The organism is Ewingella sp. CoE-038-23 (assembly GCF_040419245.1).
GTDB lineage: Bacteria > Pseudomonadota > Gammaproteobacteria > Enterobacterales > Enterobacteriaceae > Ewingella > Ewingella allii.
Window position 1 is genome coordinate 3848267 of record NZ_JAZHOH010000001.1, and the last position, 111822, is coordinate 3960088.

Genomic DNA, 111822 nt, shown 5'->3' on the forward strand with positions numbered 1-111822 from the left:
TGATTGTTACTTTTGGGAACCAAAACTGATGAAAATGACTCCTGCGCTGTTGAGCCTAAGCCTTGCGACCCTGCTGGCTGGCTGCGCCAATCTGAATACCGACACCCTGATGCAGTCCGGCTCTCAGGCTTATCAGGCTGCCACCTTGTCTGACGCTGATGTTAAAACCCTCAGCGTGCAGTCTTGCGAAGAGATGGACAAGAAAGCCCAAATCGCGCCAGACAATAGCGAATACGCTCAACGCCTGAAGAAAATTTCTGCCGCGCTGGGTGACAACATCAACGGCACGCCCGCCAACTATAAGGTTTACCTGACCAAAGACGTCAACGCCTGGGCCATGGCCAACGGCTGTATTCGCGTTTATAGCGGCCTGATGGACATGATGAATGACAACGAAGTAGAAGGCGTGCTGGGCCACGAAATGGGCCACGTCGCCCTCGGCCATACCCGCAAAGCGATGCAGGTTGCCTACGGTGCCACCGCCGCGCGCTCCGCGGCTTCGTCACTGGGCGGCATCAGCGCCACGCTGTCACAGTCACAACTCGCCGATCTGGGTGAAAAATATGTCAACGCCCAGTTCTCGCAAAAGCAAGAATCAGAAGCGGATGACTACTCCTTCGACTTATTGAAGAAACGCGGCATCGACCCGACTGGCCTCGCCACCAGCTTCGAAAAACTGGCAAAAATGGAACAAGGCAGCAGCATTGGCTGGTTTGACGACCACCCTTCTTCCGAAGCTCGCGCCAAGCACATTCGCGAACGCATTGCTGCCGGACAGTAACGCCTCACAACAGCTCTGCACCAAAAGCACAAAGGCGCGGTGTGATCCGCGCCTTTGCCTTTCCAACCTGTTGATTTCCCGCCATTCAATGACGTGACCAGGTTGATATCTGCATTACTGGCTTTATCTTATGCTGGGATAAAAATACCCGCCCAGAAGCACAAGTTAAGCACGATACCGGTAATGATAACCGCAACCACTGGCGCTGCAATTTTCAGTACTGGGCGACCCAAGGCTTCGTTGAGGAAGTAAATCGCGGTGGTCATGGTGAAACCGGTGTAACCCGCCATTTTAATCGAGGCGAAGATGGCACCAATCAGCAGCGCGTATTCCATCAGCAAGTTCATGGCATTACGAATGTTGTCAGACGCATTACGCACCGACGGGAAACGCCCCATCCATTTACCAATTGAACGCAGCAACAGCACTTCTAAGCTGATCACAATTGCGCCCAGCAGTGCAGCTAACCACGGGTTCGGCACCAAATAACCCACCACGAAGACGAAGGTGAAACCGGCTACGGCGTAGACCCCGGTCGCCAGCGCCGTGGTGGCAATCATTGGCACGAAGCCCAAGCCGCGCATGAATTCAGCCAGTGCTGCCTGATGGATAAGGCTCGCAGAGTCCGCCGGAGACACGCCCGGCGCATAGGCTTTTGCCAAGGTGTAAATCGACACTTCGCTGCCGCCGAACAGCTTCATGCTGGCCACCGCAGAGATCAGTGCACCGACAATCGCGATGAGCGGCAAGTTCTTAATAATGCGCGAGGTTCGCTCTTCGAACATCGACTCGCCACCACCGCCGAGGTGTGCTTTGGCCTTGATATCTTTGTAAATCGCGATGCCAATCAGCAAAATCATACCGACGAAAATCTCGATAGATTCTGGAGAGAGCGGCGTGAATCGCACAATAAGCAGGCGAGTCAGCAGCACTAGCAGCGCCGCGATAGCGCCCGACTTCCAGCCAAACTGATAGAAAATAGCCACCAGCGGGAAGAGTGCAAACGCGGAGATAACGGGCGAACTCAGCTCACCCAGCGAACCGATAAAGTTAACCGGCAGCGAGGTCAGCACGCTGTTTACCGCAGGCAGGCTGGTGAACACCAACACGCCCCAGATAGCCCCTAAGCCGAAGGCCAGATAGGCGTTAATCGCCAGCACGCCGATGATATCGGTGGAGAGGAACAGTAACCATGAGTTAAGCAGGCCGGTCGACAGGGTGAAGGAAATCCCCACTGACGCGATAAAGCCCACGCTCAGACCAAATGCAATACTGCCCGCCTCACGGCGGCTCATATTACCTTCTACCAGTTGCGGAAGAATTGGTCGGATACCGTCATGAAACACTGCAACCGATTTGTGCGCCAGTAAGGCGGTCATCCCGGTTAATAACGCCACCACAACAATGTGTACGTATTCCATAGTGGTTATCTCACGATTAACGTAACTGGGTGATCAACAGTGGGATTGCGTGTTCCACGTGCTCGACCGACAGACCGAAAGCCACTTTGCCTTCAGCAATAAATTTCGCAACCTGATCGGCTTTCGCCTGAATACCCGGCTTAGCAATGGTGGCACTTTTGTTGTACCCGATGATGGCGATGGCCATCGACAGTGCCGCGCCCGCGCCGGTGTTACAGGCGCCAATGTAGTAATCCAGCTCGCCTTTTTTCACTTTTGAGGCGGCTTCCATATCACTTAAAATGTGACATTCGAATTCGCCGGGTGCTGTGGCTTCTACCAGTTTTTGAATCTGCTCGCGCTGTAGTCCTGCAATACCAATTTTTTTCATTTTATTTACCTTAATGCTCAGAGTGCGCCGGCACGACCAAAGAAAGTCGCCGGATTATCGCGAAGTAAAGTGTCAACCTGACGCTGAGTAATGCCCGCGCCGAGTAACATGGGAACAAAAGTATCAACCAAATAACTAAAGCCACTGCCGCCATTGGCTTGCAGATGAGAACGACGCGTGATGTCCATCGACAACATGATTTTGTCGCAGAATCCGCGTTCAATCAGCGCGTGCAGCATTTCGACCCGACGGGTGTCCGGGAAGTAGCTGTTTTTACCGATTGTGTCGAACTGTACATAAACGCCTTTGTCGAGCATACGGAAAATTTGGTCCAGATCGTCTTTCAGATCACAGTGACCAATCACCACATTCTCTAACGCAACGCCATGATTTTCCAGCATCACGACCTGCTCCGGCCCCATGGTACTGAAGCTGGTATGGGTTGAAATCGGCAAACCTGTTGCATGATGAGCCAGCGCCGCAGCGTGGAACATTTTGGCCTCATCATCGGTGATCAGGTTTTCGCTGGTGCCGATTTCGGCGATGACACAAGGCTTAAGCGCAGTGCCATCGATACCGTTTTCAATCTCACCAATCATTTCTGCCGCTAACTGCTGGGCGCTGGTATTACGCACGTGGCCCGGATAGAAGCTGTCGGTGTAATAACCCGTTGAAGCCAAAACGTTAATGCCGGTATCGCGCATTAAATCCAACATAAACTGAGCATTGCGCCCCATATAGCGGTTGGTCACTTCGACAATATTGAGCACGCCTTTGCTCACCAGAGTGCGCATCTCGGCGCACAGAGGTTCGTACTGATCTAAACGGCAGTCGATATTGTCCTTAAAACCGGACAAATCGATATGCAAATGCTCGTGAGCATAGGTATATCCCAGTGGATTGATCATGGTTTTTTCTCCGGTGTTGGCGAAGTACTCGTCGTGGTTTTAAGCGACATTAAAGGCAAGAAAGAGCGACCGTTTTGCGGCGGTTCAGCGCCGAAAAAGTCACAGGCGCTAGCGCCTACGTCTGAAAGCGTAGTGCGCCAGCCCAGCTCAACCGGCGGTAATCCATGTTGATAGACCAACAAGGGAACCTGCTCACGGGTATGGCGGCTATGGCCAATGGTTGGGTCATTGCCGTGATCGGCAATCACCACCAGTAAGTCTTCAGGCTGCATGGCGTCAATAAACTGCGCCAGCGACTTATCGACGACTTGCAGGCGATCGGCGTAACGCTCCACGTCTTCTGCATGCCCTGCCAAATCCGTTTCCTGAATGTTAGTACAAATAAAAGCGTCGCCCGACTGGCTGATTTCTTGTAGCGTGATGTCGAGAATGGTTTGCGAGTCAACCAGTTGCATGTAACTCGTACCATGCTCATTGGAGACAATGTCCGCCACTTTGCCCACCAGTACCGTTTTGATACCTGCATCGTGCAATTTCGCCGGAGCCTGAGTCTTTTCGTCAACGCCGTAACCCAAATGGGCCACCTGGAAGTTTTTGCGATACAAACCGGAACGCGGCGCGTTGATGCCAATGTATTTACCATCGCGCACTTCGGCAGCATCGCGAATCGAGCTGCTATCGTCGATTTCACCGCCGAAAGCAATCACCCGCCCGACTTTGACACAGGCGCGAACGCAGCGGCCAATGTCCAGCGTTTGCGCGAAGCTGACCTGCGACAAATTGGCGCTGATGTTATAAACCTGACCTACATCGGCTTCCAGATTGTCGCCAATTGCCACCGCGTTGTTCACCCACAGGTAGCTTAAATCGTTGAGAACAATACGTTCTGTCACAAAACCTTTCAACCGCAATGCCTGTTCGACTTCATCAATCACCGCCGAGAACGGCATGGTCAACGGCGGCAATGGCAGCGTGCCCATGATCTCCTGATGGCCGACGAAGGTGTCTCCGCCCTCGTGCTGCAAGCCGATACGGCCAAAAGTCGCGGTCTCAGAAGGGGTCATACAACCCACCGGATAGCCCAGCGCATTCATCAAACCCATACTGCGCATCACGGGTAAATTCAGTTCAGGCAGGCGTTCAAGGATATGACCACAGGTGTTAGCACCGATATCCTGCGGGCGAACGTCTGGCACATCGGGCATCTCACCGATACCGAAACTGTCGATCACCAAAACAATATATTTACTCATTTCGCCTCCGCCTTAATGGAATTACCCACACTGTCGTACAGGCCGATTAACACCGGCTTTCCGGTTGAAACGCCGCTGATCAATGCCACATCGCTACGGGTGACAAACACTTGGGTTCGAAAACACATCACCACCGCGCTGCCGATAGGGTGTGACTCGGTAAGCTGTAAGCAGTAGTCGATGCTGGTCATGTCCGGTGCGATAACGCGGTCGCGGCGGCGGTCATCCCCGTCAATGACTAGCGCATTCTCCAGATTGCCACGGCGGTAATATCCGCCGCCAAAGCAGTAAGCGCGCCCTTCGTACTGATGCGATACCTCGGTGAGATACAGCATGGCAATTTTTTCCTGACAGGTGCCGCGCTGGTTAGCTGGCGTCGTGCCGGTTAAGGCGTGGCCCGGCTCGGCGTGAGTGACACCCAACTGTGCCAACTCGGCAAAGGTTTCACAGCTCGAGGCACTCGGGGCGTTGACGTGGATGACGTCCACGCCCTGCTCGACCAAAATGTCGCGAGCCGACAGCAGAGTGTCCATGTTGGCGGTGCGCACGGTGCGCTGCTGTTTAGGGTCATACTGCATGCACGGGAAGTGCGTCACACCGGCGATGCTCACGCCCGCCAGCGTATTTAATTGCGCCACAACCTGCGGCAGCTCGCTAAGTTCAAAACCGCCCTCTTGGCCGCTATACAAAGCGTCACCGGCATGAGTAACCTTTAAGAGCAACGGCTGCACAATCCCGGCCTCAAGGGCCGCGGCAGAAATACTGCGGGCTTTCTCCAGCGAAAATACCGTTACCACCTCCGGGCGATGGCGTAGCACTTCGGCAATCATGCTTTCCGGCGGCTGAACCAGATGCCCCACGTGAGAAACCGGAATGCCGTGGCGCATTAGCTGGCGTGCTTCTTTAAAATCCACCGCCACAATGCCGGTAAAACCACTTTCAATCAGCAAACGGCACAGATGCGGATTGCGCCCGACCTGCTTGCTCATCGCATAGAGCGTAATGCCTAAACGCTTTGCCTCGGCCAGCAAAAGTCGGGCATTACTGAGCATCTGATCGACATCAATCACACAGGTATCCGGTGCAATTTCGCCTTTGCGCCACAGCGCGACGGCGGCGTCGATGAGAGCTGGATTCTGTTTTTCCAAAGCGTGTAAAAACATGAGTTGGCTTTCCCTTTCTGCTTACAGTCTAAATAATCATTTTTTTGAATATTTAAATCGTGAAAAATAGCGACAACTTGTCAGTGCCACTCGCTTAGCGGTTCTGATACAAACCCGCAATGTTCACCAGCAGGTAACCCACTTCATGCTCCGGCACATTCAATGGAAAATGGCCCATTACGTCCTGATGGATAACGGCTATCTGGTTGAATTCTTCCAGACTTTCCAGCTCGGCGCGCAGTTCGTCATCAATGCCCTGAATCTCTTCACCACGACGCGCACGCATCACGGCGTTAGCCAGGTGGGTCAGTGCCAAAATCCCCTGCTCGGTTCTCACCGGCAACTGCCAGTGACGCTCCAGACGCAATGTGACTAATCTCATTGCCTGATGAATGTCTTCATCAATCACCCCGGCCTCGGCCAGAATAGCGAGTCTTGTTTCCATAACTTCCTCTTTGTGTATAGCACCTAAGCGCCTGTAGTCTAAAAACTAATAACGAGGTTCGATCTCGCCTCGTTCAACGGCCTGCTGATGATTCAACAGGGCAAAAGTGTCCACCAGGGTGGTGAGCAATCGCAGGATCGGCGCATTGTCTTTTCGCACCAAAATCACCGCCTCCGACGCCTGCTGATAACGCGGATCGCCGGTCAGCGGGTGGGCTTCCAGCATCGGATTCGGCTGGGCATTGCTGACGTTCCAAATCGCGGCATCAATCATGTTGTTTTCAATATGGCGCAAACATTCGCTATAAGGCGTCTCGACCCACTCCACCTCTTTGCCAGCAAAAGCGATATCATTCAGCAGCCGCTGGTCAGGGGAGCTTGGGTCAAAGCCTACGCGGCGAATTTCGCCCGATGCCCCTTGGCGGCAAATCAACTGGTGGCCATCGACATATGAACGCGGACCAAGATTCACCGCCGTCACCACTTTGCCTTGCTCGATGTAACTGTCAGCCGCCAGACGGGACACCACGGCGATATCATAAATACCTTCGATCAGGCAGTTGATACGCACTTCGGCGCCGCGCATATGGGCAAAAAACAGCGGCAAAGTGGTGAATTGCGATCTCAGGCCACTGGCCAGCCCTTCATATAATTTGGTGTACGGCAACGGCATGGCGCAAACCAGATTGCCTAAATCCGCCTGTTGCAGCAGCTTGGACATATCCAGTTCTTTCAAAATGGTGCCGTTACGCCCGCGACGCTCAAGCTTGATTGAATCGTTCGCTTCCAGGGTTTTCAGCGCGTTCTGCACCACTCCGACTGATAGCGAGAATTCATCCGACATCTCATCAATGGTTCTAAGACGCTCGCCTCCTTTCATAACCAGCAAATATCTGGCGAGGCTAACGAGGGCAATACCTTCTTTCTTGATGAATGTCATACTCATTTTGGCAATTTCCGCGACGCACTAGAGAGGTCGAAAATAACATAAAAATCTTCAACAATTTGATGATTTAAATATTCATTTATTTGAAGGTATTAATCAAAGAGGAAAAACTTATAGTGAGGCGAAGATCACAAAGAAAAAAAGCCCGGTAAAGACCGGGCTTCAAAACAGCTTATTTTGCAATAGCTTAGCTTTCTAGCTTAAACAATTACGCTTTTTTAGAAGCCTGTACGTGCAACATTTCTAACGCCAAAGTGGCGGCAGCCAGCGCGGTGATTTCCGACTGGTCATAAGCGGGGGCAATCTCAACGATGTCCATGCCGACGATATCCAGATCCAAATCTTTCAGGCCGCGAACCAGTTTCAGCGCGCGATCTGAGGTCAGGCCGCCAATCACCGGGGTGCCGGTGCCTGGAGCATGTGCCGGATCCAGACAGTCGATGTCGAAGCTCAGGTACACCGGCAGATCGCCAACGATCTGCTTAACCTGCGCCAGAATGTCGTCAACGGTGCGATCGTTAACCTGCGCGGCGTCGAGCACGGTGAAGCCCAGATCCTTGTCGAACTCAGTACGAATACCGATCTGCACCGAGTGGTTTGGATCGATCAGACCTTCGTTCGGCGCATGGAAGAACATGGTGCCGTGGTCGAATTTGCTGCCGTTAGAGTAGGTGTCGGTGTGGGCATCGAAATGCACCAACGCCATTTTACCAAAGTGCTTCGCGTGGGCGCGCAGCAGTGGCAGAGTCACGAAGTGGTCGCCACCGAAAGAGAGCATGCGTTTGCCGGAGGCCAGCACTTTTTCAGCGTGCTGTTGCAGCTTGTCGGTCAGGTCCTGTGCGTCGCCAAAGTTGAACACCACGTCGCCGCAGTCGATCACTTTCAGACGGTCACGCAGGTCGAAATCCCACGGCCAGCGTTTGCCTTCCCACGCCAGATTCACAGATACCTGACGAATTGCCGCCGGGCCAAGACGTGCGCCAGAACGGCCAGAAGTCGCCATGTCGAAAGGAATGCCGGTGATAACCCAATCAGCATCAGCTTCATAAGGTTGAAAATTCAGTGGGAAGCGCAGGAAACCAAACGCGTTGGAAACCAGGGAGTTATCAGGTTGATGACCTAAAGTGCTCATTAAACGATCCTCTTTTGCTACGCCGCAGGGCGGCAGCCATGACGGAGTGGTGAAGTATAGATGAAAAAAAATCCCCACCGCGTCGTTTACCCGACGAGGAAGGGATCTTCAGAATCAATATGTCTTGCTAATGGCGCGGATTTTACCCTATTCCGGCTTACCTTCAAGCCGGAATATCAGCCGCCTTACTCGTCTTCTTCAAGATAGGTGTAACCGTACAGGCCGGATTCAAACTCTTCGACGAACTGCGCCTGAAGAGCCTCATCCAGATCGGTTTCTTTCACCTGATCGCGGAAGCGGGCGAGCAGCACATTAGGGTCCAGCTGCACGTATTCCAGCATGTCAGCCACGGTGTCGCCGTCGTCTGATTGCTGAACTTCAATGCTGCCATCAGGGAAGACAAACACGTCAACCGCGGCGGTATCACCGAACAGGTTGTGCATGTTACCCAAGATTTCCTGATAAGCGCCGACCATGAAGAAGCCCAGCACTGGCGGGTTCTCTGGATCATACGGCGGCATTGGCATGGTGGTCGCCACGCCGTCACCGTCGATGTAATGGTCGATGGTGCCGTCGGAGTCACAGGTGATGTCCAGCAGCACCGCGCGGCCTACCGGCGGTTTATCCAACCCTTCCAGTGGCAGAACCGGGAACAGCTGATCGATACCCCACGCGTCCGGCATTGACTGGAACAGCGAGAAGTTGACGTACAGCTTGTCCGCCATGCGCTCTTGCAGCTCATCAATGATCGGGCGGTGCGCGCGGTTGCTCGGATCCAGCTGATCCTGAATCATATTGCAAATATTCAGATAGATATCTTCAGCCCAGGCGCGCTGAGTCAAATCCAAAATCCCGTGCGCGTACTGGCTATGGACGTCGTGCAGGTCCATCTGGCTGTCGTGCAGCCATTCGCGCAGAGAGCGGCGATTTTCCGGATCATGCATTTCATTCCACGTGTCCCACATGCTGCTCAGAGCGCGCGGCGCGTCGTCACCCGGCGCTACCGGATCACGGAACTCGTTGCGCTCAACGCCAATCACGTTGGACACCAGCACGGTGTGGTGCGCAGTCACGGCGCGGCCAGACTCAGTGATCACCGTCGGGTGCGGCAGGCCGTGCTCATTACAGGCGTCGCCGATACCCCAAATCACGTTGTTAGCGTATTCGTTCAGGCCATAGTTGACCGAGCAATCTGACTGGGAGCGCGTCCCTTCATAGTCCACGCCGAGGCCGCCGCCCACGTCGAAGCATTGAATGTTCACGCCAAGCTTGTGCAGCTCGACGTAGAAGCGGGCAGATTCACGTACGCCAGTGGAGATATCACGGATGTTCGCCAGCTGGGAACCCAAATGGAAGTGCAGCAGTTGCAGGCTTTCCAGACGCCCAGCCTCACGAAGCATTTCAACCAGTTGCAGAACCTGCGAGGCCGCCAAACCGAATTTAGACTTCTCGCCGCCGCTCGACTGCCATTTGCCGGAACCCTGGGAGGAAAGACGCGCGCGCACGCCAAGACGTGGGATCACGTTCAGGCGCTCAGCCTCTTCCAGCACCAGCTTAATCTCAGTCATCTTTTCGATAACCAAGTAAACCTTGTGGCCCAGCTTCTCGCCAATCAACGCCAGACGAATGTATTCGCGGTCTTTATAGCCGTTACAAACAATCACCGAACGGGTCATGCCTGCGTGGGCCAGAACGGCCATCAGCTCGGCTTTAGAACCGGCTTCCAGACCCAGCGGCTCACCGGATTCAACCAGTGATTCAATGACGCGGCGGTGCTGGTTGACCTTAATCGGATAAACCAGGAAGTAATCACCCTCATAGCCGAAGGACTGACGGGCGCGTTTGAACGCGGCGTTAATCGAGCGCAGACGGTGCTGTAAAATTTGTGGGAAACAGAACAGCGCTGGCAGACGTTGGCCGTCCTGCTCGCGCATATCTTTTACTAGCTTCGCCAAATCCACGCGGGCAGACGGAACATCTGGATCCGGGCAGACGCTGATGTGGCCCAGTTCGTTGACGTCATAATAATTGTTACCCCAATAGGCAACGTTGTAAGTGCGCAGCATTTTGCTGGCATCACGATCGTTCACGGCAACCTCCTGCATGGAGCGCAAAGAAACAGAATCGCCCGCATGTGACGGACGGTGGGACTGGATGTCATCAGACATAAGTAAATCCTCTTGTAACACTGACCACATCGCCAGCCACTATCGCAGTAACAACAAGTGAGAACAACCCAAACAGCGGGCTTTGCGACAGGAGAAAACCCTGCAAAGCCGCGTTCGCAAACTGTTTATCACTCATATGATTATAGAATTCTTTTGCTTGTAAACATGATGCCGGACTCCGGTGAACGAGCCAGAACCCACCCATAGGGCTATCGCCCCTCAATGGCGGGCTACGTCAGTTTTAACGGGAGAAAAGATATTAACCGGCCCGATGTCGCTGAGTAGCGCTCAGAAATGTTGGACTGAGCTGTCTATAGTCAGGCTGTCTAAACGCTGCCGAATGACGGACCAGCTGTTTATAACATCGGATAGATGACAGAAATTTTTCAGAAAGGAGTGCTGCAGCAATTAAACCGGCCTGCAGGGGATGCTGTAGAAATGTTACAAACGGTAAAAAGTGGGTCATTAATCTAACCACCTCCACACGTGCCACGCATCACCGGCGGGCAGTCTTGCTGAGAAACAGTAAACACTGGAATACGCTGGATGAATGAAACATTCAGTGCGCGGGCCGTTATACCGACAACCCGCTGTAATTGCAAAATGAAATTGCGCAGAGGATTGTTTCGATCCGTGAATGTCACGCTAAAGCCGCACATAATGGCTACTTCTATCACAAAAATGACTGGCTTTTGTAACAGCTGCTATCCTAAAATAGCCGTCCAGATGTTAATCCGTCTATATCCTTCTTATGGATTATTCTTACACGATGTTGTGGATTAACTGTCAAACTGCTGAAGGTCTTTGCCTTGTGGGGACGTGCAGGATGCATTCGACGATATAAGAGCCGGACTCTTTATCTGCCGTGTTCCCATCGCTATGCAGTGATTTCTAACCCGTCGTATGAAGGTAAAGAAGATAATGGCTAAACACCTCTTTACGTCCGAATCTGTTTCAGAAGGACATCCAGATAAAATCGCAGACCAAATCTCCGATGCCGTCCTCGACGCGATTTTAGAGCAAGATCCAAAAGCACGCGTGGCGTGTGAGACTTACGTTAAAACCGGCATGGTATTAGTAGGTGGCGAAATCACCACCAGCGCCTGGGTAGACGTAGAAGAAATTACCCGTCAGACCATCCGTGAGATTGGTTACGTCAATTCAGAAATGGGCTTTGACGCCAACTCTTGCGCCGTTCTCAGCGCTATCGGTAAGCAATCTCCTGATATTAATCAGGGTGTTGACCGTTCTGATCCGCTGGAACAGGGCGCAGGCGACCAGGGTCTGATGTTTGGTTATGCGACCAATGAAACCGACGTGCTGATGCCTGCACCCGTGACTTATGCACACCGTCTGGTTCAGCGTCAGGCTGAAGTTCGCAAATCTGGCACGCTGCCATGGCTGCGCCCGGATGCGAAAAGCCAGGTCACTTTCCAGTATGACGAAGGCAAAATCGTCGGTATCGACGCCGTTGTACTGTCGACTCAGCACTCTGAAGACATCGCGCTGAAAGACCTGCAAGAAGCCGTGATGGAAGAGATCATCAAGCCCGTTCTGCCAGCAGAATGGCTGAACGCCAGCACCAAATATCACATCAACCCAACAGGCCGCTTTGTTATCGGTGGACCAATGGGCGACTGTGGTCTGACTGGCCGTAAAATCATCGTTGATACCTACGGCGGCATGGCGCGTCACGGCGGTGGGGCGTTCTCTGGTAAAGACCCGTCTAAAGTTGACCGTTCTGCGGCCTACGCTGCGCGCTACGTGGCGAAAAACATCGTGGCAGCGGGCCTGGCAGACCGTTGTGAGATCCAAGTTTCTTACGCTATCGGCGTAGCAGAACCTACCTCAATCATGGTTGAAACCTTCGGTACCGGTAAAGTTTCCAACGAGCAGTTAACGCTGCTGGTGCGTGAATTCTTCGACCTGCGCCCATACGGTTTGATCCAGATGATGGACCTGCTGCACCCAATCTATAAAGAAACTGCAGCCTACGGCCACTTTGGCCGCGAGCACTTCCCTTGGGAAAAAACTGACAAGGCAGCGCAACTGCGCGAAGCCGCCAACCTGTAATCGCTTTTCATTACAGAGTGCAAATAGCCCGGTGTTAACGCATCGGGCTTTTTTATGCCTGAATTTTCATCGCCCCCTGCCGGTTACCCTGCGCCGTAAACTAAGCGCACTAAGCATTAGCGACTACACTAAAAAGCGAATACCGGGGTGGCAAGCGAAAAAATCATTAAAATGGAAGCGATTACAAATTATAATTTCTTTACAATCATGGGATTATAGTTAAAATCAGTGACTTATAAGTCAATACTGATTGATTAAAGTCAAAGAATTCCGTATTACTCTTCAACGCAAACCCTTTCCCCGGCATGGCTCCTCGCAAAAGCTTTACGAACCTGATATGCAATTGATTCGATAAGTGTAAACGATTACAACGCTGTGATCCGGCTCACTTTATGCGTGGGCAAGGGTAAATAACATAACAAGCTAAGCATTATTGCTATCTTTCGGAGGCAGTATGAGTAACTCAACGTCTAGCAAAGGGAAACGCTCGAATAAAAGCGTGACCTTCTTTGTCTGTTTTCTCGCTGCACTAGCGGGGCTGCTGTTCGGCCTTGATATCGGGGTCATCGCTGGCGCTCTTCCCTTCATCAGTCATGAATTCCAAATCACCAGCCACCAGCAAGAATGGGTGGTCAGCTCGATGATGTTTGGTGCAGCCGTGGGTGCTATCGGCAGTGGCTGGCTGAACTTCCGCCTTGGTCGTAAATTCAGCCTGATGATTGGCGCCGTGCTGTTCGTGGTCGGCTCCCTGTGCTCTGCCTTCGCGCCTAATACCGAGGTGCTGATCGTCGCACGCGTATTATTGGGTCTGGCAGTGGGTATTGCCTCCTACACCGCGCCAATTTATTTGTCAGAAATCGCGCCAGAGAAAATCCGCGGCAGCATGATCTCCATGTACCAGTTGATGATCACCATCGGTATCTTGGCAGCCTACCTGTCTGACACCGCCTTCAGCTACACTGGCGCATGGCGCTGGATGCTGGGTGTGATCACCATTCCTGCCCTGCTGCTGTTGATTGGCGTGTTCTTCCTGCCGGATAGCCCACGCTGGCTGGCGGCGCGTGGCGATGACAACAAGGCGCGACGGGTGCTGGAAAGACTGCGTGATAGCAGTGCTCAAGCGAAAAACGAGCTGGATGAAATCCGCGAAAGCCTGAAGATCAAACAGAGTGGCTGGGGCCTGTTCACCAGTAACAAGAACTTCCGCCGCGCGGTGTTCCTCGGCATCCTGTTGCAGGTAATGCAGCAGTTCACCGGGATGAACGTCATCATGTACTACGCGCCAAAAATCTTCGGGATCGCGGGCTTTGCCAGCACGTCTCAGCAGATGTGGGGCACGGTGATCGTCGGTTTGGTTAACGTTCTCGCCACCTTTATCGCCATTGGTCTGGTTGACCGCTGGGGGCGTAAACCTACGCTGAAACTGGGCTTCCTGGTGATGGCGCTGGGTATGGGTATTCTCGGCACCATGCTGCATATCGGCGTAGAATCCGACGCGGCGAAATACTTCTCCATCGCCATGTTGCTGATGTTTATCGTCGGTTTTGCGATGAGCGCCGGTCCGCTGATTTGGGTACTTTGTTCTGAAATCCAGCCGCTGCGCGGTCGTGATTTTGGTATCACCGTGTCCACCGCCACCAACTGGATTGCCAACATGATTGTCGGTGCCACCTTCCTGACCATGCTGGACAGCCTCGGCAACGCCAATACCTTCTGGGTCTACGCCGCGCTGAACGTGGTGTTCATCTTCATCACCATTGCGTTGATTCCTGAAACGAAAAACGTTTCTCTGGAACACATCGAACGCAATCTGATGAAAGGCGAAGCACTGCGCGACATCGGTAAATAAATAAGTCATAAAACGGCTCCTCCCGTCCGTCGGGGGGAGCTTTCACTAACTGTTTGCATCTCCCCGCGCCGCGATTTATTCTTCGCCTGATGAAAAACCCACGCCTCCCTATCGCCCTGCAACAAGCCGTTATGCGCTGCCTGCGGGAAAAACTCCAGCTCGCTAACGCCTATTTCGGTACTGACTATTCAGAGCCAGAAATCAGCTATCAGCAGCGTGGAACCAGTGCGGGCAGTGCCTACCTGCAACACTGGCAAATCCGCCTTAACCCAATCTTACTGATTGAAAACCAGCAGCCGTTTATTGACGAAGTGGTGCCGCACGAGCTGGCGCACCTGTTGGTTTACCGGCGTTTTGGCCGCGCCGCCGCGCCCCACGGCAAAGAGTGGCGCTGGATGATGGAACAGGTGCTCGGCGTTTCCGCCAGTCGCACCCATAAGTTCGAAACGGCCTCGGTTCAAAGCAAAACCTACCCTTATCTCTGCGCCTGTCAGGAGCACCAGTTGACGGTCAGACGCCACAACCGCGTCATGCGCAAAGAGTCGGAATATCGCTGTCGCCACTGTGGCGAACTGCTAAGATTTCACGTCAAAGGATCGGGTTAATCGTTTGATTATTAAACAATAAAATCAGCATTTCCTGATTGTCAGCCCCGCCAGCTTTGGGTACCCTGCCCGCCTTTCGCATCAGATTGCTTTGCACACCAGGTTAATCATAAATATGTCTCGCAAATTCATTGCCTCACTGGGGCTCATCGCCGCATTTTTCCCTTTTCTCGCCATCAGCAAAGGCATTAACAACTTCAGCCAGGCCAAGGCCGAGGCGGTGAAGATCAATCAGGGCGCGCCGACCTTTTACTGCGGCTGCGACATCAATTGGCAAGGTAAGAAAGGCACGCCAGACCTGAAATCCTGCGGCTATCAGCCACGCAAGAATCTGTCTCGTGCGGAACGCATTGAGTGGGAGCACGTGATGCCAGCTTGGCAATTCGGCCACTTACGCCAGTGCTGGCAGGACGGCGGGCGCAAAAGCTGCGCGAAAGACGCGGGCTATCGCCAAATTGAAACTGACCTGCATAACCTGCAACCGGCGATTGGCGAGGTGAATGGCGACCGCAATAACTTTATGTACAGCCAGTGGAACGGTGGCGAAGGCCAATACGGTCGCTGCGAGATGAAGGTGGATTTCAAAGCCAAGGCCGCCGAGCCGCCAGCCCGCGCCCGTGGTGCCATTGCCCGCACCTATTTTTATATGCGCGATCGCTACCAGCTCAACTTATCGCGCCAGCAGACTCAGCTATTTACCGCGTGGAACAAGCAGTATCCGGTGACCTCGTGGGAATGCTTACGCGATAATCGCATTGCACAAGTACAGGGAAATCATAATCCTTACGTGCAGCAGGCTTGCATGCAGCAAAAGGGCTAACCTAAGATACCCACTTACTGAAGACTTTAAGGACAGCAGCCCGACATGCGCATACCTCGCATTTTTCACCCGCAACCTATTATCGACCACAGCGACATTGCGCTTAGCGAAGATGCGGCAAACCACACTGGCCGCGTATTGCGTATGCAGCCGGGGCAGACTATTCAGCTGTTCGATGGCAGCAACCAGACCTTTGAAGCCACGATCACCCACGTTGATAAGAAGAGCGTTCGCGTGAGCGTCGGAGCAGGCGTGCTGGCCGATAATGAATCTCCGCTGAATTTACATCTCGGGCAGGTGATTTCGCGCGGCGAAAAGATGGAGTTCACCATTCAGAAATCTATCGAGCTGGGCGTGAACACCATCACTCCGCTGTTTTCAGAGCGTTGTGGCGTTAAACTCGACGGCGAGCGGCTGGAGAAGAAGCTCCAGCAGTGGCAGAAAATTGCCATCGCGGCCTGCGAGCAGTGTGGCCGCAACCGTATTCCAGAAATTCGCGAAGCCATGCAGCTAGAAGCCTGGTGCGCCGAGCAGGACAATAGCCTGAAGCTCAATCTGCACCCGCGCGCCAGCCACAGCATCAATACGCTGCCGCTGCCGGTGGATAATGTCCGCCTGCTGATTGGCCCGGAGGGCGGTTTGTCCGCCGAAGAGATCGCCATGACCGGCGGCTACGGCTTCACAGATATCTTGCTCGGGCCGCGCGTGCTGCGCACGGAAACCACGGCGCTGACCGCAATCACCGCTTTGCAAGTTCGCTTCGGCGACTTAGGTTAAGCGAGGTCTATGCGCTTGAAGCATCAGGGGCATAGACAAATTCGCTAAGTTCGGGCTTCATCACTGTCCTATTACGCAAAATCGCAGCCAGATTAAATGGCAAGTCATACAGACCCAAACGTGTCGGAGAATACCCATGATCAAGCTTGGCATCGTAATGGACCCAATTTCGTCCATTAATATCAAAAAAGACACCAGCTTCGGCATGCTGCTGGAAGCACAAAGTCGCGGTTATGAACTGCACTATATGGAGATGAACTCTCTGTATCTGCGCGGCGGTGAAGGTCGTGCTCTGACCCGCAAGCTGAGCGTGAAACAGGACTACGACAATTGGTATGAGTTCGGCTCAGAGCAGGATATCGCGCTGCAAGATCTGGACGTGATCCTGATGCGTAAAGATCCGCCGTTTGATACCGAATTTATCTACGCCACTTACATCCTTGAGCGCGCTGAAGAGAAAGGCACGCTTATTGTGAACAAACCGCAGAGCCTGCGTGACTGCAACGAGAAGCTGTTTACCGCGTGGTTCCCAGAGCTGACGCCAGACACGCTGGTGACCCGCAATGCGGCACAACTCAAAGCTTTCCATAAAGAGCACACTGACGTGATCCTCAAGCCGCTGGACGGCATGGGCGGCGCGTCAATCTTCCGTCTGAAACCAGAAGACGCCAACGTCTCGGTTATCATTGAAACCCTGACCGAACACGGCAGCCGCTTCTGCATGGCGCAAAACTACCTGCCGGCCATCAAAGACGGTGACAAACGCGTCTTGGTGGTCGACGGCGAACCTGTGCCTTACTGCCTGGCGCGTATCCCGGCTCAGGGCGAAACCCGTGGGAATCTGGCCGCCGGTGGCCGTGGCGAAGCCCGTCCGTTAAGCGAAAGCGATTGGGCCATTGCTCGCAAAGTCGCGCCAATTCTCAAAGAGAAAGGTTTGATTTTCGTCGGTCTGGACATCATTGGTGACCGCCTGACGGAAATTAACGTGACCAGCCCGACCTGCGCCCGTGAAATTGAAGCCGCATTCCCGATTTCCGTTACCGGAATGCTGATGGACGCTATCGAAAAGCGTTTGGCAAATCGCTAATTTCAGCCATTCTGCTTTAATGTCATACCTAAGCCATGGCGTACTCCTACGCCATGGCGCTTATTTTAGAAGGTTAAATCTTACATACCATGAACTTACAACATCACTTCCTTATTGCCATGCCCGGACTAGATGAACCCACGTTCAAGCGTTCGGTCGTTTATGTTTGCGAACATAACGAAGACGGCGCAATGGGTCTGGTGATTAATAAACTGGTGGAAGATTTCACCGTCGAAAACGTCCTCGATAAATTAGAGATAACGCCTTCACCGCGCGATCCTGCAATCCGCTTAGATCGCCCGGTATTTTCTGGCGGCCCATTGGCTGACGATCGCGGGTTTATTCTGCACACGCCGCGCGCCGGATTTGGCTCCAGCATCCAGATTTCAGACACCACCATGATCACGACCTCCAAGGACGTCCTTGAGACTCTGGGCACGCCCGATCAGCCGAAAGATGTTTTAGTCGCGCTGGGCTACGCCGCCTGGGAGCAGGGCCAGCTGGAGAAAGAGCTGCTGGACAACGCGTGGCTGACCATTGAAGCCAACAGCGACATCCTGTTCCGCACGCCGATTGCCGAGCGCTGGCGCGAAGCGGCCAAGATGATTGGTATCAACGTCAGCCAGCTCGCCACCCACGCAGGTCACGCATAATGGCTAACCGCACGGTATTCGGCTTTGACTTCGGTACCAAAAGCATCGGTCTGGCTATCGGTCAAGAAGTCACCGGCACGGCTCGCCCGCTGACCTCCTTCAAAGCCCAAGATGGCACCCCCGACTGGCAAAAGATTGAGAAGCTGCTGAAAGAGTGGCTGCCCGATCTGGTGGTGGTTGGCCTGCCACTCAATATGGACGGCACCGAGCAGCCCCTGACCGCCCGCGCCCGCAAGTTTGCTAATCGCCTGCATGGCCGTTTTGGCGTTCAGGTTGAGCTACATGACGAACGCCTGAGCACCGTCGAAGCCCGTGCCGACCTGTTCGATCGCGGCGGATTCCGTGCGTTAGACAAAGGCAGCGTGGACGCCGCGTCCGCCGTCATCATTTTGGAAAGCTGGTTTGAGAAGCAGTGGAGTCAACCCGCGGCGGAGCAATAAGCCCGGTAGCGACGCGCTGCAAGCGACTCTGCTCGAAGGTTTGCATTCCGGCCTTACCGCCGGTTTGCAAAACATCCGCCAGTTGATGTGTCTTCCCTTCACGAATTAAATTGGCTACGGCTGGCGTCGAGGTCAGCACTTCAAACAGCGCCACTCTTTTCCCCTCATTTCCGGCTACCAACTTTTGCGCGATAATCCCGCGCAGGCTGCCTGCCAGCTGAGTTCTCACAAAGTTTTTCTCTTCCGCCGGGAAAACATCCACCAGCCGGTCGACGGCCTGAGTGGCATTGCGCGTATGCAAGGTTGCCAGCACCAAGTGGCCGGTTTCGGCGGCAGTCAGGGCCAGACGGATGCTTTCTGCGTCGCGTAATTCGCCAAGCAGCAGCACGTCCGGGTCCTCACGCAGCGCCCCGCGTATCGCCTCAATAAAGGATCGCGTATGTCGCCCCAACTCGCGCTGCTGAATCAGACAACGCTTGCTGTGGTGAATAAACTCAATCGGGTCTTCCAGCGTGATGACGTGCCGCGCCCGGCTGCGATTAAGGTAATCAATCATCGCCGCAAGGGTGGTGGATTTGCCACTGCCCGTAGCGCCGGTGACCAGAATCAACCCGTCCTCTTGGGTTGCCAGCTCGGCTAAGACCTGCGGCACGTGGAGCTGCTCCAGCTGCGGGCATTTCTCCGGCACGCGGCGCAGCGCGGCTGACAAGCCGTGCAGCTGTTTGAAGAAATTCACCCTGATGCGCTGGCCCGTGCCAAGAGTGATGGCGCAATCGGCCTGCCCTTCTCGCTGTAACGCCTCCAACTGCTGGGGTTCCAGCCAGATGTCACTCAGCCAGCGCATGTTTTCGGCACTGATTTTGGGCGTCCCCTGCAACGGCTGTAATTCTCCCTGCGTGCGTAACATCGGTTGATGTCCGGCGCAGAGGTGCAGATCTGACGCATTTTGCTTTACACTACGCTCCACAAATCCATTGATATCCACTTTAAAACCTCCTGAGTCACTATGAGCCTTAGTCAGCACAACGCTATTGGGAAGAACCTACAGGATGTCCGTGAGAAAATCGCAGCCGCTGCAAAGCGCTGCGAGCGGCCTCTGGAAGAAATTACGCTGCTTGCAGTCAGCAAAACTAAACCTGCGAGCGACGTCGAAAAAGCCATTGAAGCCGGGCAGTTGGCCTTCGGTGAAAACTACGTTCAGGAAGGCGTGGAGAAGATTGCGCACTTTGCCGGACATCAGCCTGCATTGACATGGCACTTTATCGGCCCGCTGCAATCCAATAAAAGCCGTCTGGTGGCTGAGAATTTCGACTGGTGCCACACCGTCGATCGTCTAAAAATTGCCCAGCGACTAAATGAACAGCGTCCGGCAGGCTTAGCGCCGCTTAACGTATTGATTCAAGTAAACATTAGCGATGAAGCCAGTAAGTCTGGCATTGCGCTAAGTGAAGTCGATGCCTTGGCTGAACAGATAAGCCAGATGCCCAATCTTGTTTTGCGCGGCTTGATGGCCATTCCGGCTGTAGAAACCGATTATCAGCGCCAGTTGGCGGTGTTCACCGAGATGCGCGAAGCCTTTGACGCCCTGCGCCAGCGCTACCCGCAGGCCGACACGCTGTCGATGGGGATGACCGATGACATGCCCGCCGCGATTGCCGCTGGCAGTACCATGGTGCGAATTGGTACCGCAATATTTGGTGCGCGTGACTACGCTTAGTCACATTCATCCCCATATCCTATAAAAATCCAGCATCAAGCTAGCAAGGAGCCTCATGCAACATCGCAAACTCTGTTTTATCGGCGCCGGTAACATGGCAGGTGCCATCATTTCTGGCCTGATCGAAAGCGGCTATCCGGCAAACTTAATCAGCGTGTGCGCCCCTTCGGGCAAAAACCGTGACCCACTGGCGGAAAAATATGGCGTAAAAAGCAGCGACGACAATATTGGCTGCGCCAAAGAAGCCGAGGTTGTTGTGCTGGCGGTTAAACCACAACTGATGGCAGATGTATGTAAAACACTGCAAAAGGACGTGGATTTTAGCGGGAAACTGGTACTGTCAATCGCCGCAGGCGTGAAGGTCGCGCGCTTCAAAGAGCTGCTTGGCGACAATCTGAAGATCGTGCGCATTATGCCAAATACCCCGTCGCTGGTCGGTCAGGGCATGAGCGGTTTGTATGCGCCAGAAGACGTGGGCCAGCAGGATCGCGACTACACCAGCGACCTGATGACCGCCGTCGGCAAAGTGTGCTGGGTTGATAGCGAAGAAGGTATTAACCACGTTATCGCCGCCGCGGGCAGTGCGCCGGCCTATTTCTTCCTGTTTATGGAAGCGATGCAAGCCGAAGCCGAGCGTTTAGGTTTTAGTACCGACACCGCCCGTATGCTGGTTGAGCAAGCGGCAAGGGGCGCGTCAGCACTAGTGGCCGCCAGCCCGGACACGCCGCTGTCCACCCTGCGCGAGAACGTCACCTCAAAAGGCGGCACGACCTTCGAAGCGCTAAAAGTCCTTACCGATCAGAAGTTGCCAGAAATTGTTTCGCAAGCCATGCAAGCTGCCATTAAACGCGCGCAGGAAATGGAAAAACTGTTCTAATTCATCATTCTGAACACATAAAAATATTGATGCCCTAGCTCCTGCGAGCCGTCTCGCACGATGCCGGGCAAACACAAGGGTAACGCATGTTAACGCTGACTTTCTTGGTTAAAACCCTGATTGACCTGTATGTCATGGTTTTACTATTACGCATCTGGATGCAGTGGGCGCGGACCGATTTTTACAATCCGTTCTCACAGTTCGTGGTGAAAATCACCCAGCCAATCATTGGGCCGCTGCGTCGCATTATTCCGCCGCTGGGGCCGATTGACAGCGCCTCGCTGCTGCTGGCTTTCTTGCTGATGACTATCAAATATCCACTGCTGCTGTTGATTCAGGGCGGAGGAATTTCACTTAGCCCTTATAACCTGCTGTTCGGCCTGATTGCGCTGGTGAAGTCGGCGGGCTATCTGGTGTTCTGGCTTATCATTATCCGCTCGCTGATGAGCTGGGTCAGCCAGGGCCGTGGGCCGATGGACTATGTATTGATGCAGCTGACCGAGCCGCTAATGTCGCCGATTCGCCGCTTTTTGCCCGCGATGGGCGGTATCGACTTCTCAGCGATGGTGGTGATCCTTATCCTCTATATGCTGAATTATCTTGGTATGGATCTGCTGGGTGAGCTGTGGTTCCTGCTCTAAACCCGGTCTGCTGGCAGGCCGACGCACTGGTTTTACGGCTAGTTATTCAGCCGAAAGCCAGCCGCGACGGCCTGATAGGTTTGCATGGCGACGAGTTCAAAGTCGCCATCACCGCCCCGCCCGTTGATGGTCAAGCGAATACGCATCTGGTGAAATACCTCGCCAAACAGTTTAAAGTCGCCAAAAGTCAGGTCAGTATTGAGAAAGGCGAATTGGGCCGTCACAAACAAGTCCGCATTGAAAATCCGCAACAGATACCGACCGAAGTCGCGACGTTGCTCGCAAAATAATCGTTAACTCTCAGGACAATAAAGCCGGACTGACGCCCGCAAAGGGTAAGTAAGCCGCTTTATCAGGATAAAATCTCATGCAAAAAGTAGTCTTAGCGACCGGCAACCCCGGCAAAGTGCGCGAACTCGCCCACCTGTTAGCTGACTTCGGCCTTGATGTTGTGGCTCAAACCGAGCTTGGCGTGGAGTCAGCCGAGGAAACCGGCCTGACCTTTATTGAGAACGCCATTTTGAAAGCGCGCCACGCCGCCGCCATCACCGGCCTGCCTGCCATCGCCGATGATTCCGGCTTAGCCGTGGATATCTTGGGCGGCGCACCGGGCATCTACTCGGCACGTTATGCCGGTTTAGAAGCCAGCGATCAGCAGAATCTCGATAAACTGCTGGTCACGCTGAAAGACGTGCCGCAGGGCCAGCGCAGCGCCCAGTTCCACTGCGTGCTGGTTTATATGCGCCACGCCGAAGACCCGACGCCCATCGTCTGCCACGGCAGCTGGGACGGCGAAATCCTGTTTGCGGAAGCGGGCAAAGGCGGCTTCGGCTATGACCCTATCTTCCAGGTTCCGGCGCTGGGTAAATCCGCCGCCGAACTGACCCGTGAAGAGAAAAGCGCGGTATCCCACCGCGGGCAGGCACTGAAATTACTGCTTGCCGCTATGAAAGAGAAAACCCAGAAGAATGCGTAAGTTACCGCCGCTAAGTCTTTACATCCATATCCCGTGGTGCGTGCAGAAATGTCCGTACTGCGATTTCAATTCACACGCGCTGAAAGGCGAAGTGCCGCACGACGATTATGTGGCGCACTTGCTGGCAGATCTGGATGCTGACCTGCATCTGACCGCGGGCCGCGAGGTGAAGACCATTTTTATCGGCGGCGGAACCCCAAGTTTGCTCAGCGCGCAAGCGATGCAAAACCTGCTCGACGGCGTGCGCGCGCGCCTGCCGTTGGCGGCTGATGCTGAGATCACCATGGAAGCCAACCCCGGCACGGTGGAAGCAGACCGCTTCAGCGGCTACCAGCGCGCCGGCGTCAATCGCATCTCAATTGGTGTGCAAAGCTTTAGTGCGCAAAAGCTGGAGCGTCTGGGGCGCATTCACGGCCCTGATGAGGCTAAACGCGCCGCGCATCTGGCAACCGGCCTCGGGCTGCGCAGCTTCAACCTCGACTTAATGCACGGTTTGCCCGATCAGACGCTGGAAGAGGCGCTGGACGATTTGCGACAGGCGATTGCTCTCAATCCGCCGCACCTCTCTTGGTATCAGCTCACCATCGAGCCTAATACCATGTTCGCTTCGCGCCCGCCAAAGCTCCCAGACGACGACGCGCTGTGGGATATCTTCGAGCAGGGCGACCAGCTGCTGACCGCCGCGGGCTACCAGCAGTATGAAACCTCGGCCTACGCCAAGCCAGGTTATCAGTGCCAGCACAACCTCAACTACTGGCGTTTTGGCGACTACCTCGGCATTGGCTGTGGCGCGCATGGCAAGCTCACTCAACCCGACGGGCAGATTTTGCGTACCGTGAAAACCAAGCATCCACGGGGTTATATGCAAGGGCGCTACATGGATAAACAGCATCAGGTGGAAACCGCCGAGCTGCCGTTTGAGTTCTTTATGAACCGTTTTCGCCTGCTGGAAGCCGCGCCGCGCGAGGAGTTTGCAATTTATACCGGTTTGGACGAATCCACCATTCGCCCGCAGTTGGATGAGGCTATCGCCAAGAATTATCTGCTCGAAACGGATTCACACTGGCAAATCACCGAGCACGGCAAGCTGTTCCTCAACTCCTTGCTGGAACTGTTTTTGGATGAATAGAAGTTAATTAAATGTAACTAAAAGCAATCTGCCACTAACAATCAAATAACATTCGGCTCCTGTCAGTACTCTGTGGTTAAGCAGTAGACAACTGCATCCGCAAGATAAAACGACAGGAGCTGTCATGAAAGTCTCTCTATTCAGCCGCTACACCTGCTTTACGCTGTGCCTGCTTATCACCCTCGTCAGCCTGTTTTACCTCTCACGCATTGAAGGCATGTGGATAGTCACCCTGATCTTCGCCGCGCTGAGCCTGCTTGGCTGCTGGGACGTGGTGCAGAAGCGCCACTCGATTTGCCGTAACTATCCGGTGATTGGCCGCATACGCTTTTTGATTGAATTTATTCGCCCCGAGCTGCGCCAGTATTTATTGGAAGAAGATAACGAAGAGATCCCGTTCTCACGTACCCAGCGCACGCTTGTCTATCGCCGCGCCAAAAACGAGATGGGCGAGAAGCCTTTTGGCACCTTGCTGGACGTCTATCAAACCGGCTATGAGTGCATCGGCCACTCAATGCAGCCCGTGCCGGTGTCGGACCCGGAAAGCTTCCGCGTCGAGATTGGCGGACCGGACTGCCAGCAGCCCTACTCCGCCTCAGTATTTAATATCTCCGCCATGAGCTTCGGCGCGCTCTCCGCTAACGCCATTCGCGCCCTGAACAAAGGCGCAGCAATGGGCAATTTCTACCACGATACCGGCGAAGGCAGCATCAGCCGCTACCACCGCGAACACGGCGGCGACCTAGTGTGGGAACTGGGCAGCGGCTATTTCGGCTGCCGCACGGAGAACGGCGAGTTTGACCCGGTGCAGTTTGCCCGTCAGGCAAAAAGCTCTCAGGTCAAAATGATCGAGATAAAACTGAGTCAGGGGGCTAAACCCGGCCACGGCGGGATCCTGCCGGGCAAGAAAGTGGATGCCGAAATCGCCGCAACGCGCGGCGTGCCGCAGGGCGTAGATTGCATCTCTCCGGCTTCTCACAGCGCGTTTAGCAATCCGCGCGAGATGATGCATTTCATCGCCAAGCTGCGCGAGCTCTCCGGCGGCAAACCTGTCGGCTTCAAGCTGTGCATCGGCCATCCGTGGGAGTTCGTGGCTATCGCCAAAGCCATGCTGGAAACCAAGATCCTGCCGGACTTTATCGTGGTTGATGGTAAAGAAGGCGGCACAGGCGCAGCACCGCTCGAGCTGTCGAACTACATGGGGATGCCGCTGCGCGAGGGGCTGCTGTTTGTACACAACACCCTGACCGGCTGTAACCTGCGCAATAAAATCAAGATTGGTGCCAGCGGCAAGATGATCAGCGCCTTTGATATCGCCAGCGTCATGGCGCTGGGCGCGGACTGGGTGAACTCGGCGCGCGGCTTTATGTTTGCCGTCGGCTGCATTCAATCGCAGAGTTGCCACACCAACCGCTGCCCGACCGGCGTCGCCACTCAAGATAGTCTGCGGCAGAAAGCCTTAGTCGTGCCGGACAAGGCCGAGCGGGTTTACCATTTCCACCAAAATACCGTCAAAGCATTGGCCGAGATGCTGGCCGCAGCGGGCGTCAGCCGCCCAGAGCAGCTTACGTCACACCATATGCTGCGCCGCATCACGTCAACGGAAATCAAGGTCTACGCGGATATCTACTACTATCTGGAACCCGGCGCACTGCTGAAAGATAAGATAGAAAGCGACTTCTATAGCCGCATGTGGCGGATGGCAACGCCATCAAGTTTTGATGCTCAGCTGATCGCGCTGGCGAGTTAAGAATGGCGCGATGAGCAGACTCGCGCCACTATTGCGCCACTTTCACACCCTAATCGCGCCACTTTTGTTGGCGAATATGGCGCGATTGTGGCGGGATTAGAGATTTATGATGGCGCAATTAATGGCGCGATTACTTCAAACTCGCCATTAACGTCTTGTGCTGGGTATCGAGTGAGGTTACGCGTTTACAGACGTCATCACCGAAGTTTTTGAAGTCCTGCTCCTGTTTGCTCCACTCATTCTGCACAGCCTGCTGTAAGCCGCCCAGATTGCCCATCACGGCTTGCAGTGGGTTGCCGCCGCTGGTTGCCTGCTTGACGCCCATTTCGTTCAGGCTGTCCTGCATGACGCCGCCCATGCTCTGCTCGAGAATACGACGCCCATCCTCTTTCACCTGATCCACGGCTTTATAGTGGTAAGTCAGGCCATCGCTGCGGTGCTCGATGATGCGGTTCATCTGCTGCTTAAGCTGAGTGTTGAGAGTGGTCAGGCGATTGCGCACGTTGCTGTCACTGCCCAGCTTCTCGACGATGACTTTATCCATCGCCACGCGGCCTTTTTCCAGATGCGCGGTGGCACCTTGGTCAATCCACGGCAGGTCGCGGCGCAGCGCGGCCTGATAATCAATCGCTTCTTGGCGCTGTTTGGCGCTCAGCGTCGGCTGTTTGCCATTTAGCGTGACATCACCGTTCGGGGTGATCAGCAAGTTGCCGCTGGCGCCCACCACCTGCACGGTTTGCGGCTTAATCACCACGTCATCTTGCGGATTAACGCTACACTGGTAGTCCGCCTGCGCACTCCATGCGGTCATCGCCAACAGCCCTGCGATGCTCATTTTCAATCCGGTCTTAAATTCCATGTTTTCTCCCTTCCAACAGCAAACAATTAAAAAATCGAACGGCCAATTCGTTGCGCCAGTTTCTCTAAGGCAGCGGTTCCGGCCAAAGAGTTCCCTGCGGCATCAAGTTCGGGTGACCAAACTGCAATGCACATCTCCCCTGGGACGATGGCGATGATACCGCCGCCGACGCCAGACTTGCCAGGCATCCCCACGCGATAGGCAAACTCCCCCGCGCCGTCGTACATGCCGCTCGTCACCATTAACGCATTGATTTGTCTGGCCTGTCGCGCGTCAATCAGCGGCTCGTCGCTGTCGAGCGGCTGGCCCTTATTCGCCAAATAAGCAAAGGTTCGTGCCAGTTCGACACAGCTCATGCGCAGCGCACAATAATGAAAATAGGTGTGAAGCACGGTAATGACGTCGTTTTCGAAATTACCGAAAGATTTCATTAAATAGGCAATGGCTGCGTTACGGTCGGAATTATCAAATTCCGAACGCGCCACGTGTCGATCGTAGTTGAGATCTGGCTGTCCGGCCAATTGACGGACCACTTCGAGCATGCGTTGCTTAGGAGCGGCGAGGCGAGTTTGCAGTAAATCGCACACCACCAGCGCGCCGGGATTGATAAAGGGATTGCGCGGCTTGCCCTGCTCCAGCTCAAGCTGAACTAAGGAGTTAAACGGCTGGCCCGACGGCTCTTTGCCGACGCGCTGCCAGATTTCACTCTCCTGATAGCGCGTCAGCGCCAGCGTCAGGCTTAATACTTTGGAAATCGACTGAATGGAAAAACGCTCGTTGGCGTCGCCAGCGCTGAACGTCTCCCCAGACGTGGTACAGACCGCAATACCGAGATTGTCAGGATTGACTTCAGCCAGCGCCGGAATGTAATCCGCCACTTTGCCGCGACCAATCAGCGGGCGGACTTGCTCAAGAATATCTTCCAGTAAACGGTTATCTAATTCGGTTACCAACGTCTCGACTCCAGATATGACAAAGGTGCCCCGAAGGCACCTTTAATAATTCCGTTATTCATTCTGCCAAAAACATTCGCGCTGCATCAAGGCAGCAGATGTCGCGCGAAGGATGACGACAGAATCAATCCCACCAGATATCGAACAGGTCGGAAACTTCTACATCTTCCATTTTATGGTCTTCCAACCATTTTTTAACCTGTGCGCGGTGCTCGTCGGTGCAGTGACCGATTTCCTGCAGGCAGATCAAACCTTCCCACTGCAGGTAGCCGCTGCCGTCAAACGCCAGCTTGTTTGGCTCGATAACGCCTTCGATGAACGCATCAAGCTGCTCATCGATAGTTTCAACCGGGGTGCCTTCCGCGAAACGCCATTTTACTGAGAAGCCCAGTTCCTGGAACTCGGCAATGTGTAACTTTTTACGTAAACGACGACTACGATTCGTGGCCATTATTGCTTCCTCTCAAACATCAGATCCCATACGCCGTGGCCTAAACGCTGGCCACGCATTTCGAACTTGGTTACTGGGCGCGATTCTGGACGCGGAACATAGTTGTTGTCTTGCGACAGGTTTTTCCAGTCTTCAAGGCTGGTCATCACCTCAAGCATATGTTCAGCGTACGGCTCCCAGTCGGTCGCCATGTGGAATACGCCCCCGACTTTTAATTTGCTACGCAGCAGCTCAACGAAGGCTGGTTGCACGATACGGCGCTTATTATGACGCGCTTTGTGCCATGGGTCAGGAAAGAATAGCTGCACCATGTCCAGTGAGCCATTCGGGATCATCTTTTCCAACACTTCAACCGCGTCGTGACACATCACGCGCAGGTTGCTGACCCCTTCTTCCTGAGCCGTCATCAAACATGCGCCCACGCCCGGTGAGTGGACTTCAATGCCGATAAAGTTCTGCTCAGGATTTTGCTGCGCCATGGTGACCAGGGAGGTACCCATGCCGAAACCGATTTCTAACACGGTTGGCGCGGCGCGGCCAAACAGCGCATCGATATCCAGAACTTCTGCCTGATATTCAACGCCCATTACCGGCCAGATATTGTCGAGCGCGTGTTGCTGGCCTTTAGTCAGGCGGCCCTGGCGGCGGACAAAACTGCGAATACGGCGCATGGCGCGACCGTTCTCATCGAACTCCGGTGAAATGACGTCGTTTTTCATAGGGCTTTCACTCTATTGGGCAGTGCTCTTTCAGCAGTGCGCGGTTGGGCAACAAATTCAGGAATGGCGCATTATCCAAACCTAGGGGTGATAAGCAAGCGTTGCGGCCAGAAACAGGTCGGAAACTTCCGGTTTACACCCACCAGACTCTGTGATGTGATCCCGCCCTGAATTTATCCTGCCGGACCCATCACTCATTTATGAAGCAAGCGCAGAACCAGTTCGCGCCAGCGGTACTCGAATGGTACCAGCGCTTTGGCCGCAAAACATTACCGTGGCAGCTCGAAAAAACGCCTTACAAAGTATGGCTCTCCGAGGTGATGTTGCAACAAACACAGGTTGCGACGGTGATCCCCTATTTTGAACGCTTTATGGCGCGTTTCCCGACCGTCAGCGATCTCGCCGCCGCGCCACAGGATGAAGTTCTGCATTTGTGGACCGGGCTGGGCTATTACGCCCGCGCCCGCAACTTGCATAAAGCCGCTCAGACCATCGCCAGCGAGCACGGTGGCGTGTTCCCCACCGATTTTGAGGCAGTTAACGCGCTGCCGGGAATCGGCCGTTCGACTGCCGGAGCCGTGCTGTCTCTCTCACTGGGCCAGCACCACCCGATTCTCGACGGCAACGTCAAACGCGTGCTGTCGCGCTGTTACGCCATCGAAGGCTGGCCGGGTGAGAAAAAGGTCGAAAACCGTTTATGGGCCATCGCCGAAGAGGTCACGCCAGCCAAGGGTGTTGAGCAATTTAACCAAGCGATGATGGATTTGGGGGCTATGGTTTGCACGCGTTCCAAACCAAAATGCGAGCTGTGCCCGCTAAATACCCAGTGTGAGTCATACGCACACAACAGCTGGGCGAAATATCCCGGCAAAAAACCGAAAAAGACCCTGCCAGAGAAAACGGCCTTTATGTTGATGATTCAACATAAAGACAATGTGTGGCTGGAGCAGCGCCCGCCGGTTGGCCTGTGGGGCGGTTTGTTCTGTTTCCCACAATTTGCCAGTGAAGAAGAGCTGGAAAGTGGCCTGCATAAATACGGTGTTACCCTTAATCAGTTGCAGCAGCAGGTGGCTTTTCGTCACACTTTCAGCCATTTCCATCTGGATATCGTTCCAATGTGGCTAAATCTGCGCTCAGTGCCGGGTTGCATGGATGAAGGTGCGGGTCTCTGGTATAACTTAGCGCAACCACAATCCGTTGGGCTCGCCGCGCCGGTAGAGCGTTTGTTAACGCAGTTGGCGAAAGAGTCGCCCAACAGCATGATCGATAAGGAATCAGCATGAGCAGAACGATTTTTTGTACCTTTCTAAAACGTGATGCGGAAGGTCAGGACTTCCAGCTTTATCCGGGCGAACTGGGTAAACGCATTTTCAATGAGATTTCTAAAGAAGCCTGGTCACAGTGGATGAGCAAACAAACCATGCTAATTAATGAGAAAAAACTCAGCATGATGAATCCCGATGACCGCAAATTGCTGGAACAGGAAATGGTGAATTTCCTGTTTGAAGGGCAGGACGTGCATATCGAAGGCTATACGCCGCCGTCAAAATAATTGCCGTCGATAACACTCCATTTAGAAACCCCGTCAGGCCGTTATTTCGCGAAATTAACCGCCTGACATCTTTCATCACGATACGGCTTTGAAGATGAAGAAAATTTTAGCGCTGTTGGTCATCGCCCCGCTCCTGATCTCCTGCTCGAGCAAAAAAGACCAGTTCAATGAAGCTTACGTCAAGGATACCAATGGCTTCGATATTTTGATGGGCCAATTTGCTCACAATATCGAGAATATCTGGGGGCTGAATGAAGTCCTTATCGCCGGTCCTAAAGACTACGTAAAATACAGCGATCAATATTACACCCGTAGCCACATCAACTTTGATGCGGGTACCATCACTATTGAAACCATTGCCGGAACTAACCCGACCGCTAACCTTCGTCAGGCGATTATCAGCACCTTGCTGGTAGGCGATGATCCGGGCAATGTAGACCTCTATTCCGACGCCAACGATATTCAGATCAGTAAAGAGCCGATGCTTTACGGTCAGGTTTTGGACAACACCGGGCAGCCAATCCGCTGGCAGGGTCGGGCGTCTAATTTTGCCGATTATCTGGTACAGAACAAGCTGCAGCGCCGCCAGTCGGGGCTACACATCATCTATTCCGTTACTATTCAGATGGTGCCAAACCACCTGAACAAACGTGCACATAAATACCTGCCAATGGTGCGAGAAGCCTCCGCCAAGTACGGCGTAGACCAGTCGCTGATCCTCGCCATTATGCAAACTGAATCCGCATTCAACCCATATGCCGTGAGTCATGCTGATGCACTGGGCTTAATGCAGGTTGTTCAGCACACTGCGGGCGTTGACGTGTTCAAATCAGAGGGCAAATGGGGCAAGCCAAGTCGCAGCTATCTGTTTGATCCACAAAACAACATCAACACCGGTACTGCCTATCTGGCGATGCTGCAAAACGTCTACTTGGGTAATATCACCAACCCAACCTCCAAACGTTATGCTGTGATCACCGCCTACAACGGCGGCGCGGGCAGCGTGTTGCGCGTCTTCTCCAGCGATAAAAACCGTGCGTTTAGCATCATCAACAGCATGGAGCCGGGTGACGTTTACACCACGCTGACCACCAAACACCCATCAGGCGAGTCACGCCGCTATCTGTATAAGGTTAATACCACGCAGAAGAGCTATCGCCGGGTGGATTAGCCTGGTGCTAGTTGGCATGAAAGAAAACGGAGGCCTTTGGCCTCCGTTTTTTGTGCTTAGTGGGTATCAGATTTGTATTGGTAATTCTCAAAATGACCATACTGATAAAATTGCGCCACCCGTGGCTCGACCGAGTTGAGCACCACGCCGGTGATGGTGTGTCCCTGCTGCTCAAAACGCTGCATAGCCAGTTCAACTTCCTTAGCGGATGTCATTTCAAAGCGAGCCACCATTAAGCTGGTGCCGGCATATTTACTGATAATCGCAGCATCGCTGACGGCGAGGATCGGCGGAGTATCAAATAAGACCACATCATAGTTTTTAGTCGCCCAATCGCAGAATTCGCCAAAGCGCGGCGTCAACAGTAGCTCAGACGGATTCGAGGGTGCGATGCCACGAGGAACCAAGTCAAGCTGCGGAAGACAGGTTTTGTAGAGACACTCCGCAATCTTTTTCTGTCCTGAGAGTAGCTCCGCCAACCCCCGATGCTCTTTCAACTTAAAGGGAAGGTGTAAGCAACCTTTGCGCATGTCGCAATCAACCAATAAGACACGTAAGTTCGACTGGGCAAGCACCACGGCCAAATTGCTAATCACGAAGCTTTTACCCACTCCACTGGTAGGCCCAACCACCATCAGAATCTTATTATTGGCCTCTTTGAGTAGAAAGTAGAGACCGGTGCGCAAACTTCTGATCGCTTCTACTACCAAGTCATCGGGATTTTCTATAGCCAATAAACTATGTTTTCGCGGTAGATTTTTTTTCGCCTTAAATAATCTCGTGATGCTTTGGTGCTTGGAATGAGGCAGGCTGCTATACACTTTTAAACCCAGCAACTCGAGTTCATGTGAGGAACTGATGCCGCGTTTCAAGGCGTTTCTCAACAGTACGACACCTAATGCCAGAAATGCGCTGCACATCAGCGCAAGCACTAGCAACATCGGTTTATTCGGCCCCACGGGGTTAGGTAATGTCTGAGCAGAGTCGATGATATGGACATTCCCTACGGTGCTGACCTTCTTAATCTCCATTTCTCGTTGTTTGCTAGTTAACAAAGAATGCATTTCTTGCGCCGTTTGCACATCGCGCGTTAATCGCAAGATGTCCTGCTGCGTTTTCGGCATACCGTTAATTTTTGACTCCAGCGCGGCTTTACTCGCCGATAACGTCTTTCTCTTTTCAGCCAGTGCGCGATACACCGGGTGCGCTTTGGTGTAGCGTTTTGAGAGTTCGGCCTCTTCGAAAGTCAGACCGTTCAATTGCGTGGTTATCGCGACTTCTGCCTCCAAGATGCCACGAGCCTCCATGGGTAAATCAATAGATTCGTTTAGCTGCCTGTAATGCCTGAGGCTGGCTTCACTTTTTTCCAACTGCGACTCTATTTTGGGAAGCTGCTGCTGCAAAAACGCTAGACTTTTACTGGCAGATTCTGACTTACGATCGATATTTTGTTTCAAATAGGCGACACTCAGCTCATCGACGATTTGACGGATTAATACTTTATCCGTCCCCGACAAGCTCAGGCGCAAAACGCCACTGTCCTTGGATGTTTCGGCAACGGTCAGGTTTTTATTGATCGCCTCCATTGCCGCAAATTGACTGATTTTATTTAAGATGAAGATAGAGCCGACTGGCGCATCAACGGCCTGAACCAGAATGCGCAGATCCGGCAAGGTTAATTCTTTGCCAACCTCCCCTTCGGCAGAGACCCCTTCTCCTTGCAAATGAAACCGGCCAGAGTCCATTAGCGTCAGCGTAAAAGGTTTGCCCTGCATCTTCTCGGGTGGGGTAAACAGTGGCACCTTGAGGCGCGTGGTGGGCTGGGGAAATAACCCGCCGATGAGTGGCCATTTCTTCTCTCGCACCACATTATCCAGCGCAAGCACTGATACCGTATTGCCTAATATCGAACGAGACTTTATTAAGGTAATTTCTGTGGTTGCAAGCGACGCATGGCCATTGGCAAAATCAAATATCCCATTAAGTAAGCTACTGCCGGTGCTTTTATCGAGTTGAATCAAAGCATCAGCCTTATAGACGGTAGGCATGCTCCATACACAGAGAAAACCCAATAGAAAACCTGTTAGCGTAATGCCTATCAGCATCTTCTTAGCGTCAATTAATACCCCTAGCAAATAGCGCAAATCAATGTCGTTTTCTTGGTGCACATCCTGATGCGGTTCGCCTTTAGCAAGCATATTTATTCCTTTGGCATTCATTTTTCGGCCATTGTTAAAGCATTACGCCACTGTTGAGCACAGCGCCGCAGCTGCAATACAACATCGTCATATAAGCTTTGCGCTCGACGGAAAGGGTCACATATATCCATTTGATCACTCCAGTGACCAAACAGTAACGTTTTCCCCTGAGCTGCTGGTGCAATATGAGCAAGCTGAGAGATATGTTGTTTTTCCATTACCAGTATTAAGTCGCAATCCCGACACAACTCCTGTGTCAGCTGGCGAGCAGAATGACTCTTTAAAGTGATACCGTGCCGAATTGCGCTTTCAGCCATGATAGGGTCAATATCATAACCGACTAGTGCACTCAGCCCCGCAGAGCGAATCGAATGGTCAGGGAGGAAATCTTGTAATAACTGCTCCCCAATCGGCGAGCGACAAATATTACCAACGCAGACCACCAGAATAGTTTTTAAATTTAATTTTTCCAAGTTCCCACCCAGCGGATCGATTCTGTCATGCTATGGATACCGGTTATGGTTGGGACTAATTGACTAATAACTCTATTCCAACGGCTAATTGGTGCAGTGGTGACATACACAATATCATAGGGCTGGAGTACGAATTCCGTTCCTAAAATAAGTGAAGTGGCGTCTCGCGCATCCAATTGATAAATAGAGGCAATCTTTTCACCTTGTCCGCGATGGGAGCGAATAACAAAAATCCCCTTGGCATCGCTGGTCATTTGGTCAATGCCCTCAGCGTTTCCTAACGCCTCGGTCAATGTCATTCCGCTGCGGTCCATTTTTAATGTAGTTTGCTTTTTCACCTCCCCCATCACAAACACTTTTAAATTATCGTTACGCGGGATATATAAAATATCCCCATTCAATAATAAATAGTTTTGGCTTAAATTCCCTTTGTTAAACAACTCATATAATGAAATGACCTGCTCTTTCCCTTGGCGAGTTAATACAACATTATTCCAGTCAGCATGTTCACTTATTCCGCCAGCCTGATTAATGGCATCGACCACCGTGAGGGGCACGTTGGTAATAGGTTGCTGTCCGCTGCGATTGACCTCACCCGTGACATGCACTTTTTGTGACCGGAAAATGGCAACGCTCACATCGACTTGCGGCGACGTAATAAATTGGGCGAGTTTGCGAGTGACTAGATTGCGAACCTGAGAAACCGTTTTTCCCTGCACATGCACATTACCGATGTAAGGGTAAAAAATCGTCCCGTCGGAATGCACCCAATTCCCCGTATCGCCAGCACTACGATATTGTCCTGCCGGCGTGGTCAATTCAGGATGATCCCAAACGGTCACCATCAGGACATCCCCCACACCAATCTCATACTCGTAATTCTTTACCTCATCATCCAATTGATTATTGGATTTAGCTGACACGGGCGAGCGCCGTAATGTATCCACCAGCTTGGGCGTAATGGGATAGACATCCACTAACTTATTTATGTCCTCAATAGGTCCGGCGGATTTAATAACATTTTTATCTGAGGTGGAGAGTTTAGAGCCGGGAGTGATCTGACAACCACTGACTGACATTGCTGCAATTAAGGCGGTAATTAATTGTATATTTTTAATTTTTTCCATTTCATGTCCATTGATATCGAAAAGTAAAAAAATAGTTATGTAATTTGATTAACTCATTATTATGGATTGATAAAAGTCGGGCATCCTTCGACTTATTCATTAGAATATCTAATGCAATAGATTGTTAATTTGAAAAGTAATTTAAATAAAAGGAACGACACATAAAACTCAACAACCCTGCATTCGTCCTGAACTGGCACTTAGTTTTCGCAAACTATAGCAATGATAAATTAAATGCAACATGATGGGAACGGGGTAAGAAATAAAACCATCAACTAAAATAAAATGAAATAATAAACAGCAGTAAACAATAGAAATAACAGCAATTAAACAATCAACTAATAACTAGCACTTATAGATATCAATAAAAAAGCGCGGCTATTATCCTAGCCGCGCTCACGCTGTGTATCTAAAAAGAGTGTTTATTTGGCAATCACATACCCCATGATGCGCTTCCACCCCACCGGTTTCTTCTCGATATAAACGCCCTGTAACTCAGGCGAGAAGCCCGGCAGCTGGTTGATTCCTTCCTCTAGCGCCATAAAGTAACGCTGCACCGCCCCGCCCCAAATTTCGCCGGGAACGACGCACAGCACGCCCGGTGGATACGGCAACGCACCTTCGGCAGCAATGCGCCCTTCTGCTTGGCCAATTGGCACCAGCTCGACGTTATCGCGAATAAATTCGCTGTGCGCGTCCTGGGCGTTCATTACCACTTTCGGGAAACTGGCCTCACGGAACATCTCCTTTTGCAGTTCTTTCACATCAAAACTGACATAAAGGTTGTGCATTTCCTGACACAGCTGGCGAATGGTGTAGTCGCGATAGCGCTCTTCGTTTTTGCGATACACCGTCGGCAGCACTTCGCTCAGCAAGGCATCCTCTTCAATATAACGCTCAAAGCGCGCGATCTCATCCACCAGCAGCTGCATCTTGGCCGGGGTTTCCGCCGGAGTCAGCAGGAACAGAATCGAGTTGAGGTCGCACTTCTCCGGCACAATGCCGTTCTCGCGCAGATAGTTAGCCAAAATAGTGGCCGGAATGCCGAACTCGGTGTATTTGCCGCTGGCAGCGTCAATGCCCGGTGTGGTCAACAGCAGTTTGCAAGGATCGACGAAATACTGCTTTTCGGCGTAACCTTCAAACGCATGCCAGTTTTCTCCTGGCACGAAGTCAAAGAAGCGCACATCATTGGCCATTTTCTCGGTTTCATGATGCTGCCAAGGCTTGCCGTCAATCACCGGCGGCACGAACGGCAGGATCATTGAACACTGGTCGAGCAGCATTTTGCGCGTCTCAATCCCCAGCTTCACACACTCCATCCACATATGCTTGCCACTGCCGCCGGCGTGAATACGCGCGTTGACGTCCAGCGCGGCAAACAGCGGATAGAACGGGCTGGTCGAGGCGTGCATCATAAACGCATTGTTCAGCTTTTTATGGCTGCAATGACGCTTCTGCCCCTTGATATGGTTATCTTTTTTGTGGATTTGCGAGGTCTGGGAGAATCCGGCCTGTTGCTTGTGTACCGACTGGGTCACGATGATGCCCGGATCATTTTCATTCAAATCCAGCAGCAGCGGCGAGCACTGCTCCATCATCGGAATGAACTGCTCGTAGCCGACCCACGCCGAGTCAAACAGGATGTAATCACACAGATGGCCAATCTTATCCACCACCTGGCGGGCGTTGTAAATCGTGCCGTCATAGGTGCCAAGCTGAATGATCGCCAAACGGAACGGGCGCTTCTCATTGGCACGCTGCGGAGCGACGGCCTGAATCTGTTTACGCAGATAGGACTCGTCGAAACAGGCTGCGTCGATGCCGCCAATAAAGCCAAACGGGTTACGCGCGGTCTCCAAATAAACCGGCGTTGCCCCGGCCTGTAGCAGCGCGCCGTGGTGGTTGGACTTATGGTTGTTGCGGTCGAAAAGCACCAAATCATCGCGGGTCAGCAGCGCGTTGGTGACCACTTTATTGGCCGCCGAGGTGCCATTGAGCACAAAATAGGTTTTATCCGCGCTGAATACCTTGGCGGCATATTTCTGGGCATCTTTGGCTGAACCCTCGTGGATCAGCAGGTCGCCCAGCTTCACATCAGCGTTGCACATGTCGGAACGGAAAATATTCGCGCCAAAAAAGTCATAAAACTGGCGGCCCGCCGGATGGCGACGGAAAAACTCACCGCCCTGATGCCCTGGGCAGGCAAAGGTGGCGTTTTCCATCTCAACGTACTTCTTTAAGGTGTCAAAGAACGGCGGGAAAAGCGCCTCTTCATAAGTCTGCGCGGCGGCTTCAATCTGCGCCGCATAGAACGCCTGATTGGCATCCGACAGCGTCACCACGCCTTTGAGCATCAACAAATAATCAGGAGAAACCTGCTCTGCCCCCTGCACTGCAACAAATGCCGGGATACCAAAACCCAGCGAATTTATCTCCGACAGCTTGCCGCTGTTCAAATCACTCACGGAGATAATAATGGCCGCCACGTCGGCGTAGTCAGCACGGCGCAGATCCACCACCGCGCGGTGCGACTCTATGTAAGGGGCCACGGAGGCACTTGCTGCAAGTTTTAAAAGTTTCATAGGACTCTCAAACGGTTAAGTAAGAGGGTGTGCCAATCGGCACGGCAATGGGCGGGTTCTTAAAGCGAAACGCAAAGATCCAGCCCGGCAAAGTGACGTGTACGTGAGCGTGATGTCGAGCGAGTGCGATGCCAACAGGCAAAGGGATTACGGTTCGAAGGTCAGGCTCAGCCACGTCTGGTAGACATCAGTAAAACCAGAGAACGCTCTGTTTTTAATCATGCCTAACAGCCAGCAAGGTAGCCTTACCGCATGGAAGGAACTTCTGAAGTAGAAAAACGGCGAACGCGACGTTCACCACGCACGGAGGAGTTCATCAGCGATGGGTGACGCTTGCAGGAAGCGCGATGTGATAAACCGGTCATGCCGCAACCCTCATGAGCTGTCGCGAAAAAGGAAAGTTCTTAGCGTAGAAATCGCCGCAATAATGTCACTATTCCCCCCCTGTTTCAAGCTGGATAAGTCGCCAAATTCCTCTCAAAATGCAACATTTTTAAGCTATTCATTTGACTGAATTTCCTAGGGTGCTAACCCAGAGTTTTCACACCCTTCGCGGCGAACCAAGCCGTATTGGATTAAAAAACACCATTCGGATGATTCGATTAACGCTTACGCAAAAAAGCCGTTGACGACGTAGGCCCAATACGGTTTAATGCGCCCCGTTGCCCGGATAGCTCAGTCGGTAGAGCAGGGGATTGAAAATCCCCGTGTCCTTGGTTCGATTCCGAGTCCGGGCACCATCTTTAAAGAAACCAGCCTATGGCTGGTTTTTTGCTTTCTGGCGTTTGGACTCTCCATCGAACTGCGTTCGATTATTCGTCTCATCCTGAGACTCACCCCTTCGGGGCCAGCGCAAGCGCTGTTCATCGGCGCTGACGCACCACGTTCACTCGCCAAATCCCAAAGCACACTAGCACCAGCGCGATGGCGTAGCGCCATTCGAAGATACTTTCTTGCAGAAAAATCGACGAGAGAACGGCGCCGGAGACGGGGATTAAGAAGTTAAACGGGGCAATCATCCCGACGCGGTTATGCTTGAGTAACAGGCTCCACAGCGCGAAGGCGATGGAGGATAACAGCGCCAAATAGCCGAGGATCGCAGCTGATTCCCAACCGTGAAACTCTAGCGTGCCGCCGCAGGCATAGCCGCCCAGCGTCAACACCACGCCGCCAATGCCCAGCTGCCAGCCGGTCATCACCGTCGGATCGGTGGTTTGCGAGATGCGTTTGCCGTAGAGCGAGGCGGCAGAGAGGATAAATGCCGCTAATACCACGAAGCCGTCGCCCATCCAGCTAAAACTAAAATCCATCAGTTGGCTGTTGAAGTTCACCACCATCACGCCGGCAAAGCCCAGTACGCAGCCCACCACCTTGTTGATGCTGAGTTTGTCATTCTGATAAATAAAGTGCGCCAGCAGCACGCTGAAGAAGGTGCCGGTGGCATTCATAATCGAGCCTTTAACACCCGTGGTGTAGGCCAGCCCAATATAGAAGAAGATGTATTGCAGCGCGGTTTGCGTCACGCCCAGTATGGCAAGCTGTGAATACTGATGGCGAGATAAACGCGCAATAGGTTTGCCCTGTAAAAAAGCAAATGCCAGCAGCAGCAGGCCCGCAATGATGAAACGGTAACCCGCAAAGACAATTTTGCCCGGCAAATCGTCCGTCGCTATCTGGAAAATTTCATAACCGTTTTTAATCGCCGGGTAAGCACTGCCCCACAGCAAACAACAAAACGCAGCCCCCATCCAGACAAATTTCTTATTGGTAAATAGAGAAACGTTACTGTTCACATCCTTTCCTTTAGCCAGTTTCAGCGGCGCGTCCATCACGCAGGTGAGATTCATTATTCCCGATAACACACTGACTTACCGTAATAAGCCTCAAAACTTTGTCTCAAGCTGGAAATAATAGTCGAGTCGCAAAAAAGGAGTGGCGAGAAGGTAAGGCGTGAACCCAGCCGAAGAGGATAATTTCCCCTTCGGCCAGAACGGGGAATCGGTGACGTCTGAAACGTTATTGCGCGTGATTGAGGACGGCGATGACCTGTGGATTAAAGTAATTCACCTGTAACATATATTGTTTGCCGAGAATATTGCCCTTGCCCAGCCAGTTAATTCCGCCGTACGTTCAATAAAATTGGCGCGTGCAGCTCAGTTAGGCATTGAATATCCACGAATAACCAAGGCTCAGCGATTACTGAATGCCAAGGATGAGATTTAAGGTAACTATGAATATTCTTTTCATCTGTAGCCAGAATCAATGGCGCAGCCCGACAGCTGAACAGGTTTGGCGTAATTACCCTGGTCTATCGGTGAAGTCCGCCGGAACCAGCCGTAACGCCAAAAAAAGCGTAACGGCAGACATGCTGAAGTGGGCTGACGTGGTTTTTACCATGGAGCAGAAACATAAGAGTCGTCTTGTCGCTGATTTTCCTCGTTTTCTTGAGCACAAGTCGGTCCATGTATTAGATATTCCCGACGATTATCAGTACATGGATCCCGAGTTGGTCAGTATCGTGAAAGAAACTGTCAGTCATCGTCTCGGCCTTGAGTAATACTAAGCCGCCAGCCCATTTTTTAGGCTAGCTGGCGGCTTTTCATTTTGCTCGGCTAGATAGCTCTTACCACCAGCATTTGCATTTCGACACAATTAAACGCCCCGTCCTGAGGTGCTTTTCTCGCTATTATCCTGTCTACAGATGAAGCACGGCTTCACGAATGACTATTGCCACGGTTAATGGTTTTAAACGGGATACACTATGCGTCTTTCTAAATGGGTTTTGTTATCGGCTTCTGCTTTGTCTTTCACGCTGTTGTCCGCTCAGGCCGCCAACGCCGCGTCAAACTCACATGAGATCCAATCGTTCTTCAGCGACTCAATTCAATACTCGATCGGCAGCAAAGTGCCGGCGCTTTATCGCACCAAGCCTTATGAAATTGTTGAATGGCAAAAGCGCAATCTGCCAGCGCCGACGCCAGACACTCACTGGACCTACATCGGCGGCAACTACGCGCTTATCACCAATTCCGACGGCACCATCACTAAAGCGGAATCGGGCGATATTTTCTTCCAGTAATCCCTGATATCAATACTAAAAGGCCGCCTGAGTGAGCATCACTCGGCGGCCTTTTTTGTTTTAATTCTGCTATTCATCTTGGATTTATTTGCTGGAAAGGATCAGTTTTAAGCCTAACAGCATTAAAACGGTCCCCGCCACGCGGTCAATCACCGTCTTGAATCTAATATAGGCTTTTTGCGATTTCTCAACCGACAGCACATAAGCCACGAAGGAGTACCAGCCTGCGTCGATAATAAAAGAGACTAAAGGCAGGACAACATAATAGTAAGCCGGAATGTGCGCGGGCAGCAGCGCGGTGAAGATACTGGCAAAGACTACCGCCGTTTTAGGGTTACTTAACTGAGTAAATAATCCGTCGCGGAAGGTCTTCAAATAGCGTGGCTTAGACTGCCCCACGATAGCCGTTTCCACCACCATAGGATCTTTAGAATGTTTAAGGATTTTATAGGCCAGATAGAGCAAATACAGCCCGCCAAACACCTTCAATCCCCAGTATGCCAGCGGCACGGCGAGTAAAAATGCCTGCAACCCTAAGAGCGCGATGATGGCGAAAATCGCCGCGCCGGTCCCCGTCCCCAGCGCTGTCGCCAGCCCGTGTTTACGAGATTTCGCAATCGCGTTTTGCGCGACATAAACAAAGCTTGGCCCCGGGCTCATCGCCCCGATACTGATTGTCCCTGCAATGGCCGCCACCGTCAGATAACTGTTCATTATTATTATTCACCCTAATTTTCCGATTAATACGTCACGTGTTTGTGCTACGTAAACAGGTACTCGTTGATAACATTACCCTGACAATAAAGGATAGGAAATAAGCAATTGTTTAGGATTATGAAGATATTGTAATTCGCCGATTCGCGCCCGTTAATTGGCTGATAAGCAGGATATGTTCCGGCCGCGAATGTAATAAGTGCGAATCGAACGTCATGCCCTTCAGCGCCTCTACAGGCTTGTGCTCTCAGCCCATTTCACTAAATTTCTGCTAAATCCTTTCAGCTCTAAATCTGCAACTTTGCCCGTTGATCCTTCAGCGATCTGTGTTCATTATTCAAACTTGTATGCAAGTACCTCACATACAAGATGTGGATCAATTAAGAATCCTAAAAATAAGGGTAATGAACATGCAACTTGCTGATTCTTCCATGGAAAAACAGGTTATTAGAAAACTCTCCTGGCGGCTCCTGCCGATACTGGTCGCCGGATACCTCATCGCCATTATCGACCGCGCCAACATTGGTATCGCGGCCCTGACCATGAATGCCGACATCGGGCTGACGGCAGCGACCTTCGGGCTGGCGGCCGGGATGTTCTTTATCCCCTACATCCTGCTTGAGCTGCCTTCGAATCTGGCGTTGGAGAAGGTCGGCGCGCGCTGGTGGATAGCCCGCATTATGTTCACGTGGGGGATCATCTCTGGCGCGCATATGTTCGTCTGGAATGACAACAGCCTGTACGTGATGCGCGCCCTGCTGGGTGCGGCAGAAGCCGGGTTCTTCCCGGGCATCGTCTTCTACCTGACACTCTGGTTCCCGGCGGCGTGGCGCGGGCGCATCGTCTCCTCCTTTATGGCCAGTATTCCGGTGGCGCTGATCATCGGCACGCCTATTTCCAGCATGCTGCTGGAAATGCACGGCCTGCTGGGGCTGAAAGGCTGGCAGTGGATGTTCCTGCTGGAAGCCTTACCGGCCATTGTGCTGGCCTTTGTGGTGCTATTCACCCTGCCCAATCGCCCGGAAGACGCCAAATTTTTAGCCGCAGATGAGAAGCAGTGGCTGCTGACGACGCTGGCGGCGGAGCGCAACCTGCTGCCGCCGCGTAAGCACGGTAACTTATTGAAAATGCTGTTTAGTCCGCGCGTTTTGCTGTTCTGTCTGGCCTATTACGGGCTGACCAACCTGAACGGCGCGATCAGCACCTTCCTGCCAAGTATTGTGAGCGAAACCGGCCTGAGCCATATCCAGACGGGCTTCGTCACCATCATCCCTTATGTGTTTGGGCTGGCGGGCATTCTGCTGCTCGGCAAGCTTTCTGACCGCCCCGGCTCAAGGCTGTTAGCCAACTATTTGGCGCTGTTTATTTCCATGTTTGGCCTGCTGGGCGCGGGTTACTTCAGCGAACCGCTGGTGCGCATGACCTTCCTGTGCGGCGCGGCGTTCGGCTTCTTCGGCGCGATGCCGGTGTTCTGGTCACTGCCTTCGCAGTTCCTTTCCGCCTCGGTCGCGGCGGGCGGTATCGCGATGATTAACTCGCTCGGCAACCTTTCCAGCGTGATCAACCCGTGGATCATCGGCACCATTCGCGACAAAACCGGCAATTACAACGCAGGGTTCTTCTGGCTGGCGGCCATGGCGCTGCTCTCCGTGCTGACCCTCACCCTGATTGTCCGCCTGTGGAAAACCCCTTCCCAGCGCGATGAAAGTCCTAACGCTGAAAAATTGAAAAGTCCAAAAGGAGTCTGTTGATGAAGATTATTGATGTGCGTTTGCGCCAGCTAGAAGGCGTCTTACCCACAGAAGGCCCAATCTGGGAGGAGCGGCTGGCTCGCCCGTTGGATATCTATGCCGACTACCGCGTGCGCGATGACCACGAGGGCGGCGAGCAGCTTAAAGACGGCTTTGCCATTAGCACCGTATATCTGGAGATCGCCACTGATGAAGGCGTCGACGGGCTGGCCGGGCCGATTCCGCGCTCTATTGCTTCGATCATCGCCAGCCACCTGCGCCGCCTGCTGATTGGCCAGGATCCGCGCGACAGCGAGCGCCTGTGGGATCAGATGCATCGCGCGCTGGTGCACGGCCGTCAGGGTGAAGCGATGATGGCTATCAGCACCGTGGACTGCGCCCTGTGGGACCTGCGCGCCAAGTGGATGCAGCAGCCGGTGTATCGCCTGCTCGGCGGATCGGCGCGAGAAAGCATTCCGGTTTACGCCTCGATGCTTGGCTTCTCGGTGCAAGATCTCGGGCTAGTGCGCGAACGCGCGCAATACTACAAATCGCTGGGCTATTGCGGGCAGAAATGGTTCTTCCGCCACGGCAGCATGAGCGGTCGCGAAGGGCTGAAGCAGAACATTGAGCTAGTCAAAACGCTGCGCGACGCGGTGGGGGAAGACTATGATCTGATGTTCGACTGCTGGCAGTCGATGGATGTCACTTACGTGATGGAGCTGGCGCAGGCTATCGAGCAGTACCGCCCGCGCTGGCTGGAAGAGTGCGTGATGGCCGACCGCCTCGACAGCATGCGCCGCCTGAAAGACAAGCTGAGTATCCCGATGGCCGGCGCCGAGCACGAGTACACCCGCTGGGGCTTCAAACGCTTTTTCGACGCTCAGGTGTTGGATATTATCCAGCCCGATATCTACTGGTGCGGCGGGCTGTCCGAGACGCTGAAGATCGCCGCGGCGGCCACTATGCATGATCTACAGGTGGTGCCGCACGGCCATTCGACCATCGCCACGGCGCATTTCACCGTCACCCAATCGCCAATCCACACGCCGTTCCAGGAGTATTTGGTGAAGTGGAATGACATCCACCAGCACTTCCTGCAATCCCCATTAGTGCCGGAAAACGGCGTGATTCGCGTGCCGGAAACGCCGGGGATGGGCATGGCGCTGAACCGTGAAAATATCCATAAAGAGACGCTGATTTTCCCCGCTTAATCGGACATGTGGGCGGTAGCTGGTGCTAGCGCCCACATTGGCCGGGGTAAACTTGCATATAAGAAGCAAGCATGTAAGTATTTCTTCCTCTTCGGATTCTTGTTGTTAAGGCACACCACGTCATGAGTACAGGGAAAAGCGCCGCCAGTTGGACCATGAAAAAAATCGTTCGCCCGCAGTCGCTAGCACTCAGGATGGCGGACCAAATCCGCGAGCTGATCGTCAATGGTGAAATTGAATTAGGCACGCTGATTTCCGAAAACGACATTGCCAGTAAGCTGCAAGTGAGCCGCACCCCGGTGCGCGAAGCCCTGCAAAAGCTGGAAACCGAGCGTTTGGTGCAAATCATTCCCCAGCGCGGCACCTACGTTTTCCAGTTCAATGAACAAGAGATGCAGCAAACCTGCAAAATGCGCGAGATTTTAGAGTCCGGTGCTTTAGGCATTGCGCTGGCGCGCGACCGCGAAGGCTTAATTGCCGCGCTGGAAAAGCAGCTTAAGCTCGGCAACAAAGCGCTAAATGGCGATCCAGACAGCTTCCGTGCCGCCGACGCCGGCTTCCACATGGCCCTGATTGAGTTCAGCCAGAATCAGGAACTGATTTACGCCTACCACAACATCATCAATCGCATCCGTGCCCTGCTCAATCGCCTCGCGAAAACCACTGAGGAGCTGTCGGGTTCGCAAAAAGATCATGAGGATTTCGTCGCCATGCTGCGCGAAGGGCGAGACGCCGACGCCGAGCAGCACCTGCGCTGGCACGTCGGCGGCCTGCTGCGCATGTTCCAGCAGAAGTATTGAGGCTGTCCTGAAGAGACAAAAAAAGCGCTGGGTTCAGCGCTTTTATTTGCTCATCAATGTCGAATTAGCCTCAGTTAACCCCGGCCAACAGCTGACAGTAGCGAGCGATATCCACATTGCCGCCGCTGATGATCACCCCGACTCGTTTACCTGCAAGCTGCTCTTTCACCGTGCGCGCGGCGGCATGGCCCAGACAGCCGGTCGGCTCTACCACCATTTTCATCCGCTCGGCGAAGAAGTGCATGGATTGCACCAGTTGCTCATCGGTCACGGTCAGCACGTCATCCACGTTGCGGCGAATGATTTCAAAAGTTTGGTGGCCCAGTTGCTGCGTCTGCACGCCATCGGCAATGGTTTTAGGCGTTTCAATCTTCACCCGCTTGCCGCTGCGAAACGACTGCTGACCGTCATTGCCCGCCAGCGGCTCGACTCCGTAGACCCAGCAATTTGGTGAAAGCGCCCGCGCAGCCAGCGCCGAGCCGGAGAGCAAACCGCCGCCGCCCAGACAGACAAACAGCGCGTCCAGCTCGCCCACTTCCTCGAAAAGCTCCTTGGCCGCCGTGCCCTGCCCGGCAATTATGTGCGGATGGTCGTAAGGCGGGATCAGCGTCAGGCCGTGCTTTTGCGCCAGATCGCGGCCGATCTGCTCGCGATCTTCGGTATAACGATCAAACAACACCACCTTGCCGCCATAGCCCTCGGTGGCAGAGATTTTGGCCTGCGGCGCGTCCTTCGGCATCAAAATGGTCGCAGGGATCCCCAGCATTCTGGCACACAGCGCGATGGCCTGCGCGTGGTTGCCCGATGAAAACGCCACCACGCCCGCCCGCTTCTGCTCATCGCTAAACTGCAACAGGGCGTTCATCGCGCCACGAAATTTAAAAGCGCCCATGTGCTGGTAGTTTTCACATTTGAAGAACAGCTTGGCTCCCAGCTCTTCATCGGCGGTGCGCGATGTCATGACCGGGGTTTTTCTCACATAGGGTTCGATTCGGTGGGCAGCGGCAGCAACATCAGCATAAACAGGCAAGGCAACATCACTCATTTTTCTCTACCTAGGGTCAGCGGGATGAAATGACAAAATATATAAAATTAGACATAACGTCTATATTTGTAACCTGTAAGTTTGACGAAAAATCTAATTATAGATAACTTATCAGCCCAGCTCGGCCGGAAACCAAGAGAAAAATTATGTCAGGATCGTCAGAGAAGTGGCTGCTCGACCAGCTCAACGCGGTAGCCGCAGGGCTAGGAGAAACCTTTGCGCCCTTTGCCGAAGTGGTGCTGCACGATCTTCGCGACCCGCAGCATTCGATCATTGCGGTACACAATAATTTGTCCGGCCGACAGGTTGGCGAACCTACCACCGAGATGGGGCTGGCGCGTATCGCTTCCCCCGATTACCCGAGCCTTATCACCAATTACGCCAATAAATTCGCGGATGGCAGGCCAGCGAAAAGCACCTCGATCGGCATTAAAGATCCGCAAGGGAAGTACATCGCCGCGCTCTGCATCAACGTCGATATGACGCTGTTTCGCGGCATGCAGAGCGCGCTGGCGCAGTTCACCAGCATCGCGACTGACAGCGTGAGCGAGACGCTGGGACCGGCGGGCACCGAGGCTATTCGGCAATATATCGATAAGTTTGCTGCCCGGCTGGCCTCCACGCCGCGCGCGCTGAAAACCGCCGAACGCAAACTGCTGATGCGCGAGTTGCAGGAAAATGGCCTGCTGGAAGTGAAAAAATCAATGGATACCGTGGCGCAGCATTTGGGGGTGTCCCGCGCCTCGATTTATCTGTACGCCAAAGAGTAAGGCGCTATTTTTGCAGGCTAACCAGATAAGCGCAGAACATATCGGCCATCGCATTGGCGTAGGTGTCGATTTCTGCGGCAGTGCGTGGGGTTTCGGAGAACTGTTTACCCGTGGCGCTTAGCGCGTTGGTGATCAGGTCGCCCGCCAGTGCGCGCGTCTCGGGGCTGGCGTCGGGCAAGGCTTTTTGCATGAAAACGTCGACGATGGCGTCCCCTTTCACCCTCACTTCCTGCGCCTCTGGCGCATCGCGATACAGCGGCGCGGCGTCATTGAGCGCCACGCGCATCTCCGCCTCTTCGCACTCCGAATGAATAAAAGCGTGGACCAAGTTGCGCAGCCGCTGTAACGGCGTTTTCTCATCATCATTCAAGATACTGCGCAGCATATCGGTGGTCTGCTGCCACTCGTCGCGCTGCAAACGGAACAGAATCGCCGCCTTATTGGGGAAATATTGGTAGAGCGAGCCGATGCTCACCCCGGCCTTCTCCGCCACCCGCGCGGTAGTGAAACGCTGCGCCCCTTCCTTGGCCAGAACCTGAGTAGCCGCCGTCAGGATAGTCGCCACCAGCTCGGTCGATCTCGCCTGAAGTGGTTGTTTTCTCGATGAAATTTGTGGGGCGCGGCGTTCAGTCATCGGGGCCTCGGAATGCGAATAGTTAAATGCGAATGATTCGTCATATTATAGTGGCGTGCAACGTCGCACTCAATCTCAGACTGGAAATAAGCCATGAATACTCTGACTTCCGCCCCACTCGCACCCCTACTTGATCGCTTATTTGCCGAGGCGCGAGAAAACTTACCGGCAGTCGATCCGGCGCTGCTCAACATGTCTGACGACGAGCGAAAACGCCTCAAGCAAAGCAAAACCGAATACGTCAATCTGTACAGTATGCTGAAGGATTTCCCCCTTGCGGTATCGCGCGAAACCGGCGCGCTGCTCTACATGCTGGCGCGCTCGAGCAATGCCAAAAACATCGTTGAGTTCGGCACCTCGTTTGCCATTTCCACCTTGCACCTCGCGGCCGCGCTGCGCGACAACGGCGGCGGCTTGTTGATCACCAGCGAATTCGAATCTTCGAAAGTGATGCGCGCCAGAGAAAACCTGCAAGCTGGCGGGGTCAGCGATTTGGTAGATATCCGTCAAGGCGACGCGCTGCAAACTCTGAGCGCTGACCTGCCTGAAAGCATCGACATGCTGCTGCTCGACGGCGCCAAAGCACTTTATCCGGATATCCTAAATCTGGTGGAAAGCCGCCTGAAACCGGGCGCGCTGATCATCGCCGACGACGCCGAAGACAGCCCGGAGTTCCTGACCTACATCCGCGCCGAGAACAGCGGATACCTCTCCGTCCCCTTCGCCGACGACGTCGAATTATCGATGCGCCTAGGGTGATGGCATCAGCGTTAAGACACAAAAAAGCCCCAGAGTTGGGGCTTTTGTTTGGGGCCTTGGGAAAGCAAAATCACCCCAATTACTTCGACAAGCTTTGCGCGGCTTTCTCAATCAGTTCGGCGACTTTTTGCGGCTGTGAGGCGAAGACGGCGTGGCTGGCTTTCACTTCAACCACTTTACTGTCGGCGCGTTTCGCCATGAAGCGTTCCAGATCTGGGTTGATGGCGCGGTCCTGGGTTGCGACCAATGCCCAGCTTGGCTTGGTTTTCCAGGCCGGTTCGGCGGCCGGGGTGCCAAAGATAGCGGCGGCTGGCATCACCTGAGAGCGGGCCATAAAGTTGGCTTGTGCCGCTGGCAGGTCGGCGGCGAAGTCGGCGTGGTAGACCTCAGGTTTCAGGTATAAGAAGTGGTCGCTGGTTTGTTCAATGCCTTGAGTGGCTTGCGGAATTTTTGCCGACAGGCCCGCCAGCGTTTCGCCTTTTTCGGGTTGGAAAGCGGCGATATACACCAGCCCGGCCACTGACGGGTCCTGCCCTGCTTCGCTAATGATAAAACCACCGTAGCTATGCCCTACCAGCAAAGATTTCCCCGTCTGCTGGCCCAAAATGCGGCGTGTCGCGGCGACGTCATCGGCCAGCGAGGTTTGCGGTTCTTGCACAATCGACACGTGATAACCAGCCTTGTCCAAGATTTTGGTTACGGCCTGCCAGCCAGAACCATCCGCGAAAGCGCCGTGGACCAACACGATATTTTTCACCGGCTCGGCGAATGCCGCGCTCTGTGCCGCAAAAGCCAGTGCCAGACCAGCTGCCAGAGTCGTCAGGGTTTTCTTCAACATGATGATTTCCTTCATTTTAGGGTTGGATAAGGGATATCTATTTAGTTATCGCAATATTGTTTATCGCGATAACTAAATTGAAGTTAAAACTATCAGCATTGGCTTAGGTGTCAAGCTATTTGTTATCGCGATAGATAATTATTTACCCACAATGGTATGATGTTGCCAAGACCGACGCTAAAGGAGCACCCCGTGACACATCGTCCCCGCCTGGCGGAGCAGCTTTGTTATTCCATCTATTCCACTTCCATCGCCATCAAGCGGCTGTACAAGCCCCTGCTTGATGCCATGGGCGTGACCTACCCGCAATATCTGGTGCTAAACGTACTTTGGGAACAGGGGAAACAGTCTATTGGCGGCATTGGTGACACCCTGGCGCTGGAAACCAGTACCCTGACACCGTTACTTAAGCGTTTGGAAAATGAAGGTTTTATTGAGCGCGTGCGCAATCCGCAGGATGAGCGTCAGGTGATGATTTCCATCACGGACAAAGGAAAGCAGCTGGAAGAAGAGTCGATTCGCCTGTCCGAAACGCTGTTTTGCAGTTCGAATCTGGAGTTGAAAGAGTTACAGCGGCTGAATCAGGAGATCGTTGCGCTGCGCGACAATATCGCGCAGCGCAACGGTTAAGTCTCTATTTAGGCTGGCGTTTATCTTCAGTACGCAGATCAAAATCCGAGGCGTCATGGCGCTCGTGGAGTTGGTCTGCCGGGTCACCGAAGGTGCGGTTTACCTTGCGCCCGCGTTTCACTGCCGGGCGGTTGGCCACTTCTTCGGCCCAGCGCTGGAAGTGCTTGTAGGATTTGAGATCAAGGAACTCAGCGGCGTCGTACAGGCCGCCCTGCGCCAGGCTGCCGTACCACGGCCAAATCGCAATATCCGCAATCGAATACTCGTCACCCGCAATAAAGCGATGGTTGGCTAACTGGCGATCCAGCACGTCGAGCTGGCGTTTCGCTTCCATGGTAAAGCGGTTGATGGCGTATTCGATTTTGAACGGCGCATAGTTGTAGAAATGGCCGAAACCGCCGCCCAGATAAGGCGCAGAGCCTTGCAACCAGAACAACCAGTTCAGGGTTTCAGTGCGCGCAGCAATCTCTTTTGGCAAGAAATGGCCGAACTTCTCTGCCAGATACAACAGGATCGCGCCAGATTCAAAAACGCGGATCGGCGGCGTTACCGAGTGGTCAAACAGCGCCGGAATTTTCGAGTTCGGGTTCACTTCCACAAAGCCGCTGGAGAACTGATCGCCTTCGCCAATGCGAATCAGGTGCGCGTCATATTCCGCCTCGGTCACGCCCAGTGCCAACAGCTCTTCCAGTAAAATCGTCACCTTTTGGCCGTTTGGCGTACCTAGCGAATAGAGCTGCAACGGGTGCTTGCCGATTGGCAACACTTTCTCGTGCGTTGGACCAGCAATCGGGCGATTTATCTTCGACCAGTTACCGCCATCTTGTTGATTCCATACCCAAACCTTTGGAGGCTGATAGTTATTTTCCGACATGGATCACTGCCCTCTGTAATAGGATTCATTGGTGTTCATCAAGATTGAGCATAGCCTTGATGATGGCAGTTGATCTATTTAGTTAGTGCTCACCCTCAAGGTGATTAAAGAGGGGGCAGGCGACGCTTTACCGGCGTGGCTTTAACCAGCGACGTGTTGCACTGCGCGTAATCAGCAATAGGATCCAGGATCTCATCGAGATGCTGCATCGACCGGACCTGTAGGCGCATCACGAAGCAATCTTCGCCGGTGACTTTGTCGCACTCGCTGCATTCTGGCATCTGCTGAATCAGCTTCTGCACATAGTGTAACTGCCCAGCTAGCGGCTTAACGCGCACTATCGCCATCAGCGGATAGCCCAGTGCTTCAAGATTGATGGTGATACTAAACCCTTCAATAATATGATTTTCTTCCAGCCTGCGTACCCGCTCGGCGGTTGCCGGAGCCGATAACCCCACCTGCTCGCTAAGGGATTTAATCGACAGTCTCGCGTCCTGCGCCAGCAGTTTTAAGAGCAATCGGTCGATTTTATCAATATTCATTTTTCCTCTGCCTTATACCAAACCCGCTTATTTTTAATAAAAAGGATTCACAGCCAAATAACCTTACTTAAATAAGCTTTGAGTCCATCTCGCCTTGCTATCTGCATATTATGCCGCCCCTTTTGTGAAGATAATAATCTCCATCGACTCTCTTTATAATTAACAAATTACGGGATGAAAAATGAAACAGCTTGAGATTGCCGACAGCTACCAACTGGATGATTTACGCATTGTCGAACGCCAGAAACCGGCATCGCCCGGCCCCGGCGAGGTGATGGTGAAAATGGGCGCGGTTTCGCTCAATTTCCGTGATTTGCTGGTCGCCACGGGTAACGGGCACTGGCGACCAACGCCGGGCCGCGTGCCGGGTTCCGACGGAGCAGGACGGGTGGTTGAAGTGGGCGAAGGCGTGACCCGTTTCGCCGTTGGCGATCGCGTCATCACCACCATTTTGCCCAATTGGATTGCCGGGCCGATGACCGAGGAAAACTCCAGAGGCTCACTGGGCGGTGTGGCGGTAGACGGCGTACTGGCCGAGTATCGCGTGCTGAATGCCGAGTCGCTGGTTCTGGCCCCTGACTATTTGACCGACGCTCAGGCCGCCACCTTCCCGACCGCCGGGCTCACCGCATGGCATGCCTTGCAGCGCGCCGGCAAGCTCGGCCCGGACAGCACGCTGCTGGTTCAGGGAACCGGCGGTGTTTCCCTGTTCGCCTTACAGATAGGCTTGGCTGCGGGAGCTAGAGTTCTGGCGACGTCAGGCTCAGATGCGAAGATTGAACGCCTCAAAGCCATGGGCGCGCACGCCACGGTGAATTACCAGCAGCGGCCGGAATGGAGCCAGGATGTTCTGGCATTAACGGGGGGCAAAGGAGCCGATGTCACAGTGGATATCGGCGGCGCCTCAACGTTGCACCACTCAGTGAAGGCCGCGGCGCATTATGGCGTCATTTGCATCGTCGGTCTGACCGGCGGCCTAGAAGCGACCTTTAACGTGTCACAGGTATTCTTCAAAAACCTGCGCATTGAGGGGATCGAGACCGGCTCGCGCGAAATGCTTGAAGCCATGCTCAGCTGGTTTAGCGCCCGGCAGATTGTGCCAGTGGTAGACAGTATTTATAGCTTTGAGAACAGCCGCGAGGCCTTCCTCCACCTGCAATCTGGCCAGCACGTGGGCAAAGTCTGCATCACCTTCTAACTTCATCAATAACAAAAAAGCAGCGGTTTCGGCCGCTGCTTTGCTTGAGGGTGATCCCGACACAGGAACGGCTTTAGGCCTTGGCGGCAGCGGCCGGTGTGGCGCGAAAAGCTACGCCAAAACGGTTGAAGGCGTTCATCAGGCCAATGGCATAAGTGAGATCGGCCAGCTCCTGCTCGCTAAACTCGGCGATGGCCGCCGCATACTCTTCATCCGGCACGCCGGTTTCGCTAACGCGAGTGACGCTTTCCGCCCAGCTCAGCGCCACGCGCTCGCGGGCAGTGAACACGGCACCGGCCTCATGCCATACCGGGACCAGCACCAGCTTTTCCACCGATAAACCCGACTTCAGCAGGTCGCGGGAGTGCATATCAATACAGAACGCACAGCCGTTGATTTGGGAAACGCGCAGGTAAACCAAGTCAATCAGCGCCTTCGGCAAGCTGCCTTTCAGCAGCGTTGAGTACACGGCGCCAAAGGCTTTATAACCCTCTGGGGAGGCTTTGGCGTAGTCGATACGTTGAGTCATGATACTTCCTTAGTGTTGTCGTTTTGAGAACACCAGAATGAAGAATCTTGGCCTGCATCGAAAGCGCCATAAAGTGTCTATTATTCCAGACCATGATTAGGCGGTGGGGATGGTGCCCCCGTCAATAACGAACTCGGTGCCGCTGATGGATGCCGCACGTGGCGACACCACGAAGGCAATCAGGTCGGCCACCTCGCGCGGTTTAGCCGGTCGTCCCAGCGGAATTCCTCCCAGAGAGTCCATAATGATCTGCTTACCGCCCTCGTAATCCGTGCCCGCCTGCTCGGCGAGGCGCTCGGCCATCGCCACAGCGGCGGTGGTTTCCACCCAGCCCGGCGAGACGCGCACCACGCGCACGCCCTGCGGCGTCACCTCTTTCGACAGACTTTTACTGTAAGTGGACAGCGCCGCTTTCGCCGCCGCATAGGCAGTAGTGGATTCCGGCAGCGGCAGCTGATGCTGAATAGAGGTGACGTGGACAATCACCCCGGCGCCCTGTTTGAGCATCTCTGGCAGCAGAGCGCGATCGAGCCGCACCGCCGACAGCAGATTGAGATTTAGCTCGGACAGCCACTGCTCGTCATCCAGCGCGGCAAAACCGCCGCCCGGCGCAGTTGAGCCGCCCACCACGTTAACCAGCACGTCGATCCCGCCAAGCTGCTTTAAGGTGGCGGCAGCGACCTCGGCGCAGCCCTGCGCGGTGCTGACGTCGGCGGCGATATAGTGCACATCATCCCTCGCGCCTTGGGAGACATCCCGCGCGGTGGTAATCACTTTCGCGCCCACTTCTCGCAAAACTTGCACCACGGCTTCGCCCACGCCCTTGGTGCCGCCGGTAACCAAAACTCTCGCGCCCGCCAAACCTAATTCAAAACTCATGTTGATGCCCTCAGTGGATGTTCATTTCCAGCTAAGCATCGCGGTAAAATATATTGATAACAAGTACATACAATTAAGTCGGGTACATACTTAAAAGTAAGTTTTTTGAATTTAAAGGCGAAAAGCGCCAATATTATTTACTATAAAAAAATGACAACGATAAATGAAAACAGCGCGCCCCCGCCGCAGGGCCAGGGCCACAAGTACACCCGTGAAACAGCCGCCATCGGCGTCGAAAAGGTGATTAAACTGCTGGATGGGCGGTGGAAACTGCTCATTCTGTTTCAACTTTTCGGCGGCCGGGTGCTGCGCTTCTCCGATCTTGAACGGGCAATCCCCGCGGTCTCGCAAAAGATGCTGATTCAGCAACTGCGTCAGTTGGAAAGTGACGGCATCGTCAAACGCATCGTCTACCCCGAAGTCCCGCCGCGAGTGGAATACTCGCTGACGGAATGGGGGCAAGACCTCTGTCCGGTGCTCGACGCTTTGCTGAATTGGGCGGCACTGCGTGAAGCGCAGGCGGCGGACTAGCGCGGCCTGCGGCTGGATCACTGCGCTGGCTTCGTCAGCTGCGATGCCTTCCACAGGGAGCCGGGGTTAACGCGGGTTGGGTAGAGCGCCAGCATGGCCTGATAAAGCTGCCCGGCGCTGTCGGTTTCCTCGGCGAGACGATTGAAGTCCAGCAAATACTGTTTAGTTTTGGCAATATTCTCCGGCGCGTCGTCGTTTTCCGGCACTTTATGGCCCGCCACTACATAAGCTGGCTTGAGCGCCGCAAGGGTGTCCAGCGCGGCAATCCACTCCAGCCGACTCTGCTTATCCGTCTCCCCAAGAAAAGGGTGAATGCCGTTGTATACCACGTCACCCGCCACGATTAACTCGAGGGAGGGGACATACAGGCTGGTGGATTCCGCAGTATCCGTGCGGCCAGTATGCACCACCAACAGCTTGTGCCCTTCCAGCTCGAACTCGTCGCTGCTCAGCGGCTCGGCGGCAATCAGCCGGTCGTCGATTTCACCCGGAAACAGCTTGCGCCAGAAACCGTCCACCGAAGCCGGAGCAAGGTGGGCATGCATCGCCTTAACAATGGCCGGAGCCGCCACCGCGCGGGCCTGCGGGAAGTGTTCCAAGAGCGGGGCCAGCCCGAAGAAGTGGTCACCGTGGCCGTGGGTGATGTAGATCGTGGTCAGGTTTTTGCCGCTGGCAATCACCCAGTCCAACAGCGTTTGCGACTGCTCTTTGGTCAGGAAGGTATCGACCAGCACGGCGTCTTTCTCGCCATAAATCAGGGTGGCTGAATTAGCGACCCACATCAGCGACTCGAGGCCGGCAGGAATATCCCGGCTTAGGCCAGGGCGTTTAATGGTTAAAACATCCCATTTCAGGGCGGGTTTGCTCATGGTGCTTGCTCCGTAGTGAAGAGGGGTATCAATTGACAGTCGAAGGCGTAACGGCTATAAATAAAATATGACCGGTCGGTTTATATTGTCAAGACAATTGGAGAACAACGATGAACAGCCCTGCTGAAGCTGATAAGAGAGGCCGCCGTGGGCCGAAGCCCAACCTGAATACCCGCACCAATCTAGTTCAGGCCGGGCTGCAAACCTTCCATCGCGAAGGCTTTGCCGCGACGGGCATTCAGAGCATCGTTGAGCAGGCGGGCGTGCCGAAAGGCTCTTTCTACAACCATTTCGACAGCAAAGAGACCTTTGGCGCCTCGGTGGTGGATGCCTATTTCGAGCGCGCACAGGCCAGACTGGATAGCGCGTTCGGCAATGCCGAGCTGGCGCCGCTGGCTCGGCTGGAGGCCTATTTCGACAGCCTGATCGTGGCTTTTCGCGACAACAAGTTCAGTAAAGGCTGCCTGATGGGCAATCTCAGCGCCGAAATCGCCGACCACAGCGAAGCCATTCGCCTGCGCCTGGTGGAGCAGTTCGCCGCCTGGTGTCAGGTGATTGAAAATTGCCTGCTGGACGCTCAGCGCCAAGGGCAGCTCGACAGTAATTTGTCCGCCAAGTCACTGAGTGACTTCATTCTAAATTCTTGGGAAGGCGCGCTGCTGCGCATGCGAGTGGAGAAGAACGACTCGCCTTTGCTGGAGTTTAAGCAGTTTGTTTTTGGGCATTTGCTGGGCTAGGTTTGTTTATTGGTCGCAGAAAACGCTATGCTGGCAGGAATTTCGCATTATACAGAGATAGCCGATGAGCAATAAAAAGCAGCCAGCCCCGTCGATCTTCGACCATTTGCAAGAGGACGACGGCTTTGATCTTTGGGGCCGTTCCAAGTTGAGCAGCGCCTTGAATAAAGCTAAACCCGCGACGCCGGACAATGATGCATTAGCCGCGGCGCGCAAGCTTATCAAAGGCGACAAGAAAGTGGCGGAGTGATATTCCTCCATTTGCGCCAGCATTAAAAAACCCGCCAGATGGCGGGTTTTGTTTTTTAGCATGCTCAAACTTTCTCGGAAACCAGCCCCTCGGCGAGCGGGCTTGAAGAGGCCGGGCGCAGCGGCCGCGAGCCGTGCTCTTTCGCCGATTTGATCCACGACCATGAGCCAAACGCCGCGATGCCAATCAAAATCGCGTATTCAATCGACATCACATACACCCCTTGCACCGCGTACAGCGCCACGCTGATGACATCCAGCGCGCACCAGATGATCCAGTTCTCCACATACTTTTTAATCATCAATACCGTCGCCACGATCGACAGTACCAGAATGGTGGAATCCGCCAACGGCCAGGCGTCCGGCAACAGCTGCGGCGCGGCGGCGTTGACGCCCATTTTTGACAGCAGCGCGAAGGCAACGCCGGTCAGCCACGAGAAAATACCGTCAATGTTGAAGGTCATCAGCAGGATAAACAGCACGCTGACCACCGCCGTCACCACAAAGCTGTTGAGCGACATCCAGCGGATCTTGATCGCCGGGGCCTCTTTTTTGTCATCTTTATACCAAATCACCCAACCGACCACGTTGGCGACGAAGAAGAACACTTGCAGCATCATGCTGGCGTAAAGCTGAATTTGGAAAAAGATCGCCGTAAACAGGGTGACGTTTAACAAGCCAAACAGATAGTTGATGGTCTTCTCGCGGCTGGCGAGCCAGATGTTGATCAAGCCAAACAGCGTGCCAATCGCCTCGATCCAAGATAATTGATAGCCGTCTTTGCCGAGCGGGATATTAACCATGATGTTGTGAATGCTGAAATAGGAAAGCATGGTGCGACTCCTGTATTTTCTTTGTTTTTATGAAGTTAACGAGCAAGTTGTAAAACTATTAATAGGCGTTGGCGGAACTTAAATAATCAATGACCTCGCCCGACTCGGCGACCCAGCCATAGTTTTCATCTAACACGGCCAAACACTCGATTTTGCGCGGCGCGCTCATGGACTCCACGGCGTCGGAGACCACGATAGAGGTGTAATGGTGATACAGCGCTTCACGCACGGTATCTTCGACGCAGCACTCAGCCACCACGCCGGTGACCACCAGCGTATCAACGCCAAGCTCGGAGAGATGCTGCTGAAGAGTGGTGCCGTAGAAGCCGCCAAAGCCGTGCTTCGGCACGATGATTTCGCCATGGATGGGTGCCAGTTCAGCGATGATATCTGCACAATCCAGCTCGACCTCACTGTCTTCATAGCGGCGCAGGTGCCCTACGCGACAGGCTTTGGTTTGCTCGTCGAGGAAAGAGGTCCAGCTGAATTTGCTCTCCAGCCTGCGCCACGCGTCGTTTTCCACGCTGACCCATTGCAGAAAAATCACCGGGTAGCCGCCCTCCCGAAAATGCTGGAGCAGGCGCTGCTGCGGCGCGATAGTCTCCCGTCCGCCCGGCACTTCAAAGGGCGCGCCCTGACGAATAAAATCGTTTTGCATATCCACAATGATCAGCGCGGGTTTATTGATTTTTGGTAGCTGGTGCAATGGCATGATGTGTTCCCCTCATTAACATTCTTCTTTTTGAGATGTATTTAATAAAGAACATCAGCAAGGAGCATGCCAGCAGCGACTAAAGGGCAGGAATTGTGTCAATTTAGGGCTTAGAAATAAGAAAAATTGATGAAAGGCGGCGTAGAAGTGATTTTTCCAATACTTTTAAGATACTTTTAACATGGCCGAGGCCGTTATTTGGCTTAGGGAAAATCTTCATTTTTCGACGACAATCGGCATCGCACCTTTATAATACCATTGCCTCATTTTGGGGCGTGCAGCGGCTTACCCATGGGCTGGGAAACCACTGCACGATTTGAAACTGGACATCTATACGTCCAAAACGTAATCTGACAATCTATTAACATTCATCCACTCAGGTTATGTAAGGAAAGCCACGTCATGCGCCTATCCGCTCTGGTTGCCACTCTGCTTGCCACTACGCTTTTTTCTACTGTTACCCACGCTGGCGCGACCTTAGATCGCGTCACTAAAACCGGCGTGCTGCGCAATGTGATTGTTAATGACTACCCGCCATTTGGCTTTATCGATGATAACAACCAGCTGGCGGGTTTTGACGTGGATGTCGCTAAAGCCGTGGCTGCACGCATGGGTGTGAAGGCAGAAATCACCGCGCCGGGCTGGGAAACCATTATTGGCGGCAATTGGCGCGGGCGCTGGGATACCTGTATTTGCTCGATGACGCCAAACACCGAGCGCGCCAAAGTGCTCGACTTCCCGACGCCTTATTACAGCTCACCGGCAGTGTTGGTAGTGAATAAGAAAGATGACCGCATCAAGTCAGCCGCCGACCTGAGCAACAGAAAAGTCGGCATCGGCATGGGTTCCAGCTACGAAACTTACCTGCAAAAAACGCTGGTGATCCCCGGCGCGAAGCCGATCGATTTCCCCTTCAATAATGTGCAGGCCATTCCCAGCGATGAAGAAGTGGCTTTCCAGAATTTAGCCTTGGGACCGGGCGTGCGTCTTGACGCCATCGTCTCCGACCTTGCCACTGCCAATTCGCGCATCAAACGTAACCCTGATTTGTTTAAAATCGTCACCGAGCTGTACGCAGAGCCTAACTGGGTCGCTACCGACAAGGGCGATCCTGAGTGGGATAAGAAAGTGGCGGATACCATAAAATCACTGCGCGACGACGGCACTTTGGCGAAGATTTCTCAGCACTGGCTGGGCGAAGACATCACCAAAGAGGAGCCGTAACGGATGGCGCAGCTCCCTGACGTGAAACCTATCGTGGCGGAAAAATCTAACCCGGCGCTGGCCGATGCCAGCCTGTCGGCCACGCCGCGCGCCTTCAAAATTAAAACGCTGATCACCTGGCTGGTGCTGCTTAGCCTGCTGTTCAGCCTGTTCGGCAAGATGGGGCTACAGTGGGATTTGATTGAGCAGAAGTTGCCGTTCCTGCTCGGCCTGCGCCTGTCGCCGGACGGCTTTATTCAGGGCGCGGCGCTAACCCTGCTGATCACCGCCTGTTCAATGTTTTTCTGCCTATTATTGGGGTTAATCACCGCATTAGGGCGCATGTCAGATAACGCCGTGGCCTTTGGCTGCGCGACTTTCTATGCCTCGCTGTTTCGCGGCACCCCGCTGCTGGTGCAGGTGTTAATCATCTATCTGGCGCTGCCACAGGCCGGGATTGTGCTGGGCGCGCTCAGCTCGGGGATTATCGCGCTGTCGCTGAACTACGGGGCCTATCTGGCGGAAACCATTCGTAGCGGCGTGCTCTCCGTGCCGCGCGGGCAGAAAGAGGCCGCGATGGCGCTCGGGCTGTCGCCGTGGACCGTCGCGGTGCACGTCACCGCGCCACAGGCCCTGCGCATCATCATTCCTCCCGCCGGTTCGATGTTTATTTCCATGCTGAAAGATTCGTCGCTGGTGTCGCTGATGGGCCTGTGGGAGCTGAATTTCCTTGCGCAGTCTTACGGGCGCAGCACCTATCGCTATATGGAAATGCTGGCGACCGCCGCCGCGATTTACTGGATTATGTCGATTGTGTTCGAGCTGATCCAAAGCCGCCTCGAGCGCCGTTTCGGCCAAGGTTATCGCCGCTAAACCTCGCCGTTAAACACGGTCTAACATCCTTGCAGGTACGCCATGTCGCGCTTTCCACAAGATTTCCGTTTGATCTCCTATTTGTCGAAGCTGGAGCACGCGGTGCGTTTCCCGCTCTCCTCGTCTTACCCTGAGTCCATGAGCATCGAGCAGCTGTTCGCCCTTGCCGGGGAGCAGCACCGCCAGCCGGTGCTTGAGGCGATCCTCGACTACCCGCCATTGCGCGGTACGCCTGAGTTGCTTGAGGCAATTGCCTCCACCTACGACCAGGCCACGGCGGAAAACATTATTAGCTTTGCCGGTGCCGATGAGGCGGTTTACGCCAGTTTCCACGCGCTGCTGGACGCCGACGATCACGCCATTGTCATCACGCCGAACTACCAGTCTTTGGAGAGCGTGGCGATGTCGCGCTGCGCGGTGAGCGGCGTGGCGCTGAACGCCGGCCAAGGCTGGGCGCTGGACGTGGCGGATATTTGCGCGGCCCTGCGCCCTAACACTAAGGCGCTGGTGATTAACTTTCCGCATAACCCGACCGGCGCGCTGATCGGCCGCCAGCAGCTAGACGAACTGGTTGAACTGTGCCGCGAGCGCGGTATCTGGCTGTTTTCTGACGAAGTTTATCGGCTGACCGAATTTGATATCGCCGACCGTCTGCCACAGGTGGCGGACATTTATGAGCGCGGTATTTCTCTGAATGTCACCTCAAAAGCCTATGGCCTGCCCGGCCTGCGCATTGGCTGGGTGGCCTGTCAGGACGCGGAATGGCTGCTGAAGCTGGAACGCATGAAGCAGTATTTATCCATCTGCAACTCCCTGCCGGGCGAGATGCTGACCACCATCGCGCTCAATGCCCGCGAGGCCATTCTACAACGCGTGATGCAACGCTCCCGCGAGCAGTTAGGCCAGTTGACCGACTTTTTGGCGCGCTATCCACAGCTTTTCGAGCTGGCTCCCCCGAAAGCCGGAGTGCTGGCCTTCGTGCGTTATAAAGGGCCGGAGGGAGCGGAGCAGTTCGCCACGCGTCTGGTGGAGGAAACCGGCGTGATGACCATTCCATCCGTGACCTATGCGTCTGAATTAACGGCCGTTTCAGAAGATTTTCTGCGTATCGGCTTTGGCCGAGCGAATCTGAGTAAAGCGCTGGAAGTGTGGGGCGAATGGCTGGATAAACCGAAGCAGTAAAAAAAGCCAAGCCCGCCGGAGAACGGCGGGCCGAGATGAAACGCTCAGACACAGGAGAGCGGTATCATGTTAGACGCGGACTTACTGGCTCATCGCGTCTTTTTTCATGCCATCTTTACCCATTGAATCTTTGCTCATGGAATCTTTACCCATGCTGTCTTTTTTCATGTGATCTTTAGACATACAGTCTTTGCCCATCGAATCTTTCCCCATGGAATCTTTGCCCATAGCGTCTTTACCCATGCTGTCTTTCTTCATGCAGTCGTGGGACATCTTGCCCATGGTGTCTTTAGACATAGAGTCAGCAGCCTGAGTCACGCCAGCGAAACCCATCATTACGGTAGAGAACATCAGAACAGTCATCAGCTTTTTCATGGTATTTCCTTTTTTAAAGTAGTTGCACAGTTGTGCAGGTAAGGTTCACGTTCAACTTCTTATTAATTAACTCGGGCCGAAGGCCGTTATTGTTGCAGCCAGTTTGGACACGGCCAGCGCGGAAAAACCGGAGCGTACACGTAGTACGTGAGGATTTTGAGCACTGCCCGGGTTCAAAATGGCAAATAAAATAGGCCTTTTTAACTCCCGCCGTACCAGTTGTAGCCTTGATCCTCCCAATAACCTCCGGTGAACTTATTGGTAATTTCAATCACTTCAATATGCTTTGGATTCTTGTAGCCAAGCTTGGTTGGCATACGCAATTTCATCGGGAAACCGTATTTACGCGGCAGGATTTGCCCGTCGTAAGTCAGCGCCAGCAGGGTCTGCGGGTGCAGCGCGGTTGCCATGTCGATACTGGTGTAATACTCGTCAGCACACTTAAAGCTGACATACTCCGCCGTCAGGTCGGCGCCAATCAGTCGCAGGAAATCGCCAAACGGCACCCCGCCCCATTTACCAATTGCACTCCAGCCTTCGACACAGATGTGGCGAGTGACCTGACTGACCTGTGCCATTTGGTACAGCGTCGCCAGTGACCATTCGCGTTTATCCAGCGCCAGCCCGGCGATTTTCAGGCGATAGGCATTGCCATCCACCTCGGGGGCGTCGTCCTCGGCGTAAAACGCGTTGAACGGGAAAGGCCGGGTTATCATCGATTCGGCATAAACCGGGGCCAGTCGGGTCGAGCCAAAAAGCCAGCCCTGCACCCGGTCATTAAAGGTGGAGACGGTATTCAAAGCTTTCTCAACCCCGGCGTTATCGCTGATATCGCAGCCGGTCAGCATCGCCATACCGCCCAGCGTCAGCCCTTGCTGCAAAAAACGACGGCGCGATGGGGCGTCGAGGTGGCGAATAATCTGTTTCTGCGCCTCCTGCAAGATGACCTGAGTGTCTGAAGGCGTGAAAATCTGCTTGATGCTCTTTTTAAAAATTTTCTTCATGACCTTTCCTCAGCGTCCGCGCAGCATCGCCAGCAGGGTTTTCGGCACCAGCGCCACCATCACCAAATGCACGGCAACAAATCCCACCAGCGAAGCCATCGCAAAAAAATGCACCACGCGGGCCGTGTCAAAACCCCCCAGCAACTCTCTGAGCAGGGGAAACTGCACCGACTTCCACACCACCAGCCCTGACAGCACCAGCACGATGCCGTCAAGCATCACGAAGACATAGGCCGAGCGCTGCACCATGTTGTAGTGACGCAAGTCGGCGTGAGCCAGCTTGCCGCGCAGCGCCGCGCTTAATTCTCGCAGCACGCTACTCGGAGTCAGCGGCCAGAATTTGCGTTTCATCCGGCCCGTGACGATATTCATCAGCAGGTAAAACGCGCCGTTAAAGCCGAACAGCCACATACCGGCGAAGTGCCACTGTAGGCCGCCGCCCAGCCAACCGCCGAGGGTCAGGCTGCGGGAAAATTCAAAATCAAACAGTGGCGAGGCGTTATAAATTTGCCAACCGCTGGTAACCATAATCAGCACTGCCAACGCATTCAGCCAGTGGCACAGACGCAGCCACAATGGGTGGACAATCTCTGGCTTGGCCTGGTTTTTCTGCGGCTCACTCTGCGGTGAAAAGTCGGTATGTAGCGTCATGTTTATGTTTCTCACTCGCCCTGTCGATGAAGCCAGTATTGAGCGGATTTGTTCCCCAAGACCTCACGCAAAGTTAAATAAAATGTGATAACTCTGAGTAAGCCGCTTGTGTAGACTGCTACTCATACCCTCCCCTCCCCGCAGGCTCGACAGAGATGGAAAAACCCAAAAAGATTTTGATCGTGGAAGACGACAGCAACATCGCCGAGCTGCTCAATCTGCATTTACGCGATGAAGGCTATGAGATAACCCACGCCGCCGATGGCAATCTGGGCGTAGCGCATTTAGAGAAAGGGGGCTGGGACGCGCTGATTCTGGACCTGATGCTGCCCGGCGTTGACGGGCTAGAGATTTGCCGCCGCGCCCGCAACATGACGCGCTACACGCCGATCATCATCATCAGCGCCCGTTCCAGCGAAGTGCATCGCGTGCTGGGGCTGGAGCTGGGGGCCGACGACTATCTGGCGAAACCCTTCTCTATGCTGGAGCTGGTGGCGCGAGTCAAAGCGCTGTTCCGCCGTCAGGAAGCCATGAGCCGCAATATGAAGATGGACGCCGGGACCCTGAGCTTCTCCGGGTTAGTCATTGACCCTATTGCCCGCGAAGTGGCGTTGAACCAGCAGACTGTGGAACTGACGCCGCGCGAGTTCGATCTGCTCTACTTCTTCGCCAAAAATCCCGGCAAGGTGTTCTCGCGCCTGAGCCTGCTCAATCAGGTGTGGGGCTATCAGCACGAGGGTTATGAACACACGGTGAATACCCATATCAACCGACTGCGCATCAAGATTGAGAGCAACCCGGCTGAGCCAGAGCGCATCCTGACCGTCTGGGGAAAAGGCTATAAATTCACGTCGTCAGCGGAAGACGCGCAAGGATAAATCATGAGTAAAATGACGCTTTCGCAACGACTCACCCTGGTTTTTATTCTGCTGCTGGTGGCCTGCTCGCTGATTTCCGGCGTGATGCAGGTACGCTCGAGCGACAGATTCAGTCAGGCGACGATTCAACGTTTGTCTGCCAATCTAGCCACGCAGATTGCCGCCAATAACCCGCTGCTGAGCCAAAACGGGTTAGATCCTAACGCGGTGCATAACCTGTTTAACCAGCTGATGGCGGTGAACCCGAGCGTCGAGGTTTATCTGCTCGACAGCGAAGGTGACATCGTCGGCAACGCCGCCCCTGCGGGAAAATTGCTGCGCCAGAAGATAGATTTAACCCCGGTGCACGAGCTGCTTAACGGCAAAATTATGCCGGTGTATGGCGACAACCCGCGCACCACCGACCAGCGGCAGGTGTTTAGCGCCGCGCCGCTGACGTCCAATGGCGTGCTTAAAGGCTATGTCTACATTGTGCTGCAGGGCGACGACTACCGGGCGTTGGCCAGTAAGGCGGAGTTCCAGTCGGCCATTTATATGGCACTGCGATCCATGGGGATGGTGGTGCTGTTTGGCCTGCTGGCCGGGGCGCTGGCTTTCCGCTGGGTGACTCGCCCGGTGCGTAAACTCACCGCGCAAATCGCCACGCTGGACGATGGCGGCATGGAGGCGATTCAGGCTCTGGCCAAAACCCAGCCGCCGGTCGGCCAGCCGAAAGATGAAGTGGCGCAGCTGCAACAGGCGTTTGTCGGGCTGGCAAAACGCATTGATCAGCAGTGGCAGAGTCTGACTGCGCAGGACCAACAGCGCCGCGAGTTTATCGCTAATATTTCCCACGACCTGCGCACCCCGCTGACCTCGCTGCACGGCTATCTGGAAACCTTGTCGATGAAGGCCGACCGCCTGAGCAGCGACGAGCGCCAGCGCTATCTCGACATCGCCCTCGCCCAGAGCCGCAAGGTGGGGCGTCTGGCGCAGGAGCTGTTCGAGCTGGCAAGGCTGGAATATGGCGTGGTGAAGCCGCAGAAAGAGCCGTTCTCACTGTGCGAACTGGTGCAGGACGTGTTCCAGAAATTCGAACTCGCCGCCGAAGCGCGCGGCCAGAAACTCAATGCCGACATCATGCCGGATATTCCGCTAGTGAATGCCGACCTGGGGATGATTGAACGGGTGCTGACCAACCTGCTAGACAACGCCCTGCGCCACACGCCGGAGGGCGGCACCATCCATGTTCGCCTGTGGAAACAGGCCCATGAAGTGATGGTGCAGGTGAATGACAGCGGGCCTGGCATTGCGCCAGAGTTAAAGGCCAACCTGTTTGTGCGGCCTTCGATTCTCAGCACCAATAAGCACCGCGCGGGTGGCCTCGGGCTGATGATTGTGCGCCGCATTTTGCAACTGCACGGCAGCGATATTGAACTGCTCGACCAGCCACACAGCGGCGCCAGCTTCCAGTTCGCGGTGCCGATTTAGTCGGCCACCAAGATCTGTTTCTCCGTCAGGAAATCGATAAACACGCGGACCTTGGGCAACATATGACGACTGCTTGGCCAGACAATGGAAAACTTGCCGTCGTCATATAAATAGTCATTGAGAACGGATTTCAGCACACCGGTTTTGAGCTGTTCGCGCACCAGAAACTCGGGAATATAGGCAATGCCGACGCCGTGTAGCACGGCCTGAATCAGTGCCTCGAGGTTGTTACTGCTCACCACCACCGGCAGCTCTAGCGCCATGTCACTGCGGATATCCCACGGCTGGATCTGCCCGCTGCCCGGAAAACGGTAGCGCAGGCAGGCGTGCCGGGCCAAGTCCCGCGGGCTATGGGGTTCGGGGTTTCTGGCAAAATAGTCCTGGCTGCCGACGATAACAAAATGGAAAGGCCCGAGGCGGCGCGACATCAATTGCGAGGTCGGCAGTTCGCCGCTGCGCACCGCGACGTCGATACCTTCGGCAATCAGGTCTACCATGCGATCGCTGAAGTCCAGCTCCAGCTCAACCTGCGGATAACACTGCATAAATTCCGCCAAGTGCGGCAACAGCATGCGATAGCCAATCGCCGGCATGCTCACCCGCAACTTACCGCGCGGCTCGGCCGAAACCCGCGATAACTCCTGCTCGGCCTCCTCCATCTGCGCCACGATTTGCTGACAACGCTCGAAAAATAGCTGGCCTTCGTCAGTCAGGCTAATGCGCCGCGTGCTGCGGTTAAACAGCCGCACGCCGAGCTTTGCCTCCAGCCGCGCCACGCTTTTACCTATCGCCGAAGCCGAGATCCCCATGATCTCGCCCGCCGCCGCGAAGCTTTGATGCTGCGCCGCACGCACGAATGCCAACATGCCGTTTAGGTTTTCCATCTTCACTCCGCGAGGTAATTAGAGCTATTTTGTCCGCAATCTACGGACTTTAAGCCCATTTCGGCAAAATTGCAGACATTTTATCATCCTTGGACTATTCATCTTCGGAGAAAGCCATGAGTCCATCTAACCAAACCAAGAGCGGCCAGCTAAGCGTGTTGTTTACCGTCTGCCTGGCAGCGCTGATTTTGCCACTCAACTTTGTCAGCGGCGCGGTAGCAACCCCGGCGATTGCCCGCGAGCTGGGCGGCAGCGCGCAGGCGCTAAGCTGGATAACCAACGCCTTTATGCTCAGCTTCGGCTGCTTTTTGATGGCGGCGGGCACCCTGGCCGATGAGTTTGGCCGCAAAAAAGTGTTTGTGATTGGTGTCGCGGGCTTTGCCCTGCTCTCTTTGTTGCAAAGCTTTAGCAGCAGCCTGCTGTGGATTGATCTACTGCGCGGCGCGCAGGGTGTGGCGGCGGCGGCCGCACTGGCAGGAGGCTCGGCGGCTTTGGCGCAAGAGTTTGATGGCCCGGCGCGCACCCGCGCATTCAGCCTGCTCGGCACCAGTTTTGGCGTCGGCCTGGCCTTTGGGCCTTTTCTGGCGGGCCTGCTAATAGCCCACCTCGGCTGGCGCTCGGTATTTATTTCCGCCACGGTGATTGCCCTGCTGGCCCTGTTAACCGGCGCGTCGAGAATGCATGAGTCGCGCAACCCTAACGCCACCGGCATCGACTGGCCCGGCACGTTGACCTTCACTTCGATGCTGGCTTTACTGACCTGGGCGCTGATGGCTATTCCGCAATATGGCCTGCAAAGCCCGCAAGTGCTGGGTTTGCTGGCTGGCGCCGCACTGCTGCTAGCGCTGTTTATCTGGGTTGAGCTGCGCGTGCGCAACCCGATGCTCGACCTGTCGCTGTTCCGCTTCCCACGTTTTATTGGCGTTCAGGCACTGCCGCTGGCTACCGGATTCTGTTTTGTGGTGCTGCTGGTCATTCTGCCGATGCAGTTTATCGGCATCATGCGGATGAGCGAGGAGCAGGCCGGGTTAATGATGATGGCGCTCTCCCTGCCGATGCTGGCCGTGCCGCTGATCGCCGCCGGCCTGACGCGCTGGGTGAGTCCCGGCCTTTTGTGCACCGCCGGTTTGCTGGTCGCCACCTTTGGGCTGTGGTGGTTGAGTCTTGCCGTCGAGGCGCAAAACGCCGGGCAGATGATCCTGCCGATGCTGGTGATTGGTTTGGGGGTTGGCGTGCCTTGGGGATTGATGGACGGGCTGTCGGTCAGCGTGGTTCCCAAGGAGCGCGCGGGCATGGCGACGGGGATTTTCAGCACCACCCGCGTGGCGGGCGAAGGGCTTTCGCTGGCAACCGTCGGCGCCCTTCTCGCCGCTTTCGCACAGGGTGGATTGAGCCAGCACTTCTCAGGCCCGAGCTTAAGTGACGCCAGCCAGCGTCTGGCAACCGGCGATTTAACCCAGGCCCTCCGCCTGTTGCCGCAGGCCAGCGCCGCCCAACTGCAACAGATTTACGCCGCCGCCCTGCATCACGTCCTGCTAAGCCTGGCGGCGATCACCCTGCTGTCTGCCGTCGTGGTGATGGTGGCGATGGCGGGGAAAGAAACAATGGCGGAACAACCCACTTAATTAGCATGTTGCGCGGGGGTCAGTCTGACTCCCGCCGCTCGAGTGATTTCAGTTAGCGTACCGATGGTTGGATTGCCATTTTCAGACAGCGCCTTGTAGATATGTTGCCGCGTGATGCCGGATTTTTTAGCGATCTCGGTGACGCCGCCGCGAGCTTCAATGACGCGACGCAGTGCGGTGAGAAAGGCCGCCACGCCGCCAACTTCATAGATCTCTTCTAAAGCTGTCTGAAGATAAATTTCGGCATAGGCGGGATCGGCACGAAGTGTAGCAATGATCTCCGCATCACGGCTGACTGATGGCGGTACTGCCTCTGGGGCAACTGCCGTTTTTTTGTTTGAAACCATGATCTTACCTCGTCTGATAATCAGCTAAGTATTTCACTGCTTTATCGATATCTGCGTTTTGGTTCTTCTTCGTTCCACCCGCGAGAAGTAAGATGATTTTTCCGTTCTCTATCGAGTAATAAATCCGGTATCCCGCCGCATAATCGATCTTAATCTCCCATACCCCATCGCGCTCAAATTTATGCACACCAAAGTTACCGGCCTGAGCACGGTCCAAGGCAACGTCAATTTTTGCCGCGGCGCGAAGATCCTTCTTCCTGAGTTTATCCATCCAAATTTTGAACGGCTGTTTCTTGTTTCTATCCTGATAATGTTCAGTTGTGTACATCCCTGTCCCCATCACTAAACCTGACGGGATTGTCTCTTATAAAAGACAAAACTACAACCAACTGTATTTAAAAAGACCTATCCCCATGACTTTCCCCCAATAGAGGGAGCAGTCGCGCGTAGGCTTCTTCCAATTCGGGGGAGATGTCGACGGCGGCGATAAAGTCTTTGCCGCGCGGGCCGTAGCCTTGCGGATCGTTGCGCAGGCGCGGGATCTCGCCCAATAGCAGCGAAGCGAAGCGCGGCCATGACCACAGGCTGTGCTGCGTTTCGCCAGCGTGCTGGAGCTCTTCTGCCAGCTTATCGAGCTGGGGCACGAAGGTCGGCCAGTTGATGAATTCCACCTCTGGCCGGTCCTGCCAGACCTTGCGGAAGCTGGCGTCGGTGCGCCGCTGCATCAGCGGATCTTGCGTCAGGATAATGCGCGATGAGCCGTCACCCGCCAGATCCAACACCCGTCGGGCCTGAGTGGCGTTGTCGCCGCAGTTAGTTGAAAGCGTCTCCAACAGGAGCTTGGCTGGCTCAATGGCGAAGAAATTGATGGCGATATCTTGCAGAATTTCCGCCTCGCTGCGCCCTTTGGTGGCAATGGACGCGTACCTTGGATGATTTTTTACCGCCTGATAAAGCAACTCGGTCGAATGACCAATCCCCCCGGCGATCAGAATTTTACTCACAGCACCGCTGGCGAGCGCGGCAAAAGCGCCCTCGGCGACCGGTAAAATGGCGTTACCAAGCAGGATAAGTAAAGGTGCATGAAAGCGCGCCAGCTCGCTGGGAGAAGCCCCCTCTGTTTGATCAAAAGCTAAAAATTGCGCCAGGGCATTAATGTCAGCCAGTCGACTGGCTGGATACGATTCAGCTAAGGGCATAAAACTCTCGTCTGGTGATAAAAAGGGCAAGTTCTGATGTTATCAGAAAGTAAAAGTTAACGATAAACAGCTGAATTACTGATGTTTAGGTCAGTAAAGACATCAAAATCCATAAAAATATTTGCAGTAAATTAGGATTACATAAATCAAATTAGCGTTATCAAGAAGAATTTAAATCCACATTAATTTAATTATAAGAATTAAATCCCAAAACCTTATTAATTTCAGCATTTTTGAGCTTTTTGCTAAAAGTGCTAAAAACTTCTCCTTAAGTTAAATTTATTAACTTATATTTAACTCAACTATAAGAAACTTCTCATGATTCAAAAGAAAGATTTGCTCATTTATTCATCATAAACACTGAAAAACTCAGTGATAAATCTCCAAAAGTGAGATGCCAGCAAAGCTTTGACCTGATGACTTTTTCCTTTTTTTTCTGTTGTTGCCGCCAGAGAAATTACACATGCAAACGCCTTTGCATGCACATACAGCATGAGTTCGTTGTTATTGGGAGTCATCATGGACGTCAAAAATCAATCATTACTGGGTTTAATCACTGCGGCATTACTCACCCTTCCTCTGGGTGCGCAGGCAGCAGGCACACTGACAGGTCAGGTCGGTGTTCAACTGATCATCAGCACTGGTTGTACTGTTGGTAACGGCTCCACTTCAGGCGGCACCAACCAGTGGGGTACTTTGAACTTTGGTAACTACGCCGATTTAACCAGCATTATCAATGGTACGGTCACTGGCACCAACGGCAGCGCGGTCACTATCACCTGTAGTACTGGCCTGACACCAACACTTTCACTCAATGGCGGGCTGGCAGCAACCGGCGCAGTGCGCGCAATGACCTTTGATGCCAACAAAATCTCCTATCGCCTCTATTCTGATGCAGCGCGTACTACTGAGATTGGCATCAATACGCCGATCACCCTAACCACAGGAACTACCGCGCAGAATATCCCGATCTATGGCCGCGTGTTACCTGGCGACCAAACGGGCGCTGGCGGCACAACTCCTCCGGCTGGAACCTATAACGATACCGTCGTCGCCACGATTTCCTGGTAATAGCTTAATGAGTCAGGGCCGCTTTCGGCCCTGAACCTACTGCCATTCAAGGAAGGAAAGACCATGGATATCAAGGCGCTGTTGTTGCTGCCCTTTCGCTGTATGCTCCTGATGCCCGCTCTACTGCCAACCAGTCATGCGGCAACGATTGGCGTCACGGCGACGCTGCTTCCTGCCTGTAGCGCAGGGACAACCACTGGCGGTTCAACCACTTACGGCACCTTGAGCTTTGGCAATTATGCCAGTCTGAGCAACATTATCAGCGCCACTAGCGCCCAGCTGGCGGGCTCGATTCGCGTCAATTGTATCAACGGCCTGAGCTACAAAATCCTGATGGACGGCGGCAACAGTGGCAATGTGAACAGCCGCAATATGGTCAATACCAGCAACGCCGCGCTGAAGGTACTTTATAACCTCTATACCAGCGCGACTTTTGCCACTATTTGGGACAACACCACCGGCCTGAGCGACGTCGGCAATGGTGCCGATCAGTGGCATACCGTTTATGGACGAGTGCCGGTACAAACCACGCCAGCCGCGGGCACCTATCAAGACACGGTCAATGTTACGGTCAGTTGGTAACGGAGGCCGACTATGATCAGTAGGTCTTCAACCCCTTATCACCTACTGCTGCTGCTCTGCGTTTTGGCTTACCCCAAGGCTCAGGCGGCAACGGCAAACTCATCTTTTACCGTCAACGCCACCATTGTCAGCGGCTGTGCCTTTGGTAACTCGCTGGCGACGCCCATTTCTAACCTCGGCACCATCAATTTCGGCTCGATGTCGTCCATTCCCAGCAATGTTGATGTCGTCAGCACCAGCGGCGCGGGCAGTATTGTCGTCACCTGCACTACCGGCGCCAATGTGACGATCGCTATCGATTACGGCGTCAATGGCGGAACGGCATCAGGCCGTTTCATGGCGAACACCAGCAATGCGGCCCAAAAGTTGGGCTATCAGCTGTATCAAGATTCGGGACGAAGCCAAGTGTGGGGCACCGGCACGCTGGCGCGCACCATCAACAATTTCCCGGCAACCACCCAAACCTATCCGGTGTATGCACGATTATTTGCCGTGACCCCATTACCCTCAGCGGGAACCTATAGCGATACGGTCACAGTTACCTTAACTTATTGAATCATCAGGAAATGAACTATGTATCAAACATTATTACGCGCACTGATTAGCTTGGTTTCACTTGGCCTGTTTTTTGGGGCTGCACCCAGCCGGGCGGCCAGTTCGGTACTGGTGTGGCCGGTGTATCAAATCATTGAGTCTGACCAAAACGGCTCGGCGCTGTGGCTGGAAAATCGCGGCGCGGCGCCCGTCTCACTGCAGGTCCGCGTGCTGGCGTGGAAACAGGAAAATTTCAACGAACGCTATGCGGACCAAAATGACGTGGTCGCCAGCCCGCCCTTCGCCACCGTCGCTCCCGGCCAACGCCAGCTGATTCGTTTGATTCGCAACACCCCCGTTCCGGCTAATACCGAGAAAGCGTTTCGCATCATCATCGACGAAATCCCTTCGCCATTGCAGCCTTCCGAGCAGGGTAAAGAGAAAGCCGTGGTCGGTTTGCAGCTGCAAATGCGCTATTTGCTGCCGCTATTCCTCGACGGCGAAGGCATCTGGACCAACGAACGCGCGGATATCAAACGCAATCTGGCGGATGCCACCAAGCCAGTTCTCAAATGGAGCATTGAGAGCGGCGGCGGTAAGTCTTTCCTGAGAATTCGCAATACTGGCGTGGTTCACGCCCGCCTGAGCAACGTCTTCTGGTCAATGACCGGCGACGCCAAACGCGGCGTCAAAGCCATGACCACCGGCTTTATGGGCTACGTATTGCCGGGTCAAGAGATGCGCTGGCCGGTGCCTGCGGGCGTGATCCCCGGCGGGCAGCTTAATGCGCAAATCGCTGATAACGCTGAACCTATTGTGATCCCGCGCGGCGAATAATGCCGGAGCCGCAACGCATGGAAACCAGAGGTTTCGCCCTGAGGACGGGGCTATTGGCTTACCAAATGGCGTGCCGAACGGCGCGCCACGGCATGACGCTGATCTTCGCCAGCGGCATGAGCCTGCTGCTGCTGCCCATGGCCGGACAGGGGGCAGAGTATGACGCCCTGCCCGCCGCGCCGCGCGCCCTGCCCACGCAGGCGGAGGCGACCTATTATCTGGCGATCATGGTCAATGGTCAGACGGACAATCAGGTGGTGCCAGTGATTTTTCGCGACAACGCGTGGTTCGTCGAGTCCGGCGTGCTGGCGAAAAACCACGTGCATCTCAACGGCCAGCAGCAAGGCTTAGTCAACGTCAGCGCGCTGCCAGAGGTGAAAACCGAGTACAACTCGGCCAGCCAGCAGCTGGTGTTGAAGGTACCCGATGCGTGGTTGCCGCAGCAAAATATTCGCGGCGACAGCCTACTGAGCTATACGCCGTCGCAGAGCAGCAACGGCCTGCTGTTCAACTATGACTCTTACTACACTGACCCGCACGAAGGGCCGCGATCCATCGCCACCTGGATGGAGCAGCGGCTGTTCAGCGACGTGGGAATTCTGACCAACACCGGCACCTGGCGCTACAATATGGACACGCCGGAGGGATTCTCGGAGAGTTCAACCTCCGACGGCTATATCCGCTATGACACCTACTGGCGCTACTCGGACGAGCAGAGCTTGATCAGCTATCAGGTGGGTGACTTCGTGAGTAACTCGCTGACCTGGAGCAACTCGGCGCGCATGGGCGGGCTGCGCGTCAGCCGCAACTTCGGCGTGCGCCCGGACTTGGTGACCTATCCGCTGCTGCAATATAGCGGGACCGCCGCCGTGCCGACCACCGTCGACCTGTTCCTTAACGGTTTTAAGGCCAGCACCAATAATCTGAATTCCGGCCCCTTCACCCTGACCAACGTGCCTTATATCAACGGCGCGGGCGAGGCCACGGTGGTCACCACCGACGCCCTTGGGCGACAGGTTTCCACCAGCGTGCCGTTTTATGTTTCCAACACCCTGCTGCGCAGCGGGTTGTCTGATTTCGACTTATCCCTCGGCGCGGTCAGGCAAAATTATGGTATCAGCAGCGGCGACTACTCCGACGCGGCTTTCAGCGGCATTTATCGCTACGGCATTACCAATTACCTGACGCTCTCCAGCCACGGTGAGGCAACCAACGGGCTGGCATTAGGCGGCATTGGAGCTGATTTGGCGGTCGGGCACTGGGGGACGCTCAGCGTTTCTGGCAGCCAGAGTCAGGCCAACCACGCGCCGCGCACCCTCGGTGAGTTTGATATCAATGGCAATAATCCGGCGAACAATGTTATTGGCGGCATACCCAATAACAACGGCGAAATCACCAATCCGAAGGACCCCACCCGCGTTACCGACGAGAAAAGCGGCAACCAATATACGGTCGGCTACTCCTACTATTCCACCCTGTTTAGCCTTTCGGCGCTGCGCTCGTCGCGCACGCCGGGCTATCAGGATTTAACCTCTTACACCAGTGATACCAGCCTGAGCCGCCGGGCCGATCAGGTGACTTTCAGCACCTCGCCTTTCGGCCAGTCCAGCGGCACGGTGGGGGTGGGTTATTACGACGTGGAAGCCTATGACCAGAGCCATACGCGGCTGCTCAACCTCTCTTACAGCCGCTCGCTGTGGGGGCAGTCGAGCATGTTCCTGTCACTGAATAAAACCCTCAGCGACAGCGGCTACAGCGCCCAGCTTCAGTTCATCATCCCGCTGGATATGAACACCAGCATCAATGCCGGATTGCAGCGCGACAGCGGCGGCCACTACCGCGAGCAGATTGGGGCCAGCAAAACGGCGCCGACCGAGGGCGGGCTGGGGTGGAACTTGGCTTATACCGGCGGCAGCGACCCCTATCAGCAGGCTGATGCCACATGGAAAACGCGCTACGCCACTCTGCAGGGCGGGCTGTATGGCGAAAGCGGCAACTACACCAACTGGGCAGATCTGAGCGGCTCGGTGGTGTTTATCGCCAATGACTTCTTTCTGTCGGACAAGATTAACGACGCCTTCATGGTGGTGGATACCGACAATTACGCCGACGTGCCGGTGATGTATGAAAACCAGAAAATGGGAAAAACCGATAAAAAAGGCCATCTGCTGATCCCAACCGTCAGCTCCTATTACCCGGCGAAGGTGGAAATTGACACCCTGCCTCTGCCTGCCGATGCCGTGGCGAATCGCGTGGTGGACAATATTTCCGTGCGCGAAGGCAGCGGCGTGGTGGTGAAGTTCCCGGTGAAGCGCGAGCTGTCGGCCACCATTAAAATCAACGATATCCACGGCGAGCCGCTCAAATTGGGCACGCTGGTTACCGAGCAAAACAGTCAGCAAACCACGGTGTCCGGCTATGAAGGGCTGGTCTACTTCAGCAACCTTCAGCAGCACAACGTGTTAGTGATTCGTCAGGAAGATAATTCGGTTTGTCGGGTTGGCTTTGACCTGAATCTTAACCATCACAGCATTGAGCAAATTGGCCCGCTGGTTTGCCATCCCAACGCAGGGTCAGGAGGTAAGATATGAATCTACTCAGGATGGGGCTGCGCGCGCTGGCCGCGCTGGCTCTGTTAGTCGTTGGCCTGCCAGCGGCCTATGCCGCCTGCTCCAGCAGTCCCGGCACGGGGAGTTTTGGCACCCTCAGCTCCTTTGTGGCGGGCAGTACCGCGCAACAGGTCACGGCGACCAGCGGCTTTAAATGCACCGGCTCGCTGCTCTCCTTATTAAGTACCAACACAGTCACGGCCACTATTGCAACCTCAGCCAACGGTGTCGGCAATCAGGCAGCAATGCTTGGGCCGAACGGCGTAAAACTGCCTTATCAGATTTGTCAGGACAATGGCTGCGGCACGGTGGTGAACGTTGGCAATCAGACCACCTGGAGCAGTACCACGCTACTCGGCCTGCTGGGCTTATTCAACGCCAGCGACGGCTCGCTGCCACTTTACCTGCGCACGGTGACCGGGGTGAATTTACCGGCGGGAAGTTATAGCGATACGCTGGGGATTAACTGGACCTACCATATTTGCTTCGTCGGGGTGCTGGGGCTATGTGTTTATACCGATGGCGCAGACAGCACGACAGTCACGGTGAATATGACGGTGACCAACTTCTGTTACATCGACAATGCGCCAAATGTGAACTTCGGCTCGGCGGCTTTCCCGGCAGGGTTTGCCTCAGTAACCAACAACTCGCTGAGCATTCGCTGCACGTTGAACGCGGCTTATAGCGTCAACCTGACCAGCACGGTGCCGGGTAGCGGGCAGTATCGGCAGATGTCCTCGACCAATAACGGCGTGACCAGCTATTTGCAGTATCAAATCTTTAAAGGGGATGCGTCGGTGTGGACCGCCGCGACCAATACCGCAATGACCGGCACCGGCGCGTCGCAAAACGTGGCTTACTCCGCGACGGTTAACCCAAGTCAGGCTAACCCACCGCCGGGAACCTATAGCGATACCGTGCTGGTGACGGTGACTTATTAGAGGGGGAAATCATGGCAGGCCGGTGCGCGTGTCGCTGCAACGGCCTGCTACGGGCTTACAGCCCTTTGAGGATCTTCATGGTGGCGTCGACGTCGATTTCGTCTTCCGAGAAGATGTAAGTGGTGTTCTGGAAGGTGGTGATTGCCAGCTTCTTCAGGGTGCGCGTTGTGGCCTTTTTCTCTTCTTCTTTCGGGCGAATGCGGTTCATCAACAGGCCCACGGAGAGCACGGCATTCTCTTTGTCGATTTGCGATTCGGCAGGGACTTCTTCGCTGTAAGCCAGATAGGACTTGATGCTGGTGATTTTGATGCGCTCACCGGCAATAAAGATGTATTTGCTTTCAGGCTCGACTTTGACGGCAAACGCCGACAGGCCTTTGTTGTTGGTGGTCGGCTCGAACGTCACCACGGCGTCTTTCTTGATTAGCTCGGGGTTGGTGACTTTAATCACGTGGAAATAACGGTTATCGCCGTTTTCATCTTTGATAAAGCCGAAACCTTTATCTTCAAACCAAGTTGTGATTGTCCCGTTCATCGCTCTTACCGCCTAATTAATCGTTCAACATGTCAATTTTTGCAGCGCGCAGTTTAATGCAGAATGCGTGCAAAGTCCTGTGCTTTACCGTCCAGCCGCCTTTCTAAAGGTAAGATTGAAACGATAGCCGCCGGTAAGCGGATGTTCGCCGGCTTTTAACGGCAAAATGCCGTGATAACGCAGCCGCGACGGCCCGCCCCATACCACGATATCCCCGTGAGTCAGCGTCACTCGCTGGGTCTTATCACTGCGCTCCATGCCGCCAAACTGGAATATCGCCGGTAATCCCAGCGACACCGACACAATCGGCGCGCCGAAGTCGTGCTCGTCTTTGTCCTGATGCAGCGACATTTTCGCCCCTGGCTGATAACGGTTGATCAGGCAGGCGTCGGGCGCGAAACCGGCAAAACCGGCCTGCTCGGCGGCCTCGACTGCCAGCGTGCGGAACAGCTCGGGCATCGACGGCCAGGGCTGCTGGCTCTCCGGCGACGTGGTTTGGTAACGATAGCCCTGACGGTCAGTCACCCAGCCGACCTCGCCACAGTTGGTCATGGCGACCGACATCGCATAGCCGCCCGGCGTAGCGCGATATTGGAAAGGCACCAATCCGGCAATTCTGTCGATTTCCGCCAGCAGCGCGGTGTCGTCTCGCAGCGCGCCGCCGCGCAGCACCACGGCCCCCGGCGCTAACTCTTCCCGCCAGTGTGGGTGGAAATCTGGATGATCGAACAAGTCTAAATTCATGTTCACCTCCGATGACGTTATTGATTAAGTATATAGCCTGATAAGCCTAGCGGCGGTCGGAAGCTTTGGCTAAGGTTGAAGCATTACGCGTTTTCAACATCACTGATAAGGAAGGATCATGGCTCGCGAAATCAATAAGGACACCCAACTTTGTATGTCACTGTCCGGCCGCCCCGGCAATTTCGGCACCCGCTTTCATAACTATTTGTATCAGGCTCTGGATCTGAATTTTATCTATAAAGCCTTCTCAACCCAAGATATTGAGGCCGCCGTGAAGGGCGTGCGCGCGCTGGGTATTCGCGGCTGCGCGGTGTCGATGCCCTTCAAGGAGGCCTGCATCCCCTTCCTCGACGAGCTTGACCCGTCCGCCACCGCCATTCAATCGGTCAACACTATTGTGAATGACGACGGCTTCCTGCGGGCTTACAACACTGACTACATTGCCGTGGCGAAACTGCTGGAGCAGTATCAGGTGCCGAAGTACGCGGTGTTCGCCCTGCGCGGCAGCGGCGGCATGGGCAAAGCCGTGGTGGCGGCCATCCGCGATGCCGGCTTCACCCAGGGCTATGTGATTGCTCGCAACGAGAAAAGTGGCCGCGCGCTGGCCAAAGAGTACGGCTACGAGTGGCGAAGCGAGGTCGGCGACGCCGCCGTGGATATGCTGGTTAACGTCACGCCAATTGGCATGGAAGGCGGCCCGGACGTCGACGCGCTGGCTTTCGACAAATCCGTAATTGATCGCGCCTCGGTGGTGTTCGACGTGGTGGCATCGCCGGTAGAAACCCCGCTGATTCGCTACGCGCTCGAGCAGAACAAGCAGGTGATCACCGGCGCGGAAGTCGCGGCATTACAGGCGGTCGAGCAGTTTGTGCTGTATACCGGCAAAAGGCCGGATGACGCCCTGATTGAAAAAGCCGCGGCCCACGCGCGGGGCTAAGAGACGAACAGGCATAAAAAAACCCTCTCTTGTTAGGGAGAGGGTTTAAGGCGATGCGGATCCAGCCTTACTGAGCAGCAGTCTGCTCGGCGCCCACCAGACCGACCTTCAGATAACCTGCTTTACGCAGCGTATCCATCACGTTCATCAGCGTTTCATAATCCACCGACTTATCAGCCTGGAAGAAAATGGTGCTTTGCTTGTTGCCCTGCGTGCGCTGGTCAAGCATAGACGTCAGGTTGGCGCTGTTTACCACGTCATCGCCCAGATAGAGCTGCTTATCGGCTTTCACCGTCAGGAACACCGGCTTTTCAGGGCGCGGCTGAGGCTTGGCGGTTGAAGCGGGTAAATCGACGCGCACATCAACGGTCGCTAACGGTGCGGCCACCATGAAGATGATCAGCAACACCAACATCACGTCGATAAAAGGCGTGACGTTGATGTCATGCATTTCACCGCTTTCGTCGAGGTCGTCATTTAAACGTATGGCCATGATGAATTACCCTACGCGCAGCTGGCGGTCTGCCTGAGGACGTGGCGTTTCGCCCGCGCTCGCGGCCAGGTCCAGATCACGGCCTTGCAACAGTAAAATTTGTGCCGCCACGTCACCCACTTGGTGGCGGTAAGAAGCAATGGTACGCGCGAAGATGTTGTAGATAACCACCGCAGGAATTGCCGCGACCAGACCAACCGCCGTTGCCAGCAGGGCTTCGGCGATGCCCGGTGCCACAACCGCGAGGTTGGTGGTTTGCGTCTGTGCGATACCGATAAAGCTGTTCATGATGCCCCAGACGGTGCCGAACAGGCCGACAAACGGAGAAATCGCCCCGATGGTCGCCAGAATACCGTTACCCCGGCCCATGTGGCGGCCCGCGGCGCTAACACGGCGCTCAAGGCGGAAGCTGGTGCGATCTTTAATGCCGCCGTTGTCGGTAGAACCGGCAGAAAGCTCAAGCTCGTTTTGTGCGTCACGCAGCATTTGGCTGCTGATGCTGGTGGCGGCGAAGCTTTCGGCTTCTTCAGCGGCTTCGTCCAAGGTGCGGGCACCGGCCAGCGCGGAGAACTCACGGCGCAGGCGGCGTTTGCCACTCCACACTTCCGCGCCCTTGCTGAACAGCAGCGTCCAGGTGACGACGGAGGCCAGTAGCAGACCAATCATCACGGTCTTCACTACGACGTCAGCGTGGTGATACATGCCAAGAACTGAAAGATCTTTCGGGATAACCGGAACCGCGGCGGTATTGGCGGTAGGTTCAGAAGAGGTGCTAACCGGAGTGACTGCCGTTGGCGCGTCGTTGCTGTTCGTTGCAGAAGGCTGAGCCGTTTGCGTGACGGCGTTGGCCGCAGGAGAAGAAGGTGCTGCTAACGCGGTGCCACTCAGACCTGCTACCAAAACGAAGGACATCAAAGCTGACGCCACTTTTTTCATATTATTGCGAGCCGTTTTCACGCGTCGCCTCCAGCAAAAATCAGTGTTAAAGGGTTTATTCATGGGTAAAGACAGCCCCAAATCATAGCAAATTAAAAGCCCGAATTGATAGTGGTTCTCATTATTATTTACATTATCGCGCCTAGCGCTGGCGCTGTCTTTGACCAAAAACAAGGCTTTCAAATGGCCGATTAAAAACCACACAATCTTACCGACTTCACACTTTCAGAAAAAATTCACACCGAAATCAACAGACTGCCGCCATATTCAAACATTAAAACAATGTTTTAAATATTAAGTAATGACATTTCAAAACTGTTTACACTTTGTGATAACGCTCAAATAACCGACAAACCTAATCGGGTATTTTGCTTGTGAAGACATAGACCGGATACCGGCAGTCTTCGTGCAGGTCATTCAATTCCCTCTTTTTTGATGTTCACTTTTACTGAGTACCCTGGAGACAAACTGATGAAAATGCAGCAAGCACTTCTCAGCCTTTGCCTGAGTTCCGCGACCCTAGTTTTTAGCCACAGCCTGCTGGCGCAAACCATTAAAGCCGCCGATGTCCATCCGCAGGGCTATCCAAACGTCGTCGCCGTGCAAAAAATGGGCGAAAAACTCAAACAACAAACCGATGGCCGACTGGAAATTAAAACCTTCCCCGGCGGCGTACTGGGTGATGAAAAGCAGGAGATTGAACAGGCACAGATTGGTGCGCTGGATATTATCCGCGTCTCCATGACGCCGGTGGCCTCGATTCTGCCTGAGATTAACGTCTTCACCCTGCCTTACGTCTTCCGCGATGAAGACCATATGCACAAGGTGCTGGATGGCAAAATCGGTAAAGAAATTGGCGACAAGATAACCAACAACCCAAGCTCAAAGCTGGTGTTCCTCGGCTGGATGGACGGCGGCACGCGTAACCTCATCACCAAACAGCCGGTGGTGAAACCGGACGATCTGCACGGGATGAAAATCCGCGTTCAGGGCAGTCCGATTGCGCTGGCAACCCTGAAAGCCATGGGAGCCAACCCCGTCGCCATGGGCGTCAGTGAAGTGTTCAGCGGCATGCAAACCGGGGTGATTGACGGCACGGAGAACAACCCGCCGACTTTCGTCGCCCATAACTACATGCCGGTGGTGAAAAACTACACCTACAGCCGCCACTTCATCATTCCTGAGCTGTTCCTCTACTCGAAAGTGAAGTGGGACAAGCTGTCCAAAGACGATCAACAGCTGATGCTGAAGCTGGCCAAAGAGGCGCAAGACGAGCAGCGCCAGCTGTGGAAAGCCTATAACGACGAGTCTTTGGCGAAAATGAAAGCCGGTGGCGTGAAGTTTTACGACATCGACACTCAGCCTTACTTCAAAGCCACTCAGTCGGTGCGTGACGAGTTCGGCAAAGGTCATGAAGACCTGATGCAGCAAATTGCCGACGTTCAATAACTTGAGATGAGGCAGCCGGTCTGCCTCATTTTTTGCGCACCCTTGGGGAGGTTTTATGCTTTCTAGCTATCAACGTCTGATGGACGTTCTCTACATTTTCGCCATGTGGCTGGCGGGCATCGCCCTGCTGTTTATGGTCGCCGTTATCCCCATCGGCATTTTCGCCCGCTATGTGCTCAATAGCGCCCTGTCGTGGCCGGAACCCATCGCCATTATGTGCATGGTGACCTTCACCTTTATTGGTGCGGCGGTGGCCTATCGCGCCGGTTCGCACATCATGGTGGCGATGGTGACCGACCGCCTGCCGCCCGCCTTGAAAAAATTCTCCGCCCTGCTGGCCGACATCATGATGCTGGCGATCAGCCTGTTTATCTTCTGGTACAGCCTGCTGCTGTGCAGTGAAATGTGGCATCAGCCGGTGGCTGAGTTCCCGCTGCTGACTGCCGGGCAGACCTATCTGCCGCTGCCAATCGGCTCCGCGCTCACCGTGCTGTTTATCATCGAGCAGATTTTTGCCGGCCCTCAAGGCCACCGTCCGGTGGTGCAAATGGGTAATTCTGAAGCCTGATAGCCCTATTCTTGGAGACGACATCGTGGATGCATTAATTTTACTCTTAACGCTGGGGGTAATGCTGGCCATCGGCGTGCCGGTGGCTTACGCCGTGGGTTTAAGCGCCGTCGCGGGCGCGCTGTGGATCGATCTGCCGCTGGAAGCCTTGATGATCCAACTGACCAACGGCGTAAACAAGTTCTCACTGCTGGCAATTCCGTTCTTTATTTTGGCCGGGGCGATCATGGCGGAAGGCGGCATTGCGCGCCGTCTGGTGAGCTTCGCGTACATATTTGTTGGCTTTATTCGCGGCGGGCTGTCGCTGGTGAATATCGTCGCGTCCACCTTCTTCGGCGCGATCTCCGGCTCGTCGGTGGCCGACACGGCCTCTATCGGCTCGGTGATGATCCCGGAGATGGAGAAGAAGGGCTATCCGCGCGACTTCGCCGCGGCGGTAACCGCCAGCGGCTCGGTGCAGGCCATTTTAACGCCGCCCAGCCATAACTCGGTGATTTACTCGCTGGCGACGGGCGGCACGGTGTCGATTGCCGCGCTGTTCATCGCCGGTATCCTGCCGGGGCTGCTGCTCAGCCTGACGCTGATGGTGATGTGCGTGGTATTCGCCCATAAACGGGGCTATCCGAAAGGCGAGCGCGTGCCGTTTAAGCAGGCGCTGAAGATTTTCGTCGACACCCTGTGGGGCCTGATGACCGTGGTCATCATCATGGGCGGTATTCTCAGCGGCGTCTTTACCGCCACCGAATCCGCCGCCATCGCCTGCCTATGGTCCTTCTTCGTCACCATGTTTATCTACCGCGACTACAAATGGTCTGAGCTGCCAAAATTGATGTACCGGACAGTGAAAACCGTCAGTATCGTGATGATTTTGATTGGTTTTGCCGCCGCCTTCGGTGCCGTGATGACCTACATGCAGCTGCCGATGCGCATCACCGACTTCTTCACCAGCATCTCGGACAACAAGTACGTCATTCTCATGTGGATCAACATCATGCTGCTGCTGATCGGCACGCTGATGGACATGGCGCCGATCATCCTGATCCTCACGCCAGTATTGCTGCCGGTCATCAACTCGCTGGGCATAGATCCGGTGCATTTCGGCATGATCATGCTGGTTAACCTGGGGATCGGGCTGATCACGCCGCCGGTAGGATCGGTGCTGTTTGTCGCCAGCGCGGTGAGTAAACAGAGCATTGAGAAAGTGGTGAAAGCCATGCTGCCGTTCTATCTGGTGCTGTTCGCCGTGTTGATGATGGTGACCTATATTCCGGCTATTTCCCTGACGCTGCCGAAGCTGTTCGGGGTCTATACGGGCTAACCCAAGTCGCAAAGGGGCTGAAATTTTCTCATACATGCAGGCAAAACCTGATCCAGCCTAATCATCATGTTAAGTTAAAGAAAAAGACTCGTGCCACGAGGCACGAGCTCAAAAACACTAACAGGGTGAACAGGCATCATGTCTTCTAAGAAAGCCATCTCTTCCAAAAAAATTGAAACCACTTTGGTCAGCGCCGGGCGCGACAAAAAATATACGCTGGGCTCGGTCAATGCCGTGATCCAGCGCGCCTCTTCTCTGGTGTTTAACTCGGTAGAAGAGAAGAAGTTTGCCACCAAGAATCGCGCCAACGGCGAGCTGTTTTATGGCCGTCGCGGCACCCTGACTCACTTCTCATTCCAGCAAGCCATGGTCGAGCTGGAAGGTGGCGCGGGCTGCGTGCTCTACCCTTGCGGCGCGGCGGCGGTCAGCAACGCCATCCTGTCGTTTGTCTCCACCGGCGACCACATTCTGGTGGCCAGCTCGGCCTATGAGCCGACCCAAGACTTCGCCGAAAAAGTGCTGCGCAAGCTTGGCGTCAGCACCACCTATTTCCCGGCGGATATCGGCGAAAACCTTGGCTCCCTGATGCAGCCCAACACCAAAGTGGTGTTCCTCGAAGCGCCCGGCTCGATCACCATGGAGATGCCGGATCTGCCCGCGATGGTGCGCGCGGTTCGCGCCGTGTCGCCAGAGGTGATCATCATGATCGACAATACTTGGGCGGCGGGCATTCTGTTTAAAGCACTGGATTTCGACATCGATATTTCCATTCAGGCGGGCACCAAGTACATCATCGGCCACTCCGACGCGATGATCGGCACCGCCGTGGCCAACGAGCGCTGCTGGGAGCAGCTTCGCGAGCACTCTTATCTGATGGGCCAAATGGTGGATGCCGACACCGCCTATGTCGCCAGCCGCGGCCTGCGCACGCTGGGCATCCGCCTACGCCAGCATGAAGAGAGCAGCATTCGCGTGGCGCAGTGGCTAAGCGAACGGCCTGAAGTGGCGGTGGTCAATCACCCTGCGCTGCCGGGCAGTAAGGGCCATGAGTTCTGGAAGCGAGATTTCACCGGCAGCTGCGGCCTGTTCTCCTTCGTGCTGAAAGATCGCCTGAACGGCCAACAGCTGGCGGACTATCTCGACAACTTCGCGCATTTCAGCATGGCCTACTCGTGGGGCGGCTTTGAATCACTGATTTTGGCTAATCAGCCAGAAGAGATTCAAGCCATTCGCCCGGCGGAAACCGTGGATTTCACCGGCACGCTGGTGCGCTTGCACATCGGGCTGGAGAACGTCGAAGATCTGATTGAAGATCTGGACGCCGGTTTCGCACGCATTGCCACTTCAGTATAAGGATTGTTACAGAAGGCACGGTTTTGGGTGCTTTCTGTCTATGACAGATCAACCCACGGGGTGCGGATCTGCGTTACACTAGCCACGTTGTCGTTTTTCAGCACTCTGACAGGACAGACTATGGCAGTACTTATCGATATCCTTCATGCACTCTGGCAGCATGACTTTAGCGTTCTCGCCGATCCGAAGGTTCTTTGGGTGGTGTACGCCGTATTATTTATCACTCTGTTTCTGGAAAATGGTCTGCTCCCAGCTTCATTTCTGCCGGGGGACAGCCTGCTGCTGCTGACCGGCGCGCTGATTGCCCGTGGCGTGATGAGCTTTGTCCCTACTCTGATTATTCTGGTGGTGGCGGCAAGTCTTGGCTGCTGGCTGAGTTACCTTCAGGGGCGCTGGCTCGGCCACACCAAAGTGGTGCGCGGCTGGCTGCTGCAACTCCCCACGCACTATCACCAGCGGGCGCATCAGATGTTTATCCAGCACGGTTTAACCGCGCTGCTGGTGGGTCGCTTTCTGGCGTTTGTCCGCACCCTGCTGCCTACCATGGCCGGTATTTCAGGCCTGAGTAATGCCCGTTTCCAGCTGTTCAACTGGCTAAGCGCGCTGTTGTGGGTGGGAGCCTTGGTCACTTTGGGGTACGCCCTGAGCCAAATCCCGCTGGTTAAACGCCACGAGGATCAGGTGATGGCCGGGCTGATGATTTTACCCGTGCTGTTGCTGGTGATTGGCTTGGTCGGCGGGCTGCTGGTGATATGGAAGAAACGCAAATGCCGCATTGCCGCCTGCTCCACAAAAACTAAACCCGCCGAGTAGCGGGTTTCTTTTTATCTGTCGCAGTATTTATAGCAAGTCGCCTGTCGCCAGCTTTAACCGGCGAGCGTCCCGGCCAGCGGCAGGGCATTATTCTCCCGCGCACGAGCAATTTCATCACTCGGCGTCACGCCAAAGTAGCGTTTAAACTCCCGGCTAAACTGCGAAGCACTCTCATAGCCCACGCGCAGGGCCGCGGCGCTGGCCTTCAAACCGTCGTACATCATCATCATCCGTGCCTTGTGTAACCTATAGGTTTTCAGATATTGCAGCGGCGAGGTGCTGGTGACGGCTTTGAAATTATGGTGGAAGGCCGACACGCTCATGTTTACTTCGCTGGCCAGCAGCTCCACGCTCAGGTTCTCCGCATATTGCGTTTCAATGCGGCGCAAGGCTTTGGAGATCTGGCTGAAGTGCGTATGACGGTTCACCAAGGCCTGTAGCGCCCCGCCATTGTCGCTAGTCAGCACCATGAACAGGATTTCGCGGATGATCTGCGGGCCAAGTACTTTGGCGCGCAGCGGCTTTTCCATCGAATCCAGCAGGCGCTCGGCGGCGCAAAGAATGTCTTCATCCAGCACGCCCGAGCTGATGCCCGAGGATTGATCCTTCTGCCCGGAAAAGCCCGCCTCTTCCATATCCATCAGTAAATCTTGCAGCATCACGGTATTGATACTGATCTGGATCCCGGCCATCGGCTGCTCGGCGCTGGCGAAGGTTTCGCATTCAAAGGGCAAGGGCACCGTGAGCATCAGGTAATTTTTCGGGTCATAGGAGAAAGTGCGCTTGCCCAGATAGCCAACCTTGCTGCCCTGAAACAGAATCACTATTCCGGGGTTGTAGAGCACGGGCGTACGCGGATGATGCTTTTCGGCATACATCAGCGTGACCTGCGGCACTGTCGAATGGTGGAGAAACTTATCGCTACTCATCCGCGCAACCTGTGCCGCCAGATTCGAGCAAAGACGCTCAACATATTCCATTCTGACCTTCCTCACTTTCAATGATCCGGCATTAATTCTGCCACGCGCGCGCGGCTTTCTACAGTCGCCAGTAGAAACAGGCAAGTCTTAGGCAGAAATGGGCATCACTTAGTCACATCTGAAACCAGCAGAACCAAGGTTAGCTGCTAGGCTTTATGAGTAAATCACAAGATTGGAGAGAGTTATGTCCGGATCTAAAGCCGCAGAAAATACCTTTAATGCCTGGGCCGCCGCCAGTGCAGGCAGCCCACTGGAGAAGTTTGCTTTCGACGCTGGCCCTATCGGTGATGAAGAGATTGAAGTCGCCATTGATTACTGTGGCGTGTGCCACTCTGATCTGTCGATGTTGAATAATGACTGGGGGATCACGCAATACCCCTTTGTTCCGGGACACGAAGTGGTGGGGAAAATCACCAAATTGGGTGACCACGCGCGCAATAAAGGGTTGAAAGTCGGGCAAACGGTCGGCGTAGGCTGGAATCGCGGCAGCTGTATGCACTGCCATCCCTGTATTTCGGGCGACCAGCATCTGTGCCACGATGTCGAAGCGACCATCATCGGCCATCACGGCGGCTTTGCCGATAAAATTCGCAGTCACTGGGCGTGGGCTATCCCCCTGCCAGAAGGCGTAGAGGTCACCAGCGCCGGTCCGCTGTTCTGCGGCGGTATTACCGTTTTCAACCCGTTACTGCAATTTGGCGTGCTGCCAACCCATCGCGTGGGGGTGATCGGCATCGGCGGTTTGGGCCATATGGCGGTGCGCTTCCTCAACGCGTGGGGCTGCGAAGTGACGGCATTTACCTCATCAACGGCCAAGCGCGATGAAGCCCTTTCCCTCGGCGCGCACCGCGTTATTGCCACCCGCGACCAGGCGGATTTGAAGAAGATCGCCGGTCAGCTGGACTTCATTATGGTCACCGCCAATGCCTCGCTGGATTGGGATGCCATTATCGCCACTCTCGCACCGAAAGGCCGTCTGCACTTTGTTGGCGTCGTGCCTGAAGCCGTGCCGGTGCACGTTATGGCGCTCATCAGCAAACAGGCCGAAATTTCCGGTTCACCCACCGGCTCCCCGTCACGTCTGGCGGATATGCTCGCGTTCTGCGCCCGTCATCAGATCACCCCTCAGGTCGAGCACTTCCCTATCAGCAAAATCAATGATGCTGTGAAGCACTTGGAGGATGGCAAGGCGCGCTACCGAGTCATTCTAGATATGAACGCATGATAAAAACTGCAGTCAAAGTAATTAGCTAACTTAGTTAAACCCGTAAAGGAGAAACTCATGGCAACGCAACCCAACATCAAGCTTCACGATGGCAACAAGATGCCGCAGCTCGGACTCGGCGTATGGAAAGCCAGTAACGAAGAGGCAAGCAATGCTGTGACGACGGCCATCAATGCCGGCTACCGCCACATTGATACTGCTGCCATTTATAAAAACGAGGAAGGCGTCGGCGAAGCACTGAGTGGCATTAAGGTGCCGCGCGAAGAGCTGTTCATCACCACCAAACTGTGGAATGACGATCAGCTGCATGCTGAGAAAGCCCTCGAGGAGAGCCTGAAGAAGCTGCGTCTGGACTATGTCGATCTCTATTTGATCCACTGGCCGAAGCCGGACGAAGGTAACTATGTCGAAGCCTGGAAGCAGATCCTTAAGCTGAAAGAGCAGGGTCTGGCGAAAAGCGTCGGCGTGTGTAACTTCAACATTCCCCACCTGCAAAAGCTGAAAGACGAAACCGGCATCTTCCCGGTGGTGAACCAGATTGAGCTGCACCCTATGCTGCAACAGCGCCAGCTTCACGCGTGGAATGCCACCCATAATATCGCGACGGAATCCTGGAGCCCGCTGGCTCAGGGTGGCGAAGGGGTATTCGATCAGGCGCTGATCCAGAAACTGGCTGAGAAATACGAGAAAACCCCGGCGCAAGTGGTGATCCGCTGGCACCTCGACAATGGTTTGATTGTGATTCCTAAGTCAGTAACGCCTAAACGCATCCATGAAAACTTCGACGTATTTGATTTCAAACTGGAAAGAGAAGAACTGGCGGAGATCGCCAAGTTGGATCTGAACAAACGCTTAGGCCCGGACCCTGACACCATGTAACTGAGCCGTGCTCAAAAGCAAAAACCCGCCGAGGCGGGTTTTTTTATGTCCATTAATCTGTGAAGCTACATCGACAGCGTTGCGAGCATTTGCCCGGTCGACCCGCGATCCGCCATCTCCAGCGTGCCGCTCTGGTACAGGAACGGGAAGTGCTCGAACGACGCCTGATTGAAGTACACCAGCAGTTCCACGTCGCCATCCACCCACACCGTGTCTTTGAAACCGGCATCTTCAATCAGCGGCGCGGCGCCGTTGACGCTTTTCACCAGGAAGGAGACGCCCTGCACGGTAAAGGACTGCGGCAGGTCAGCGTGGATATTCCAGCGCTCCCACGAGCCTTGCTGAACGGTAGTATCAATACGGTTGATGTCCCAGATGGAACCATTAATGCCCGGCTGACTGTCGCCCAGACGGAACTCACGGGTGCGCGCCACGCTGCCGCCAAGGATCTGGTCCGCCAGCAAGCGCATTGGCAGGTTGTCAGTCACCAGCGGCAGCAGGCCGGTCGGTTTTAAGGTTAGCACCAGGGTGGAAACCAGAATGCTTGACGGCTCGAACAGGCCGCGAAGACGCTGCATCACGCTCGCCGCTTCACCGGCTGTGATGGACACTTCGTCGCCCTGCGACATATCGATCAGCACTTCGCGGCGCTCGCCCGGTGCCAGCGACAGCCGCTGGACGGTGACCGGCGCGGGCAGGAAACCGAGGTCCGAGCCAATCACGTGGAACGCGCGGTTGTCGGTCATGCTCAACTCATAACGACGGGCATTGGACGCGTTGAGCAGGCGCAGGCGCACCCAGCCGCGTGACACTTCGACATAGGGGCTTTGCACGCCGTTAACCAGCATGGTGTCGCCAATAAAGCCGCCGGAAGAAGGCATGTCGTACTGCGGCACGCCGAAGTTATCCAGACGCTTGTCTTGAATGATAATCGGGAAATCGTCCACGCCGTAGTGGTTCGGCAACGGCAGGTTTTTGCTGAATTCATCTTCCACCAGCCACATGCCCGCCAGCCCGTTATAGACGTGCGGCGCCATGCGATTTGGCGTGTTGGCGTGATACCAGCAGGTGGCAGCGGCCTGACGAATGGGCAGCACCGGGGACCAGTCGACGTTGGGCGAAATCATGCGCGCCGCACCGCCGCTCAGGGTGCCGGGTACCTGCAAGCCGCTGACGGTCATTGAGACAGATTCAGACAGGCGGTTGCTGTAGATAAGTTTGACGTCGTCGCCGTTGTAGACGCGCACCGTCGGCCCAAGGTACATGCCGTTAAAGCCCCAAACGGGTGCCTTATTGCCGCCAAGGAATGACCAGTGCGCAGCTTGCATGGTCAGAAACAGCGGCTGGCCACGACGGGATTCGATAAGCGGTGGAACGGGTAAAACAGGCTGCGGTCCATTCGCATTTGCCCTCAGTGGCAACGCGCCCGCGGCTAAAGCCACGCCGGTTGCTTGCAGGAATGAGCGACGACTGAGTGACATATCTTCTCCATGAAAACAAAATCAAAGCTGTGTAAATCGCCTGCTACCTTCATTGGCGGCAGGCGGAAAAGGTTTACTTTTTGGCTTTTGCCGCGGCTTCACGCTGGGCAACTTCAGCATCCAGCTCGGCAATTTTATCCGCCATGATCTGATGGCAGTGGTTAGACAGGTCGCGCAGACGCTCTTTGCCGTACTGGGAGGTGTCCACCGGCGGCAGCATCTCTACAATCACCAGACCGTTTGACCAACGGTTTAATTTAATTTTATTGCTGGTGTTGGAAACACAAATGGGCACGATAGGCACGCCGGCTGAAATCGCCGCATGGAAAGCGCCGGTTTTGAATGGCATCAGGCCACGACCGCGGCTGCGGGTCCCTTCCGGGAACATCCAAATCGAAATGTTCTTCTTGTTGATGTGATTAACCACCTGCGAGATGGTGCCGTGCGCTTTGGCGCGGTTATCACGGTCAATCAACAAGTTGCCCGTCAGCCAGTATAGTTGGCCGAAGAACGGGATCCACACCAGACTCTTTTTACCCACGGTCACTGTACGCGGCTGCACCACGCTTGAGGCAGTCACCATGTCGAAGTTGTTCTGGTGGTTAGCAATATAAATGCATTTACCATAATGCGCCGCTTCGGCTGGGATACGTTTTTCAACGGTAATACCCAGCACCGGGGCCAGGCGCCCGAACATATGACCAAATGTCGCCACGTGTTTTGGATTTCGCGGGCTAAACAGGCAGTAGATACAACCCAAAATACTTAGCAGAATTGAATAAAGAACGACGATGATCAGACGCAAAATAAATAACATAACATCCTCTTAAGCATACAGCCGAAGCAGGCAAGACGTCTTGCGGCTCCCTTCCCTCTGCGCCGGGCTATTCTCAGGCCTCAGCCAGCATGACACAACGGTTTTGTTGATACATTTGTAAAATTTTTGCGCTAGGCAACAACTTCAAATTCGCGGAGTTTTGTAAAGCATTCAGGGCACAAAGGTGCCCTGAATAATTCAGCATTTACTCTCGGCTTCAGCGAATTACTCTTCGCTGTTACCTGATGATTTTACTACCGGGGAATCCACTTCGACACGGTCTATGCGCTGCAAGCCGCGCGGCAACAGGGTTCCTTTACGGCCACGTTCTGCACGGAATTTCTGTAGCTCTTCCGGACGCAGGGTCAATTTACGCTTACCGACATACAAGGTTAGCGAAGTTTGCGGCGCTAACACCAGCAACCACACCAGTTTGTCTTCGCCCGACGCCGCCTGCGCCGCAGGAATTGAAACAATTTTATTACCTTTGCCCTTCGACAGCTGCGGCAGGTCGGCAACCGGGAACAGCAGCATACGACCGGCAGCGGTGATAGACAGCAACATGTCGTCTTCGCCGTGCAATTCGATTGGCGGCAGCGCCTTAGCGTTGTCCGGCAAGGTGATCATCGCTTTACCGGCGCGGTTACGCGCCACCAGATCATTGAAGGTACAAACGAAGCCGTAGCCCGCGTCCGAAGCCATCAACAGTTTCTGGTCGTCAGCGGCCATCAACACTTGTTCAATAGTAGCACCCGGTGGCGGTGTCAGCTTGCCGGTTAATGGCTCGCCCTGCCCGCGCGCCGATGGCAGCGTGGTTGGGTCCAGCGCATAACTGCGCCCGGTGGAGTCGATAAACACCACCGGCTGGTTACTCTTACCTTTAGCGGCGGCGCGGAAGCTGTCCCCCGCTTTGTAGCTTAGCCCGCTGGCGTCGATATCATGGCCTTTCGCACTGCGCACCCAGCCCATTTCGGACAGGACGATAGTCACAGGCTCAGAAGGCACGAAGTCGTGCTCGCTCATGGCTTTGGCTTCTTCGCGCTCGGTAATTGGCGAGCGGCGGTCGTCGCCATAGGCTTCGGCGTCGGCCTGAATCTCTTTACGAATCAAAGTGCTCAGCTTGCGCTCAGAACCCAACAACGCTTGCAGCTGATCGCGCTCTTTCGCCAGTTCGTCCTGCTCGCCGCGAATCTTCATCTCTTCGAGTTTTGCCAAGTGGCGCAATTTCAACTCGAGAATGGCTTCTGCCTGCGTCTCACTCAGCTCAAAACGCGCCATCAGCACCGGCTTCGGCTCATCTTCGGTACGAATGATATGAATGACTTCGTCGATATTGAGGAAGGCAATCAGCAAACCTTCAAGGATATGCAGACGCTTGAGCACTTTATCGAGGCGATAGTTCAGGCGGCGACGCACCGTTTCGCGGCGGTAGTCCAGCCATTCGCGCAGGATCTCAACCAGCCCTTTCACCGAAGGACGGTTGTCGAGGCCAATCATGTTCATGTTGATGCGATAGCTGCGTTCCAGATCGGTGGTGGCGAACAGGTGATTCATCACCTGATCCAGATCCACACGGTTGGAGCGCGGCACGATAACCAGACGCGTCGGATTCTCGTGGTCAGATTCGTCACGCAAATCTTCAACCATTGGCAGCTTTTTGTTGCGCATTTGGTTGGCGATCTGCTCCAGCACTTTCGCGCCAGAAACCTGATGCGGCAAGGCGGTGATCACCGCGCTGCCGTCTTCTTTATTCCACACGGCGCGCATGCGCACCGAGCCTTTGCCGGACTCGTAAATTTTACGAATTTCGTTACGCGGCGTAATGATTTCGGCTTCGGTTGGGAAGTCAGGCCCCTGCACGAACTCCAACAAATCTTCCAGCGAGCTGCCCGGCTTTTCCAGCAGGGCGACGGCAGCGGCGGCCACTTCGCGGATGTTGTGCGGCGGGATATCCGTCGCCATGCCCACGGCAATCCCCGTGGTGCCGTTGAGCAGGATATTCGGCAGGCGCGCAGGCAAGGTTTTTGGCTCTTGCATGGTGCCATCGAAGTTCGGCACGTAGTCCACGGTGCCCTGACCCAGCTCGCGCAGCAGAACATCGGCGTACTTCGACAGGCGTGATTCGGTATAACGCATGGCGGCGAAGGACTTAGGATCATCCGGCGCACCCCAGTTCCCCTGACCATCCACCAGCGGGTAGCGGTAAGAGAACGGCTGCGCCATCAGCACCATCGCTTCATAACAAGCGCTGTCACCGTGCGGGTGATATTTACCTAATACGTCACCGACGGTACGTGCCGATTTCTTGAATTTCGCGTTGTTATTCAGGCCAAGTTCGGACATCGCATAAATGATACGGCGCTGAACCGGCTTGAGGCCGTCACCGATAAACGGCAGCGCGCGGTCCATGATCACGTACATGGAATAGTTGAGATAGGCGTTCTCAGTAAACGTGTGCAGAGCTAGGCGCTCTGTCCCGTCATGAGTTATTTCGCTCATTATGTTTCATCCTCAAAACCGTGGCGTGATGGTTTCTATATTTAGAAAGCTTACGCTCGCGGGCGTGCCACGAGGCAATAATGTTGGCGATAGTACATCATCCGGCGCATGACTGTCACAGCCACTCTCTTTATAGACAGAATTACAAAACCTGCGCGCCGAAGGCTGCACGGCTGGCCGAGCGATAAAAGGGCATTAAATGATAAAAACAGGCAGGTTCGCGCTGGTTTATTGCATTTTAGTCCATAGTCTTGTGCTGTAGCGCACATTTTTCTCAGGCCAATGCTTCAGTAAACTGTTGGACAACAGTTTACCAATGAGGCAGTACTTATGAGCAACATTTTGATTATTAACGCAGGTAAAACCTTTGCCCACTCAAAAGGCGCATTGAACATTAGCCTGACCAAACTCGCCCACTCCGTCCTGACCGAAGCCGGACACGACGTGCGCGTGACTACCCTTGAAGAGGGTTATGACATCCAGACCGAGATCGAAAGCTACCTGTGGGCCGACACTGTGATTTATCAGCAGCCGGGCTGGTGGATGGGTATGCCGTGGACGCTGAAAAAATACGTCGATGAAATCTTCACCGAAGGCCACGGCAAGCTGTACGCCAGCGATGGCCGCACCCGTTCAGACGCATCGCAGAAATACGGCTCAGGCGGCCTGCTGCAAGGCAAAAGCTACATGCTTTCTCTGACCTGGAATGCTCCGCTGGAAGCTTTCGAAGATAAAGAGCAGTTCTTCCACGGCGTGGGCGTCGACGGCGTGTATCTGGCGCAGCACAAAGCTAATCAGTTCCTGGGTATGCACGGCCTGCCGACCTTTATCTGTAATGACGTGATTAAACAGCCTGATATCGACGGTTATTTCGCTGCATATCGCGCACACCTTGAAAATGTGTTTGGTCGCGCATAGTTTAGAGGTTCATTGAGAAGCCTGTCAGGTTTCAAACAAGAGGTTGTTATGATCACTGTTATTGCTGAAATCATCATGAAACCGGGCCGCCGCGACGCGGTTCTGGAAAAGATCAACGCCCTGCTGCCAAGCGTGCTGGCCGAAGAGGGTTGTCACCGCTACGATCCTTTCACTGATTTCAGCGGCCAGATCCCGTGGCGCAAAAGCGCACCAGATTCTGTTTTCATGGTGGAAGAGTGGGAAAGCCTCGCGCACCTCGAAGCACACCAGCAGGCTGCGCACATGAACGCGCACCGCGAAAACATCAAGGCTGACGTGCAAGATGTGGTGATCAACATCATCGAAAAAGCCTGATCACCGGCTGGCGCTAGCTGCTACTTTTAGCAGCATCGCCGATAGATTGAAACAAAAACGCCGGAGCGGCAAAGCCCCGGCGTTTTTTTATGGCGACGCTGAAATTAAACGTCTAATTCTGCGGTATCGCCTTTTTCCTGCAACCAGTTGCGGCGGTCTTCTGAACGCTTCTTGGCCAGCAGCATGTCCATCATGCGCAGGGTTTGATCGACATTTTCTTCGTCAATGGTCAGCTGCACCAGACGGCGCGTATTAGGGTCGAGCGTGGTTTCGCGCAGTTGCAGCGGGTTCATCTCACCCAGACCTTTGAAGCGCTGGACGTTCGGCTTGCCCTTCTTACGCTTCAGCTGCTCCAGCACACCCTCTTTCTCCTGCTCGTCGAGGGCGTAGAACACTTCTTTGCCCAAGTCGATACGGTAGAGAGGCGGCATGGCCACATAGACGTGGCCGCCGCGCACCAGCGAGCGGAAGTGGCGGACAAACAGCGCGCACAGCAGCGTGGCGATGTGCAGGCCGTCGGAGTCAGCATCCGCGAGGATACAGACTTTGCCGTAGCGCAGCTGGGTCAAATCTTCGCTATCCGGATCGATGCCGATCGCCACCGAAATGTCGTGAACTTCTTGCGAAGCCAGCACTTCGTCGGAAGAGACTTCCCACGTATTCAGGATCTTACCCTTCAGCGGCATGATCGCCTGATATTCGCGATCGCGCGCCTGCTTGGCGGATCCGCCTGCCGAGTCCCCTTCCACCAGGAAGAGTTCGGTCATGTTCAGATCCTGCGAAGTACAGTCGGCCAACTTGCCCGGCAGCGCGGGGCCGCTGGTCAGTTTCTTACGCACCACTTTCTTGGCGGCGCGCAGACGGCGCTGGGCGCTGGAAATACAGAGTTCGGCCAGCTGCTCGGCGGCCTGCACGTTCTGGTTCAGCCACAGGCTAAAGGCATCTTTCACCACGCCCGAGACGAAAGCCGCGCACTGGCGAGAAGAGAGACGCTCTTTGGTCTGGCCGGCAAACTGCGGGTCCTGCATTTTCACCGAGAGCACGTAGGCACAGCGCTCCCAGATATCTTCCGCCGACAGCTTGACGCCGCGCGGCAGAATATTGCGGAATTCGCAGAACTCGCGCATGGCGTCGAGCAAGCCCTGACGCAGACCATTGACGTGGGTACCGCCCTGCATGGTTGGGATTAGGTTGACGTAGCTTTCCGTCAGCAGTTCTCCACCTTCAGGCAGCCACAGCAGCGCCCAGTCAACGGCTTCCACATCACCGGCAAAAGCCCCCACAAAAGCCTTTTCAGGCAGGGTGATCAGGCCGTTTACGGCTTCCATCAGGTAGTCGGTCAAGCCATCTTCATAGCACCAGCGCTGCTCGGTATTGTTCACTTTATCTTTGAACAAGATCTCAACGCCCGGGCAGAGCACGGCTTTGGCTTTTAATAAATGGCTGAGGCGGCTAACGGAAAAACGCGGGCTGTCAAAGAAGCTAACGTCCGGCCAGAAATGCACGCTGGTGCCAGTGTTGCGTTTACCGCAGGTGCCGGTGACGTGCAGATCCTGCACTTTGTCGCCGTTCTCAAACGCCATTTCATAGACTTCTCCACCGCGTTTCACCGCCACTTCGACACGCGTCGACAAGGCGTTGACCACGGAGATCCCCACGCCGTGAAGGCCGCCGGAGAACTGGTAGTTTTTGTTGGAGAATTTGCCGCCCGCGTGCAAGCGACAGAAAATCAGCTCAACGGCAGGCACACCCTCTTCCGGGTGAATGTCCACAGGCATACCGCGCCCGTCGTCAATAACTTCAAGAGATTGATCCGCATGGAGGATCACTTCGATTCGGCGCGCGTGGCCTGCTAATGCTTCATCGACGCTGTTATCGATGACTTCCTGACCCAGATGGTTCGGGCGGGTGGTGTCGGTGTACATGCCGGGACGACGACGCACCGGTTCAAGACCGCTGAGGACCTCTATGGAATCCGCGTTATAAGTTGATTGGCTCATCGTTGAATATTCGTGGCTCATAGGTTGGTGGGCTAACGTGGGCTAACGATAGTATAAAAAAGTACAAATGCGTGCGCTGGGCAGATGCCCACGGGCGGCGACTCAGGAAAAACCAGAAGATACTTCGCTCTGAAAGGTTAGTCTGACGCCAGCCCCAGGAAATCAACAATCGGCGAAAAATAGCGTTCGAAGCCGACAAAACTATGATTTCCCTCAGGTTCGACCGTTTGCCGACACGCAGTGTAATAGGCCACGGCCTGACGGTAATCGAGGGTTTCATCACCCATTTGCTGGAGCAGCCAGAGTAAATCCGGGGACTCCAGCGGTTCAACCTGCATCACTTTCAGGTCGTAAACGTGGCGTGACTCTAACACATATTGCTGCCCGGTGTAGGGGTTCTGATTCTGCCCAAGGTAGTCGACAAGCAGCTCAAAAGGCCGCACGGCGGGGTTAACCACCACTGCGGGCACGGTGAAGCACTGCGAAAGCCACGTGGCGTAATAGCCGCCGAGAGAAGACCCTACGATGCCCAGCTTGCGCCCGGCTTTTTGCATCACCAGCGACTCCAGCTCTTCCGCCGCTTCTGCCGGGAAAGGGGATAACTGCGGCACCACCATCTCAATGTGCGGATGCTGTACCGCCAGCCAATCTTTCAATAAGGTCGCTTTTGCCGAGTTGGGAGAACTGTTGAAACCGTGCAGGTAGAGTAAGGTACTCATTCGTAGCCGTCCGAATCACTATCCGGTCGGAACTCATCGCTTTCAATGCGCATGACCTGCGTTTCCACCCGGCCGTCTGGGTAGAGGTCAAGGTAGCGCCAGCCCGGCGCGGCGGTATCAATGGTGAAATTGGTGCAGTGAGGCTTGAACTGTACGCAGGTCGAAGGCGTGGCGTACAGCCGTTTGCCGTGCCAATCGAGATCCAACTCTTGGTGAATATGGCCGCACAACAAGGTATTGGCCTTGGGATAATTCGCCAACACGTCCGCCAGCATATGGGCATTGCGCAGGCTGTGTTGATCCAGCCACGTGCAGCCTGACGGCAGCGGGTGATGATGCAGCATAATCAGCGTGAAACGCTCTGGATATTGCTGCAAGCAGCGCTCCATCCACTCCAACTGATACTCGCTGAGATGGCCATGGGGGACGCCGAAGACTTGGGTATCGAGCAGAATGACCTGCCAGTCATCCCCCAAAAGAAGCTGTTTCGACGGGTGAATGCCCTCTTCGCGCAGGGCGTCGACCATGGCTGGCTGGAAATCATGGTTTCCCGGCAGCCAGACGCAGGGGGCGGACAGCTCATTAATCCCGCGCGCAAAGTGATGATAGGCATCCAGGGATTGATCCTGTGCCAAATCGCCCGTGGCGGCAATAATGTCGATGCCACGGTTCTGCGCCTTTATGGCGTCCAGCACGGCGCGATAGCTGCGGAAAGTATTCACTCCCAGCAACGTTTCATTCTCACCGGCGAAAAGATGGGTATCGGTAATTTGCAGAATTCTGACTTTGGCCCCATTAACCAAAGGCAGTGTAAACAGGCTTTCCAAGTCGTATCCTTTGTAATTGAAGTCTGTCTAACAAACCGGAACGGCCATCGCTCCATGCGCAAGGCAATAACGCAACCAGTCCGCAAGGAACTGGTTAATTTGATGCTTTTCGTCACGCTGATGCAACTTTTTATTAGGATAATCATAGCGTGCTTTGAAGCGAAAGATCTGCTGGGTCGAACACACTTCCGCAACCATCGCGTCGTGGTAAAGACGCACGGTTAGCGAAGGTAAGCTCCAGTAGCTCACCGCCGGGGCGGTCTGTTCGATTTCAACCAGCGTGGTGTAACGCGTAGACTCAGTAATGGTCAGACGGTAGGTTGCGCTACTTACCTGATAAGTCGCCGTTTCGCCCACTTCATCATTACGCGGCATCAAACGACGTAGTTGTGCGAAATTGGTTTCACACAATCTCATCATTTCAGGAAAATCAGGGGTATAGCGCTTAATCATTAGTTGGACCACTCTTTTCGCAGGGATTCATGGTGCAGGGCCAGCCATTGAAGTGCAATAACTGACGCCGCATTGTCGATTACTCCTTCCTCCACCCAGCGATAAGCCTGTTCACGACTTACCACATGCACGCGGATGTCCTCATTTTCGGCTGCAAGGCCGTGAATTCCCTGTGCTGTTGTCGCATCAACTTCGCCGACCAAAATCGACAACCGTTCGCTGGTTCCACCCGGGCTCGCGAGGTAACTCAGCGCGGGTTTGCAGCGACCGACAACAATATTAGCTTCTTCCAGCGCTTCGCGCCGGGCGACATCTTCGACCGATTCGCCGGGCTCAATGATACCGGCGACCATCTCCAGAAGCCAAGGGGTATCACTGGAATCAATGGCTGGGATACGAATCTGTTCAATCAGCACCACTTCATCACGTTGTGGATCATAGGGCAATAAGACGGCGGCGTGCCCGCGCTCAAAAACTTCGCGAACCACTTCATCACTCATTTCACCGCTAAATAAACGATGGCGGAATCGATAAGCAATGATTGAAAAAAAACCTTTATATCGCGTCTCACGTGCAATAATTTCTACATCATCTTTGCCGAAAGTAACGGGTGAACCCTTCGTTTGGGACATAATGCTGTTTCCTTATTACCTTTTGCTGACAAATTATCGTCATTTGAGGTCAATTTGATGAAATTGCGCTAATAATAATCAGGCACGTTTGTGGTAGATTTGTACCACTTTGGCTGAGAAGGCACGTAAAGCCACTCAGTCCTTCTGCCAGTCTCTGCTAGAATCCGCGTCTATTGGTATTTTGACAGCGTCACCATAACAACATTGCTGCACAACAAGGAATGCAAATGAAGAAACTGCTCCCCCTTCTAATCGGACTGAGCCTGGGCGGCTTCAGCGCGATGAGCCAGGCTGAAAACCTGATGCAGGTCTACCAGCAAGCCAGGGAAAGTAACCCGGATCTGCGCAAGTCCGCAGCCGATCGTGATGCTGCATTCGAAAAAATTAACGAAGCTCGCAGTCCTTTATTACCGCAACTCGGATTGGGTGCGGATTATAACTATACCAACGGCTACCGTGATGCGAATGGCGTTAACAGCAACCAGACCAGCGCGTCTCTGCAATTGACCCAGACTATTTTTGACATGTCGAAATGGCGTGCCCTGACCCTGCAAGAAAAAGCAGCCGGTATTCAGGACGTTTCCTTCCAGGTTGATCAGCAGAAACTGATCCTGGATTCGGCGACAGCCTATTTCAACGTGTTGAGCGCGATTGACTCTCTGTCTTATACCGAAGCACAGAAACAAGCGATTTACCGTCAGTTAGACCAAACCTCGCAACGTTTTAACGTGGGCCTGGTGGCAATTACCGACGTGCAAAACGCCCGTTCACAATACGACACCGTGTTGGCGAACGAAGTGACTGCCCGTAATAACCTCGATAACGCGCTGGAATCTCTGCGTCAGGTTACCGGCGTTTATTATCCGCAGCTCTCTTCTCTGAATATCAACAATTTCAACACCCAGCGCCCACAGCCGGTCGCCGGCCTGCTGAAAGAAGCGGAAAACCGCAACCTGAGCCTGCTGTCTGCCCGTCTGTCTCAGGACTTGGCGCGTGAGCAAATCCGTTCCGCCCAAACCGGTCACATGCCAACTATCGATTTGACCGCGTCAACTGGCGTGAGCAACACCAAATACAACGGTTCTAACACCGGTGAATCTGCCAGCACCCGAGATTCCGATGCGGGCCAGAACAAAATTGGCCTGAGCTTCTCCCTGCCACTGTATAGCGGCGGGTCGGTGACTTCTCAGGTGAAACAAGCGCAATACAACTTTGTTGGCGCAAGTGAGCAGTTGGAAAGCGCGCATCGTTCAGTGGTTCAGACCGTGCGTTCTTCCTTCAACAACATTTCTGCGTCAATCAGTAGCATCAACGCTTACAAACAAGCCGTTGTTTCTGCACAAAGCTCCTTAGACGCGATGGAAGCCGGCTACCAAGTGGGTACCCGTACTATCGTTGACGTGTTGGATGCCACCACCACGCTGTACAACGCCAAGCAACAGCTCTCTTCTGCGCGTTATACCTACCTGATTAACCAGCTGAACATTAAGTCTGCGTTAGGTACGTTGAATGAGAATGACCTGCTGGCGCTGAACGGCACCCTGGGTAAAGCTATCCCAACGACGCCGGAAGCCGTGGCGCCAGAAAACCCACAGCAAGATGCCTCCGCTGATGGTTATAACGGCAGCCAGACTCCTGCTGCTCCGGCCGCTACACAGGTTCGGGCAGAGCAGGTTAGCTCCCCAGTGGTTAACCGCACTCCGGCTAACTCAGGTAGCAGCACATCGACGACCAAGAAGAGTGGGAATCCTTTCCAGAATTAATCTGGTTTTAAAGGGAATAACCTACTTTTGCGATAAGCGGCCTAAAAAGGCCGCTTTTTTTTGTCTGGGTCACAGCCTTTCGTAAAGTCTCGTAACAATTGCCCCTGACTGCTTTAACATTAACCGTCTTTACCCTATTCTTACGCACTACTGGGAAAGGGGCGAAAAAGCCCTATACATGGGATAATTCGATGAAACGGACACAAAACATCAATCTGGCTACCTTCCGGAAATCCTGGCGTAGCTACCGTATCGCACCTGTCGCATTAGCAGTCAGCGCTGTCTTTATGCTCTCCGCTTGCGAAAAAACCGATGAAACCGTCTCGCTTTACCAAAATGCGGACGATTGCTCAAAAGCCAACCCGTCGAACAGCGCGCAATGTACTGCGGCGTATGACGCGGCCAAGAAAGAAGCTGAGAAAACCGCGCCAAAATACGCTAGTCGTGAAGAGTGCGTGGCAGAGTTCGGCGAAGGCCAATGTACTCAAACTCCAGCTCAGGCAGGCATGGCGGCTCAACCACAGCAGAGCGGCAGCTTCTGGATGCCTCTGATGGCCGGTTACATGATGGGCCGTATGATGAGCGGCGGCGCGGGCTTTGCCCAACAGCCTCTCTTCACCTCGAAAAACCCTGCCAGCCCGGCGGGTGGCAAGTTCGTTGATGCAACGGGCAAAAGCTACGGCCCTGCCACTGCAGGTGGACGCACGATGAATGTGCCGAAAACCGCGATGGCGCCTAAGCCAGCGACCACTTCTACCGTAACCCGTGGCGGCTTCGGCGAAAGCGTCGCTAAGCAAAACACCATGCAGCGCAGTTCCGCGTCGACCACGCGTTCACCATCACGCAGCATGGGCGGCTAAGAGTCCCAGATGAAACGTTTACCGATTGCCGAGCGTCCAGACTGGCGAGAAAAAGCCACAGAGTTTGGCTTCAATTTTCACACCATGTATGGCGAGCCGTACTGGTGTGAAGACGCCTATTACGAATTCACCTTAGCGCAGATCGAAGAGATCGAAGACGCCACCGCCGACATTCATCAGATGTGTTTAAAAGTGGTGGAAAAGGTGGTTGCGGACGACGCGCTGATGGCGCAATTCCAAATCCCCAAGCACTGCTGGGAATTTGTCCGAAGCTCGTGGCGCACCCAACAGCCTTCGCTCTATTCACGACTGGACTTGGCCTACGACGGGGTTAACCCGCCTAAGCTGTTGGAAAACAACGCGGATACGCCAACCTCGCTGTATGAAGCCGCCTTCTTCCAGTGGCTGTGGCTCGAAGAGCAAATTGCCGCAGGTAAACTGCCGCAGGATGCTGACCAGTACAACAGCATGCAGGAAAAGCTGATTGAGCGTTTTGCCGAGCTGAAAAACCAGCACGGTTTTTCTTTGCTGCACTTCGCCTGCTGTCAGGATACCGAGGAAGATCGCGGTACCGTGCAGTACTTGCAAGATTGCGCATTAGAAGCCGAGCTAGCCAGCGAATTTCTGTTTATCGAAGAGATCGGTTTAGGCGAACGCGGGCAGTTTACCGATCCGCAGGATCAGGTGATCAGCAACCTGTTCAAGCTCTATCCGTGGGAATTTATGTTCCGCGAGATCTTCTCCACCAAGTTGGAAGATGCGGGCGTGCGTTGGTTAGAACCAGCATGGAAAGCCATTCTGTCTAACAAGGCCTTGCTGCCAATGTTGTGGGAGATGTTCCCGAATCACCCTAACCTGCTGCCAGCCTACTTCGCGGAAGAAGAGCATGCAGAGATGGATCATTACGTGATTAAGCCGCTGTTCTCCCGCGAAGGTGCCAATATCCGCATCATCGAAAAAGGGCAAGAAGTGGCGAGCGTCGATGGCCCATATGGTCAGGAAGGGATGATCCACCAGCAGTTCCACCACCTGCCTAAATTTGGCGATAGCTACACGCTAATTGGCAGCTGGTTGGTGAACGATCAGCCTTGCGGCATTGGTCTGCGCGAAGACAAAGAGCTGATCACACAAGATCTCTCTCGCTTTTATCCGCACGTGATCGTCGGCTAACTGTTACGATCTAGCCAATAAACGAAGCGGGGAGCGAATTCAATTCACTCCCCGTTTTTTTATCTCTAGAAGATTAACCCACCTGTACCGAAAGCATGCTCAACGAGCTCATCACGATGCCATCGGTCGGGGTAGACATCGGCTCGACGCCGTCCCAACTGCCCAACACATACAGCAGCGGCAGATAGTGTTCGATAGACGGGTTAGAGAGCGCGGCTCCCTCATGCTGAGAGAAATTTACCAGCGGGTGCTGGCTGTCTTCACCCTTCCAGCGCAGGTTCTCTTTCACATATTCATTGAAAGCAGTGGCCCACGGGTAATTATCGCCCTCCCCGTCACGCTTCATTAGGCGCAGGTTGTGAACCACGTTGCCGCTCGCCACAATCATAATGCCTTCATCGCGCAGCGCCGCCAGCTTTCTACCAATCTGATAGTGATATTCCGCCGGCTTGGTGCCGTCGATGCTCAACTGCACCACCGGAATATCCGCCTCTGGGTAAGCTTTGATCAGCACGCCCCATGTCCCGTGGTCGAAGCCCCACTCGCCGGTGTCAGCAATCACGTCAATCGGCTTGAGCAGCTCTTGCAGCTTTTTCGCCAGCTCGGGCGAGCCGGGGGCCGGGTAACGCTGATCAAACAGCGCCTGCGGGAAGTTGCCGAAGTCGTGAATGGTGCGCGGGTGCTCCATTGCGGTCACGGCCGTGCCACGAGTGAACCAGTGGGCAGAGACGGCAACGATGGCTTTCGGGCGCGGTAATGTCTCGCCCAGCGTTTGCCATGCGCGGGTAAATTCATTGTCTTCAAGCACGTTCATCGGGCTACCGTGGCCTAAAAACAGTGCTGGCATACGAGGGGAAGTCATAACGTTTTCCTTAGCTCAGAGTGAATGAGTGGCAGAAGCAATTCTGCACGATGGAAATACGGTACTCTCTTTCTTATTTGCTTACAGCCGGATAACCGTGATGAAGTTGTTCAAAAAAATTGAATCAGCGTTATGGGCTTTTTGACGCGGCAGGAAGGGGGGTTAATTCACTTAGCGAGCTATCTATCAATTTCGTCTTTGTAATGCCGGAATAGTGCTTTAGAGATAAAAAAGGCCGCATTGGCGGCCTTTAAGATTCAGGAGTGAGTTCAGTTAGCTAGCTTTCTGAGTCTGCGCCTGACGGTAAGCCACTAAGTCTTCAATGGTCAGTACCGGCATATTGTGTTTCTTGGCGAAGACAATCGCTTCTGGCGCGTGCGCCATGCTGCCATCGTCATTGGTCAGTTCGCACAGCACACCGAAAGGCTTCAGACCGGCCAGTTTGACCAAGTCGATAGAGGCTTCAGTGTGGCCACCGCGAGTCAGCACGCCGCCCGCCTGCGCGCGCAGAGGGAAGATATGCCCCGGGCGGTTCAGGTCAGAAGGCTTAGCGCCGTCTTTGATGGCGGTGCGAATGGTGGTGATGCGGTCAGCGGCAGAAACACCGGTAGTGACGCCTTCGGCCGCTTCGATGGTGACGGTGAATGGCGTTTGGTACGCGCTGGAGTTGGTCTCAACCATCATGGGTAAATCGAGCTTTTTGCGGCTCTCTTCGGTCATGGTGAGACAGACAATCCCGCTGCCGTGGCGAATGGTCAACGCCATCTGCTCAACGGTCATGTTTTCAGCGGCAAAAATTAAATCGCCTTCGTTTTCACGATCTTCGTCATCCAGCACCATCACACCACGGCCATTGCGCAGGGCTTCAAGAGCCTGCTCAACGCGTTGATTTGGTGTACCAAATTCGGAAAGTAGGGTCTGATTCATGGTAAAAATAACCTCATAAACTGTATGTAATATACATGGATTACCAGAATCAGGGCGTCTTGAGGAGTTCACTGTAGCCCAGCAATGCCGTGCGACAGTGTGAAAAAATAACGCAGCAGGCAATTTTTTGCCTGGCTTGAACCGTTACTCTCTCCCATCCGGACTATAACCGTCGGCTCCGGGATCTAACCGGATCTGCTGACCTCAAACTGCAAAGTTTGAGCGCTCGCGGGCTCCCACTATGGCAGAAATGCGTTCCGCCAAAAAAGATGTGGTTTACCGCCGGTGGGGACTTTCACCCCGCCCTGAGAATAAGCAGGTCAACTATAACGCCAATAAAAGGTCTCGGCAATGTGTCGAATAGCCGAATAATGCCATCGCGAAGGTTTATAGAAAGAGTATCTAGGATTACACTAGTACAAAGCTGCTTATTCGAGACAAGGGAAAAACCATGATCGACCCGAAAAAAATTGAACAAATCGCTCGTCAGGTTCACGAGTCAATGCCGAAGGGTATCCGTGAGTTTGGTGAAGATGCTGAAAAGAAAATTCGTCAGGTATTGCAGGCGCAATTTAGCCGTATGGATTTGGTTAATCGCGAAGAGTTCGACGTGCAGACTCAGGTTCTACTGCGCACCCGCGAGAAACTAGTTGCTCTCGAGCAGCGCCTGACCGAGCTGGAAGCCAAATTAGCTACCGAGCAGAAGCCAGAAGCCTAATTCCCGGCGGCTGTCATGCATAAAAAACCACGCTCAAAGGCGTGGTTTTTTATTGTCTGTCGGCAGAAATTAGCGACAGCTAGTCTTGGCTTTTAATCTGGTTGATGATGCCCGTTGTCGATAAGCCATCTTCGAAGTTCAACACGCGAACTTCACCGCCGTTAGCCCAAACTTCTTTGCTACCCGCGATCTGCTCCGGCTTGTAATCGCCGCCTTTTACCAGCAGATCAGGTAGAATTTCGGCGATCAGGCGCTGCGGGGTATCTTCTTCAAAAGCCACCACCCAGTCAACCGCACCCAGCGCGCCGAGCACGATCATGCGATTTTGCAGAGCATTGACCGGGCGAGTTTCGCCTTTCAGACGCTTGGTGGACGCATCGCTGTTCACCGCCACAATCAGGCGATCGCCGAGCTTGCGCGCATTGGCTAAATACGAAACATGGCCCGCGTGCAAGATGTCGAAAATGCCGTTGGTCATCACCACTTTTTCACCACGCTGGCGAGCCAGCGCCACGGCCTCTTTCAGCCCGGCTTCGGTCATCACGCCAAAGCCCACTTCTGAACGCCCGCCAATCGCATCTTCCAACTCGACCGGAGAAACCGTGGAAGTACCCAGCTTGCCGACCACTACGCCTGCGGCGGCGTTGGCCAAGAAGCAGGACTCTTCCAGCGAGTTGCCAGCAGCCAAAGCGGCGGCCAGAACGCCGATCACCGTGTCACCGGCACCGGTCACGTCATACACTTCCTGAGCCTGAGTCGGCAGGTGCAGCGGCTCTTTGCCCGGTTGCAGCAGGGTCATACCGTGCTCGGAACGGGTCACCAGCAGGGCTGATAGCTCGAAGTCAGACACCAGCTTCATGCCGCGCTGGACGATTTCTGCTTCGTCTTTGCAACGGCCAACCACGGCTTCGAACTCGGACAGGTTTGGCGTCAGCAGGGTCGCGCCGCGATAACGCTCGAAATCCGATCCTTTTGGATCGATAAGCACCGGAACACCGGCCTTTTTTGCCAATTGGATCATCGGCTGCACGTCTTTCAGCGCGCCTTTGGCATAATCTGACAGCACCAGCGCGCCGGTTTTTGGCAACGCTTGTTCGATCTTCTCCAGCATAGGATGGAGATCAACACCGTCAAAACCTTCTTCGAAATCGAGGCGAATCAGCTGCTGGTTGCGAGACAGCACGCGCAGCTTGGTAATTGTCGGGTGAGTTGCTAACGCCACGAAATCACAATGAACGTTAACGTTGTCCAAATGCTGATTCAGAGCACGAGCAGCATCATCGATCCCCGTCAGACCAATCAAACGAGATCCAGCGCCGAGTGAAGCTATGTTCATCGCCACGTTAGCAGCACCGCCAGGGCGCTCCTCGATGGTGGTGACTTTCACGACCGGCACCGGCGCTTCTGGTGAAATACGGTTAGTCGGACCATACCAATAGCGGTCCAACATGACGTCGCCCACGACCAGTACGCCGGCACGGTGAAAATCAGGTAAAGTCACTTTCATCCCTTGCTCCAAAAACAGATACAACCTGACATAAAAATAGTGCGCCGGATAATATCACAAGCGCTCATACCGCGAAAAAAAGCTTGGACGCGGCGATTAACTGAGCCAGCCTTGCCAGCTCGCCAAAATCTGCTCGCGTTCAGTCATAAAGCTATCGACAGCGACTTTGCCACTATGTTCCTGTAAAGCCAGATGATGAATCTCGTCGCGCAGCGTGACATAGGCGTGCTTCAGCCGGCGCGCCTCATCCTCCGGCATAATATCGTATTGCGCCATCAGCTCGAAAATACGCACGTTATCAGACCACTTGGTCAGACCCGGCTCATCGTGGGCAAAGCGCAACACCAGATATTGTGCGATGAATTCAATGTCCGTGATACCGCCCGGATCGGCTTTCAGGTCGAAGGTATGGCCTTTTTTGCTGCCCAGATGGGCATGCATCTTCTCGCGCATCTCGCGCACTTCTTTGCGCAAAGTGTCGGCATCACGCTGGCGGCACAGAATCTCACGGCGCGTGGTATTAAATTGACGAGTCAGCTGCGGGTCGCCGTAGACCACGCGGGCGCGAACCAGCGCCTGATGCTCCCAGGTCCAGGCTTCGTTTTGCTGATAATCAGCAAAGGCTTCAATGGTGCTGACCAGCATCCCCGCCGCGCCGGATGGGCGCAGACGTGCATCCACTTCATACAGAATGCCGGACGAAGTGCGGGTGCTGAACAGGTGCATAATGCGCTGGGCCAGCCGCAGGTAGAACTGGCGGCCGTCAATGCTGCGCTCGCCTTCGGTCATGACGTCCGGCGCGCAGTCGAGCAGGAAAACCAAATCCAGATCTGAGCTATAGCCCAGCTCCCAGCCCCCCAACTTGCCATAACCCACCACGGCAAAACCGCGCCCTTCCCGGCTGCGCAGGTGCGAAGGTTCACCATAGCGCGTCACCATCTGCTCCCAGGCTTGCTGGATAACGGCTTCAAGGATCGCCTCGGCCAGATAGGTCAAATGGTCGCTGACCTTCATCACCGGCAGCGCGCCCGAGATATCCCCGGCGGCGATGCGCAGGTGCTGGGCCTGCTTAAACTGGCGCAGCGCTTCCAGCTGCTGCTCTTCGTCATCGGCGGGCACGCGCAGCAAATACTGGCGCAGCTCGTCGCGATAGGCGTCTGGCGCAATCGGCTGGTAAAGAGTGCGCGGGTCGAGCAGCTCGTCGAGCAAAATTGGGTGGCGGGCCAGCTGGTTGGCGACCATCGGCGATGCCGCGCACAGGCGCACCAGCTGCTTCAGCGCCCCCGGATACTCAACCAGCAGTTCAATATAAGTGGTGCGCGTAACAATATTGAGCAGCAGCAGGGTCAGGCGTTGCAGGGTGATATCGGCATTTTTATAGCCACACACCTGGGCCAGCAGGTTCGGCATCAGCTGATCCAACTGGTCACGGCCGCGCGGCCCGATGGTGCGCTTATCCACGTCACGGCGGAACTCGGCGATTTGCCGCAACAGCTGCCCCTGAGCTTCCGGCGCGAGTTGCGGCACCAGATGGGCAATATCGTCGTGCTCAAGGGCGTCAATCCACAGGCTGCTGAACTCGGCGTGCTGCGGATCTTCGCCAATGTCCGGCGTGTCATCACCAATCAAATCATCAAACACGGCGCGCACCGCCAGCATGTGGGTATTCAAGGCGTCGAGCAGCGTTGGCCAGTTAGGGAAGTCCATCCCCCATGCCAGACGCGCCTGATTGAGATCGTCGGATGGCAGGGTTTGGGTCTGTTCGTCAGCAATCGCCTGCAACAAGTTTTCGAGGCGACGCAGGAACAGGTAGCTTTCACGCAGCTGCGACACCTGCACGGCGGGCAGCAGCTCCAGCTCTTGCACGGCTTGCAGCGTCGGTAATAAAGAGCGCTGCTGCAAAGAGGGTTCGCGGCCGCCGCGGATCAGTTGGAAGACTTGCGCGATAAACTCGATTTCGCGAATGCCGCCCGCGCCCAGCTTAATGTTGTCCTTAAGGCCACGGCGGCGCACTTCGCGGGCAATCATGCCTTTCATATTGCGCAGGGACTGAATCACGCTGAAGTCGATATAGCGGCGGAAAACGAACGGCATCAACATCTTACGCAGTTCCTGACTGCTGCTGTCCTCCGCGCCGCCCATCAACCGCGCCTTGACCATCGCGTAGCGTTCCCAGTCGCGGCCCTGCTCCTGATAATAGTCTTCCAACGCCGGGAAGCTCATCACCAGCGGGCCGCTGTCGCCAAACGGCCGTAGGCGCATATCCACGCGATAGACAAAACCATCAATGGTTGGCTGATCCAAGGCTTTAATCAGCCGCTGACCAAGGCGGGTGAAGAACTGTGCGTTATCCAGCTCGCGACGGCCGCCTTTGGTTTGGCCATTCTCGGGATAGGCAAAAATCAGGTCGATGTCTGAGGAGAAGTTCAGCTCGCCGCCGCCCAGTTTGCCCATACCGAGAATTAACAACTTTTGCGGCACTCCGTCGGCATTCATGGGCGTACCAAACTCGCGGCAGCAGGCGTCGTACAGCCATTCGCGGGCGCTGACAATCAGGGTTTCAGCTAACTCGCTGAGCTGATGCAGCGTCTCTTCGCACTGGCTGGTGAGCATGGTCTGTGACCAGGCAATGCGAGTCAACATTCGCTTGCGGAACAAGCGCAGCGCCTTCATCAGCCCGGCTTCATCACTGATCTGGGCCAGCGCCTCGGCTAGCCAGCCGCGATAGCTTTGCCACTCCTGCGCGTGCGGCGGATGCTGCACAATCTCATGCCACCAGTCTGGAAATGCCAGCAGGTTTTCACTGATAAAATCACTGCTCGCGGCCACCGCCAGCGTGCTTTCATCAAGCTCTGGTAAGGGCGCGGCGTGCTCCTGACAACGAATAACGAAGTTGTCAGCCTGACTTTGCAAAACAGAGGGGAGTGGCAACATGAGATCAGGTTCCTTTCGCAAAAAAGCCTGAGTCAGACTCAGGCCACTTGTTCAATTAAACTTCACCATAAACCAAAACGCGGCTTGTTATTTGACTTTGCCGTTGAGCCAGAAGGCGTCCATCATCACGGCGTGCTGGCGGGCAGAATCTTCCCACGCATGCTGCTGCTGGATAATCGCCTGCTGCAACTCAAGCCAGCCATTAATGTAAGGGCTGTACTCTTCGTGAGAGTAAGCGCCCGCTAACATGTGGAAAGAGATAATCTGGCGCTTTAGGCGAGCCAGCTGGTCGCGGAAGCCATCTTCGTCCAGCGGCTGGCCGAATGCCTCTTTCAAATCCGCGGCGGTACGGCCCAGCATGATGTCTGCAAAGCGTTTGAAGGAGCCATCAAGCTTCTTCTGCGCTTTCTCATCAATGAAAGGTTTCCACTGCTGAGTTGTCAGCCACGAAGTGAGTGCTAACTTACATTTCAAGTAGGCCGGGCTGTAACACACGGCCTGGGCGTCGGCGCCCTTCTGCTCCAGCGCTGGCAGTAAGTCGGTTAGCAAGGCGCGCAGTTCAGTTGAGGCTTTACGTGGGATCAGCCCGCCGAACAGCACCAACGCCTGACGCACGGCTTCAACTGCTTGCAGCACGCTCAGGCGCACGGCCTTATCACCGCGCACCCACAGCTCTTCGTGATACTGCCACTGGTCCAGCGCGAGAGCCAAAATGCCCTCCATCGCCTGCTCCACCGTGGCTTTCGGCGCGGCCTTGAATACGGGCAGCGGGCGCAGTTCGCGCGCCGGATTGCCTTTCGCCAAGTGATAACCACGGGCAGCCTTGCTCAAGCCGCCCTGCCGCAGCCCGCCGTTTTGACCAATCAACGCGGCGAGCGCCAGCAGGTCAGCGGTGTTGCCGCTTTTCAGCTCCAGCTCAATTTCAGCTAAAGGCTCGGAAAGCTCTCCGGCCACCACTTCACCCTGATCCAAACCAAGCTCAATCTCGCTTTGCTGGTAAGTGATCACCCACTTCTCGCGCATAAAATTGGTGGAAAACAGCGGCAGCAGCGCCTTCTGTAGCGCAGCGACTTTGCAGCCTTCTGGCCAGATTTCCTTCGGGAAAGCGCTGAGTTTTAAGGTCGGCTTCTTCAGCTCAACATTGTATTCCGGGCGCTGGTGCAAGCCCCCTACTACGCTACCGGCGGTTTTGATGGTCATCTCATATTGGTCGTCAAAACCGCGAATACGCAGGCCCATATCGTGGCTGCGCATCCAGTTATCAGCGGTTTCGTAATAGATGTTGGTCAGCTTCTGTGGCGCAGAGTGTTGGCTGGAAAACTGCGCCAATTGCTCCGGTAATTCAGCGATAGCCGCGGCAGTGGCGATAAACTTTAATTCTATTTCTACGGTCATAGTGATCTTCACACCGAGTTCTGGATGTCAAAAGGCTGTCATAAAGCCGACAAAAGGAGTTAGCGATAAGTCGCAATTCTAACACAGGGTCTGGCCGCAAGCCGCATGCAACGGGATAGTAAGATAGTTCCCATTCCTGTTTATACGTTGCGTAGTCAAACTGTTGCCCTTAGTATCAAACCCTCATAACGTCGGTTCCTACATCGCGTTCCATAAATTCACAAAGAAACGATGAAATAATGCAGAAACTCCGCCTA

The 111822-nt window shown here is 54.5% G+C and carries 115 protein-coding genes, 1 tRNA gene and 1 riboswitch (1 of these 117 running past the window's edge); of the genes, 60 read left to right on the plus strand and 56 right to left on the minus strand.

All coding sequences use genetic code 11. From position 1 onward, the window contains the following. Positions 1-28: 28 nt before the first annotated feature. Positions 29-781, plus strand: a complete 753-nt coding sequence (gene loiP, locus V2154_RS18410; protein WP_353503356.1) for a metalloprotease LoiP — start codon at positions 29-31, stop codon at positions 779-781. A 128-nt stretch (positions 782-909) separates the two neighbouring features. Here the strand turns inward: loiP and V2154_RS18415 are convergent, their stop codons facing one another. The 9 genes from V2154_RS18415 to speA all read right to left on the minus strand — a co-directional run bounded on the left by V2154_RS18415 (position 910) and on the right by speA (position 10586). Then, positions 910-2202: a YhfT family protein gene (locus V2154_RS18415; protein ID WP_353503357.1), complete on the minus strand. Its 1293-nt coding sequence runs from the start codon at positions 2200-2202 to the stop codon at positions 910-912. A gap of 16 nt (positions 2203-2218) precedes the next feature. Beyond that, a complete protein-coding gene (locus tag V2154_RS18420) occupies positions 2219-2572 on the minus strand; it encodes a DUF2620 domain-containing protein (protein ID WP_034793057.1) in 354 nt (117 codons plus the stop codon). A 17-nt stretch (positions 2573-2589) separates the two neighbouring features. Continuing rightward, entirely contained in the window at positions 2590-3480 is an 891-nt protein-coding gene (locus V2154_RS18425; protein ID WP_353503358.1) for a phosphotriesterase-related protein, read from the minus strand. Further along, the gene (locus V2154_RS18430) at positions 3477-4733 is read right to left on the minus strand and encodes a phosphopentomutase (protein WP_353503359.1); all 1257 of its coding nucleotides are present in this window, start codon (positions 4731-4733) and stop codon (positions 3477-3479) included. Before V2154_RS18430 ends, V2154_RS18425 begins: the two co-directional genes overlap by 4 nt. Beyond that, on the minus strand, positions 4730-5896 hold the full coding sequence (locus V2154_RS18435) for a YhfX family PLP-dependent enzyme (protein ID WP_353503360.1): 1167 nt from the start codon (positions 5894-5896) through the stop codon (positions 4730-4732). The genes V2154_RS18430 and V2154_RS18435 overlap by 4 nt, the downstream gene beginning before the upstream one ends. A 94-nt stretch (positions 5897-5990) precedes the next feature. Next, entirely contained in the window at positions 5991-6341 is a 351-nt protein-coding gene (locus V2154_RS18440; protein WP_353503361.1) for a PRD domain-containing protein, read from the minus strand. A gap of 45 nt (positions 6342-6386) precedes the next feature. Continuing rightward, on the minus strand, positions 6387-7286 hold the full coding sequence (yhfZ, locus tag V2154_RS18445) for a GntR family transcriptional regulator YhfZ (RefSeq protein ID WP_353503362.1): 900 nt from the start codon (positions 7284-7286) through the stop codon (positions 6387-6389). 208 nt (positions 7287-7494) lie between these two features. Next, positions 7495-8418, minus strand: coding sequence for an agmatinase (gene speB, locus V2154_RS18450; protein ID WP_353503363.1), 924 nt, complete (start codon positions 8416-8418; stop codon positions 7495-7497). Positions 8419-8603: 185 nt separating this feature from the next. After that, on the minus strand, positions 8604-10586 hold the full coding sequence (speA, locus tag V2154_RS18455) for a biosynthetic arginine decarboxylase (protein ID WP_353503364.1): 1983 nt from the start codon (positions 10584-10586) through the stop codon (positions 8604-8606). A gap of 921 nt (positions 10587-11507) precedes the next feature. Here speA and metK point away from each other — a divergent pair. From metK to ruvX, 8 genes are all read left to right on the plus strand, one after another. Further along, positions 11508-12659, plus strand: a complete 1152-nt coding sequence (gene metK, locus V2154_RS18460; RefSeq protein WP_353503365.1) for a methionine adenosyltransferase — start codon at positions 11508-11510, stop codon at positions 12657-12659. 454 nt (positions 12660-13113) lie between these two features. After that, entirely contained in the window at positions 13114-14508 is a 1395-nt protein-coding gene (locus V2154_RS18465; RefSeq protein WP_353503366.1) for a sugar porter family MFS transporter, read from the plus strand. Positions 14509-14597: 89 nt separating this feature from the next. Continuing rightward, a complete protein-coding gene (locus V2154_RS18470) occupies positions 14598-15113 on the plus strand; it encodes a SprT family zinc-dependent metalloprotease (protein WP_353503367.1) in 516 nt (171 codons plus the stop codon). 115 nt (positions 15114-15228) lie between these two features. Then, entirely contained in the window at positions 15229-15933 is a 705-nt protein-coding gene (endA, locus tag V2154_RS18475) for a deoxyribonuclease I (protein WP_353503368.1), read from the plus strand. A gap of 45 nt (positions 15934-15978) precedes the next feature. Beyond that, the gene (gene rsmE / locus V2154_RS18480) at positions 15979-16710 is read left to right on the plus strand and encodes a 16S rRNA (uracil(1498)-N(3))-methyltransferase (protein WP_353503369.1); all 732 of its coding nucleotides are present in this window, start codon (positions 15979-15981) and stop codon (positions 16708-16710) included. 136 nt (positions 16711-16846) lie between these two features. Then, positions 16847-17797 carry a glutathione synthase gene (gene gshB, locus V2154_RS18485; protein ID WP_353503370.1) on the plus strand — a complete coding sequence of 317 codons (951 nt, stop codon included), beginning with the start codon at positions 16847-16849 and terminating at the stop codon, positions 17795-17797. A gap of 89 nt (positions 17798-17886) precedes the next feature. After that, the gene (locus V2154_RS18490; protein WP_353503371.1) at positions 17887-18450 is read left to right on the plus strand and encodes a YqgE/AlgH family protein; all 564 of its coding nucleotides are present in this window, start codon (positions 17887-17889) and stop codon (positions 18448-18450) included. After that, the gene (gene ruvX / locus V2154_RS18495; protein ID WP_353503372.1) at positions 18450-18890 is read left to right on the plus strand and encodes a Holliday junction resolvase RuvX; all 441 of its coding nucleotides are present in this window, start codon (positions 18450-18452) and stop codon (positions 18888-18890) included. Before V2154_RS18490 ends, ruvX begins: the two co-directional genes overlap by 1 nt. Here ruvX and V2154_RS18500 read toward each other — a convergent pair. After that, positions 18835-19875: a type IV pilus twitching motility protein PilT gene (locus V2154_RS18500; RefSeq protein ID WP_353503373.1), complete on the minus strand. Its 1041-nt coding sequence runs from the start codon at positions 19873-19875 to the stop codon at positions 18835-18837. The genes ruvX and V2154_RS18500 overlap by 56 nt on opposite strands. 21 nt (positions 19876-19896) lie before the next feature. Between V2154_RS18500 and V2154_RS18505 the strand changes: the two genes are divergently transcribed. The 7 genes from V2154_RS18505 (at position 19897) to V2154_RS18535 (ending at position 25980) form a co-directional block, all read left to right on the plus strand. Further along, positions 19897-20607, plus strand: a complete 711-nt coding sequence (locus V2154_RS18505; protein ID WP_353503374.1) for a YggS family pyridoxal phosphate-dependent enzyme — start codon at positions 19897-19899, stop codon at positions 20605-20607. 55 nt (positions 20608-20662) lie between these two features. Beyond that, positions 20663-21484, plus strand: coding sequence for a pyrroline-5-carboxylate reductase (gene proC, locus V2154_RS18510; protein WP_353503375.1), 822 nt, complete (start codon positions 20663-20665; stop codon positions 21482-21484). A gap of 86 nt (positions 21485-21570) precedes the next feature. Next, positions 21571-22125, plus strand: coding sequence for a YggT family protein (locus tag V2154_RS18515; RefSeq protein WP_034793103.1), 555 nt, complete (start codon positions 21571-21573; stop codon positions 22123-22125). After that, entirely contained in the window at positions 22110-22415 is a 306-nt protein-coding gene (yggU, locus tag V2154_RS18520) for a DUF167 family protein YggU (protein ID WP_034793106.1), read from the plus strand. Before V2154_RS18515 ends, yggU begins: the two co-directional genes overlap by 16 nt. Before the next feature lie 77 nt (positions 22416-22492). Next, complete coding sequence (gene rdgB, locus V2154_RS18525; RefSeq protein WP_353503376.1) at positions 22493-23101, plus strand: RdgB/HAM1 family non-canonical purine NTP pyrophosphatase; 609 nt, start codon at positions 22493-22495, stop codon at positions 23099-23101. Beyond that, entirely contained in the window at positions 23094-24230 is a 1137-nt protein-coding gene (gene hemW, locus V2154_RS18530) for a radical SAM family heme chaperone HemW (protein ID WP_353503377.1), read from the plus strand. Before rdgB ends, hemW begins: the two co-directional genes overlap by 8 nt. 124 nt (positions 24231-24354) lie before the next feature. Continuing rightward, positions 24355-25980, plus strand: a complete 1626-nt coding sequence (locus V2154_RS18535) for an FMN-binding glutamate synthase family protein (protein ID WP_353503378.1) — start codon at positions 24355-24357, stop codon at positions 25978-25980. Between the two features lie 130 nt (positions 25981-26110). On the opposite strand, the gene V2154_RS18540 is transcribed toward V2154_RS18535, so the two are convergent. The 4 genes from V2154_RS18540 to trmB form a co-directional block, all read right to left on the minus strand. Beyond that, on the minus strand, positions 26111-26839 hold the full coding sequence (locus V2154_RS18540; protein ID WP_353503379.1) for a YggN family protein: 729 nt from the start codon (positions 26837-26839) through the stop codon (positions 26111-26113). A 26-nt stretch (positions 26840-26865) separates the two neighbouring features. After that, the gene (glsB, locus tag V2154_RS18545; protein WP_353503380.1) at positions 26866-27792 is read right to left on the minus strand and encodes a glutaminase B; all 927 of its coding nucleotides are present in this window, start codon (positions 27790-27792) and stop codon (positions 26866-26868) included. A gap of 124 nt (positions 27793-27916) precedes the next feature. Then, the gene (locus tag V2154_RS18550) at positions 27917-28243 is read right to left on the minus strand and encodes a YggL family protein (RefSeq protein ID WP_353503381.1); all 327 of its coding nucleotides are present in this window, start codon (positions 28241-28243) and stop codon (positions 27917-27919) included. After that, the gene (gene trmB, locus V2154_RS18555; RefSeq protein ID WP_353503382.1) at positions 28243-28962 is read right to left on the minus strand and encodes a tRNA (guanosine(46)-N7)-methyltransferase TrmB; all 720 of its coding nucleotides are present in this window, start codon (positions 28960-28962) and stop codon (positions 28243-28245) included. The genes V2154_RS18550 and trmB overlap by 1 nt, the downstream gene beginning before the upstream one ends. Before the next feature lie 200 nt (positions 28963-29162). Here trmB and mutY point away from each other — a divergent pair, with 200 nt between their 5' ends. From mutY to mltC, 3 genes are all read left to right on the plus strand, one after another. Then, positions 29163-30245 carry an A/G-specific adenine glycosylase gene (mutY, locus tag V2154_RS18560; RefSeq protein ID WP_353503383.1) on the plus strand — a complete coding sequence of 361 codons (1083 nt, stop codon included), beginning with the start codon at positions 29163-29165 and terminating at the stop codon, positions 30243-30245. Beyond that, on the plus strand, positions 30242-30514 hold the full coding sequence (locus V2154_RS18565) for an oxidative damage protection protein (protein ID WP_034793128.1): 273 nt from the start codon (positions 30242-30244) through the stop codon (positions 30512-30514). The genes mutY and V2154_RS18565 overlap by 4 nt, the downstream gene beginning before the upstream one ends. A gap of 94 nt (positions 30515-30608) precedes the next feature. Next, a complete protein-coding gene (mltC, locus tag V2154_RS18570; RefSeq protein ID WP_353503384.1) occupies positions 30609-31685 on the plus strand; it encodes a membrane-bound lytic murein transglycosylase MltC in 1077 nt (358 codons plus the stop codon). Between the two features lie 56 nt (positions 31686-31741). On the opposite strand, the gene V2154_RS18575 is transcribed toward mltC, so the two are convergent. The 4 genes from V2154_RS18575 to speF form a co-directional block, all read right to left on the minus strand. Continuing rightward, on the minus strand, positions 31742-33883 hold the full coding sequence (locus V2154_RS18575; RefSeq protein ID WP_353503385.1) for a polysaccharide biosynthesis tyrosine autokinase: 2142 nt from the start codon (positions 33881-33883) through the stop codon (positions 31742-31744). 17 nt (positions 33884-33900) lie between these two features. After that, positions 33901-34356, minus strand: a complete 456-nt coding sequence (locus tag V2154_RS18580) for an arsenate reductase/protein-tyrosine-phosphatase family protein (protein WP_353503386.1) — start codon at positions 34354-34356, stop codon at positions 33901-33903. Continuing rightward, positions 34344-35483 (minus strand): polysaccharide export protein, encoded by a 1140-nt coding sequence (locus V2154_RS18585; RefSeq protein ID WP_353503387.1) that lies wholly within the window; start codon positions 35481-35483, stop codon positions 34344-34346. Before V2154_RS18585 ends, V2154_RS18580 begins: the two co-directional genes overlap by 13 nt. 422 nt (positions 35484-35905) lie before the next feature. Continuing rightward, a complete protein-coding gene (gene speF / locus V2154_RS18590; protein WP_353503388.1) occupies positions 35906-38068 on the minus strand; it encodes an ornithine decarboxylase SpeF in 2163 nt (720 codons plus the stop codon). A gap of 664 nt (positions 38069-38732) precedes the next feature. Between speF and V2154_RS18595 the strand changes: the two genes are divergently transcribed. Continuing rightward, positions 38733-38808 (plus strand) — tRNA-Phe (locus V2154_RS18595). A gap of 123 nt (positions 38809-38931) precedes the next feature. On the opposite strand, the gene V2154_RS18600 is transcribed toward V2154_RS18595, so the two are convergent. Next, entirely contained in the window at positions 38932-39816 is an 885-nt protein-coding gene (locus V2154_RS18600; RefSeq protein WP_353504028.1) for a DMT family transporter, read from the minus strand. Positions 39817-40018: 202 nt separating this feature from the next. Between V2154_RS18600 and V2154_RS18605 the strand changes: the two genes are divergently transcribed. The 3 genes from V2154_RS18605 to V2154_RS18615 all read left to right on the plus strand — a co-directional run bounded on the left by V2154_RS18605 (position 40019) and on the right by V2154_RS18615 (position 41147). Beyond that, positions 40019-40141, plus strand: a complete 123-nt coding sequence (locus tag V2154_RS18605) for a hypothetical protein (protein ID WP_353503389.1) — start codon at positions 40019-40021, stop codon at positions 40139-40141. A 157-nt stretch (positions 40142-40298) separates the two neighbouring features. After that, positions 40299-40625: a low molecular weight protein tyrosine phosphatase family protein gene (locus V2154_RS18610; RefSeq protein WP_353503390.1), complete on the plus strand. Its 327-nt coding sequence runs from the start codon at positions 40299-40301 to the stop codon at positions 40623-40625. Positions 40626-40829: 204 nt separating this feature from the next. Continuing rightward, entirely contained in the window at positions 40830-41147 is a 318-nt protein-coding gene (locus tag V2154_RS18615) for an RcnB family protein (RefSeq protein ID WP_034793172.1), read from the plus strand. An 84-nt stretch (positions 41148-41231) separates the two neighbouring features. On the opposite strand, the gene V2154_RS18620 is transcribed toward V2154_RS18615, so the two are convergent. Then, on the minus strand, positions 41232-41861 hold the full coding sequence (locus tag V2154_RS18620) for a LysE family translocator (RefSeq protein ID WP_353503391.1): 630 nt from the start codon (positions 41859-41861) through the stop codon (positions 41232-41234). Positions 41862-42271: 410 nt separating this feature from the next. Between V2154_RS18620 and V2154_RS18625 the strand changes: the two genes are divergently transcribed. The 3 genes from V2154_RS18625 to V2154_RS18635 all read left to right on the plus strand — a co-directional run bounded on the left by V2154_RS18625 (position 42272) and on the right by V2154_RS18635 (position 45605). Beyond that, positions 42272-43612: an MFS transporter gene (locus V2154_RS18625; protein ID WP_353503392.1), complete on the plus strand. Its 1341-nt coding sequence runs from the start codon at positions 42272-42274 to the stop codon at positions 43610-43612. After that, a complete protein-coding gene (locus tag V2154_RS18630) occupies positions 43612-44805 on the plus strand; it encodes an enolase C-terminal domain-like protein (protein WP_353503393.1) in 1194 nt (397 codons plus the stop codon). Before V2154_RS18625 ends, V2154_RS18630 begins: the two co-directional genes overlap by 1 nt. A 122-nt stretch (positions 44806-44927) precedes the next feature. Continuing rightward, on the plus strand, positions 44928-45605 hold the full coding sequence (locus V2154_RS18635; protein ID WP_353503394.1) for a GntR family transcriptional regulator: 678 nt from the start codon (positions 44928-44930) through the stop codon (positions 45603-45605). 70 nt (positions 45606-45675) lie between these two features. On the opposite strand, the gene V2154_RS18640 is transcribed toward V2154_RS18635, so the two are convergent. After that, positions 45676-46650, minus strand: coding sequence for a threo-3-hydroxy-L-aspartate ammonia-lyase (locus V2154_RS18640; RefSeq protein WP_353503395.1), 975 nt, complete (start codon positions 46648-46650; stop codon positions 45676-45678). Between the two features lie 146 nt (positions 46651-46796). Here V2154_RS18640 and V2154_RS18645 point away from each other — a divergent pair, with 146 nt between their 5' ends. Continuing rightward, entirely contained in the window at positions 46797-47420 is a 624-nt protein-coding gene (locus V2154_RS18645; RefSeq protein WP_353503396.1) for a helix-turn-helix transcriptional regulator, read from the plus strand. 4 nt (positions 47421-47424) lie between these two features. Here V2154_RS18645 and V2154_RS18650 read toward each other — a convergent pair whose 3' ends face one another. Then, positions 47425-48054, minus strand: a complete 630-nt coding sequence (locus tag V2154_RS18650) for a TetR/AcrR family transcriptional regulator (RefSeq protein ID WP_353503397.1) — start codon at positions 48052-48054, stop codon at positions 47425-47427. A gap of 93 nt (positions 48055-48147) precedes the next feature. Between V2154_RS18650 and V2154_RS18655 the strand changes: the two genes are divergently transcribed. After that, positions 48148-48813, plus strand: a complete 666-nt coding sequence (locus V2154_RS18655) for an O-methyltransferase (protein WP_353503398.1) — start codon at positions 48148-48150, stop codon at positions 48811-48813. 79 nt (positions 48814-48892) lie between these two features. On the opposite strand, the gene V2154_RS18660 is transcribed toward V2154_RS18655, so the two are convergent. After that, positions 48893-49651 carry an alpha/beta hydrolase gene (locus tag V2154_RS18660; protein ID WP_353503399.1) on the minus strand — a complete coding sequence of 253 codons (759 nt, stop codon included), beginning with the start codon at positions 49649-49651 and terminating at the stop codon, positions 48893-48895. 192 nt (positions 49652-49843) lie between these two features. On the opposite strand from V2154_RS18660, the gene V2154_RS18665 reads away from it, so the two are divergent. Further along, positions 49844-50281 carry a MarR family winged helix-turn-helix transcriptional regulator gene (locus V2154_RS18665; RefSeq protein WP_034793198.1) on the plus strand — a complete coding sequence of 146 codons (438 nt, stop codon included), beginning with the start codon at positions 49844-49846 and terminating at the stop codon, positions 50279-50281. Positions 50282-50285: 4 nt separating this feature from the next. Here V2154_RS18665 and yghU read toward each other — a convergent pair whose 3' ends face one another. Continuing rightward, entirely contained in the window at positions 50286-51155 is an 870-nt protein-coding gene (yghU, locus tag V2154_RS18670; protein ID WP_353503400.1) for a glutathione-dependent disulfide-bond oxidoreductase, read from the minus strand. A 104-nt stretch (positions 51156-51259) separates the two neighbouring features. Beyond that, positions 51260-51697: an Lrp/AsnC family transcriptional regulator gene (locus V2154_RS18675; RefSeq protein WP_353503401.1), complete on the minus strand. Its 438-nt coding sequence runs from the start codon at positions 51695-51697 to the stop codon at positions 51260-51262. 181 nt (positions 51698-51878) lie between these two features. Between V2154_RS18675 and V2154_RS18680 the strand changes: the two genes are divergently transcribed. After that, positions 51879-52895, plus strand: a complete 1017-nt coding sequence (locus tag V2154_RS18680) for a zinc-dependent alcohol dehydrogenase family protein (protein WP_353503402.1) — start codon at positions 51879-51881, stop codon at positions 52893-52895. A 73-nt stretch (positions 52896-52968) separates the two neighbouring features. Here V2154_RS18680 and V2154_RS18685 read toward each other — a convergent pair whose 3' ends face one another. After that, a complete protein-coding gene (locus V2154_RS18685; protein WP_353503403.1) occupies positions 52969-53424 on the minus strand; it encodes a carboxymuconolactone decarboxylase family protein in 456 nt (151 codons plus the stop codon). Positions 53425-53520: 96 nt separating this feature from the next. Further along, entirely contained in the window at positions 53521-54303 is a 783-nt protein-coding gene (locus V2154_RS18690) for an SDR family oxidoreductase (RefSeq protein ID WP_353503404.1), read from the minus strand. A 150-nt stretch (positions 54304-54453) separates the two neighbouring features. On the opposite strand from V2154_RS18690, the gene V2154_RS18695 reads away from it, so the two are divergent. After that, positions 54454-54834: a winged helix-turn-helix transcriptional regulator gene (locus V2154_RS18695; RefSeq protein WP_353504029.1), complete on the plus strand. Its 381-nt coding sequence runs from the start codon at positions 54454-54456 to the stop codon at positions 54832-54834. A gap of 17 nt (positions 54835-54851) precedes the next feature. Here the strand turns inward: V2154_RS18695 and V2154_RS18700 are convergent, their stop codons facing one another. Beyond that, positions 54852-55703, minus strand: coding sequence for an MBL fold metallo-hydrolase (locus tag V2154_RS18700; protein WP_353503405.1), 852 nt, complete (start codon positions 55701-55703; stop codon positions 54852-54854). A 110-nt stretch (positions 55704-55813) separates the two neighbouring features. On the opposite strand from V2154_RS18700, the gene V2154_RS18705 reads away from it, so the two are divergent. Both V2154_RS18705 and V2154_RS18710 read left to right on the plus strand, forming a co-directional pair. Then, positions 55814-56440: a TetR/AcrR family transcriptional regulator gene (locus V2154_RS18705; protein WP_353503406.1), complete on the plus strand. Its 627-nt coding sequence runs from the start codon at positions 55814-55816 to the stop codon at positions 56438-56440. 64 nt (positions 56441-56504) lie between these two features. Continuing rightward, entirely contained in the window at positions 56505-56690 is a 186-nt protein-coding gene (locus V2154_RS18710; RefSeq protein WP_353503407.1) for a hypothetical protein, read from the plus strand. A gap of 64 nt (positions 56691-56754) precedes the next feature. On the opposite strand, the gene pnuC is transcribed toward V2154_RS18710, so the two are convergent. Together pnuC and V2154_RS18720 are read right to left on the minus strand one after the other, a co-directional pair. After that, the gene (gene pnuC / locus V2154_RS18715) at positions 56755-57522 is read right to left on the minus strand and encodes a nicotinamide riboside transporter PnuC (RefSeq protein WP_353503408.1); all 768 of its coding nucleotides are present in this window, start codon (positions 57520-57522) and stop codon (positions 56755-56757) included. A 58-nt stretch (positions 57523-57580) separates the two neighbouring features. Further along, positions 57581-58234, minus strand: a complete 654-nt coding sequence (locus V2154_RS18720) for a cysteine hydrolase family protein (RefSeq protein WP_353503409.1) — start codon at positions 58232-58234, stop codon at positions 57581-57583. Between the two features lie 402 nt (positions 58235-58636). Here V2154_RS18720 and V2154_RS18725 point away from each other — a divergent pair, with 402 nt between their 5' ends. From V2154_RS18725 to V2154_RS18735, 3 genes are read left to right on the plus strand one after another with little or no spacing between them, the layout of a single operon-like run. After that, a complete protein-coding gene (locus tag V2154_RS18725; protein ID WP_353503410.1) occupies positions 58637-59458 on the plus strand; it encodes a transporter substrate-binding domain-containing protein in 822 nt (273 codons plus the stop codon). A gap of 3 nt (positions 59459-59461) precedes the next feature. After that, positions 59462-60310: an amino acid ABC transporter permease gene (locus tag V2154_RS18730; protein ID WP_034793230.1), complete on the plus strand. Its 849-nt coding sequence runs from the start codon at positions 59462-59464 to the stop codon at positions 60308-60310. 42 nt (positions 60311-60352) lie between these two features. Further along, positions 60353-61492, plus strand: a complete 1140-nt coding sequence (locus tag V2154_RS18735; RefSeq protein ID WP_353503411.1) for an aminotransferase class I/II-fold pyridoxal phosphate-dependent enzyme — start codon at positions 60353-60355, stop codon at positions 61490-61492. Between the two features lie 81 nt (positions 61493-61573). Here V2154_RS18735 and V2154_RS18740 read toward each other — a convergent pair whose 3' ends face one another. The 3 genes from V2154_RS18740 to V2154_RS18750 form a co-directional block, all read right to left on the minus strand. Then, positions 61574-61867 (minus strand): pentapeptide MXKDX repeat protein, encoded by a 294-nt coding sequence (locus V2154_RS18740; RefSeq protein WP_353503412.1) that lies wholly within the window; start codon positions 61865-61867, stop codon positions 61574-61576. 200 nt (positions 61868-62067) lie between these two features. After that, on the minus strand, positions 62068-62871 hold the full coding sequence (locus tag V2154_RS18745) for a molybdopterin-dependent oxidoreductase (RefSeq protein ID WP_353503413.1): 804 nt from the start codon (positions 62869-62871) through the stop codon (positions 62068-62070). Positions 62872-62880: 9 nt separating this feature from the next. Further along, positions 62881-63522, minus strand: coding sequence for a cytochrome b/b6 domain-containing protein (locus tag V2154_RS18750; protein ID WP_353503414.1), 642 nt, complete (start codon positions 63520-63522; stop codon positions 62881-62883). Positions 63523-63677: 155 nt separating this feature from the next. On the opposite strand from V2154_RS18750, the gene V2154_RS18755 reads away from it, so the two are divergent. Both V2154_RS18755 and V2154_RS18760 read left to right on the plus strand, forming a co-directional pair. Beyond that, the gene (locus V2154_RS18755; RefSeq protein WP_353503415.1) at positions 63678-64400 is read left to right on the plus strand and encodes a response regulator transcription factor; all 723 of its coding nucleotides are present in this window, start codon (positions 63678-63680) and stop codon (positions 64398-64400) included. A gap of 3 nt (positions 64401-64403) precedes the next feature. Continuing rightward, positions 64404-65870 (plus strand): sensor histidine kinase, encoded by a 1467-nt coding sequence (locus tag V2154_RS18760; protein WP_353503416.1) that lies wholly within the window; start codon positions 64404-64406, stop codon positions 65868-65870. On the opposite strand, the gene V2154_RS18765 is transcribed toward V2154_RS18760, so the two are convergent. Further along, a complete protein-coding gene (locus V2154_RS18765) occupies positions 65867-66754 on the minus strand; it encodes a LysR family transcriptional regulator (protein ID WP_353503417.1) in 888 nt (295 codons plus the stop codon). The two genes, V2154_RS18760 and V2154_RS18765, sit on opposite strands and share 4 nt — an antisense overlap. 116 nt (positions 66755-66870) lie before the next feature. On the opposite strand from V2154_RS18765, the gene V2154_RS18770 reads away from it, so the two are divergent. After that, positions 66871-68379, plus strand: a complete 1509-nt coding sequence (locus V2154_RS18770) for an MFS transporter (RefSeq protein ID WP_353503418.1) — start codon at positions 66871-66873, stop codon at positions 68377-68379. On the opposite strand, the gene V2154_RS18775 is transcribed toward V2154_RS18770, so the two are convergent. From V2154_RS18775 to V2154_RS18790, 4 genes are all read right to left on the minus strand, one after another. Further along, positions 68376-68726: a helix-turn-helix domain-containing transcriptional regulator gene (locus V2154_RS18775; RefSeq protein ID WP_353503419.1), complete on the minus strand. Its 351-nt coding sequence runs from the start codon at positions 68724-68726 to the stop codon at positions 68376-68378. The two genes, V2154_RS18770 and V2154_RS18775, sit on opposite strands and share 4 nt — an antisense overlap. Before the next feature lie 4 nt (positions 68727-68730). Further along, complete coding sequence (locus V2154_RS18780; protein WP_353503420.1) at positions 68731-69054, minus strand: type II toxin-antitoxin system RelE/ParE family toxin; 324 nt, start codon at positions 69052-69054, stop codon at positions 68731-68733. Between the two features lie 67 nt (positions 69055-69121). Then, on the minus strand, positions 69122-69925 hold the full coding sequence (locus V2154_RS18785) for a YdcF family protein (RefSeq protein ID WP_353503421.1): 804 nt from the start codon (positions 69923-69925) through the stop codon (positions 69122-69124). 344 nt (positions 69926-70269) lie between these two features. Beyond that, the gene (locus V2154_RS18790; RefSeq protein ID WP_353503422.1) at positions 70270-70446 is read right to left on the minus strand and encodes a hypothetical protein; all 177 of its coding nucleotides are present in this window, start codon (positions 70444-70446) and stop codon (positions 70270-70272) included. On the opposite strand from V2154_RS18790, the gene V2154_RS18795 reads away from it, so the two are divergent. The 6 genes from V2154_RS18795 to V2154_RS18820 all read left to right on the plus strand — a co-directional run bounded on the left by V2154_RS18795 (position 70445) and on the right by V2154_RS18820 (position 76499). Further along, positions 70445-70996: a Csu type fimbrial protein gene (locus tag V2154_RS18795; RefSeq protein ID WP_353503423.1), complete on the plus strand. Its 552-nt coding sequence runs from the start codon at positions 70445-70447 to the stop codon at positions 70994-70996. The genes V2154_RS18790 and V2154_RS18795 overlap by 2 nt on opposite strands. 63 nt (positions 70997-71059) lie before the next feature. After that, entirely contained in the window at positions 71060-71578 is a 519-nt protein-coding gene (locus tag V2154_RS18800; RefSeq protein WP_353503424.1) for a Csu type fimbrial protein, read from the plus strand. A 12-nt stretch (positions 71579-71590) separates the two neighbouring features. Then, positions 71591-72133: a Csu type fimbrial protein gene (locus tag V2154_RS18805; RefSeq protein ID WP_353503425.1), complete on the plus strand. Its 543-nt coding sequence runs from the start codon at positions 71591-71593 to the stop codon at positions 72131-72133. Positions 72134-72151: 18 nt separating this feature from the next. After that, entirely contained in the window at positions 72152-72949 is a 798-nt protein-coding gene (locus V2154_RS18810; RefSeq protein ID WP_353503426.1) for a fimbrial biogenesis chaperone, read from the plus strand. 17 nt (positions 72950-72966) lie between these two features. Further along, positions 72967-75540, plus strand: a complete 2574-nt coding sequence (locus V2154_RS18815) for a fimbria/pilus outer membrane usher protein (protein WP_353503427.1) — start codon at positions 72967-72969, stop codon at positions 75538-75540. Next, positions 75537-76499 carry a Csu type fimbrial protein gene (locus V2154_RS18820; RefSeq protein WP_353503428.1) on the plus strand — a complete coding sequence of 321 codons (963 nt, stop codon included), beginning with the start codon at positions 75537-75539 and terminating at the stop codon, positions 76497-76499. Before V2154_RS18815 ends, V2154_RS18820 begins: the two co-directional genes overlap by 4 nt. Positions 76500-76554: 55 nt before the next feature. On the opposite strand, the gene V2154_RS18825 is transcribed toward V2154_RS18820, so the two are convergent. Next, positions 76555-77034: a cold-shock protein gene (locus V2154_RS18825; protein WP_353503429.1), complete on the minus strand. Its 480-nt coding sequence runs from the start codon at positions 77032-77034 to the stop codon at positions 76555-76557. An 84-nt stretch (positions 77035-77118) separates the two neighbouring features. Further along, positions 77119-77778: a DNA oxidative demethylase AlkB gene (gene alkB / locus V2154_RS18830; protein WP_353503430.1), complete on the minus strand. Its 660-nt coding sequence runs from the start codon at positions 77776-77778 to the stop codon at positions 77119-77121. Positions 77779-77896: 118 nt separating this feature from the next. Between alkB and V2154_RS18835 the strand changes: the two genes are divergently transcribed. Beyond that, positions 77897-78715, plus strand: coding sequence for a shikimate 5-dehydrogenase (locus tag V2154_RS18835; protein ID WP_353503431.1), 819 nt, complete (start codon positions 77897-77899; stop codon positions 78713-78715). Between the two features lie 67 nt (positions 78716-78782). Here the strand turns inward: V2154_RS18835 and exbD are convergent, their stop codons facing one another. After that, positions 78783-79208, minus strand: a complete 426-nt coding sequence (gene exbD / locus V2154_RS18840; protein ID WP_353503432.1) for a TonB system transport protein ExbD — start codon at positions 79206-79208, stop codon at positions 78783-78785. A 6-nt stretch (positions 79209-79214) separates the two neighbouring features. Continuing rightward, a complete protein-coding gene (gene exbB, locus V2154_RS18845) occupies positions 79215-80144 on the minus strand; it encodes a tol-pal system-associated acyl-CoA thioesterase (protein ID WP_353504030.1) in 930 nt (309 codons plus the stop codon). A 471-nt stretch (positions 80145-80615) separates the two neighbouring features. On the opposite strand from exbB, the gene V2154_RS18850 reads away from it, so the two are divergent. The 5 genes from V2154_RS18850 to V2154_RS18870 all read left to right on the plus strand — a co-directional run bounded on the left by V2154_RS18850 (position 80616) and on the right by V2154_RS18870 (position 85645). Continuing rightward, positions 80616-81593: a TRAP transporter substrate-binding protein gene (locus tag V2154_RS18850; protein WP_034793285.1), complete on the plus strand. Its 978-nt coding sequence runs from the start codon at positions 80616-80618 to the stop codon at positions 81591-81593. 55 nt (positions 81594-81648) lie between these two features. Next, positions 81649-82161 (plus strand): TRAP transporter small permease, encoded by a 513-nt coding sequence (locus tag V2154_RS18855; protein ID WP_034793287.1) that lies wholly within the window; start codon positions 81649-81651, stop codon positions 82159-82161. Positions 82162-82186: 25 nt separating this feature from the next. Further along, complete coding sequence (locus V2154_RS18860) at positions 82187-83479, plus strand: TRAP transporter large permease (protein ID WP_353503433.1); 1293 nt, start codon at positions 82187-82189, stop codon at positions 83477-83479. A gap of 138 nt (positions 83480-83617) precedes the next feature. Continuing rightward, on the plus strand, positions 83618-84832 hold the full coding sequence (metC, locus tag V2154_RS18865) for a cystathionine beta-lyase (RefSeq protein WP_396131321.1): 1215 nt from the start codon (positions 83618-83620) through the stop codon (positions 84830-84832). Positions 84833-84952: 120 nt separating this feature from the next. Next, positions 84953-85645, plus strand: coding sequence for a DedA family protein (locus tag V2154_RS18870; RefSeq protein WP_353503434.1), 693 nt, complete (start codon positions 84953-84955; stop codon positions 85643-85645). A gap of 53 nt (positions 85646-85698) precedes the next feature. Here the strand turns inward: V2154_RS18870 and V2154_RS18875 are convergent, their stop codons facing one another. Next, positions 85699-86625, minus strand: coding sequence for an AraC family transcriptional regulator (locus V2154_RS18875; protein ID WP_353503435.1), 927 nt, complete (start codon positions 86623-86625; stop codon positions 85699-85701). Positions 86626-86809: 184 nt separating this feature from the next. Here V2154_RS18875 and ahr point away from each other — a divergent pair, with 184 nt between their 5' ends. Beyond that, entirely contained in the window at positions 86810-87850 is a 1041-nt protein-coding gene (ahr, locus tag V2154_RS18880; protein ID WP_353503436.1) for an NADPH-dependent aldehyde reductase Ahr, read from the plus strand. A gap of 57 nt (positions 87851-87907) precedes the next feature. Continuing rightward, positions 87908-88729: a 2,5-didehydrogluconate reductase DkgA gene (dkgA, locus tag V2154_RS18885; RefSeq protein WP_185689188.1), complete on the plus strand. Its 822-nt coding sequence runs from the start codon at positions 87908-87910 to the stop codon at positions 88727-88729. Between the two features lie 65 nt (positions 88730-88794). Here the strand turns inward: dkgA and ftsP are convergent, their stop codons facing one another. The 3 genes from ftsP to parC form a co-directional block, all read right to left on the minus strand. Then, complete coding sequence (gene ftsP / locus V2154_RS18890) at positions 88795-90210, minus strand: cell division protein FtsP (RefSeq protein WP_353503437.1); 1416 nt, start codon at positions 90208-90210, stop codon at positions 88795-88797. Positions 90211-90283: 73 nt separating this feature from the next. After that, positions 90284-91027 (minus strand): 1-acylglycerol-3-phosphate O-acyltransferase, encoded by a 744-nt coding sequence (locus V2154_RS18895; RefSeq protein WP_353503438.1) that lies wholly within the window; start codon positions 91025-91027, stop codon positions 90284-90286. 225 nt (positions 91028-91252) lie between these two features. Next, a complete protein-coding gene (gene parC, locus V2154_RS18900; protein ID WP_353503439.1) occupies positions 91253-93526 on the minus strand; it encodes a DNA topoisomerase IV subunit A in 2274 nt (757 codons plus the stop codon). A 330-nt stretch (positions 93527-93856) separates the two neighbouring features. Here parC and V2154_RS18905 point away from each other — a divergent pair, with 330 nt between their 5' ends. After that, positions 93857-94444, plus strand: a complete 588-nt coding sequence (locus V2154_RS18905; protein ID WP_185689185.1) for an NAD(P)H-dependent oxidoreductase — start codon at positions 93857-93859, stop codon at positions 94442-94444. Positions 94445-94492: 48 nt separating this feature from the next. Then, on the plus strand, positions 94493-94798 hold the full coding sequence (locus V2154_RS18910) for a putative quinol monooxygenase (RefSeq protein WP_353503440.1): 306 nt from the start codon (positions 94493-94495) through the stop codon (positions 94796-94798). Positions 94799-94902: 104 nt separating this feature from the next. Here the strand turns inward: V2154_RS18910 and parE are convergent, their stop codons facing one another. From parE to nudF, 5 genes are all read right to left on the minus strand, one after another. Then, positions 94903-96798, minus strand: a complete 1896-nt coding sequence (parE, locus tag V2154_RS18915; RefSeq protein WP_353503441.1) for a DNA topoisomerase IV subunit B — start codon at positions 96796-96798, stop codon at positions 94903-94905. 137 nt (positions 96799-96935) lie between these two features. Then, the gene (gene yqiA, locus V2154_RS18920; RefSeq protein ID WP_353503442.1) at positions 96936-97517 is read right to left on the minus strand and encodes an esterase YqiA; all 582 of its coding nucleotides are present in this window, start codon (positions 97515-97517) and stop codon (positions 96936-96938) included. Beyond that, entirely contained in the window at positions 97514-98344 is an 831-nt protein-coding gene (gene cpdA, locus V2154_RS18925) for a 3',5'-cyclic-AMP phosphodiesterase (RefSeq protein WP_353503443.1), read from the minus strand. Before cpdA ends, yqiA begins: the two co-directional genes overlap by 4 nt. A gap of 27 nt (positions 98345-98371) precedes the next feature. After that, positions 98372-98797 carry a DUF1249 family protein gene (locus tag V2154_RS18930; RefSeq protein ID WP_353503444.1) on the minus strand — a complete coding sequence of 142 codons (426 nt, stop codon included), beginning with the start codon at positions 98795-98797 and terminating at the stop codon, positions 98372-98374. Continuing rightward, positions 98797-99429 (minus strand): ADP-ribose diphosphatase, encoded by a 633-nt coding sequence (nudF, locus tag V2154_RS18935; RefSeq protein WP_353503445.1) that lies wholly within the window; start codon positions 99427-99429, stop codon positions 98797-98799. Before nudF ends, V2154_RS18930 begins: the two co-directional genes overlap by 1 nt. Positions 99430-99656: 227 nt before the next feature. Here nudF and tolC point away from each other — a divergent pair, with 227 nt between their 5' ends. The 3 genes from tolC to V2154_RS18950 all read left to right on the plus strand — a co-directional run bounded on the left by tolC (position 99657) and on the right by V2154_RS18950 (position 103222). Then, the gene (gene tolC, locus V2154_RS18940; RefSeq protein ID WP_353503446.1) at positions 99657-101192 is read left to right on the plus strand and encodes an outer membrane channel protein TolC; all 1536 of its coding nucleotides are present in this window, start codon (positions 99657-99659) and stop codon (positions 101190-101192) included. Positions 101193-101383: 191 nt separating this feature from the next. Beyond that, on the plus strand, positions 101384-102052 hold the full coding sequence (locus V2154_RS18945; protein WP_353503447.1) for a DUF1190 family protein: 669 nt from the start codon (positions 101384-101386) through the stop codon (positions 102050-102052). A 9-nt stretch (positions 102053-102061) separates the two neighbouring features. Then, positions 102062-103222 carry a glutathionylspermidine synthase family protein gene (locus V2154_RS18950; protein ID WP_353503448.1) on the plus strand — a complete coding sequence of 387 codons (1161 nt, stop codon included), beginning with the start codon at positions 102062-102064 and terminating at the stop codon, positions 103220-103222. Positions 103223-103295: 73 nt separating this feature from the next. Here V2154_RS18950 and ygiD read toward each other — a convergent pair whose 3' ends face one another. After that, the gene (gene ygiD, locus V2154_RS18955; protein WP_353503449.1) at positions 103296-104084 is read right to left on the minus strand and encodes a 4,5-DOPA-extradiol-dioxygenase; all 789 of its coding nucleotides are present in this window, start codon (positions 104082-104084) and stop codon (positions 103296-103298) included. Between the two features lie 273 nt (positions 104085-104357). Further along, positions 104358-105011, minus strand: a complete 654-nt coding sequence (gene ribB / locus V2154_RS18960) for a 3,4-dihydroxy-2-butanone-4-phosphate synthase (protein ID WP_353503450.1) — start codon at positions 105009-105011, stop codon at positions 104358-104360. A gap of 142 nt (positions 105012-105153) precedes the next feature. After that, positions 105154-105328: riboswitch (FMN riboswitch) on the minus strand. A 134-nt stretch (positions 105329-105462) separates the two neighbouring features. On the opposite strand from ribB, the gene ubiK reads away from it, so the two are divergent. Next, positions 105463-105729 (plus strand): ubiquinone biosynthesis accessory factor UbiK, encoded by a 267-nt coding sequence (ubiK, locus tag V2154_RS18965; protein ID WP_034793327.1) that lies wholly within the window; start codon positions 105463-105465, stop codon positions 105727-105729. Between the two features lie 79 nt (positions 105730-105808). On the opposite strand, the gene hldE is transcribed toward ubiK, so the two are convergent. From hldE to V2154_RS18980, 3 genes are all read right to left on the minus strand, one after another. Next, positions 105809-107236 (minus strand): bifunctional D-glycero-beta-D-manno-heptose-7-phosphate kinase/D-glycero-beta-D-manno-heptose 1-phosphate adenylyltransferase HldE, encoded by a 1428-nt coding sequence (gene hldE, locus V2154_RS18970; protein ID WP_353503451.1) that lies wholly within the window; start codon positions 107234-107236, stop codon positions 105809-105811. A 96-nt stretch (positions 107237-107332) separates the two neighbouring features. Continuing rightward, positions 107333-110170 carry a bifunctional [glutamate--ammonia ligase]-adenylyl-L-tyrosine phosphorylase/[glutamate--ammonia-ligase] adenylyltransferase gene (gene glnE, locus V2154_RS18975; RefSeq protein WP_353503452.1) on the minus strand — a complete coding sequence of 946 codons (2838 nt, stop codon included), beginning with the start codon at positions 110168-110170 and terminating at the stop codon, positions 107333-107335. A gap of 87 nt (positions 110171-110257) precedes the next feature. Next, positions 110258-111565 carry a CYTH domain-containing protein gene (locus V2154_RS18980; RefSeq protein ID WP_353503453.1) on the minus strand — a complete coding sequence of 436 codons (1308 nt, stop codon included), beginning with the start codon at positions 111563-111565 and terminating at the stop codon, positions 110258-110260. Positions 111566-111804: 239 nt separating this feature from the next. On the opposite strand from V2154_RS18980, the gene V2154_RS18985 reads away from it, so the two are divergent. Beyond that, positions 111805-111822, plus strand: partial view of a TIGR04211 family SH3 domain-containing protein gene (locus V2154_RS18985; protein ID WP_185689177.1) — the 5' end (the start) only. The gene runs 603 nt beyond the window's last position; only the first 18 of its 621 coding nucleotides appear in the window; the start codon lies at positions 111805-111807; its stop codon lies beyond the right edge, outside the window.

What these genes read in the sequence shown, in the direction of transcription:
- loiP (WP_353503356.1), top strand. Translation starts at nt 29, where the DNA reads ATGAAAATGACTCCTGCGCTGTTGAGCCTAAGCCTTGCGACCCTGCTG.
- V2154_RS18415 (WP_353503357.1), bottom strand. Translation starts at nt 2,202, where the DNA reads ATGGAATACGTACACATTGTTGTGGTGGCGTTATTAACCGGGATGACC.
- V2154_RS18420 (WP_034793057.1), bottom strand. Translation starts at nt 2,572, where the DNA reads ATGAAAAAAATTGGTATTGCAGGACTACAGCGCGAGCAGATTCAAAAA.
- V2154_RS18425 (WP_353503358.1), bottom strand. Translation starts at nt 3,480, where the DNA reads ATGATCAATCCACTGGGATATACCTATGCTCACGAGCATTTGCATATC.
- V2154_RS18430 (WP_353503359.1), bottom strand. Translation starts at nt 4,733, where the DNA reads ATGAGTAAATATATTGTTTTGGTGATCGACAGTTTCGGTATCGGTGAG.
- V2154_RS18435 (WP_353503360.1), bottom strand. Translation starts at nt 5,896, where the DNA reads ATGTTTTTACACGCTTTGGAAAAACAGAATCCAGCTCTCATCGACGCC.
- V2154_RS18440 (WP_353503361.1), bottom strand. Translation starts at nt 6,341, where the DNA reads ATGGAAACAAGACTCGCTATTCTGGCCGAGGCCGGGGTGATTGATGAA.
- yhfZ (WP_353503362.1), bottom strand. Translation starts at nt 7,286, where the DNA reads ATGAGTATGACATTCATCAAGAAAGAAGGTATTGCCCTCGTTAGCCTC.
- speB (WP_353503363.1), bottom strand. Translation starts at nt 8,418, where the DNA reads ATGAGCACTTTAGGTCATCAACCTGATAACTCCCTGGTTTCCAACGCG.
- speA (WP_353503364.1), bottom strand. Translation starts at nt 10,586, where the DNA reads ATGTCTGATGACATCCAGTCCCACCGTCCGTCACATGCGGGCGATTCT.
- metK (WP_353503365.1), top strand. Translation starts at nt 11,508, where the DNA reads ATGGCTAAACACCTCTTTACGTCCGAATCTGTTTCAGAAGGACATCCA.
- V2154_RS18465 (WP_353503366.1), top strand. Translation starts at nt 13,114, where the DNA reads ATGAGTAACTCAACGTCTAGCAAAGGGAAACGCTCGAATAAAAGCGTG.
- V2154_RS18470 (WP_353503367.1), top strand. Translation starts at nt 14,598, where the DNA reads ATGAAAAACCCACGCCTCCCTATCGCCCTGCAACAAGCCGTTATGCGC.
- endA (WP_353503368.1), top strand. Translation starts at nt 15,229, where the DNA reads ATGTCTCGCAAATTCATTGCCTCACTGGGGCTCATCGCCGCATTTTTC.
- rsmE (WP_353503369.1), top strand. Translation starts at nt 15,979, where the DNA reads ATGCGCATACCTCGCATTTTTCACCCGCAACCTATTATCGACCACAGC.
- gshB (WP_353503370.1), top strand. Translation starts at nt 16,847, where the DNA reads ATGATCAAGCTTGGCATCGTAATGGACCCAATTTCGTCCATTAATATC.
- V2154_RS18490 (WP_353503371.1), top strand. Translation starts at nt 17,887, where the DNA reads ATGAACTTACAACATCACTTCCTTATTGCCATGCCCGGACTAGATGAA.
- ruvX (WP_353503372.1), top strand. Translation starts at nt 18,450, where the DNA reads ATGGCTAACCGCACGGTATTCGGCTTTGACTTCGGTACCAAAAGCATC.
- V2154_RS18505 (WP_353503374.1), top strand. Translation starts at nt 19,897, where the DNA reads ATGAGCCTTAGTCAGCACAACGCTATTGGGAAGAACCTACAGGATGTC.
- proC (WP_353503375.1), top strand. Translation starts at nt 20,663, where the DNA reads ATGCAACATCGCAAACTCTGTTTTATCGGCGCCGGTAACATGGCAGGT.
- V2154_RS18515 (WP_034793103.1), top strand. Translation starts at nt 21,571, where the DNA reads ATGTTAACGCTGACTTTCTTGGTTAAAACCCTGATTGACCTGTATGTC.
- rdgB (WP_353503376.1), top strand. Translation starts at nt 22,493, where the DNA reads ATGCAAAAAGTAGTCTTAGCGACCGGCAACCCCGGCAAAGTGCGCGAA.
- hemW (WP_353503377.1), top strand. Translation starts at nt 23,094, where the DNA reads ATGCGTAAGTTACCGCCGCTAAGTCTTTACATCCATATCCCGTGGTGC.
- V2154_RS18535 (WP_353503378.1), top strand. Translation starts at nt 24,355, where the DNA reads ATGAAAGTCTCTCTATTCAGCCGCTACACCTGCTTTACGCTGTGCCTG.
- V2154_RS18540 (WP_353503379.1), bottom strand. Translation starts at nt 26,839, where the DNA reads ATGGAATTTAAGACCGGATTGAAAATGAGCATCGCAGGGCTGTTGGCG.
- V2154_RS18550 (WP_353503381.1), bottom strand. Translation starts at nt 28,243, where the DNA reads ATGGCCACGAATCGTAGTCGTCGTTTACGTAAAAAGTTACACATTGCC.
- trmB (WP_353503382.1), bottom strand. Translation starts at nt 28,962, where the DNA reads ATGAAAAACGACGTCATTTCACCGGAGTTCGATGAGAACGGTCGCGCC.
- mutY (WP_353503383.1), top strand. Translation starts at nt 29,163, where the DNA reads ATGAAGCAAGCGCAGAACCAGTTCGCGCCAGCGGTACTCGAATGGTAC.
- V2154_RS18565 (WP_034793128.1), top strand. Translation starts at nt 30,242, where the DNA reads ATGAGCAGAACGATTTTTTGTACCTTTCTAAAACGTGATGCGGAAGGT.
- mltC (WP_353503384.1), top strand. Translation starts at nt 30,609, where the DNA reads ATGAAGAAAATTTTAGCGCTGTTGGTCATCGCCCCGCTCCTGATCTCC.
- V2154_RS18575 (WP_353503385.1), bottom strand. Translation starts at nt 33,883, where the DNA reads ATGCTTGCTAAAGGCGAACCGCATCAGGATGTGCACCAAGAAAACGAC.
- V2154_RS18585 (WP_353503387.1), bottom strand. Translation starts at nt 35,483, where the DNA reads ATGGAAAAAATTAAAAATATACAATTAATTACCGCCTTAATTGCAGCA.
- speF (WP_353503388.1), bottom strand. Translation starts at nt 38,068, where the DNA reads ATGAAACTTTTAAAACTTGCAGCAAGTGCCTCCGTGGCCCCTTACATA.
- V2154_RS18600 (WP_353504028.1), bottom strand. Translation starts at nt 39,816, where the DNA reads ATGGGGGCTGCGTTTTGTTGTTTGCTGTGGGGCAGTGCTTACCCGGCG.
- V2154_RS18610 (WP_353503390.1), top strand. Translation starts at nt 40,299, where the DNA reads ATGAATATTCTTTTCATCTGTAGCCAGAATCAATGGCGCAGCCCGACA.
- V2154_RS18615 (WP_034793172.1), top strand. Translation starts at nt 40,830, where the DNA reads ATGCGTCTTTCTAAATGGGTTTTGTTATCGGCTTCTGCTTTGTCTTTC.
- V2154_RS18620 (WP_353503391.1), bottom strand. Translation starts at nt 41,861, where the DNA reads ATGAACAGTTATCTGACGGTGGCGGCCATTGCAGGGACAATCAGTATC.
- V2154_RS18625 (WP_353503392.1), top strand. Translation starts at nt 42,272, where the DNA reads ATGCAACTTGCTGATTCTTCCATGGAAAAACAGGTTATTAGAAAACTC.
- V2154_RS18630 (WP_353503393.1), top strand. Translation starts at nt 43,612, where the DNA reads ATGAAGATTATTGATGTGCGTTTGCGCCAGCTAGAAGGCGTCTTACCC.
- V2154_RS18635 (WP_353503394.1), top strand. Translation starts at nt 44,928, where the DNA reads ATGAGTACAGGGAAAAGCGCCGCCAGTTGGACCATGAAAAAAATCGTT.
- V2154_RS18640 (WP_353503395.1), bottom strand. Translation starts at nt 46,650, where the DNA reads ATGAGTGATGTTGCCTTGCCTGTTTATGCTGATGTTGCTGCCGCTGCC.
- V2154_RS18645 (WP_353503396.1), top strand. Translation starts at nt 46,797, where the DNA reads ATGTCAGGATCGTCAGAGAAGTGGCTGCTCGACCAGCTCAACGCGGTA.
- V2154_RS18650 (WP_353503397.1), bottom strand. Translation starts at nt 48,054, where the DNA reads ATGACTGAACGCCGCGCCCCACAAATTTCATCGAGAAAACAACCACTT.
- V2154_RS18655 (WP_353503398.1), top strand. Translation starts at nt 48,148, where the DNA reads ATGAATACTCTGACTTCCGCCCCACTCGCACCCCTACTTGATCGCTTA.
- V2154_RS18660 (WP_353503399.1), bottom strand. Translation starts at nt 49,651, where the DNA reads ATGTTGAAGAAAACCCTGACGACTCTGGCAGCTGGTCTGGCACTGGCT.
- yghU (WP_353503400.1), bottom strand. Translation starts at nt 51,155, where the DNA reads ATGTCGGAAAATAACTATCAGCCTCCAAAGGTTTGGGTATGGAATCAA.
- V2154_RS18675 (WP_353503401.1), bottom strand. Translation starts at nt 51,697, where the DNA reads ATGAATATTGATAAAATCGACCGATTGCTCTTAAAACTGCTGGCGCAG.
- V2154_RS18680 (WP_353503402.1), top strand. Translation starts at nt 51,879, where the DNA reads ATGAAACAGCTTGAGATTGCCGACAGCTACCAACTGGATGATTTACGC.
- V2154_RS18685 (WP_353503403.1), bottom strand. Translation starts at nt 53,424, where the DNA reads ATGACTCAACGTATCGACTACGCCAAAGCCTCCCCAGAGGGTTATAAA.
- V2154_RS18690 (WP_353503404.1), bottom strand. Translation starts at nt 54,303, where the DNA reads ATGAGTTTTGAATTAGGTTTGGCGGGCGCGAGAGTTTTGGTTACCGGC.
- V2154_RS18695 (WP_353504029.1), top strand. Translation starts at nt 54,454, where the DNA reads ATGACAACGATAAATGAAAACAGCGCGCCCCCGCCGCAGGGCCAGGGC.
- V2154_RS18700 (WP_353503405.1), bottom strand. Translation starts at nt 55,703, where the DNA reads ATGAGCAAACCCGCCCTGAAATGGGATGTTTTAACCATTAAACGCCCT.
- V2154_RS18705 (WP_353503406.1), top strand. Translation starts at nt 55,814, where the DNA reads ATGAACAGCCCTGCTGAAGCTGATAAGAGAGGCCGCCGTGGGCCGAAG.
- V2154_RS18710 (WP_353503407.1), top strand. Translation starts at nt 56,505, where the DNA reads ATGAGCAATAAAAAGCAGCCAGCCCCGTCGATCTTCGACCATTTGCAA.
- pnuC (WP_353503408.1), bottom strand. Translation starts at nt 57,522, where the DNA reads ATGCTTTCCTATTTCAGCATTCACAACATCATGGTTAATATCCCGCTC.
- V2154_RS18720 (WP_353503409.1), bottom strand. Translation starts at nt 58,234, where the DNA reads ATGCCATTGCACCAGCTACCAAAAATCAATAAACCCGCGCTGATCATT.
- V2154_RS18725 (WP_353503410.1), top strand. Translation starts at nt 58,637, where the DNA reads ATGCGCCTATCCGCTCTGGTTGCCACTCTGCTTGCCACTACGCTTTTT.
- V2154_RS18730 (WP_034793230.1), top strand. Translation starts at nt 59,462, where the DNA reads ATGGCGCAGCTCCCTGACGTGAAACCTATCGTGGCGGAAAAATCTAAC.
- V2154_RS18735 (WP_353503411.1), top strand. Translation starts at nt 60,353, where the DNA reads ATGTCGCGCTTTCCACAAGATTTCCGTTTGATCTCCTATTTGTCGAAG.
- V2154_RS18740 (WP_353503412.1), bottom strand. Translation starts at nt 61,867, where the DNA reads ATGAAAAAGCTGATGACTGTTCTGATGTTCTCTACCGTAATGATGGGT.
- V2154_RS18745 (WP_353503413.1), bottom strand. Translation starts at nt 62,871, where the DNA reads ATGAAGAAAATTTTTAAAAAGAGCATCAAGCAGATTTTCACGCCTTCA.
- V2154_RS18750 (WP_353503414.1), bottom strand. Translation starts at nt 63,522, where the DNA reads ATGACGCTACATACCGACTTTTCACCGCAGAGTGAGCCGCAGAAAAAC.
- V2154_RS18755 (WP_353503415.1), top strand. Translation starts at nt 63,678, where the DNA reads ATGGAAAAACCCAAAAAGATTTTGATCGTGGAAGACGACAGCAACATC.
- V2154_RS18760 (WP_353503416.1), top strand. Translation starts at nt 64,404, where the DNA reads ATGAGTAAAATGACGCTTTCGCAACGACTCACCCTGGTTTTTATTCTG.
- V2154_RS18765 (WP_353503417.1), bottom strand. Translation starts at nt 66,754, where the DNA reads ATGGAAAACCTAAACGGCATGTTGGCATTCGTGCGTGCGGCGCAGCAT.
- V2154_RS18770 (WP_353503418.1), top strand. Translation starts at nt 66,871, where the DNA reads ATGAGTCCATCTAACCAAACCAAGAGCGGCCAGCTAAGCGTGTTGTTT.
- V2154_RS18775 (WP_353503419.1), bottom strand. Translation starts at nt 68,726, where the DNA reads ATGGTTTCAAACAAAAAAACGGCAGTTGCCCCAGAGGCAGTACCGCCA.
- V2154_RS18780 (WP_353503420.1), bottom strand. Translation starts at nt 69,054, where the DNA reads ATGTACACAACTGAACATTATCAGGATAGAAACAAGAAACAGCCGTTC.
- V2154_RS18785 (WP_353503421.1), bottom strand. Translation starts at nt 69,925, where the DNA reads ATGCCCTTAGCTGAATCGTATCCAGCCAGTCGACTGGCTGACATTAAT.
- V2154_RS18795 (WP_353503423.1), top strand. Translation starts at nt 70,445, where the DNA reads ATGGACGTCAAAAATCAATCATTACTGGGTTTAATCACTGCGGCATTA.
- V2154_RS18790 (WP_353503422.1), bottom strand. Translation starts at nt 70,446, where the DNA reads ATGATGACTCCCAATAACAACGAACTCATGCTGTATGTGCATGCAAAG.
- V2154_RS18800 (WP_353503424.1), top strand. Translation starts at nt 71,060, where the DNA reads ATGGATATCAAGGCGCTGTTGTTGCTGCCCTTTCGCTGTATGCTCCTG.
- V2154_RS18805 (WP_353503425.1), top strand. Translation starts at nt 71,591, where the DNA reads ATGATCAGTAGGTCTTCAACCCCTTATCACCTACTGCTGCTGCTCTGC.
- V2154_RS18810 (WP_353503426.1), top strand. Translation starts at nt 72,152, where the DNA reads ATGTATCAAACATTATTACGCGCACTGATTAGCTTGGTTTCACTTGGC.
- V2154_RS18815 (WP_353503427.1), top strand. Translation starts at nt 72,967, where the DNA reads ATGGAAACCAGAGGTTTCGCCCTGAGGACGGGGCTATTGGCTTACCAA.
- V2154_RS18820 (WP_353503428.1), top strand. Translation starts at nt 75,537, where the DNA reads ATGAATCTACTCAGGATGGGGCTGCGCGCGCTGGCCGCGCTGGCTCTG.
- V2154_RS18825 (WP_353503429.1), bottom strand. Translation starts at nt 77,034, where the DNA reads ATGAACGGGACAATCACAACTTGGTTTGAAGATAAAGGTTTCGGCTTT.
- alkB (WP_353503430.1), bottom strand. Translation starts at nt 77,778, where the DNA reads ATGAATTTAGACTTGTTCGATCATCCAGATTTCCACCCACACTGGCGG.
- V2154_RS18835 (WP_353503431.1), top strand. Translation starts at nt 77,897, where the DNA reads ATGGCTCGCGAAATCAATAAGGACACCCAACTTTGTATGTCACTGTCC.
- exbD (WP_353503432.1), bottom strand. Translation starts at nt 79,208, where the DNA reads ATGGCCATACGTTTAAATGACGACCTCGACGAAAGCGGTGAAATGCAT.
- exbB (WP_353504030.1), bottom strand. Translation starts at nt 80,144, where the DNA reads ATGAAAAAAGTGGCGTCAGCTTTGATGTCCTTCGTTTTGGTAGCAGGT.
- V2154_RS18850 (WP_034793285.1), top strand. Translation starts at nt 80,616, where the DNA reads ATGAAAATGCAGCAAGCACTTCTCAGCCTTTGCCTGAGTTCCGCGACC.
- V2154_RS18855 (WP_034793287.1), top strand. Translation starts at nt 81,649, where the DNA reads ATGCTTTCTAGCTATCAACGTCTGATGGACGTTCTCTACATTTTCGCC.
- metC (WP_396131321.1), top strand. Translation starts at nt 83,618, where the DNA reads ATGTCTTCTAAGAAAGCCATCTCTTCCAAAAAAATTGAAACCACTTTG.
- V2154_RS18870 (WP_353503434.1), top strand. Translation starts at nt 84,953, where the DNA reads ATGGCAGTACTTATCGATATCCTTCATGCACTCTGGCAGCATGACTTT.
- V2154_RS18875 (WP_353503435.1), bottom strand. Translation starts at nt 86,625, where the DNA reads ATGGAATATGTTGAGCGTCTTTGCTCGAATCTGGCGGCACAGGTTGCG.
- ahr (WP_353503436.1), top strand. Translation starts at nt 86,810, where the DNA reads ATGTCCGGATCTAAAGCCGCAGAAAATACCTTTAATGCCTGGGCCGCC.
- dkgA (WP_185689188.1), top strand. Translation starts at nt 87,908, where the DNA reads ATGGCAACGCAACCCAACATCAAGCTTCACGATGGCAACAAGATGCCG.
- ftsP (WP_353503437.1), bottom strand. Translation starts at nt 90,210, where the DNA reads ATGTCACTCAGTCGTCGCTCATTCCTGCAAGCAACCGGCGTGGCTTTA.
- V2154_RS18895 (WP_353503438.1), bottom strand. Translation starts at nt 91,027, where the DNA reads ATGTTATTTATTTTGCGTCTGATCATCGTCGTTCTTTATTCAATTCTG.
- parC (WP_353503439.1), bottom strand. Translation starts at nt 93,526, where the DNA reads ATGAGCGAAATAACTCATGACGGGACAGAGCGCCTAGCTCTGCACACG.
- V2154_RS18905 (WP_185689185.1), top strand. Translation starts at nt 93,857, where the DNA reads ATGAGCAACATTTTGATTATTAACGCAGGTAAAACCTTTGCCCACTCA.
- V2154_RS18910 (WP_353503440.1), top strand. Translation starts at nt 94,493, where the DNA reads ATGATCACTGTTATTGCTGAAATCATCATGAAACCGGGCCGCCGCGAC.
- parE (WP_353503441.1), bottom strand. Translation starts at nt 96,798, where the DNA reads ATGAGCCAATCAACTTATAACGCGGATTCCATAGAGGTCCTCAGCGGT.
- yqiA (WP_353503442.1), bottom strand. Translation starts at nt 97,517, where the DNA reads ATGAGTACCTTACTCTACCTGCACGGTTTCAACAGTTCTCCCAACTCG.
- V2154_RS18930 (WP_353503444.1), bottom strand. Translation starts at nt 98,797, where the DNA reads ATGATTAAGCGCTATACCCCTGATTTTCCTGAAATGATGAGATTGTGT.
- nudF (WP_353503445.1), bottom strand. Translation starts at nt 99,429, where the DNA reads ATGTCCCAAACGAAGGGTTCACCCGTTACTTTCGGCAAAGATGATGTA.
- tolC (WP_353503446.1), top strand. Translation starts at nt 99,657, where the DNA reads ATGAAGAAACTGCTCCCCCTTCTAATCGGACTGAGCCTGGGCGGCTTC.
- V2154_RS18945 (WP_353503447.1), top strand. Translation starts at nt 101,384, where the DNA reads ATGAAACGGACACAAAACATCAATCTGGCTACCTTCCGGAAATCCTGG.
- V2154_RS18950 (WP_353503448.1), top strand. Translation starts at nt 102,062, where the DNA reads ATGAAACGTTTACCGATTGCCGAGCGTCCAGACTGGCGAGAAAAAGCC.
- ygiD (WP_353503449.1), bottom strand. Translation starts at nt 104,084, where the DNA reads ATGACTTCCCCTCGTATGCCAGCACTGTTTTTAGGCCACGGTAGCCCG.
- ribB (WP_353503450.1), bottom strand. Translation starts at nt 105,011, where the DNA reads ATGAATCAGACCCTACTTTCCGAATTTGGTACACCAAATCAACGCGTT.
- ubiK (WP_034793327.1), top strand. Translation starts at nt 105,463, where the DNA reads ATGATCGACCCGAAAAAAATTGAACAAATCGCTCGTCAGGTTCACGAG.
- hldE (WP_353503451.1), bottom strand. Translation starts at nt 107,236, where the DNA reads ATGAAAGTGACTTTACCTGATTTTCACCGTGCCGGCGTACTGGTCGTG.
- glnE (WP_353503452.1), bottom strand. Translation starts at nt 110,170, where the DNA reads ATGTTGCCACTCCCCTCTGTTTTGCAAAGTCAGGCTGACAACTTCGTT.
- V2154_RS18980 (WP_353503453.1), bottom strand. Translation starts at nt 111,565, where the DNA reads ATGACCGTAGAAATAGAATTAAAGTTTATCGCCACTGCCGCGGCTATC.